This is a genomic window from Vibrio sp. 10N.286.51.C3 (genome assembly GCF_003050065.1).
Classification (GTDB): Bacteria; Pseudomonadota; Gammaproteobacteria; order Enterobacterales; family Vibrionaceae; genus Vibrio; species Vibrio crassostreae.
On record NZ_PIGC01000012.1, the window covers coordinates 56,842 to 155,776 of the forward strand.

A 98,935-nucleotide genomic window follows, 5' to 3' on the forward strand; every position below is an offset into this window, starting at 1 on the left:
CCATTAATGGTTCGCTCCATCAGGCTGAGCCTAGAAACCGTAGACAGTAAGCTTGAAGAGGCCGCTGCGACATTAGGTGCGTCACCTCTTCGTGTGTTTTTCACGATCACTTTACCCTTGATGATCCCTGGGATCATTACTGGCACCATGCTTTCATTCGCAAGAAGCTTAGGGGAGTTTGGCGCGACCATCAGCTTCGTTTCAAATATTCCCGGTGAGACTCAAACCATTCCATTGGCCATGTATACCTTTATTGAAACCCCTGGTGCGGAAATGGAAGCTGCGCGTCTGTGTATCATTTCTATTGTGATAGCGCTTGGTTCATTGATGCTCTCTGAATGGCTCAATAAGAAGTCGGCACAACGACTAGGAGGCAATGCATGAGTGCTTTGATCCTCCAATATCAGCAACAACTTGGCGAAACGTTTTTTGATATCGACTTGGAATTACCAAGTAGCGGCATCACGGCTATTTTCGGTCGTTCTGGAGCGGGTAAAACCTCACTTATCAATGCGATCAGTGGCCTTAAACAGCCAGATAAGGGGCTGATCAGCGTATCTGGCACGACCCTGTTTGATAGTGAAAATGGCATTAACTTGCCGACTCACAAACGTAATGTCGGCTATGTGTTTCAAGAGTCGCGATTGTTTCCGCACATGAAGGTGTCAGGCAATCTTAAATATGGCATCAAAGACTTTGATAAAACGCATTTCGATCAGATTGTCTCCTTGTTATCTCTCGGTTTATTGCTAGACCGTTACCCAGCTCGTTTGTCGGGTGGTGAGAAGCAACGAGTGGCGATTGGACGTGCTTTATTGTCTAAGCCGAGCATTTTGCTGATGGACGAACCATTAGCGTCTCTCGACTTGCCTCGTAAGCGTGAAGTGATGCCGTTTTTGGAGAACTTATCTGAAACCGTTCAGATTCCGATCATTTACGTGACGCACAGCCTTAACGAGATTCTACGCTTGGCCAATCATCTTGTGATCATCGAACAAGGCAAAGTCATTTCGTCGGGTGTGACAGAAGAGGTTTGGGCATCGAGAGCTATGCAACCGTGGCAATCTTTCTCAGAGCAAAGCTCATTATTTGAAGCCACATTAGCGGAACACAATGATGATTATGCACTGTCTCGCCTAATGTTAGGAAAGTCGACGTCATTATGGGTTCAGAAAGTGTCGAGTGAGCTTGGTACTGCAGTAAGGCTGCAAGTTAGGGCAAATGATGTTTCTATCACACTAGAACAGCCGAAAGGGACTTCGATTCGTAATATCCTTCCTGTCACTATTAAAAGCGTAGAGACGCACCAACAAGGCACAAATAAGCAGAGTGTCGCTGTCGAACTAGAGTTAGAGTCTGGATGTTACTTATGGGCAACGATTACGTTGTGGGCTCTGGATGAGTTGAATCTAGAAATTGGGCAGCGTGTTTACGCGCAAATTAAAGGTGTAAGTGTCGCTCAAAGAGATATCGCGGTAACACATTAAATCTGTCAAGGTCACCTTTTCGATATTGTCGTGATGTTGCAGTTTCTAGGCTCTGAAAATTCGATCTTGATTCCATGAATGGAGACATGCGTCATTTTTATACGGTATAACTGCCAGTTTTGAGCCACGCTGTATGTGTGCTGAGGCATATTAATTACCTCAATAATAATAAGAAAAAGTATCAGGCACAAAAAAGCCGCATGTTTGTAATAACATACGGCTTCATCATTAAGTTTTCGTTAAGCATTCAACCTAAAGTTAGGTCTGAGGAATAGCTTATCGGATGAAGACTTCTTTAAAATCACGCTTCAAGATAGCATCGCGACGCGCTTTCTTGATTTGCTTAGCCATATCTTTTACACAGTTATGTAAAATTTGGTCAAGTAGTTGAGCTCGGTACTCTTCTTTTTCTTCATCAGACATGCCTTCTGGAAGTTTAAGAGTAGGGAACTCTTCCATCATGTTTACGCCAGCAAAAGCTTGGCTAACAGATATTAGAGCGTGGAATTGCTCAAAGTTGTCCAAAACATTTTGTGCGCTTGCTGGAAGGCTGCTCCAAGTTTCACGCACTGCTTCTTCAGACACCTCATGAATAGAAGTAACCATGTTGTGCATCTCTTTAGGCACTTCATCAAATTCGATAACTTGGCGAAGCTCTGGTGAGATAGTGGTTAAATCGATTTCTTGTACTTCGTTGTTTGTAGCGTCTGACATAGTATTTCTCTTTAAAAAGAAACAATGCTAAAAAGATCTGTAAAAAAGTCAATATAATATAGAGATTAGGGCATGATTTAAGCCCAAATTTGAGCTACTTTGAATATTCAACACTAGATAAAGGTGATGTGATGATAGAAAAGGGATCTTCGATGCGCATATTGCTGGTTGATGATGTTCAACTAGACAGGATGCAACTTGCTATTCGACTCAAGCAATTGGGTCATATTGTTGAAGCTGTCGGTAGCGGAAAAGAAGCCCTGAACGTCTATTCTGATTTTGATCCTGAACTTGTGTTACTTGATATTAGCATGCCAGACATGGATGGTTTTGAGGTGGCTAACGAGGTTCGTAGGCAATTTCCAGAATGGGTTCCGATCATCTTTCTAAGTGGCCACGAAGAACCTGAAATGATCGCGAAAGCGATTGACGCTGGTGGTGATGATTACCTGATAAAACCTGTAAACAAGGTGGTTTTAAATTCTAAGCTGATTGCGATGCAGCGTATCGCGCATATGAGACGAGAGTTAAAACAGAGTACCGCCAAGCTCGAAGAACTGAATATCCTCTTGCAGCAACAAGCCAATGAAGATGGCTTGACCAAATTGTACAACCGTCGATATATGGACACTAAGCTTGAAGAGAGCATAGCGTGGCATGGAAGGCGTAATATACCCATGACAGTTATATTGCTAGATGTAGACTTCTTTAAGCCTTACAACGATAATTACGGCCATATTCAAGGGGATAAGTGCTTGCAAGAGCTTGCTAATACCTTGAAGCTGCTTTTTGTTCGAGCAGGAGAGTTTGTCGGCCGTTATGGCGGTGAAGAGTTTGTTCTTATCTTAAGTGATACGGATAGCGATGCTGCTATGTTACAGGCGACACGCATAAAAGAAGCGCTACATGAAATGAATTACGTCCACGATTATTCAACGGTTTCTGATAGGGTGACAGTGTCACAAGGTGTGTTGTCATTTGCACCAGAAGGGGGTGAATCTATCGCCTCTATTTACGAAAAGGTTGATCAAGCGCTTTATCAAGCGAAGCAAAGTGGTAGAAATACCTTTGTACAGCGCAGTATTTTGGAGCTTGCAGGCTAGTTGGCGAGCTCTTCCGGATATTTGAATTTATACTTCTATTAGCGTTTGAGCTTGGAAGTACTTTAAGTGATAAGAGAAATGCCATATTCAAAGTCATTTTCTATGGCTAATACATGTTGGACACTGATTGTCCCTGTATTCTACTTTGCGGTTCCTACCAATGTTCAAGCGAACCAGTTGTCTGATCTTGTCCGTAAGGATATAGAGCAGAACTTTGCAACCAGTGTACTTCTTAACGACACTGATGTTTTTACCTTTGGTATCAACAACTTTGACCCTAATAAAGTGTTTCGTTTAGACAATGAAGACATTGGTTCGAATGATTCCGTAAGTCGTCGGAAAAACATAACCTCACTTAGCCTCCCTTATACATTTGAGCTACCAGCTTATATCGAAGATAACCATCAAGAGGTGACGCTGCGCTTATCAGCATTACGCACTGAGAAAGACGTTCAATACGCATCAGAAACTGTGTCTGATTTTCAGAAAGAGACTGTGATATCTGGCTATGTTGAGTTTGCAAACGTGTCTCAGTTGGATGAGTACTGGAGTTTTCATTCAGCGATTGGTAACCATATCTCTTACTATCGGAATGATTTTGAGTATCGTGCGAACATACTTAAACCTGTTGCCGAACAGCTTGATGGGTTGTATCTCAATACTGACGCTTGGGCTTACATCATAGAGCCCAAGATTAAATTGATCTATGAAGACAAGAATAACTGGGGTAAATACAAACTCAGTACCAGTTGGCATTATTTTAATGGTGTGGGTTGGGGGGAAGCCAATAACGGTAACATTGGCCACCCAGAAGGTTGGTATATCGCCAATGAAGCAAAGATCTTTTATGATTTAGTACGTTGGGACAAAAACATCACATCGATGTATTCCAGTATCAGACGAATTGATATTGGGGGCGATACTGTAGCACCTATGGGGACAACGTCATATTACGAGGGCAGTGTAGGGTGGTTGCTTAACCCAAACCTGTTTAATGAATGGGTCGATAACGTGGGAATAGGTTTTACGATTAACTACGGAAGTAGCTTAAAAGGCGGGAGCTTGGTTATCTTCTTCAACCAAGATTAAGCTCCCTCTAATCTAGTTACCGAGACTTACGTTTAACTATCAACACACAGCTTGTTTCGACCTGTTTCTTTCGCTTTGTAGAGAGCCTTATCAGCAAGCTTCAGCACTTCTTCAGGATGTCTGGTGGTGGTACTGTCAGACAGCCCAATACTCACCGTCACGTTCACCACTTCCGATGGTTTGCCATTCTTACCCCGCTTTTTAATCCCCACTTCATGATCGTCAGGGCGTTCGTGGCTATTCCGAATCGTCATGTCGTAGTTCTGAATCTCGGAAATCAGAGCTTGAAGGTGCTCTTTAACCTGTTCCGAGTATTTGCCTTTAAAAATGATCGTGAACTCTTCGCCACCATAACGATAAGCTTTCGCGCCACCGGTCGTTTCTCTCAGAATACGAGCCACCAGTTTTAACACATCGTCGCCAATATCATGTCCGTAGGTATCGTTGAATTTCTTGAAGTGATCGATATCGACCATTGCCATCGAATATCTACGCCCTAGGTGCTTCATATCGACTTCTAATGCATGTCTGCCTGGGATGTTAGTCAGTTGGTCATTAAAGGCCATATCATGGCTAGCAGACATTACATAGACGATAATCAATATGCCTGACAAAGAGAACATGGTGCTTGAGATGTATTGGATATCAAAGAATATGAAGGTACTCGAAGACAACAAAATCGCGCTGTAAACAACGACATCGATAGAGCGGTCATAGACTAAAACCAAAATCGACGTTAGGCCCAGTAAACAAAGGCTATAGAGCACCAGAATAAAAGGCAGTTTAGAAAAGTCTCTAACGGTAAATAGAACCCCTTCACTCCATGATTCAAAACCTCCGGCATGGAAGTGAGACACAATCAGTTGCGCCCAAACCATGAATAGCACCACAACCAAGGCGTAAAGTAACATGGACTTTGAGTTAACCCCGTTATCGGGGAAGGCATATACCAATAAGCAAGTAACCGGCACTAAAGCGGCCAGAAGAGACAGCTCCAATAATGTGGTTCCAGTGTTTAATGGGGTTTGTAAGCGGACTTGGATGATAAAATAGGCAACGAGCATGGTAAGAGACACCATAGCCATACGACCTTGCCTGAATGTGTGACACAGCAAAACGGCAACGCTCAATAAAATATACGGAAGGTTGCTAGCAAACCCTAAGTTTGAATCGGTCACGAGAATGACGTTGTTCATACCTACGAGTAACATTGCTAATAGAAGTAAGGGAAAGCAAAATCGAAACATGCTCGACGTTACAAAAGAAGATGCCATTTATGTGGTGAGCCTAAGTGTACTGATGATCTTGTAATTTAATTTTATACGTAGGATACGGTTAAACAAGCGATTGCCAAGCTTTTTGCGTAAATCAGAGCAAAAACATAGTCATAGGTCGCTATTGGTGCAACTCTTTTTATATGTATTTGAGTTGCTATTAACCATAGAGCGAACTACATAGTATATATGAGAAATTAATTAGTCGTTATAGTTACTTAACATGCAGTTAGTAAATCTGTAGTAATGAGTAGGGTATAGTAAGGTAACAATATGTAGATCGTTGCCAAATTAGGCTAGGACACGATCTGTTGTGATAGCTACAAATGGAGGTGTGGTATGCAAATTAGTGTTGATGTTCATAACTATATGGAAACTCTGGTGGGTCATGTATTGTCTACCGAGGAATATGTGTCTAGTTATACCAATGAACAGTTGGCGGATCTCGCGTGTTTGGCTTTGGGTCAACTCAAACCCATCTATATTCGTTTTGATATCGATTTTCTGTCAGCATTGCCAGAAGACAAATTGGTGCTATATAAGCGCAATAGTGAGATCGCGGTCAAAAATGCAGAAAGTATGATTATTGACGACCGAAGACGCGAACGTGACGACAATGTGCCCGTTATATTTAGTCAACACAATTTTGATGATGACGTAGAATTACAATGGTATGAAAAGCCGTTGTTGAACCGTAAACAGTCATGATAGTTTAGGGTTAATACGGTCATTTAAGGAGTAAAAAACGTGGGATTCTTTTCTAGATTATTTGGTGGCAAAGAAAAAACCGAACAAAAAGTAGAGATTGAGCCAGTCGAATATAAGGGTTTCAATATCTATCAAGATGCCATTGCAGAATCTGGTCAATACCGTGTTGCTGGGCGAATTGAGAAAGAATTCGATGGTGAAATTAAAACTCACCGTTTTATTCGTTCAGACGTTGTTTCAAACAAACAAGATGCCGATGAATTGATGCTTAAAAAATCGCAGATGTTCATCGACCAAATGGGCGACAATATATTTAGCTAGCCAATTAGGGTTAGAATTGATGTTGGTCATCATTTCGAGAGCTTTCAGTGTATATGCTGAAAGCTCTTTTTAGTTTTAGGGACAAAGAACAGCTAGTAAGTTGTTATTTAAAGGATTATTTGCAAGTGGTTTGACCTCTTTGTTCGAGGCGGTCGTCATTTCTTCAAATGAAGCGCTCAAATTCCATCCAAATCGTTATAAGTAATAACTTTTCCTGTTCTTTGAACAAAACGCTTGAAGTATTAGTTGTCGTTAGATACAAACGAATAAGTCATTCGTGCCAATAGTCAAGGAATAGCTATGCAAATTGGTGTACCAAGAGAAACACTCGCGGGTGAAACGCGAGTCGCTGCTTCGCCGAAATCGGTAGAACAGCTTCTAAAATTAGGATTTGAAGTTTGTGTTGAATCACAAGCAGGTGCGTTAGCAAGTTTTGAAGATGCAGCTTATGAACAAGCTGGTGCAAAAATTGTAACCGCAGATGAAGCTTGGAAATCCGATATTATCTTTAAAGTTAACGCTCCGATCGTTGACGAGTCTAAAAATGAAATCGATCTACTTAAAGATGGCGCGACATTGGTCAGCTTTATTTGGCCTGCTCAAAATCCTGAATTAATGGAACAATTGTCCAGTCGTAACATCAACGTGATGGCGATGGACTCTGTACCTCGTATTTCAAGAGCTCAAGCACTAGATGCATTGAGTTCTATGGCTAACATCGCGGGTTATCGTGCTGTGGTTGAAGCGGCGCATGAATTTGGTCGATTCTTCACGGGTCAAATTACGGCGGCAGGTAAAGTTCCACCAGCAAAAGTACTGGTTGCTGGTGCGGGTGTTGCTGGTCTAGCGGCAATTGGCGCTGCGGGTAGTTTGGGTGCGATCGTTCGTTCGTTCGATGTTCGTCCTGAAGTAAAAGAACAAGTTGAGTCTATGGGCGCTGAATTCTTGGAAGTCGATTTCAAGGAAGATACCAGCGCGGGTGATGGCTACGCAAAAGAGATGTCTGAAGCATTCAACAAGAAAGCTGAAGAGCTTTATGCGGCTCAAGCTAAAGACGTCGACATCATCATTACAACGGCACTGATTCCAGGTCGCCCAGCGCCTAAGCTGATTACCAAAGAGATGGTAGACAGTATGAGTGCAGGTAGCGTGATTGTGGACCTTGCCGCTGCGAATGGCGGTAACTGCGAATATACGGTTGCTGATCAAGTGATCACAACGGCTAACGGCGTGAAGGTGGTTGGTTACACTGATATGGTTGGTCGACTGCCAACTCAATCATCTCAGCTATATGCAACGAACCTAGTTAACCTGCTGAAACTGCTTTGCAAAGAGAAAGATGGCAACATCAATATCGACTTTGAAGATGTCGTTCTGCGCGGTGTTACTGTGGTTAAAGAGGGCGAGGTGACTTGGCCAGCTCCGCCGATTCAAGTTTCTGCTCAGCCACAACAGGCCAAACCCGAAGAAGCTAAAGCTCCACCGAAGGTTCAACAACCTGTGTCTCCTGTAAAGAAAGTCGCTGGCATTGCAATAGCGGTTGGTGCTTTCGCTTGGGTAGCATCGGTTGCTCCTGCTGCGTTCTTATCCCACTTTACCGTTTTTGTTCTCGCTTGTGTGGTGGGTTATTACGTAGTTTGGAATGTAAGCCATTCTCTGCATACGCCTTTGATGTCCGTGACTAACGCGATCTCAGGGATCATCGTTGTAGGTGCACTGTTACAGATAGGACAAGGAAGTGGCGTCGTCACTTTCTTATCATTTATTGCCGTATTAATTGCAAGTATCAATATCTTTGGTGGCTTTACCGTGACCAAACGTATGCTTGAAATGTTCCGTAAAGACTAAGGAGTAACAGATGTCTGAAGGATTAGTACAAGCAGCTTATATTGTTGCTGCTGTATTCTTTATTATGAGCTTGGCTGGGTTATCGAAACAGGAATCTGCACGTGCAGGTAACTATTACGGTATCACGGGTATGGCAATCGCGTTGATCGCGACGATCTTTGGCCCTCATTCTGCTGGTATTGTATGGATCATCATTGCGATGGTGATCGGTGGTGGTATTGGTATCCACTACGCAAGAAAAGTAGAAATGACTGAAATGCCTGAGCTGGTGGCAATCCTGCACAGCTTCGTAGGTATGGCTGCGGTACTTGTGGGTTACAACAGCTATATCGATCCACCTGCTGCTGTGTCACTTAACCCTGCTGATATTCATGCAGAGCACGTTATCCACTTAGTGGAAGTGTTCCTTGGCGTATTTATTGGTGCTGTGACGTTCACAGGTTCGATTGTTGCGTTTGGTAAGCTTCGCGGCGTTATCTCTTCGTCTGCATTGAATATCCCGCATAAGCACAAGTGGAACCTAGCGGCTATCGTTGCTTCTACATTGCTGATGATCATGTTCGTTAAAGCTGACGGCAGCATGTTCGCGTTAATGGTGATGACACTTATCGCATTCGCATTCGGTTACCACCTAGTGGCATCGATTGGTGGCGCTGATATGCCAGTGGTCGTCTCTATGCTTAACTCGTACTCTGGTTGGGCAGCAGCAGCGGCAGGTTTCATGCTTGCGAATGATCTACTCATCGTAACTGGTGCATTGGTTGGTTCGTCAGGTGCGATTCTTTCTTACATCATGTGTAAGGCGATGAACCGTTCGTTTATTAGTGTTATCGCTGGTGGATTCGGCCAAGAAGTGGTCGTGTCTGATGGTGATGAAGAGCAGGGTGAGCACCGCGAAACATCAGCTGAAGATGTAGCGGACATGCTGAAAAACTCAAAGTCTGTCATCATTACCCCAGGATACGGCATGGCTGTAGCTCAAGCTCAATACCCAGTGCATGAAATCACTGAGAAACTGCGAGCGCAAGGCATCAATGTTCGATTTGGTATCCACCCAGTTGCGGGTAGATTGCCGGGTCACATGAACGTGCTACTTGCTGAAGCTAAAGTGCCTTACGATATTGTTCTTGAGATGGACGAAATCAACGATGACTTAAGTGAGACGGATACTGTATTGGTTATCGGTGCAAATGACACCGTGAACCCTGCAGCACTTGAAGATCCAAACAGTCCAATTGCTGGTATGCCAGTACTTGAAGTTTGGAATGCTCAGAATGTTATCGTATTCAAACGTTCGATGAACACGGGTTACGCAGGTGTGCAAAACCCACTGTTCTTCAAAGAAAACACGCAGATGCTGTTTGGTGATGCTAAACAGAGTTGTCTAGGTATTTTAGAACATCTATAGAAAGCATTTTAAGTAATCTGTAATAACTAGATAAGGAGCTCATTTGAGCTCCTTTTTTGATCTTCAGAACGAATGAGCAAGCTCTTGAAAGCTGAGTGACAAGAGCGATGTGTTAGCGTTACCTCGTCTATCCCAATAAATTTGTAAGCAAGCCAACCAGCGTACTAGTTTGCATGTGCGGAATGGGCACATAATCGCGGGTTTAGTCACTGTTAGCGGTCATTCTCACTGTTTTTCATGCGGTTAAAATTTATCTTTGATAGTGAATGGTATATATTTGTTTGATCTATATGAATTTGCGTTGGTTTGTGATCATCAAAAGAACATTTTCTCTTCTTATTGCTACGTTATCTGTGTCTGCAAATGCATTTGCAGACTCTTTACCCGAGCGTATCGATAATTTCACCAAACTCTTTGATCATGAAACCGCCATCGAATCTTATGATATTCGAGTGCTGCAGGCTGATTATCCAACACGTTTGATCATGCCGTCGTCAATGCTGCCACAAACAGCAGAGTACCCGTTAAAAGATATCCAGCGTTTATACCAGTTATCAAAGACTTGTAGTGGGAAATTACCGCTAAGTCCGTTGATTACAGAGCCTTTAGTTTTTACTCGTGCGATGTGTAAAGGTACCAAGCTTTCAGATCGTTGGTTTAGCCGCAGTGGCTTGATTCACCCTGGTGGTGGCTCTTATGCCGCACGATACGTAGAGAAATACCCAGAAAAGTTCGACTCTCTGAAACGCTTTATGCATATTCAAGAGCGTCCAAACACTGAACACGACGAACTGTTGTCTCGCTTACAACAAATGGATAGTGAAGCTATCACCGCGCTGCTAGCGGGCGCGAGTATGTTTGTAGAACTCGATGAAATGTGGGTAAAGCGCGGCGATAGGTACTACCTGTACAAAGAATCAGTCTGGAGTGAAAACGCAACGCTTTCAGGGCTGTCGTTCAGTTTGTCATCAGAAGGCAACAGCTGTTTTGTTCAGCGCGGTAACGTATGTTGGGAAATAGAAGATCATTCAGAGCTTCTTCAAGTTGCCATGTTTATTTTGGTGATTGCCAACATCCTACTGGTATTAGGCTGGGCAATTTACCGATGGAACAGTAAGAAACAAGAGATGAAGAGCCGTATGCTGGTTCTTCAAATTCTAACGCACGAATTAAGAACGCCGATTGCGAGTTTGTCATTGACGGTTGAAGGGTTCAGACGTGAGTTCGAACACTTACCAGAATCGGTATATGATGAGTTTCGTAGACTGTGTGAAGATACCCGCCGTTTAAGGCAGTTGGCGGAAGCAAGTAAAGACTATTTGCAATCAGACAACCAACCGCTCGCAACAGAGTGGGTACCAAGTGTTGAAGAGTGGCTTCAATACAAAGTTGAAGAAGATTTCGCTCCGGGCATTGAACTCCGTGTAAACAAAGATATTGCTGCAAAAGTAAACGTATATTGGTTAGGAACGTGTATCGATAACCTGATCAGAAACGCCGTGAAATACGGTGTAGCTCCAGTGATACTAGAACTGAATACTTCTGACAAGAAGCTGACATTCAAAGTTATAGATAATGGAGACTTGTCTCGCAAAGATTGGGGGCAACTAAGAAAGCCATTCGTAAGTAAGAGTGGACTCGGTTTAGGTCTGACGATAGTGGAATCTATGGTCGGAAAAATGGGCGGTCACATGACGCTTATTGGCCCCCCAACAACATTTATTTTGGAGATACCTTGTGAAACAGACATTGCTTCTCGTTGAAGATGATAAAAATTTAGCTGACGGTTTATTAGTTAGCCTTGAGCAAGCTGGATATGAATGTTTGCATGCAGAACTGATCTCTGAAGTTGAAGGCTATTGGGAACAAGCGGATCTAGTGATTCTAGACCGTCAACTTCCTGATGGTGACTCAGTAGATTCACTTCCAGGTTGGAAGAAAAAGAAAGACATCCCTGTTATTTTGCTAACGGCTCTCGTAACAGTAAAAGACAAAGTAGCGGGCCTAGATTCAGGTGCAAACGACTACCTAACTAAGCCTTTCGCTGAAGCTGAACTGTTTGCTCGAATCCGTGCGCAGTTACGCCTTCCTGATGCTGAGGATCAAGATGCATCAAAAGTAATGGCTCAAAATCTTGTTATCGACAAAGCGACACGTGAAGTGTTTTTCAATGAACTGGAAGTTACTTTAACGCGTACTGAATTTGACCTGTTGCTATTTTTGGCAAGTAACCTTGGCCGTGTTTTCACACGTGATGAGCTACTTGACCATGTATGGGGTTACAACCATTTCCCAACAACACGTACGGTAGACACGCACGTTCTGCAACTAAGACAGAAGCTACCAGGTCTAGAAATTGAAACGCTTCGTGGCGTTGGTTACAAGATGAAAGCGTAATGAAAAAAGCCTTACTTCCACTATTAATGTTGTCTTGCGTAGCGAATACCGTGCAAGCAGCGGATTGGTTCAAGAGTAGCGATACTTTGACTCAAGTACATAAACATCTATTGGATAATGATTTACCTCAGATGTTTGATTCACTAGTGGAAGTTTGGCAAATCAACTCTTCTCAATCACGAGAAGATCACCTCAATGAACTGTTCGATCAAGCATTGAACAAAGATTGTGGTAAAACCCTCACAAGAAAAACACTGCCAGATTGGATCAGTTCAGTCGTCGTTAAACGACACGTTATTCAAAGTCCCGGCAGAGATACATTTCGTGTCGCAATTAATGTTGAGTCCGAAAATGATATTAAAGACATAACCTTCGAAAAATGGGTCGATAAGGTTGTGTCATCTGATAGTGAGTTCACCAAAGAAAATGAAGTCGTAAATAACGCAGCGGTGAGCCTATTCCAAAAGCGTTACAATTTAGCGTCTCAACTAGAATCGGGTTTGTATCGTTTAAGTGTGAAAGGCGATGGTGGAAATTCTTGGAGTACTTGGATTATCCTTGGTGAAGTTGCAATGCGTCAGCAAGTTCGCTGGTCTTCAAAAGACACCTGGCGAATCGATAAAAAAGAACTTCTGAACCCTTATTGTCCTCTTCCTAAACTCGAAATTGGTTTGTACGATTATGTCGATGAACACTATGAGCAGGTGTGGGGCAAGAGCTATGAATCTGATTATCCAATGAACCTAACTGGCGAAGAACTTCCAAATGATCGCTACGTTTTGGCAGTATCAATGGTTCATTCACGCTGGCAAGGCGACATAGCGATAGAACAAGCACAAACTATCAGTAAAACTTATGATATTTCTAGCGAAGAAGAGTTAAAGTAATTTAAAATTGTGCCGTTAACTATGTAAGGGATCTAACAAAGATAAACGGCATGAAAAATACAACTAAACTACTCGCAGCATCAATTGCATTCGCCAGTCTTCCTCTTTCAGCAGCAAACTACGCCATTGAAGCGCGTGGTGATGCGATGGGTGGTGTTGGTGTTGTTTCAGCAAACTTCCTAACCGCTCCATTCTATAACCCGGCACTTGTTGCTATTTATCGTCGTAACGATGATATGGGCATGATTACGCCAAGTTTTGGCGGTAGCTATAATGACCCTAACGATATGAAATCGAATATCGATAGCGTCGTTGATGCGTCAAATACTGCAGACCTGGACGCAGCGCTTAATAATCTTGATGGCAACCAAGCTAATGTTGAACTGGGTGGTGTTGTCGCATTTGCGCTTCCTAATCAGTTTGTTGCAGCCAACCTTTTCGCTAAAGCCTATACAGAATCATTTGCGACTCCTAACGTTTACACGACAGGTTCAGATGAAGACAAAGTTGAACTGTCTACAGTTGAAGCGGTTTCAATCGGTGTAGCAGAAGTCGGGCTTTCTCTAGCAAAATACCAAACCTTTATGGGCCAACACATTTCATTTGGTATCACACCTAAAATCCAACGTATTTACACGTACAACTATGTTGCATCGGTTAATGATTACGATTTATCTGACGTGAGAGAAAATAGTGATGGTGATACAGCATTCAACATGGATGCTGGTGCACTTTGGTTCTTCGGCCCGTTCCGAGTAGGTGTTGCAGCAACTAATTTGATCTCTAGAGATATAGAAACCAAAGATACGACGAGAACGCTTAACAGCAGCACAAGTAGTGCGACACACCAAGTCGGTGGTAAATACACTTACCAACTAGAGCCTGTGTATACGGTTGGTGCAGGCATCGTATCGGATTACTTTTCGTTTAGTGTTGATTACGACCTAAATGAGACTGAGAAGTTTACTTCGTTTGATGATAACGAACAGATGATTCGTGTTGGTACTGAAGTTGATCTTCTGCGTCAGCTTAAGTTAAGGGGAGGGTACTACAAGAACCTAGCTTACTCTGATTCGGAAGGAACAGTCACAGCCGGTATTGGTATCTCGCCACTTAACTTGTTCCAGTTAGATCTAAGTGCGAACTACACAAACGAAAATGCAATGGGTGCTTCAATCAATTTCCTTGCTAGTTACTAACAGTCCTTATATAGTTCTGCTCCTAAATAAAGGAGCAGAGCATGCTAAACGACTTACCAACCCTTTCTCACGAAGAACAACAGAAAGCTGTTGAACGAATTCAAGAAATGATGACTCAGGGCATCAGCACAGCACAAGCTATCAAAATCGTTGCTGAGCAAATTCGTGAAGAAATGAGTAATAAAGAAGAGTAGGGCATCAGCCCTTCTTTTTTAACGCCTTAGTGCACTATAACTAAATATATTACCCTCCAGTATATTATCTCGCACATGCCAACTCTTTAGTTACCCTAAATTCCGAACCGTTAAACGCCATTAAATGCCTTTTATTCAATAAGTTATATCAGAGTAATCCACTTTTTAGGCCTTTCTTGGCCTTGGGTTGTAATTAAATTACAGCAAGATGTGAAAGTAAAACAACCGCCATATCAGGTGTCAGTATTTGTGTCACCGCGTCTAAGTGGCTAAATATAAGGAGTTTTTAAGGCTGGTTACGCTGTGACTTCTATTTTTAGCGGATACAAGTGCAAGAAGTTCACAAGCAGACAAATGAGGATTTCATCTAAGAGCAGTGCGAGAGGAGTAACGACGCGATTCCGCGAGTGACTGACCACCGCTTAGAGCAAGCTTTACTCGCGGCCAACGCGACTTTAAGAACAAGTGCTTAGGAAGCTTAGAGGCGCAAGGAAGAGCAGTTTATAGAGCGATTCAGAAACGATAAGTATCAACCTGAGAATGCTATTGGTGGCGTTATTGATTACAGGCGGTGTTATTGCAGATGGTGAAAGCGCTTGGAGGTGTCCAAACCGATTAGAATTCTGATGAGACAACAAGGCTTATGGGTTTGTTTAGTCAGCAGTTAAAAATCTAACGGGTGCTTGAGTGGAGAGTAGATATCGACAGGGTATTGGCGTGTTGATTGACTAATGGCCGAGAGTTGAATGTGTAAGTTCAGTCCACTCTAGCGAGCCTCAATAAAATGTAACGACTTGGTTTCGACCGTTGTCTTTAGCTTCATAAAGCGCTTTGTCTGCTCGCTTAATTGCAGAACGTATAGACTCATTCTGCTTAAGTAGTGTAACCCCAGTAGAAGCCGTTACTGTCTGCGCGTTAGGCCATGTATTCTGGTCCATAGCCAGGTACAAATCATCGATTGATTCGTGACACTGTAGCGTTGTTTGCTCTAGGCAAACGAGCAGAAACTCCTCACCACCCCAACGATAAAGCAAATACTGCTCCCCAAGCGTTTCATTTGCGATAGTAACAAATTGAATAAGAACCTTATCACCTACTTCATGGCCATGCTGGTCGTTGATCTGTTTGAAATGGTCTAAGTCAAACAACGCGACGTGAATCATTTTTCCTTGTTGTGCTAACCATTCGAAATCATAGAAGGTATCTAGCGCTTCGGTCCTGTTTCTGCAGCCAGTTAACGGATCAGTAGTGGCCTTGACTTTTAACTCTTCAATTTCTTGGGTTAAATGACGTTGTTGCTGTGCTAAACGCGTTTTGTTTCGTTGTGCTATATGTAAAGCACAAGCGACATAGTAGATCGCGTATACCACCCATAGTCCAATCAAGAGTTCGCCTAGCAAAGCCTTGCTGATAATTTTGCCTTGGAACACAATATTCGAGATGTTAAGTGAATGATGCCCAGCAAGCGTGCTGGCACCAAGCCCGAGTTCAACAGATACCGCGTTCGTAATGTCTACTGCGCTATCAGAAACAGGGCGTTGATAATGATCTATCCACCAGAAAGGAACATTGAAGTAGCCCAAGTCAATTTGGCTTGCGTCTGGTAGCGAAAAGTCTAAGCGATTGAACTTGTTCGACATTGCATCGCCTTTAACGCTGTAACCCTCGTCATAGTTACGAATGTAGAAACGAAATCTTGGGTTCTCTTGGCCTTCGTAGTCCATATTAATGGTTACCGAATCGAACGTGGAGAGATCTAACCCTTTGCCTTCTTTCGATATGATGAATTCAACCTCACAGAAAGGCTTGCTATAGGTACGCTCAAAGTCACACTGTAACTCAATGCCGTTATTTGACTTGTGTAATGATGCAACCGTGCCGCCATCATGATCTCGGTCTGTATTGGCGAGTGTAGGGTATTTGTCTGGGCTAATGATGTAGCTCTTGTTCATTAGTTTATCAAAAGAGAATAGCGACAATAGGGTGATTGCCAGGCAAAAAATCGAGAGGAATATGTTGAGTTTGCGGAATGCTTTGTCGCTCATGATATTAATCCGTACACGTGATTCAAACCTAATATCCAATGCCTTAGAGCTGGCGTAATCGAAGGTTAGAGATTAGCCTTGTTGAAATTGCTATATCTAAAACTGTTCTAGAACTGACGGTTATACATGAAAGTGCGCCATTAGACCAAGATGAAGTTTAAAAATTGAACGCAGAGCATTGATTTTGAATGTTATTTACTCAGTAAGTACCGTTTTGATGGAAATATAAAATTAACTGTATAAATATACAGTTAATTTTTATTGAGTTTGTTTTTTGTCATTAGAGCGAATCTAAGTCCTTTATGAGGCCGCCAAGTGGTGGACCATGAGCAAACTTTTCTTTAGTTTTAATCCAGCAATGTTGCACTGTCACTTTTCAAAATATGTATCTTCAGTGAGTAAGTAGAACTTATGGAGAGAACCTCAAACAAACACCTGAATTGTTAGCGTTTATACTCGTTCGGAGCCTGGTTTAATTGTCGATTTGAGCGCTGGCCAAGTTGAATATACAGCTAGTAGCTAGTGATAAACGAGATTTGGTAATTGCTAGGTTTAAGGTCTTAAATCTCCGCTGGTTCATAGGCACGGCACCTCAGAATCGGACAATTCAATGTTGAAGAAACTGTCTCTCACAATGGTGATCATCGGCACCATTATGTCATTAACTAATCCTGAGCCTAACAGCCCTAATCAGAGACACGAAAACCAAGTATAGCCAACAATATCAAACTCAACGTGCATAAACGCGCAGCTAAAATCCATAAAACCCACGACATTAAGGACTTAATCCGGCTCTGTGTGCAAAATCCGCAAGGACTAAGATACTGAACCCCCTCAGATTTTACGCACAATTTGTCAATCCCATTTTAAAATGTCCTCATTTGCCCCAAATAGAAATGTCCCGTTGTTAGGTCTTTCGACTGGAGGCTTTGAATGGTTCGGTGAGGACTGGGTTGATGGTTCGAGGGGCTGTTTGAAGGGCTCTTTGTTGTGCACGGCGCTTGGGGGCTTTCTTACTGCGGGTTCGTTGCTGTTGTTGTTCGAATTCTTCTTGTTGTTGCTGAGCAAATTTTAAAACTTGGCCGAGGCGTTTGTTGTCGACGATTTGGGTTTGTTGAACGTGCTCGAGTTTGTCGAAGGTTTTGAATTCGAGTTTTCGATGCCCGTATTGGATGGCGATTTCACCGTTTGGGTAGTCGAGTATCTTGACGTTTTCGTGCGTTAATCGGCTGTTTTCTTCGGTAGGCCCAATGAGATAAATCACTTTATCGTATTGAAATGTCAGTGACTTTGAGAGCTTGCGGGTTTCTTGCCAACTGAAAATATCGTCGAGTTCTTGCTTGGACTCTCGAACCGGACGATGCATGTCTTTTGGGTATTGAGCGGGCTTAGCAAAGCGATGGTTAAAATCGGCGATGAAGTAGGGAAGCCAGGCGTTGGCTTGTTCGATGGTGTCGATACCTTGTAAGCGCATCTCTTTAACCAGTCGGTCTTGCAGCGTGAGGTTAGCTCGCTCAACGCGGCCTTTGGCTTGGGAGCTGTTGGCACAGATGAGTTCTATGGCCAGTTCTTTCAACACGCGCCCGTATTGAGTTTGGCCAACTTGTTTATGTTTCTCCTGATTCACTCGAAAAATCGAGTGCTTGTCACTGTAAAATGCGATGGGTTTACCGTGCTCATTAAGGTATTCACGCGTGGTCAGCATGTAATCAAACGCGGATTCTGTCTCACTGAATCTTAGGTTCATCAAGCGGCCAGTCGCATCATCAATGAACACCAGTAGGCAGCATTTGTCGCTGCGGCCATCAAACCAGTCATGATGTGAGCCATCTATCTGAACCAATTCTCCAAGACAGTCTCGACGGTAACGAGGCTGATAGACCCGAGGTTTGCGTTGTGAATGTGGAAGCCACAGTCCGTCGGCGATCATCCATTGACGGAGTGTTTCTTTAGAGACGGATAGATTGTGTCGTTCAGTCAGTTTTTCCAGAGCGAACGTTGGTGAGAAGTCAGAGTATTGCTCACGGATAAGTTTCAGTATTTCAATTCTGAAATATTCTGAGTAGCGTCGATTACTTGGGCGTCCACGCGCTGCGTGTGTAAGACTTTGAGCGCCAAGAGAGACAAGTTTGTTTACCAAACGTCGGATATGACGCGCAGACAGATTCAAAATGACAGCAGCGTCAACTTGGCGTAGTCGTTTTTCACGTACGTCAGTAAGCACCTTGAATCGCTGAATATCTTTTTCACTCATAGTAATAAGCATCCGGATAACTCCTAAGCAGACCAATATAGGTAAGCTTAGGAGGACATTTTAAAATGGCTCAAACCGGACATTACTAAATTGCTCTAACAAGCCAACTGCGTATTATGTACGTTATGTTAAATAATGCGTGTGGTAACGTAACTTCATGTTGTACTGTTATACTCAATCAACTTAATGGGATAAAGCGCCAATATCTCCTGTAGTGTTCCATTATTTTTTATATGATCTGTGGCTGCCATAACTTCATGTTTACATACTCTGTAGTTCTTATAAGTTCATATACTATGATTACAGAAATTTTCATTCTTCTAACTTCATTTTTATTCGTTCGAATAACAAGGTGTTTTAGCTACCTTATCTATTTCTCACTGTCTTGTTCTGACTCCTTCAATAAGAAGAATGAATAACACAGCTGATTAAGTACTATTTTTTATGATTTAAATCACAGAATTTTCTTGGATTAAAAAGGAAATTAATGGCTAAATTAACGATGATATCTAATATTTAAACCATAAAATGTGGCAAATTACGATGTATTGTTTTGTCTCGACAAAATCAACCAAGGAGTTATACGTTGTTTTGTCACTATATTGCCACAGAATAAACTGCACTATCACGTTTTATAGGCATAAAATCTTGAAAGATGTGGGATTCAGCATGATACTGAGATAGTAACTACCAATATTTAGTAGGTATTATCTTTATGAATAGCGTTAAGCAAATATCAAATGGTAAACATTCACACTGGGTCATGTTTGACACAGGCACGTGCATGCCTACCCTTTATCCCACCATGTATTATCTGAGTGAGTTAACGACACGCGCACCTGAGACTCAGAAGAAAACTCTGTATGCGTTGACATACTTTTATAAGTTTTGGGAACGTAAATATGGCATGTCGTTTTGCCACTACTTACTGGCGAATAATTACGACTTAGCCGAGCCTATCGTTGAGTTGGATAACTTTTTCGAGTTCCTTTGCTCCAACCAACACCTACACGATAATCCTATAGAAGGCGCAGCTCATTACTTGAACTCTGCTTCCGACAGCGCCAAGAAAACAAATGCTGGCCGGGTACGCACTGCGATAAGGTTTCTAAAGTACCTATCTCGCACATACTCAACAGTAAAATACTTAAGTATGTCTGTTAGCGATTGTAAAAAACTCCGCGTACAGTATGAGCAAGATCTTGCATCTATTAGTAATAGGTTGAATTTAATAGAAAAAAGTAGCTCATCTAGTGAGAGGAAGCCTTTGTACCAAAGTATTCCCAAAGCCATGCGGCAGGCAATCATGTTAATGACGATTCCATCGACCCCTAATAAACCTAACTCGCGCAATCCCTTTTCTTCAACCTACATTCAAATCCGTAATGATCTGCTAGTTAGGCTGTATTTTTACTATGGTTTACGAGCTGCCGAAGCTTTATTATTGGATGTACGATCTTACAAAATGAGCGCTCCAGATCCGAGTGGTGCTATTAACTACTTGCTCGTTGTCACCAATAGAGAAGAAGGTGTAATTGATAAACGAGCCCGCCAACCCTCCATCAAAACTAAGCACTCTCATCGTATTCTCTCCTTAAGTAAGCGAGATTATCTACATCTAAAAGGCTTTATTGAGCAATATAGAAGTCGACATTTTGGTGACGGTGTTCATCATGATCATGGTTATATTTTTACCTCATCTGTAGCGCCATTCCGTCAGCTTTCCTATGAAACAGTTAGAGATATATTCGAAGCCCTTGATTCTGCTTTAACAAAACATTTTCCAATGTTCAGGGATACAGAGCTGTATCTAGGTATACCTAATCTGACACCTAAAATTGCTCGGCATACATGGGCATATGAGCAACTTAACCACCTATACAATGCTGAACGAAGAAAAGCTATTGAGGTAGCTGCAAGCACTGGGCAAGTCCTAAACAATAGCCAGATAATGTCAAATGTAGTCAATATCTTACGCTCACAAGGTGGGTGGTCAAAAGATAGTAAAATGCCTATGAGATACGCAAGACGATTTTTTGATGAACAGGGAAATTTTCAAAACCTTGAACGTATTGAAACTGACTGCTCCGACATACAACGAAGTTTCAAAGCCCACCTAGACACTGAGGAGTTTGAGGCGACCTTCTATGACTTCCAATAATGTGATTGTTCCCGACGGTAGTAACAATAATGAGTTGTTTTCAGATACTCAGAAGGCAGCTATTGAGAACTTGCCTGTTCCTAAAGAGCTAACTTTCTTAGCAGCAGGTCAATTCGATAGTAAATCAATATTTACTGATAGCCAAGAATGGAGGTTTAGATACTCAGGTGAGGAACGTGCTCTGTTTGTAAACAGAGCCTCATGTCCCTACAAAAATAAAATAGTAAAGTTTGCGGTATCCCAGTATTTGATTGATAAGCTACCATCTCATCTAGTTAATACTGTCGCTTGCATATATGAATTATTCGATTGGTTTGAAAAGCGTAAAATTGAGTTTTCAAAAAGAAACACAATTGATTTGCTTGATCGAGGGATATGGGATGAGTTTCAAGGTAGAGAAAGTTCTTTTTATACTGTTATTTTCCTTATTCGCACATTGGCTAAATATGACTTCCCATTGATTGGTGAAGATATCGAAGATGATTTAGTGCTCATTTCGCGTCCACGAATAGACACTTTCCTTATATATCAAGAAACTGATAACGTCATATCAAATGAAACTCTAACTCTAATATTGAATGGACTCTGGGGTATGAGTAATTCCTTTGACTATGGACTTCCATTGAAAACAAAGCATCTTATGGACGCAAGTATTCTAGGTTTAGAATATGTAACGGGTGCTCGCCCAGCTCAATTAGATAAGTTAATTACCTCAGATTTCAGCGTAGATACATCAGTAAAAAAGGGAGAAATTGGACGTTACTCGATCGCTATTCCCTACGCAAAAACAGGAGAACTTTCTAGCGTTGTGGAACGAATCAAAATCGCTCTCCCCTATGAGGTCGCAAATCTAATAAGGGCGTATATAAAACAAAAAAAACTTACACCAAGAGATAAGCTCTTTCCTACTTGGAGTACCACAAGTACAGCTGTAAAAAGATCCATAAATCGTCAAATATTGAGATTTTCACCTACGGAATATCAAGATCTTGTACGTAAAGACAAAACAGCCATAAAGCTATTTACCCCTTCTGAGTTCCGTCATAACGTAGGTCATTCACTCGCAATGCAAGGTGCAACGGCTGCCGATATTGCGTTTATTCTGGGTCACTCTTCACATGCGGTTGCAAAACATTACATTTTAGCTACTCCAGAACTAGCGCGAGTACGCTACCGTGCATTAGGTGTGAATTCGACGTGGCAGAGCATGATGGCTTTGATGGTTACAGGAGATCTAGTTTATGCCGAATGCTGGGTAGGTATTAATGTAGCGGGAATTGTCGGTGGTCAACTTCATACTAATTGTGGGGGTTGTGGGAGGATCTCCAATGAATGTCCATTTACTGAACTTAGGGCCTGCTATGGATGCCTCTACTTTCGCCCTTTTATTGAGGGTGAACATGAGCAGGTTCTTTTGGGAATGCAAAAAGAAATTGCTGAAGCTGTGGCTCTTTCAAACGCTGTTGGTAATGCTCGAAACCCTGTCATTGAAATCCTCACTCGAATTAAAGAGAACATCATGTTCATAATAAAACGTATTGAAAACCTCTCACCAATACCAGTTTTGGCTGTCGATACCCCCCCATCATCTAACGTGCTTCCAGAGACTATTGTTGCCTTGAAACAAGGAAAAACCTTATGAATGAAAGCCGTAAAAAACTGTACGAATTTATAGCTTCACAAAAGAGGCGTTGGAATATTCGGAATGAGAACTTTGGTGATAACCTTGATTGGAGTTCTGAATCACACCACCTCGGAACAAAAGGTATTGGTTGGCTTAAAACTAGCGGCCGTTCGGTCAAGGCTATATTCGTTTATACTGGTAAGGCTTTTAAGCAACCAAACATTCAAATTGAAGACGTTCAGTATCAAAATTTTATTCGCGCGTATTTTATGTCTATTATTCCATTGAATGACGCAATGCCCTCTGCATCTAAAACCTACGATACCATCCAGCTTCTTCGACACATTTACCGCTCCTTAATTTCAGTCACAGGTCAGACTAACCCTATTTATCTGAACAATGAAGTGTTCAACCACGCTATAGAACTAATATCTGAAGCTAAACCTAATGATCTAACAAATGTGGCGAACAATGCAACCAGACTCCAAGCGATTTCGAAGATGATCGATGCATTGGGTTTTACTTTAACACCAACAGATTACAAATCGAGTTATGCCAGTGTTAACACCAATTATACAAAGAAGGCGCAACGGGCAAAGGCATCAAAAGAAATACCTGATGGTATTGCTGATCCTAGTGTGCCTGACGAACAGGATAAATTGATTACCATTAAAGCATTTCTTAATACTATCGCTTTGATTAACCTTACTGAAAGTATCGGAGAGAAGATTGTACTTAACCTCCTACTATTATTAATTGCAACTGGGTTTAGGTTTGAGGAAGCTTCTGGTTTACAAGAGGATGCCTTAGAGCGCATTCCCGTTAAAGGCGATGCTCTTGCTCTAGCGAAGAAGTTTAATCTACCGTTGTATGATCTAAAAATAAAGTACCTTGGGGCTAAACATTCATCGGCGACCGCGCACTGGGTGGAACCTAATGCGATTACGCTAGTTGAGTCTATCTTCGAAGTTGTACTTAGCTTAACTAAGCCATTCCGAGAAGTGCTTATAGCACAAAGAAAGACAAATTTTACTAATTTTCTACCTTCAGAATTACCCATTGGAATTGATGGGTTGGTTGATTTGAGTGATATAGATGGGCTTTTAGTGACAACTGCGGCTACTGGCAAAAAAGATGGTAGAGACCGTGCTAAAAAAACATTAACTAATTTAAAGATCTTTCCTTCAATAGATATCCCAGACCCAAATAATGCGTCTAAAAGCATCATTAAATACGCTCCAAAAGATCTAAACGATGGTTATTTAAGTTATATTTCCAACGAAATGAAATTGTTAAGTAATGGCGATGGATTTTTCCGAAATCAGCCCCATAAAGGTAAACATATTCGGATTGATTACGAAAGATTGTTATTTATCTATCCTTCCGGAGCAAGTTCCATTGGGCAAAACCGTTCCTATAACAATATAATTCGAGATGTTGGTGCACCAGAGATTGCTCGCGTGTTGGGTGCTCGAAATAAGAATGGACGTTCGACAGGCGTTTCATTTTTTAAGAAATATGGGTTAGCTGAAGAGGATGGTTCAACGACTGAATTGACCACTCATATACCTAGACACAATGTTAATACCTTCTTGTCTATTGCTGATATTTCAGAGCATTTACAGGCGATGCTTATGGGGCGAAGTAATATATTCCAGAACCAACATTACCAACACTTAACGATGGCACAGAAGCTTAAAACGCCATCACTATCAGAGTTTGATGAACTTGAAAGCCAAGCTAGTGCGAATAAAGGTCATGTGGATGATGATGTTAGTGAAGATGATGACCCACAGTTGGACTTGTTTCCTTTCGGTTCTGATCCTGACGTTACCTCTCTCCAAGTAAAGGTTGAAAACAATCTGAGCACCGACCTCGATGAGCTATTTTCGGGGATTCTTGATGACTCTGTGACGACTAATCCCGTAGAGTATGTAAAGCAGACACGCGCAATGATATTTGCCCCTGATTTAGACCTAGAGACAAACATCAAAAATAACCTACATACTCTAGGCTCCCATGAAGAAAACGCAGCCTATCTAGCAAAGAAGCTTTCAGGTAATTTTATGCCCGATCTGAACGATAGCTATTCGGAGTTGATGGATTGTGGAGAAGAAGAAAAAGCGAAAGACTTACTTAAGACACACTCGCACCTAAGTCCATTACCTCTAGGTAGTTGTACGAGAAATCTTGGACTTTGGGGGTGTCCATTTGGAGCTAAATGTCAGGCAGGACAAGAATGTGCGTACCATGTTCTAACTGGGCGTGCCGGGGAATTAGAAACAATTGTAAATCGCTCTATTAGTAATAAGAAACACGTTGAAACTCTGTCTGAACTAGTAATGAATGATAATAGCTATTCGGAGTCTTTAGCTAAAGTAGAAGATAGTAGTAAAGTACTGGAACTCATGAAAATTAGATCGATGGAAGCGCTATCTAAAGGTGTTGTTGTATCATTGATCGAATCACCTATTAGAGAGCAGCTTGCCGTTAATAAGCGACCTACAACACTTGCCGATATGTTCTCTATAGAGCAAGTACGCATCGACCGAGGAAGACAAGAATCCAAAGGTGAGGAAACTAGCTAATGACAACACTTAAGGGACAAGCCTTAGATCAAGCTATCGAAAATGAATTGATCCTAATCACCAATGAAGGTTTAGTACAAGAGATAACACCGACACTTGTTCATACCCGACTTAAAAGCAAGGGGATAATCCAAGGACAAGTAAGTACGCTGTCTACCCCTCCTAGAAAGGCTCTAATTCATAAGTATAATCTTCAATTACTGAATGGCCTTGGACTAACACCAGTAGAAGAAGGACTCATCCTTTCTAGAAATAGCAAGGCGGCTTTTATGCAACGAATACAGAAGCTTCAAGCAGAAAATGACGAATTAAACGAACAACTACAAAAAAACACTTATACCATGCTGACTATCATTAAGATGTTGAAAACACAGACAAGGCTGCCGATTGAAGAAGTATTGTCCCCTTACTTGCTAAGCGAATTAAGAGATGACGAAATTAAGAATAACTGACGATACGAAAGAACGGGGTGAAAATGGATAAGTCGAGAGCCTTCACTGTACTGGTACTCGATCACCAAATTAATGTCTAATTGAACATAAGTTGTTTAACATAAAATAGATAATATCCCCTTATACATGTATTCATGTATAAGGGGATATTATCAAATGCTTATGTGGAATTGGTGCTTTTTAACAATGCGCGACTTCTCAAAAATATGTCTAGTTTACCGCTCTAAATCAATATAATGACAATAAATATTGATGGCGATTGGTTCATCGCGCATATCATTAGTTATACGTAAAATAAAAAAGGCACCAAATTCTTAGATAAAACTATTTGCGAATGAACTCAACTAACTCTCGCATTCTATCTTCTAAATCAAACACCGAACAATGCGTTTGATCGAGCTTATCCGCTATCGCTTTAGCTATCGGAACTTTCTTACTGGCGTAACTCAAAGCAATATTTTTAATTGCAGCCTCATCTAACTGACTTCCACCTTTGTATTGATAACAACCAGCAATAACCTGATCAAACGAATCGAACTTCCCAAAACGAAAGTGGGATGATTGCGTGGTTCCTAGTTCAAGTTCCTTACGCATATCTTCTTTACCAATTGCTTCTCTTTTAAAACCTTTCTTAGTCAGGGTTTCATAAAACAGATCCTTACAAATGTAATTTTCAATTTCACGCCCTTCTGAAATCCAAACTTTGACATAGTCTTCTACAGATGAACCCAACCCGAAATTGCCTCTATTTGCCACTTTAATCCTCTCTAACATAGAGCTTAAATAAGCTTTAAAAGTATCACTATCACGGTTTGTTTGTGAGGAACAGTCAGAATCAGTTATCAAATAAGCTTTTCTACTAGTACTTAAAATATTGATTAAATTATCATCTAAGTCACCTAGAACAGTGAAGGACGCTAGGTTCGTACCTCCAAAGTATAAAAATGAGTAATCTTTTCCTTCTTTAAGCTCTCCATTTGAAAAAATATCAATCCATTTTTTCAAGTAAATCCTATCACTAGGTCCTTCAACCCAGAGAACTGTATTAGCTTGTAAGATTTGAGAAGCTTTAACCCCTAACGAATCTAACGTTTCATAGTGCTTAATTACATTGTCATTTTGGGTAATCGAGCTTGCACCAGTTGATGATTTAAAAGCTCTATATACGGCCCAATTTTCATTTAAGCAGTCAATAAGAGATGGAGAGTGAGTCGTGATAAAAAACCTATGGTTAGTTAGTTCTTTCTCGAATATGCTCACAAGTTTAATCACGGCTTCAGGGTGCAAATTAGCTTCAGGCTCCTCCAAAAAAACATTTAGATTCACATCTTTGTTAATCCATAGGTGTGATAGCAACATCACTATTTGAGAGACTCCAGTGCCTAACTGATCTAAAGAAAAAGATAGCCTTGATTCAAACTCCAGACTTAAATCCTTATCTATAACATCAATATTAGTTACTTTTTCTGATAAGATATCAGTTAACCATTGCTTTATTTGCAATTTATATCCAGCCCAGTTTGACGGGGTCGCCCTATCCTTTCTCAACTTATCTAACTCATCAATAATTTTTGCGCCATCAAAGTAGTAGCTTTGATCATTGTTTGAGTTGCGTGAGTGATGTCGAATAGGATCTACAAATACCAGCGAATTTAAAAAACGACTCCAATAGTATTTATTGTCATGGAACCCAGAAACCTCATCCGTTGGATCTTCCCAAGTTTCTGATTCAAAATTAGAGCAAATTAAACCATCGTCATTAAAAATTTGTTTATCATTAACTTTCATGTTCAAAATTGAAGCGTTAGAGCGAACATCATGATAACAATCTAGAGTTACTCGATTCTCATTAACCTTATAAGAAACTTTATCTTCCTTAGCTAAGACATTGTTACTTGAAAGTGAAATCTCGCAGTTTATTCTTTCTTTTTTCCATCCCCATGTCTGGCTCTCATCAAGTTCAGTTGCTACTGAAATAGCTTTTCCTGTAGACAGCTCTTTATTGGCAATACTTTTTAGGTAGTTAAAATATTTTGCTAAATTTGACTTTCCAGAATTGTTTGGTCCAATAATTAAATTTATTGACTTCAATCCCTCTATATAGACTCCATCTAAATCATATGAACGCCAACCACTTAGTTTTATAGAGTCAATTTTCATTTAGATTTATCCTGCTTGTACCAAGAATCTACTAAAGCTTTTAATGAATAGTTATCAGGTTTCCCTAATTTCCAAGATTTATGATACCTAACATCATTACTTCTAGGCATTGGGTTAGGTACTCTAAATTGAACTTTTCTTGGCAAATTAATTGAGTCACCTGAAACAAATGCTTCACCATCTCGAAGACTAGGTAAGAAATCAACTTGGCCAGCTAATGTGTCAGGTAGCAATCTTTTTATCTTATTTTGGTCTAAATCATTTGTAAGTCGGAGTGCTATATATGTTCCACATTGTGATAAAACTGTCGTAGAAACATTTGAAGGGCGCTGTGTGACAACTGTCAAGCCTATACCATATTTCCTGCCTTCTTTAGCAATTCTTTCAACTCTTTCTTTTGAAATATTGAACTTTGAGTCACTGTCCTCTGGTATATAGGTATGTGCTTCTTCTAGTATTAAGTTAAGAGGAATGTTTTCAGGATCCAAATCCCAATATTTGAAATCGAAACAAAGCCGAGAAATAACACCAACGCATACAGCTCTTATCTCTGCGGGCAAACCACTCAGATCTAGTAGATTTAAGTACTTATCACTTTCGTTTAGTCCTAAAATCGTTTTAAAGAACGAATCAATTGTGGTTTCTTTGTGAATATTATTGTGTAGAAAAGAATATCGACTATCGTTTAATATTGATTCGAGTTTTAAGATAATACCTGTGTAGGTTTTTTGGTCGGCAGCTGTTTTTACTTTTTTCCCCTTATCATTTTTTTCATCTCTTTCAGATGTTAACTCTGAAATTAAGTCATTAATATCGAAAAAAATTGGTGTATCAACAGAAGTGATAATGTTAGGTAGTTTTTTACACTCTTTATTCTTTAGCTTAGTAATGAACTCCTTTAAAATAGCTTTTTGATTAGAGCCCCTGTCTAAGCTGTAAACCGCCAGAAACTCTTCTAGATCTAAAAACCAATAAGGAAGCGAGAATTCGCACCAAGGTATAGCATTCGTTTTTTCTTTAAAACTGTCGTTTGGTACTTCGTCGTTATAACCGAATGCTGATGGGTATTCATTGTGTATATCGAAGAATAGAATTCGAGGACATTCATAACTAGACAGTATCGATTGAACTATTGACGCTACAGTACAACTTTTACCACTGCCTGTTGTACCTAAGATTGCAGTGTGACGCCCCATTAATTTGTCTAAGTTTAAATAGGTTTGATCGTCGTCTTTTACATCCGTAACACGAAAGTGCTCTTTATCTTCTTTCAAATCGATGCCGATTAATCGATTTACTTGGTCACTGCTAAGAAAGTATGTGTCGCAATTGATTGTAGGAAGTCGTTTTGTTCCTCTATTGAACTTTCCGTTGACTGCACAACCCAATATTGAAAGAGTTACGACTTTTCTCTCTTCCCTAACAATCTCCAACCCACTTTCTGATCTTTTGGTTTTCTCGATTTCAGTTATTTGAACTTTACTTATAGTACAAATGGTATTGCCATGCGCACCGCCACAATTGACATAAGCACCAACCTCAGCGCAATGTTTTACTTCTTGGAATTCACATTCTAAAAACTCTGCGTGGAGTATAATTGTGGCACCGTCAACCTCTTTAATTTTTCCGAACTTTAAAGCTTCTTCTCTTAATGTTGTTGTCAATTTATCACTCCCTTATATTTAGAGTCTTTCACAGCTGTTTGACATTTTAGTTACGCAGATCATTAAGGGGAAATCACATTGATGAAGTGTGCGCTTTTCCTATTCTCATGCGTTAGTTATGATTACATTAACACCTTTTATTAATAATATCAGTGGTATAGATATCAGTTCAATGACCACGCACACAGTCTACTCGCAAATAGCTTATATTTACTATTCGTAGTTAGCAGGAGGCTTGTTGTGCATCTTCTTTCACATCAGGCGCAGCGGAACAATTTGTAGCTCATGAAGGGTGTACTTTTAGGTAGAAAGTGCCATGGGTTAAAATTCATACCAGCAATGGCTATGGAAAAATCCGTGCTGTTACGTTTAGGTAATAGCACGGTTCATTTCTTATAAACTGCCTGTAGCTACAGACTTTACCTACCCACTGTATTTGTATGGGTACGTGCAATCCAACGCATGCTATTTATGTGTCACAAACGAAGGAGCGTTTTTTCATGTCAATAACTATCACTTCTATCTCTTCAACACCAACGTATTGAGAGGCAATAGTTTTCCAGTAGTCTTTCAGTTTCGATGCAAGTCCCTCAGTACCTATCCTTTTACCATCAATAACCCACTTTTTTGTGGCATTCTGGGAGATTAAAAGAAATACACCACAGCCTGCTGATTGTTCTCTCAAATAGTCACCAACCAATTGATTTCTCAATCGCTCACAAAGTTTGGGCCCACTCCACTGTTTATCAAGTAACTTTAATTCAATAGGAACTGGTGAGCTTATATTCGGGCTATCTAGCCAGATATCCATGCGTTGTTCATTCGCTAGCTCCGGTTCTTCGGCAATAGTGTAATACCCTTTACCACACTTCCTTAACTCTGCAGCAATAAGAGTCCTTACTTCATTTTCTTCTGTCGCTCGTTGCCAAGTCATCCATGGACTGTCATTTCCATTCTCAACCCAATCCTTAATAGCATTTAGCTGTAGAACTGCCAATTCAAAAAGCTGCCTATGCGATTCCGGAGAAATGAGTTTTGAACGATGGAACTCTTTAAATTGATGGGCAGACCAAGGAGAAATATTTCCATAGGCCTCCGCCATTTTATAAGCTCTTTCTCGCATCCAAGGTCTGTAGGAATCTTCAGGGTGCTCTTCTATCAGTTGTTTTAAAGCCCAGTAACTCTCTTTCCCTTGTATCTCAACGAGATAACTGAACAGCATATCTCGTGCTTCTTGAGCACGGTCACGCGTAGTAGGAGAATATACCCCTTTACCTGCCCTTTCGATGTCATCACTTGTTTTGATATACTTATGCATCAAAATATATAGAGATTTTAAATGCGCTACTGTCCTAAACCTTCCTGCACAGTACAATGCCTTTTGGGAGCTTCTTCCTCCTAACAAAGCTACAATAAATATTTCCGCAGCATGCGTAGCACTATCGTTGTCTAACCCAGATAACCAACTCTCAAACTCTTGAATTCCGACACTTGGAGAACTGTCAACTAACAATGCAAACCACCAAGCTGCTCCATTGTTATCACCCAGACTCTCTGACATACACTTCCGAGCTAATTTAGTAAGCTTTTCTGGCTCAATTCCCCCTTCAATCAATATCCGCACACAGTATTCACTACATTTCTGAGTGAGGTTAGAGCTACGCATTAAGGTATCTAGGACTTTCGGTGCGATGTGTTCACTCAACCAAGGTGCGTAATAAACTAAGTCATGTAGAATATGGTTTACAGACTCTGAATGTTTAGGTGTTCCAATTTCCCAAATAAACTCTTTCAATACCGCATCTTGCGTATCAGTAGGAAATGCTTGATGGATTTTTTCAAACCAGCTTGGGAAGCCATTAATATCCCAAGTGAGGTAACGTAGGGCTGTATCGAGATCATCGTGACTTAAATATTTAGGAAAATCAGCATACTCGGCAGCTTCAATTTCAAGGCCAGCCAATGCAAGTAGTAATGAACCAGAAATTGAGTTCCCAAGCTTCTCTTCTGATCTTAGCTTCGGTCGATAATTCCGCCAATGTTTAACACAAAAATCTTTGTATGCTAAAGCGACTTCGTTTCCAAAATCAGGAATTAGTAACTGCCATTGCGTATAATGCCGCCGGGTGGTACATGCTCTATTTTTTTCTAACTCATTCATTAGCCTTGCATGGTTATTAGTTATTTCGCCATTATCAACTATTGGTGAAGAAATTCTTGAAGGGTCTTTGCGTAAAGATATTATCCAATTTTTCCTTGTCTGTTCCTGCTCCATTTTTTTTGCTTTGATTTCTATCGAGCGTGTAGCTTCTTTCTTTTCAAACTCTTGCATTGAACTTGAAATTACAGGGTTTAATAGTTTGTTTAGTTGTTTAATAAGGGCATCATGCCCTTCCACTGCACTATGCAGGCCTGTCAGCATATTAACCGGATAACCACATTGTTGGTAAATTCTATATGTCGTGTTAAGTGCAACTAACCTATCGTCAACCAAAAAACGTGATTCTATATACCCCAAAAGCCTAAGGAAATCGGAAGCCTCAAACCCCCAATAATGATCTAGATAGGAAATACTTAAATCATCTGTCAAACGTCTTTCTTTATCGCTCAGGTGCTGTCTTGCTTTTTCAATACTATGCCAAAATAGTGCGTCATTTAATTCAGGCCATTGTGGGATAAGCTTGTTTAAGTCATGTTTAAGCTCATCATAATTTTCATTTCGCCAATACCTCAGTGCAGCTGCATTAGCCAAAATTGATAATGAAGTTACAGAAAGTGCGTTTTTGTCTTTCATTAAAACAAGCTTCTCTATACATTTAAGAGCTACACTAACTAGCCAAGCGTACTGTTCTGATATTCGACATTCTCTTCTTTCAATGTATGGTTCTTTTTCCAAATAGCCAAATATTCCATCCAAAATGACGAAAGCTGATTTAGAATCAGTACGTTCAACAAAATTGAATAAAAAATCACTCAACCTTGAAAACTCAAATTCTTTATACTTGGGTAGCTTGGGGAGGCTTTCTAAAAACAACTCGATATTAGTTTGAGTTGGTGCGCTTTCATCAATAAGCTCCACTAGCAACTCCCTTGGAAGTACGCTACAGCTATCATTTATTGCCTTCCACATAAGGTGCTTTTGCTTTTCGCTACCACAAGTCATTACCGCTCTAATAGATGCTATTCTTGCGTATTTGTCTCTATTGCTGTTAACAGCTATTGGGATTAATGATTCTACACAAGTTGTCATTCCTCCTTGCCACACAAGTCTCCCTAAGAAGAAAATAACGTCATCATTACTTTGATAAAGAGTAATAAGATTAAGAGCATCTTCTGTAAGGTCGGATTGTGCAATTCTTGCAATTGCTGAATTGTCTTGAGCCGAAGGTACATCTGTACTATTAGCAATACGATTTACAATATCTACAAGTATTCTTTTTCTTATATCTAGTGGTAATTGCGCCGGGTCGCCTTCTTCCACTGCAATTTCGGGCTTAATTTTTAAAGTTTTTGTGCAAATGTTCTCATCAAATAAAATAAGCCATGGAAGTAGTGGGCGAAGTAAAGGAGTAACGATGCTCTCACCAAGAGATTCCCTAAAAAAATAGGATTCAATCTGTGAACGGTTATGACCAGCTTTAAGCAATCCATCAAAAAATTCTGCTGCTAATAACTCTCTAATATCTCTGTGTCTAAAGCGAACTACACCGTAGATAATGTCATTGAATAAGCCACTTTCAAGAAGAGTTTTAACATCCTCTAGCGCCCAATCATATAAAATAGTATCTGCATCAATTCCTTTTTTGCTGTGTTCCGAATCAGGGATATTAACCCCAACATTGCCAGTTAATACTACAGCTGCGGCTAACCGCTGTGCCCCATCACGAGCTTTATCAACATTTAGGGGGGGACGATCGAGGTTATGAGATTCTTTTAGCCGTGTATCCACATTGTGTTGTAAAAGGTTTAGACGCCCGCCTAACGACTTATCATCTGCCCATTTAGTAATAATTACATCTAAATCGAAAGGCCTTTCTGCTAAACTCCACAGGCTAAGTCTATTGACTTCGTTTAACAGTTTTTCGGTGTCTTCTATTCCATGAGCGTTAGAATATTCTGAAATCCTGTCACTATCTAAAGGCCGTAAGCCATATATTCTTAATGCACTCGATGCTTCTTTGCTATTACAGTCGTTACTCTCTTTATTCTCAGGAGATGCAAAAAAAAGAAACGTATTCATTAAATTTCTATCAGCTTCGGGTCTCCAACTATAAGGTCGGCTAGAAATATATATGTGTGCTCTATGTGCTCCTTTTCTTATCCCCTTCGAAAAACGTGTTATTGCTTTTTCAAAAGCTCTTGGACTAGTAAGCCTCGCTTCATCTACTGAGTCTAAAAAAAACCAAGCCTCTTCACTTGAAGCTAGCCAAGAATCAAATGTATCCTCATCACCAACTTCAAAAGCATCATAAAATTGACGATCTATATCTTCGATTCTAATAAAGAAAGATGGTTTTCCTTCATTAGCAAGTAAAGTGGCTTTTTCTCGAAATTCTATTGTTTTTCCTGCACCAGCTTCAGCTAGCACTACACAACGATACTCACATAATAGTGAATCCCATGATTCAGTTTCTCCTATCCCCCAGTTAAGGGACTGCTCAAGTTTTTCTGCTTCTTTTTGATCTTTAGATACAGGTGAAAACTGCCTGTTTAGAGGGATGTATTTCGACATAACGACCCCAAAGTCAAGTGGATTGTGGACGAATCGTCCAATGCTTTATATTCTACTCGTTCCTCATTGTGATCCCAAATAATGCAACTAAATTTATATTTGAGATCAACTTTAACGGTTGTCCATTAGCTAAACTGGTAGTTATTTTCTTTTGTAATGAGAGATCAGATGAATCAAGCTAAAAAGTAGCTAATGGAATCAGAGGAAGGGTTAACTCTAAACTAGGATGAGGGTGGGTATCTTTTTCTGTGTATTAAGAAAGTCATCGAAGGGAGGGAGCGTCGAATCTACCACTACTGTTATAGGTTGTTCTGCTACTACCTTCTGGTATTTTAACAACTAAGTCTTCTTCAACTTATTAGAGTTCTTCTAAACAGTTAAAGCGAATGAAATTGAGTAACGTAACTGCCGTAAATGGGACATTTACATTCTACCTCTTCATAAAGCGATAGACATGACTAAAGTTTCCACTTTTCTAACACAACCAGAGATATCACCAAGCCCTCTTGAGTCATTTTCCACGTGACGTTTTCACTATATTAAAGCTGGGATTGAGACCTTCCCTATCATCATCCTGACAATAATTAGTGACAAAAGACTCTAAGTCATTATATTACCACAAGTTTTTATCTTGACATTGGTTTAGTAAAGGTACTAGTTTTAGGGTGAAGATAATAAAAAGGCTCGAAATAATGAAATTACAATATCTATCCGACCTCCACCTTGAAGTTGCGGTAATGGACGTACCTATAACTGATGCTGACGTTGTGGTTCTAGCGGGGGATATTCATAGTGATGGAAAAAAGGCAGTCGATTGGGCTTCAAAGTTCCCCCAAGATGTAATCTATGTTATTGGAAACCATGAATATTATTCGGGTGATACAATCATTGGATTACCCGATAGATTAAAAGCCTACTCAATGAAATATGAGAATGTACATGTGCTAAATAATGACTCGCTCATCATTAACGATGTCGCTTTTCATGGGTGCACGCTCTGGACTGACTTTGAACTTTATGGCAACGCTGAGTTGGCATTTTACTATGCTAGAAGAGAGATTTCTGACTATCAGGTGATTAGATTTGATGAAGTTCAAGCGTTCACACCAGCACTGGCTACGGAACTTCACAAAAACTCAGCAGCTTGGCTTAAAGGAGCAATCGCATCTTCTCATTCTTCGAAAAATGTTGTTATAACTCATCATCTACCTACACCAAAAGCAATTCAAGAAAGATTCGCCGATAGTAAACTGAACCCTGCTTTTGCATCAGATTGTCACCAGCTCTTCCAACTAGACATCTCAACATGGATTTTTGGCCATAATCATTGCTGTCAACAGTTTGAAATTAAGGGAATTGATTTTGTTTCTAACCAACGTGGTTATTATGGCTATGAAAATATAGCCAACTTCTCCCCGTACAAGATTATTGAGATATAGTGAACTAGGAAGCTCCTTCAATTACCTGAAGAAAATAGGTACAAAGCCCACTTCTGAATTGACGCGTTGAGTTGGAGGCATTCTTAAAAACCCTCCCCTTTGAGTCCAGCTCCATGACAGCACAACGCTCCCAGTGTGAAGCTGACTTATTGTAATCAAGTTCGCCCAAAATTTTGCCAGCGGCCTTCAATTTATTAGCCGAAGTACCACGGTTCACTAACTGATGAATAGCTAACCCTAATGCTTGCCATACTTGTGGAGATAAGTGATAACCTGAACGGTTGTTGGCAAATTCTATTTTCAGCGGGTTAAGCCAAGCTTTCAAAAAGACCGAGATATTGCTTACGTAACTATCTGAGAGGGTTGACGAAAGTTTTGAACCATCGGCGAGCGTCACATCCTTCGACATTTTGCTGTACTCCTGAGTCCCTACGCCTGCTACAGCCCCGACTAGCAGCTTAAATAGAATATATTGAGTGGTGATGTAGTGCTCTGAGACTTTCACATGCTTGGAGTCAAAGTTCACACCACCATACTCATCAATTTTAGTTTCCTTGATTAGTTGCTCGATAAAAGCCTTTAATGGAATTTGATCGTTAAGCATCAAACGCTTGCCATCACTAAGATGAGGGAGACTTAAGGTGGAATCAAAGGTACTACTTTTTTTAAATAGTTCGATAATGTCATGGCTAGTCAAGCCTTGCACATCATCAAACACAACTCTTACTTCAACATCTTCCATAGCCAAGCGCTGTCGAAGTTCACTTTTTCTATTAGCCTCTTTAACGCTCAACCTTGAGCTAAACAAAAACGTCTTAAGCCCTAAAATTTTACATACCGCAATCAACCCCAGAACGTTACCTACGATATACGTTCCAGAGGAATCAAAAACCAAGCTTGGAAGTTGGTGAGATATGTCGTGAAGGTCGGGTTTACCAGTAACGGCAAAAGTTAGTGACAAAGGAGCAGTCGTCACGCTTTCTTGCATTCCCCTTACTAGCTCTTCCTGAAGCGATTGTACTTTATCTACATTTTTTGAGTTCACCGCAGCTTCCGCTACCCACTTTAACTCTGCTAACCAATTTTCAGTAGAGAAGTAAGATCCGATTTCAATCATTGGCATGGTTGTAATCAGTGTTTTTTGAGTTCTCGTACTAGAGGAAAGCAAAATGCCTTTTATTTTTTTTTCTGAAAGTTTCAAGTATTTTCATCCAGTTAGCTATCTATTGGAGTTTAATTTAAATTTATCTATTGATCCGACGTGTGTGTCGGATCAATACTGATGTCAATGAAAGCACAAACTTAGCCCCAAATCATTATATTGCCACAGATAAAATTTTAGAGATTGAGCACATGACAGATGAAAAAATAGAAAACCTAAATGAAATTGCTGGTGAGGCATTAGAAAGTTCAATAGTTGATCGCTTGGTAGAGCGATACGAAGATAAAGAAAGCAATAGTTACCTAGCAAGCTCTAAGGAGTTAATGCAAACAGCCTCTAGTACTTCCCCACAACAGATTTTGGATATTTTTAAGTCCCAAGCCCAGTATTATTCCGGAGTAAAAACAGTAAACACCACATTGAAACATACTGTTCTACTTATCACTCCACAATTAGCTCGGAATATGTTGAAGTTTTCACGGCGTGGTGCTGTCAATCCAAACAACAAGAACAGAAAACTTAGTCGCGCAAAGGTAAAAAAATATGCAGAGGCGATAAAAACGAGTCAATGGTGCTTAACTGGTGAGCCTATAATAATCTCTATTGAGGGGGAGATTTTAAATGGACACCATCGTCTTCAAGCTTCATTTGAATCAAATTCTAGCTTTATTGCACCAATAACCTACGGTGTCACCGACATCTTATCCTTTGCGCATATTGATGTTGGTAATACACGTACTAGATCGCAAGTGTTGGAAATGGCAGGCGTCAAAGTGAGTGCTTCAGTGTTATCTCGTGTAGCAATGTTATCAAAAGCATTTGACGCAACCTCAAACCCTTATGCTTTTCGAGGAACGCAGGGAACATCATTCCAACCAGCAGAAATATTAGCTTACGTTGAAGAAAATGAAGAACTCGCATTATCGGTCGATTTTGTCGCGAAAGTCGTTAAACGACACAAACTTGAAAGCCAAGTCTCTGAAGCAATTTATGCGTTTGCACATTCATTGATTAAAAGAAAACTCAAGGAAAATCCACCTAGTGCAGATCTGACGCTATCACCTGAAACATATTTAACTCGAATAATTTCCTCGTTGGGATTGGAGTCAGAGGATGATATAGAGTATCAAGTGCGTAACTACCTACAGTCACTTGTTCACGAATCAACATCTTATTCATTACTCTGCAAGTTATCAGCAATTTTCAAAGGTTGGAACATGCACTTAGACAAACCAGTTGTTGGTAATAAAGTAAGTGTTCGACGGGTCGCTCGTTATAGGAAAGATGAATGCGGTAATAAGATCCCGATGCAATCAGCAGGAAATATAAACGAAGCCTTCACTATTCCATGCGTAGGAAAAGGATTAACACCCAAGCGTATTTCAAAGCAAGCTAATGTGCAGGCTATCAGCATGTAAGCCGAAAAAGAGATCACTATTCGATATGAAATATGCGACTAGGAAATAACGAGCTGATTCAGAATTGAAGAAAGTTCATGAAGTTGAACTGGTAGATGGTGGTGGTTTTCTAGTCAAAAATGGAAATTTCCGTGCATTGTAGGCAACTTCATGAAGTCGAATTAGAAGTGAATTCGCCTAAAGTCCCTATTTATGCGCCTTGCAGGCACTCATTCACACATGAAGTTATACTCACTGTTTAGAAGTTAAATTGGTTTTGGAGATTGTAAGGCAGGTATCTTTATGTGATGCCCTGCCTTTATATTGTGTCGATAGTCTCTAATTTATACTGTGTATTTAACCATATTGGCTATTTACCATAAAATACCTAATAACCAGTGATAATAATCTTCGATTTTAACCCTGGTATTAGTTAGAGATTATCCGCCAGCAAACTTAACTTTGTAGCCTTTCTTTTCAAGGTGCGCTTTGATCTTGTCACGAGCATCTCCTTGAATTTCGATGTTACCATCTTTTACTGAGCCGCCGCAGCCGCACACTTTTTTGAGTTCTGCTGCCATTAGTTTTAATGGTGCGTCATCTAGGTCTAAGCCAGTTACGACAGAAACGCCTTTGCCTTTACGGCCTTTGGTTTCTTTTTGGATTCGAACGATACCATCGCCTTTAGGACGTTGGACTTTCTCTTCTTCAGGTTTAATACGACCTGTTTCTGTTGAATATACTAGGCTCATAAATTACTTCTTTTGTTGCTCTGCTTTTTGTTTTGCGAGTAAGTAAGCTTCTATATGACGCTGGATTGCAATCTTGCCGCCTTTGATTAAGCGACCGTTAAACATGCAATACCACGCATTAGGCTCACCAGTGTCATTCTTGATTTGGTAGCCGTTGAAGTTTTCAGTCGAGCCACCAGTTCCTCTCGACTTATTTAATGACGTGAATTCTTTTGGATCAATAATAGACGCGGTTTCAATCCACCAATCAATACTCTTTTTTACGGCAGCTAGGTTGCCCTGAATAACGTTGTTTTTTAATTTAGCACGCCAAACTGTGTTATTAGCATCTATCGATTGAAGATGGACGCTTCGGTAAATTGAATTAGCCATGTCTATTAATCATCTTTTTGTTTTCACTACATTAATCATAAGTATACTTATAATGATATCAAGCATAATATGGTAAAAAAACCTGTTGAGGTACGGTAATTTGAGAAAAAAAGTCCCTATTTTAACCGACTCTGTGATAATTAATTCATTTGTTGAAAAATTAAACAGGCACGCGACAATTGAAATTATAGATGAATTGACAGGATTTCAATACTCTCACAATTCACTGTTGGGTATCTATAGTGATTGGAATCGCTATCATGCGTTCTGTACCAAACATCGTATTAACACACTTCCCGCTTCTATAACCGCTGTGCGTCGATTTCTTGAGACGGAGTCCAACGATAGAAAATACGCATCCTTGAAACGTTACACTGCAACGCTTAGTATGTTACATACTGTGTTGAGCTTTGCTAACCCGATCAAGCATAGGCAAGTTCGCTTTACCCTGCTCCACTTACAATCTCAAATGGCCGGTGACGCCAAACAAACCAATGCTATGACATCTGTGCATCTCACTGATTTAAATACGTTACTCTCCCATGATAAAGCAAACTTGAAAGAGATCAGAGACATCGCTATTTATAACGTTATGTTCGAGTGTGCTTTAAAGCGCTCAGAACTTAAGGCGTTGTCGATGACCGATGTTGAGTACGTTGAAGATCATTACCAAGTAACAGTCAAAGATTCAGCTTATCAGTTATCACAAATAGCCAGTGTTGCACTTCAACGTTGGCTTTCGTTTACTGGACCACAAGACGATTTGCCTGTGTTTCGTGCGATAGACAAGCATGAGAATATTGGTTTACAGCCTTTAGATGATTCGTCCATTTACCGAATATTGAGAAGAGCAAGCGACTTACTTCAACTTCCAGAAAACCACCATTTCTCTGGAAATTCGATTCGTGTTGGTGCCGCACAAGAGTTGTCGAAACAAGGTCTTAAGGTTAGAGAGATTCAGGACTTTGGTCGCTGGCTTAGCCCTGCCATGCCAGCCCAATATGTGGGTTTCACGGGAACGGCTGAGAGTGAGAAGATGAAGTTTAAGGCGCTAATACCTTGGCAATAAACGGTTCGTAATTACTTGGATATTGTTACTTGGATATAAGTTGTGGCTAAATGATAGATTCGTAAAAAAAACGGCTAGCTTTAAAAAAAGTGCCTTGGCGAAAGCTTAAGGCACTTTTGGGTTCAGCTCTAAGTGAACGAAAACGAGTTAGAAACCTAAGAAAGGCTTGTTCTCACGCAGTTCTCTAAGAACTGGCTGAATTTGTGGCCGTCATGCTCAACCATTTTAGGGAACATGGAGATTGGCGTCATACCTGGGAAGGTGTTGACTTCGTTCAGATAGATTTCGTTGTCTTGCGTTAAGAAGAAGTCGATACGAGATAAATGGCGGAGCTTCATCTGTGTAAACACTTTTCGAGCGCTTTCTGCAATCAGTTCACGCTGCTCATCAGTGAGGTTGCTTGCTTCAACTTCAGTGATCGAGTGACTGTCTGCACTGTACTTCTCTTCGTAAGAGTAAAATGCGCCGTTCGGTGCAATCACCTCGCCCGGTTTGCTGATATGTAGCTCGCCATCGATTTCATAAGCAGCAACTTCTAGCTCTCTAGGCACCACTGATTTCTCAACCAATACTTGGTCCGAGAAAGTGAACGCCTTGTTGATAGCCTCGCTCAAATCTTCTACTTGGTTAACTTGGTAACAACCCACAGAAGAACCTTGACGAGCCGCTTTCACGAACACTTTACCCCACTTTTCAAATGCTTGTGTTGCGTGTGAGTGAGATTGATCATTGTTGTCTGATAAGAACAGGTATGGCGTGTTTGGAATACCAAGTGCGTCGTACCAAAGCTTTGAAGTGATTTTGTTAAAGCTGTTGTTACTCGCTTCAGAACCACAACCTAGGTACGGGATTTTAGCCATTTCAAACAGTGATTGAATATCACCTGTTTCACCTGGGAAACCGTGTATGCAAGGAACAATGAAATCGACTTTAGATGTTAAATTGTCACCGCGCAGGGTTTGATCGTTAATATCAAGATAAACCAATTCACCTGAATCAAGACACCAGCCTTCGTTTTTAATTTCAACTCTCACAACGTTGAAATCTGCAACGCTACTGAGTTGTTCGAAAAGGTAATTGGCTGAAACTAAAGACACTTCATGCTCTGAAGATCCACCGCCGCAAAGTAGAAGTATGTTTGTGGTGTTCATGGGTAAATTCGGTCCTTGAAACTAGGAATACTGACTTCAATGATAAACAAAAGTCGAGATAGGTACAGTGTTTTGATTGTTAAAATTGCGTTCGAAAGATCGAGCGATTAACTATTAAACAAAACAGCGAGTCTTAAAACAAAAGAAGGAGCATTTGCTCCCTCTTCATGAATCAAAACTTAGTTCAACTTGTTAAGCGTTGGGTATTCAGAGTTCTTGATGTCATCAATGCTCTTAACAAACGGCTTCAAGTTTTGGAAAGTGTTCGGCAGTGTTGAGATTGCCTTTTTAGCTTCTAAGCGTGTCGCGTAATCACCGTAAAGGACAGTGAACCACTTAGTGCCGTTAACCATTTTGTAGTTTTCCCAAACTGGTTGAGAAGTCGTAGGTAGCATTTTCACGAAAGAATCGACTTTACTTTGGCTGCCAACAGCAACAACTTGAACGGTGTAACCAAAACGCTGATTCATGTCTTGCTGTTTCTTGGTTGGGCCTGTCACTACTGCAACTGGCTTCGCTTGAGTCGTTTGAGTGACTTTCTGTTCAACAGGTTCAGTTCTGATCACGTTGACAACGTTTTCTTCAACAACGCCTGTTTGCTCAGATTGAGATACAACTGGAGCTTCAACTTTGGCCGTTTTGTATTCTTCTTGATAACTATCTGAAGTGACATTGGTAACGTAGTCGTCAGATACACATGCAGCCAAGAGCAGTGGCAAAGTCACAATTGCAAATTTTTTCATGGAAAGCTCTATATCCTTAATAATAATTACTATAAATCATGCCGATACGTCGGTTTAGAATCAAGTTAACTTTGAGATTATACACCATTAGTGGGTGACCTATTTCACAAACTTTATGCAGTGTCTGCTTATTCATCTTAATTCGGTGAATTTGCCATCAACCCGTGAGTGCAAAGTAAGTTACGATGAACTTACGTGCATTGCTAGGATATGTCTATGAATCATCTTGATCCCCTACTTAAACCCCGTTCAATCGCTGTTGTTGGTGCTTCTCAACGAGAAACGCGTGCAGGGTATATCGTCATGAACAATTTGTTGCACGGGGATTTTAAAGGTGCAGTGATGCCAGTTACGCCAAAATATGACTCTGTGGCAGGCGTACTCTCTTATAAAAACATTTTGTCGCTACCGATCGTTCCTGACCTTGCCATTTTATGTACCAATGCGACCCGTAATGTCGCCATTTTTAAAGAACTAGCCGAGAAAGGTATAGCCTCTGTCATTGTGCTTTCTTCCGACATGCAGCAAGAAAGCGATAATGGTGAGACGTATGATGAACGATGCCTAGCGATTGCCAAAAAACACAACATTCGAGTGTTAGGTTCCAATAGTTTGGGAGTAATTGTCCCTTGGTTAAATTTAAACGCCTCATTCTCTCCTGTGACAGCATTACCCGGTAAGATCGCCTTTGTTTCTCAGTCTGCAGCTGTGTGTACCACGATTCTCGATTGGGCTAATGACAAAGAGATCGGTTTTTCGGCGTTTATCTCTATAGGTAATGGCAGTGACATCGAATTCTCGGAGTTATTGGATTATCTGAGTACCGATTCTCACACCGAAGCGATATTACTTTATGTAGACAGCATTACTGATGCGAGGCGCTTTATTTCTGCAGCGCGTGCGGCATCGCGCAACAGACGAATTCTAGTGCTAAAAGGCGGACGAACAGCGAAAGGCCGAGCGGCGGCAATGGCACACACCGGTGGTGCCGATACTTTAGATATTATCTACGATTCCGCGATTCGCCGTAGTGGCATGTTGCGAGTTAAGAACTTACATGAATTGTTTGCTGCGGTAGAGACACTGACTCATTCAGTACCATTGCGTGGTGAGCGTTTGGCTATTGTTACCAACGGTGGCGGCCCTGCGATTATGGCCGTGGATACGCTATTTGACCGCGGTGGCAAGCTCGCAGAGTTTTCACAAGAGACTCTTGATAAGTTGAACAAGGTGTTGCCATCGAGTTGGTCTCACAGCAATCCTATCGATATTGTTGGTGATGCTGGTGATCAGCGTTATATCGATACCATAAACATCTTACTCGATGGCGATGAAGCGGATGCGATTCTTATCATGCACAGTCCCTCTGCGGTCGCACATTCAGCCAAAACAGCAGAGCGAATTATTGAGGCGATTAAAAAGCACCCTCGCCATAAGCGCTTTAACATCCTGACGAATTGGTCTGGTGAGTTAACAGCTAGGCCAGCGAGAAAGCTGTTTACCGAAGCGGGTTTCCCAACTTATCGAACGCCTGAAAGCTCAGTGGTCGCATTCATGCACTTGGTCGAATACAGACGTAATCAACGTCAGTTAATGGAAACGCCGACTACCGCTGAAAAAGTACACATTGAAGATCTAGCAGATGCGAAAAGTTGGATAAAACGACAACTACTGGATAAAGACACAGTTAGCCTTGATACTCACCAAAATAGCCAGTTTTTCAAGAGCTTCAACCTCGATGTGTTGCCAACTTGGATCGCTTCTGATCCAAGTGAAGCGGTACACATTGCAGAAACAATTGGTTATCCGGTTGCCGTAAAACTTCGTTCGCCAGACATTGCACACAAGTCAGACGTTCAAGGTGTGATGCTCAATTTACGAAACAGCAGTGAAGTTGCCAATGCTGCTCAGGCAATTCTCGATCGTTCTCAACTATCCTTCCCTACAGCTCACATCCACGGCTTGTTAATTCAGGGTATGGCCAAGATCGCGGGTGGCCAAGAGCTACGAGTCAAAGTAACAACCGATGAAACCTTTGGCCCCATCATTTTACTTGGACAAGGTGGTTCGGAGTGGGATGAATCGATTGATGCGGCCGCTGCTTTCCCACCGCTCAACATGACACTGGCGCGCTACTTGATTATTCGAGCGATAAAAAGTGGCAAGATTCGCCTACAAAAGCTCCCTAACCCGATTGATATAGAGGGCCTTTCTGAATTATTGGTTCGTATATCGCAGATGGTCGTTGATTGCCCTGAAATACATGATTTAGATATCCATCCAGTACTGGCCAACGGAGACAAGTTCACGATCTTAGATGCCGATATCATATTGAAAGCTTACGAAGGAGACCCGCAAGAAAGGTTGGCCATTCGCCCTTACCCAGTCGAGCTTGAAGAACGTATCCAGCTAAAAGATGGAACCGAAGTGTTGTTACGCCCTATTCTGCCCGAAGATGAACCGCTCCATGCTGACTTTATTAATCGCGTATCTAAAGAGGATCTTTATAAACGTTTCTTTAGTGATGTCGGTGAGTTCAATCATGAAGCGTTGGCTAATTTTACTCAGATTGATTTCGATAGAGAGATCGCCTTTGTTGTGGTGCGTGAAGAACAAGGGGTTCCTGCAATCATCGGTGTATCGAGAGCGCTGATTAACCCAGAGAACACCGATGCCGAGTTTGCGATTCTGATACGTTCCGATCTGAAAGGTGTCGGCATAGGTCGTATTCTGATGACGAAAGTTATCGATTACTGCCGAGCAAAGCAGACTAAACAGATGTCGGGTATGACGATGCCAACCAATAGAGGGATGCTGACACTAGCTCAAAAGCTCGGTTTTAAGCTAGATATCAGTTTTGAAGACGGTACTGCAGATATGGTGTTACCGTTACTTTAACGCCCATGTCTTTTTAAGATGTTGGATACACCAAGACTTGGCGTCGCCCATTTTGTTACGTCGCCAAGCCATGACGATATCGATCGGCTGTGGTTCTGTACCCGAAATCTGCTGTAGTACGCCAGATTCAATCAGCGGCTTAGCAATACTACTCGGCAAGGTGCCAATCCCTAATCCACTTGTCAGAGCTTCAACCTTTGCAGGGAAACTTGTCACGGTTAAACGAGGTTGCTTCTCTAGAATGTTGCGACTTAAAGCGGGTTGATCGCGTGCAGTATCTGCGATTGCAATTACCCTGTAACTTTCTCTAGCCTTTTGGTCAAACTCGCCAGAACGCTTGTGAACGTAGTGGTTTGATGCCGCGACCCATACCATTTCCATCTTGCCGATTACGTCACTTTTCATATCGTTCGGGATGGTGTCGAGTTTCGGGCAAACAAGCAGGTCAGCACGACCATCGGTGAGTGATTCCCAGCATCCAGCTAAGATCTCTTCTTGTAAGCGAACGCGTGTTTTGCTGATTTTCCCTAGTTCATCGACTAACGAGAAGAAATTAGCAATCGGAATAATGCCATCGAAAGCAATGGTTAAATCCAACTCCCAACCGTTAGCAAGAATACTCGCATCGTTAACGAGTTGTTCAGTGGCACCCAGAATGATCCTACCTTGCTCTAATATTAGCTGCCCCGCTTCAGTGAAATTGGCGCGGTGTCCTGAGCGGTCGAAAATCATGATATCCAAGTCTTGTTCTAACTTCTGGATTTGATAACTCAATGAAGAAGGTGCTCGGTCCATTTCATTCGCTGCAGCTGCGAAACTCCCACGACGATCAATGGCATCTAATATGTGTAATGCTTCAAGTGTTATTGGACTATGCATAGCTTTCCTACTTTATAAATGAGACTTGAATAACAAAAACAGAAGCATTCAGGTTGTGAATGGAACTGTAAAAATCTTTTTAATACAGTCATTTAAGAGTGTTAATTATGAACTAGTTGATAATATTGAAAATTATTTAAATGCAAATAATAGTAATTATCATTTAGATCCAATATTATCTTTCGCAAATCAAGATAATACTATGGAATTAAGGTAACTATCAGATGTATAAGCAATCCCTACTCTCTGCTTCAATCGTTTTAGCGCTTTCATCAACATCAGCCTTTGCTGAAGATTATGCCCTATTTGACGAGGTTGTTGTATCTTCGACTCGTACTAATCAAACACTTATCAATACAGCAGCTTCTGTTACTGTCATCTCGGATAAGCAAATTGAAGAAAATATGGCGAAAGACGTGAATGAAATCTTCGAATACACTCCGGGTGTAACGATGAACTCAAGCTCTCGCCAAGGTGCACAAACCATCAACATTCGTGGCATGGAAGGTAAACGCGTCAAGATCTTAGTAGATGGCTCGTCGCAACCAGGTTCATTTGATGGTGGCCCTTATGCATTTATCAACTCTAGCGGTATTTCAATCGATCCCGACATGTTAAAAAGCGTTGAAATCATCAAAGGCGCTGCTTCAAGTTTACACGGAAGTGACGCTATTGGTGGTGTTGTTGCTTTCGAAACTAAAGACCCTTCTGACTTCTTGAAAGATGGCGAAAACTTCGGTGGACAAGCGAAACTGTCTTACTCTTCAGAAGATAACTCTTTCAGTGAGCATGTTGCATTAGCTAATCGATTTGGTGACCTTGAAACATTGGTTGCCTACACGCGCCGTGACGGTGAAGAGCTTCAAAACTTCCGCGACTCGAACAACTTAGAAAATTACGCGGTAGAAGATCAAGACACATCAGCAGATAACCTATTGGTAAAACTGCAATATCAATTGAATGAAAGCCATCGTATCGAGTTTTTAGCTGAGCTAATCAAAGATACTTCAGACTCTGACATCTATCACTCAAGTTACGATAGCTATACTGGTGCTGATGACACAACACAAAATCGATTCGCTATTAAGCACATTTGGTTCGCAGATGGCGCTATCGCTGACACAGTGACGAGCAAAGTGTCATACATTTCTAAAGAAGAAAATGGTGTGACGAAGCGCTTTAAGCCAGCGGGTCCAGGTATGCCACCTTGGGTGCCAGCCAACAACGATAACTTGCAAACCAAAGATTATGAATACACAGAAGATAAGCTTGAGATCGAAACGCAGTTAGATAAAGAGATTAACAACCATTACCTAGTTTACGGTGCGACATATACACATAGTGACATTAGCAATACAAACATGGAGTACAACTCTGATCCTGCTACTGATGACCAGCTTTATGTATACACTCCTGATGCTAAAGAGCAGAAATTTGGTCTGTTTGTACAAGACGAAATTAGCCTAATGAACGACAAACTTGTTGTTACTCCAGGTGTTCGATTTGACTACTTCTCAACGGATCCAGGCAACAATACGGCAGAATCGTTAACTGATTTCTCAGATTCCGCGGTGACTGGACGTTTAGGCTCAACATACAAACTTACTGATACAGGCACCATCTTTGGCCAAATTAGCCAAGGCTTTAGAGCCCCTTCTTTCGATGAACTGTACTACACGTATGACAACCCAGGACATGGTTACGTAAATGACCCAAACCCGGATCTTAAGTCTGAAACCAGTATCTCTTACGAGCTAGGTTACCGTCATAATACTCAGGCTTCTTCATCTGAAATTGCGGCTTATTACAGTGATTACGATGATTTCATTGAAACTGTGGTAACGAAGAAAGTTGGTGGCACCACACACTACTCTAACGTTAACTTAGATTCAGCAACAATTAAGGGTGTTGAATTCTCTAACACGTTACTTTGGGATGTTTTAGTGGGCGCACCTGCAGGTATTTCAACTCATTTCGTGGCGTCTTACACTGAAGGCGAAGACGGTAACGGAAATGCGCTAAACAGTGTGAATCCTTGGAATGCAGTATTTGGTCTTAACTATGATGCGCCAAACCAAAACTGGGGTACTAGCCTTAAGTTAAACTACACAGCTAGCAAGTCTGGTTCAGACATCAACTTCGAGGACGAAAGCGGCGGCAACGCTGATCAAGCTGAGCTTCCGAGTGCTACGGTTGTTGACCTGACAGCTTACTACAAGCCAATGAAAGATCTTACTATTCGTGGTGGTGTATTCAACTTAACTAACGAAGAGTACTACCGTTGGAACGACATTCGCGGCGATGATGAGCTTTATAAAGAGAACTCACAAGCGGAAAGAAACTACGGTATTTCAGCTAAATACGAATTCTAATTCGTTAAAAACCTGAATTGCAGATACTAAAAAGCCAGCTAAATGCTGGCTTTTATTATTTCACTAAAAATTGTATCAAAAAGGGATAAAGTGAAATTACTTCTCTGCCATTTCTTTCTTAACCATTACTGCTGCAGCAATGATGAAAGTGATGATTAGGCCTAGTTCCATGATTAACTCCAAAGAAAATTAACATTAAACATATAATTCGCGTGCATGATAACACAACAGATACAGAATGATACTTTTTAACCACTAATTTACTTTTTATTCGATTTAGATCAAAAAAGATGCCCTAAAGCATCTTTTTGTAAGTTAACTATTCATGAAACAACTAGATCAACCAGGGAAACCATCAGGATTGGTTGACTGCCAGCGCCATGTATCTTCAGTCATTTCAGTCAGTGTACGTGTAGCATTCCAGCCGAGTTCTTTCTGAGCTTTAGCAGGATCTGCCCAACATTCAGCGATGTCACCAGGACGACGCTCCACAAGCTTGTAAGGGATATCTTTACCGCTCGCTTTCTCAAACGCTTTAACCATGTCCAATACACTTGAACCGTTACCCGTACCAAGGTTGTAGATATGAAGACCGTCTTTGCGCCCTACTTTCTCAAGCGCTGCAATGTGACCATCAGATAGATCCATTACGTGGATGTAATCGCGAACGCCAGTTCCGTCTTTTGTTGGATAATCGCTACCAAACACAGATAGAAACTCACGGCGGCCAACAGCGACTTGAGATACAAATGGCATTAGGTTATTTGGAATACCTTGTGGATCCTCACCTAGCTCACCACTTGGGTGTGAACCTACTGGGTTAAAGTAACGCAGCAGTGTAATGCTCCAATCCGGATTGGCTTTTTGGAAATCGGTTAAGCACTCTTCAACCATTAATTTACTACGACCATATGGGTTGGTAGCGCTTGTTGGAAAGTCTTCAGTAATTGGAACACTTGCTGGATCGCCGTAGACTGTCGCTGAAGAGCTGAATACCAAGGTTTTTACACCCGCATCACGCATTGCATCAACAAGAACTAACGTGCCGTTTACGTTGTTATCGTAGTATTCAAGAGGCTTTTCCACAGACTCTCCGACGGCTTTTAGACCCGCAAAATGGATAACCGCTTCGATGTTGTGTTGCTTCATTGTTTCAGTCAAAAGCGCTTTATCACGAACGTCACCTTCAATGAAGTTGGGACGAACGCCCGATACTTTTTCGATACGTTCTAAAACGCTTGGTTTGCTGTTGTACAAGCTATCAAAAAGTACAGGCGTCATACCTGCGTTGATCATCTGGATACTTGTATGGCTACCAATGTAACCCATGCCACCTGTAACTAAAACATTCATGCTTAGCAGACCTTTTAATTAAAATTATTCAACCTATCACTTATGATACAACAACTTAGACAATGCCCACAAACGCCTGTGGCTATTAACTATCACGAGAGAACACAAATTGACCTTTTCCTTTGCGTTTCGCTTCGTACATCGCTTCATCGGCAACCTTTAGAATCACGTCGATATCACGCTCCAAACCGTCAACTAAGTGTATGCCCAAGCTCGCTCCAACGTGAAGCGAACGCTGTTTATAATTCACTTCTTGCCCGATAAGCTCTAACAAACGTTCGGCTAGCTTCGCTAATAAGATTTTGTTTGTCTGCTTAATAATAAGTACAAATTCATCTCCCGACAAACGTGCAACCAAATCTCCCGCTCTTACCTGAGATAACAACCTGTTTGACACTTCTTTCAGGATTTCGTCACCTGCATCGTGTCCATAGTTGTCATTCACTTCTTTGAAGCCATCCAAATCCAAGTAGATAACCGCAAAATGCTGATTTGAATAGTGGCTCGACGTGACAACATCATCCATAACTTTATACAGTTGCGCTCTATTCGCTAACCCGGTTAATGCGTCGTGATGAGCTAAGTGTTCGAGTCTTTCCATCTCTTTAACGTTAGATAAATCAGACAGAGTTAACACCATATCAAACTCGTCTTTTTCGTTGTCTGAGGCAACTCTATTCACTTTGACAAACATAGGGACTAACGTGCCGGATGCGCTTTTCTCCCACACTTCGCCTTGCCACTGCCCATAATTTTCCAATGAGCTGCGAATAGTCGGCATGAGTGACGAAAACTGTTGCCAAGAAAATACTTCAAATGGTGTTTTGCCCACCAGCAGATCGGCGTGATACCCCAGTAGTCCAGTGACCGCTGGGTTTACCATGGTAATTACGTTGGACGAGTTAAGTACGATTAGGCCGTCTTTACTATTCTCAAAAACACCGGCCGCAATACGTTGGCGGCTCATTGCCGTTTCGATGTTCGTGACATCTTGAATTGCATAAAGGATACGGCCATGTTTTGACAATGAACGGCTACTCACTCGAAGCCAACGTTTAGATTGAAAGAGATCAGTGGTTTCCAGCAATTCGTCATTCAGTTCAATATTGGCGTTGATAACATCTTGTAAGAACCCAACTTGCTTGGTTACGATCAACTCTTGGATCAACAAGTGTTCAAGAAAGGCTTCCGAGCACTTAAAAATATCGCGAGTGGCTGCATTTGCATGAACGATGACCCCTTTTTCATCTACAACCAACAATGAGTGCTGAACGGTCTCAATGACCTCATTCGCGAACGACTTCTCTTCTTGGAGTTTATCCAGTGTAAAATTGATTTGGTTGTCCCGGTGTTGAAGCCTTTCAAGCATGGTATTAAAAGCTCGAACCAGCTCCCCAATCTCATCGCGGTTGGTTACGACTAATTTTGGCTGCTCTGATCGGCGTTCGACAAAGGCTTGCATCGCGTCATTGAGGTCAAACATCGGCTCGATAATCAAGCGTTGAACCAATTTGACCAGCACGCCGCCTAAGATCACCAGAAACAGAAGATAGACGGCTGCAACCTTGAAAATATTCGTTAAGATTGAATTAAACGTCTCTTTTGATATTGTCACTCTCAAGTTCGCGATAACAGCGTCATCCAGCATCACAGGAACGAGCAAGAAGATTAAATGCTCAGAGATGGCAAATTGATGATCCGCGATATCGTCTAATTCATCTGCGTTCGGCCTTGGAACCAATGTGTTGTTCACTTGGTAGCTAGCAAATAGCTGTTCGTTAATGTCATAGAGTTTGACCCTGACAATATCTTTATCTGCAACGAAAGCTGACAAAATCTCTTGAGCCGAAGATTTGTCCTCAAATAGAATCGCGGCTTGTAGATTATAAGCAACACCTTGTGCTAACACTTTAACTCGCTGGATCAGGCTTTCTTTTTCTCTTTCAAACGTGACAGTGTAATTTACCGATTGAATTGTCACCAAAGTAACCGTGATGAAGATGATAATCGGTAATATCAACTTGTTTTTTATCGATATATTATTAATGAAAGACAGCATTATTGGTCCTCCACTATAGCGATTCGTAACAGGTTTGAGCCAATGACGTAGTCACAGTGCCTTGCATTCTCGAGATTGATCTTAGGTTTGAGCTTATTATCAATGTGAGTAAGCTCAATGACTCCACCTAAGTCTGTAAAGTTAGGGATATCACTGATTGTCACAGTATGTGGGGAGTGCTCTTGACTAAGGAATTGGTCATTTTTACGGTCAGACAAATACGTAATATCACACTTAGATGTAATCGACTGTTGAACTTGGATAGCGAGCGAACGAATAGATTTCCCCTCTGTAATTGACGTCAGCACTTGGCTTACCTTTTCATCGCCAATCACACAAAAGTTCACAGCGTTCATTGAGCTTTCATCATTCCAACGTATAAAATTCGCAATTCTAAAAAGGTACACCGCTTTCACTTCATAAGGTTTGAAGCTAGCTGCCGAGGTATTCAAAGGCATAATAAGCATAGTTAAAGCGGCAAGGCCTAATTTAAAGAAACCGAGCTTAATGCGGTGCTTAAGCCATTTAGAATTCATGAGAGATCCTCACATACACCGACTCTTGATTGACGCTTTTCTGAGATGTGAATTCAGCTTGGTAGCCGTCACTCTTACCTATGTTTTCAACAACCACTTCAACTAAAGGCGCTGCGGACGACTTTTTCCATGCGAGACGCGCATCAAAGGTTATTTCATGTGGGTAAGACTGCCATTCATATTGAGTGCCATCGCCTGCTACCCAATAGTCTGGGTAATTCACATTAATGTACTGGCCAATCACATCGAATTGCCAACTTTCTGTGATATTCCACATCAACTGTGCCGTGGCTAAATGTTCATTATCAATATCGTAATAAACACTCGTTTGAGGACTAGATTTAGGGTCATCACCTTTGTTTTTTCCCTCTAATGTTGTGTAGGCATAGCTCAAGTAACTGGTGATATCTTGAGTGAGCTGATAGCTTGCGCCTAACTCCAAGCCATATGTTTTCGCTTTATAATCATCAGACAGTACACCGACATAGACATGATTCGCGGGGATATCATTTGGGTCATAACTGTGGAAGCGAAGGTTGTCATGTTCACTCAGATATATCGTCGCATCGAGTTCGAAATTTGAATTGTTTGAGTAGCGATAACCCATTTCCGCCGTTACGACGCTCTCTGTTTCCAGGTCAGAATTCGATTTATAGACATCAAGGTAGCTGTCGTTAGAATCAGCATAGTAACTGTTGAAGTAATATGTGGAGTTTGAATCCATATAAGAAGGAGCAACCACCGCACGACTCAAGCCAGCCCAAACAGAATGGCGTTGATTTAGCTGATATAAACCGCGTAGTTGAGGTGAAAGTTCTGTCGAGTCATTCTGTATAAAGTGTTCTGCCTTGAAGCCAAGAGTTATCGATAGCGCTTCTGTCATTTGAATTTGAGACTGTACAAATGCGTTCGCAATATAATCGTTAGCAGATTGGATATTGTAGGCTCTACCGTAGTAATCGGGATTGTACCAATCCACGTCCGAAACTTGGCTTGAGGAGAAATCAAGGTACATATATCGCAGGCCACCACCGAGTGTTAGCTGATGGTTTGCCGATAGTTGGTTGATATAAGTAGAGTCAAAATCGATGGTCGAATAGCTTCCCGGAGCGTCTGGCGCGTTATCCTCATTATATTCACCCCATAACGAATATGAGAGTGTCGAACTTTCATCAAAATGGCGAGAATCGTTGAACTGGATATAAACAGATTGGCTTTTATTATCAAAATCGTTGGCTTGTGATCCGACAAACGATCCTGAATTATCATATTGGAACGTATACAACTCCGACTCATAAAAGCTTTTCTCACCACCAATACGTAATGACCAACTTTCTTCAACATTACTTGGCTGAAATACCATCCCTGCCGTTTGTGCTTTCCATTTTTCAGATTCGTTTGTGCGATATGTGGGTTCTTCTCGGTACTTATAAAAGGCACGAGCATTCACACTGTCGTTGAGGCTTAATCCCTGACGAACACTAAATTCATAGTTATCAGTATTAGAAGCGACACCTGAGAGATAAGTCCCCTGCGTATCATTGGCAGACTTAGTAATGATATTGACAACACCATTAACCGCGTTGCCTCCCCAAATTGTTCCGCCGGGGCCTTTTAGTACTTCGATGCGTTCGATGTCGGCAAGTACATAATCAACGTCGCTCCAATACGTACCGCCATAGACTGGGCTAAACAAGCTGCGTCCATCCATCATCACGAGCATCTTGTTATATAGCCCATCATGAAAACCACGGGCAGAAACAAACCATGAGGTTTCGTTAAACTTGGTTACTTTGAGTCCAGGGACAAGCGTTAGGACTTCCGCAATGGTTTTTGCCCCACTGCGCTGAATTCGCTCATTAGAAAGCACATACACCGACGAGGGAATGTCAGTGAGTTTTTGTGTCACTTTCGAAGCCGTTTCCATTTCGACATCTAACATCGACAACTCTTCAAGACTCATCGACATGAGTTGGTCTAGAGAGTTTACTTGAGCATAGACAAAAACAGGTGTCGTTAATGCTAGTCCTAAGCAAACCTGGCGGGATATCATGTGCTCACCTAATATACAGATAGATATTAATCCTTTAATCAATAGTTCAACTATATATGAAATGCCATACTGGTAAATTTACGGTATCGAAAGTATGAGTTAGGTCACTGTTTATTTGTGGTATTTATAAGACCGTCATTACTTACCTCAACGTAAAGGATTAGCACCACGTGACAACGAAGATTTTGCTTAATTGCGACATGGGAGAAAGTTTCGGCAATTGGAAGATGGGCGATGATGAGTCGGTCATGGAATGGGTCGATATGGCAAACATCGCTTGTGGTTTTCACGCGTCTGATCCGCACGTTATGTCCAAGACGATAAAACTGGCTCAGCACTATCACACTCAAATTGGTGCTCATCCCGGTTATCAAGATTTAGTTGGTTTTGGACGCCGCTCCATTCCACACACTATGGATGAAATTAGTGAGCTGGTTTGCTATCAAGTCGGTGCACTACAAGCCCTATGTCGCTATCACCACACCTCTGTTGGCTATGTAAAACCTCATGGCGCCCTTTATAACGATATGATGGCGAACATTGATGTGTTTAATGCGGTAGCCCAAGCAGTCGCTGAATTTAACATCCCCTTGATGATTCTCTCTTCATCAGACAATCAACAGTATTTGGATATTGCTGACGACCATGATTTACCCCTTTTGTTTGAAGCGTTTGCCGACCGTGCCTATTTGAACAACGGGCAACTAGCACCACGTACTCAAAAAGGCTCGGTTTACGTCAATCAAGACGATATCTATAACCAAGTCATGCAAATCATTAACTATGGCTCAGTCACGACTTTAGAGGGCGAAAGACTGCCTATTGAAGCCGATACTATCTGTGTTCATGGCGATAACCCTCAATCTATTGCATTAATTAGAAAAATTAGACAAGACCTCAACGCTTTTAATTAGTATGAAGCGTGTGATTGGTATGACGCATGGCCTGTTCGTTCGCCTAACCAAGCACCTAATCAATCGCTCGTAAGATTCAATTGCTTTGTATTGGTTTATTCGCGGAAGTGAGACATGCCAAGTAAGCAAACAAAAGGCAAACAAACGTATGGAAACGAAATGACGACGAATAAGATTGAATTCAATATAGCGCCAGTCGCGGAATGCAGCGTTTTGGTGACTTTGACGCTATCGCCTTCAAATAATCAAGCTAGCGCTGAATATGTGCAGTATATGGCTCACTTTTCCGATGCCATTCGCCAAAATTTAGCATCGGTGTTGATGAATGTGACGCCGGCTTACCAAACAATATTGGTCGATTACCTACCTTATCGAATATCAGAACAGCAGCTCATTGAACAACTCAATAATTTGATGAATCACGCTCTATCGTCCTTTTCTAGTGTTAGTAAAATTCGTAATACGATTGAGCTTCCTGCCTATTATTCACCAGAAACGGCGCTCGATTTAGACAGGTATCAAGACAAAGGCCTATCGCTGGACGATATTATTCAATATCACACCTCACAGACATACAGCGTCAGTGCTATTGGGTTTATGCCTGGCTTTGCGTTTATGTCTGATGTGGTTAATGAGCTTGCTTTGCCCCGTCACTTTACACCCCGCTTAAATGTGCCCAAAGGCAGTATCGCCATCGCGGATACTAAAACAGCTGTGTACCCTTCGGACTCGCCGGGCGGCTGGAATATTATTGGTAATTGCCCGCTTCCGTTGTTCGAGCATAGCCAATTGAAGAACGCCGATATCACTCAAAGACCATTGTCTCTGCTTAATGTTGGTGACACCGTTCGTTTCATCGCGATTTCAAAACAAGAATTTGCAGAGTTGGGTGGAGGCATCGTAAATGGCTAAGACAAACGCTAGACCAACACTGACCGTGATTAAGCCCGGTCCGTTGAGTTTGATACAAGATTTTGGGCGATTTGGTGTTGCTCATCTAGGATTAACGCAAGGTGGGCCGGTTGATGATTACTCTTATAGCTGGGCCAATCATCTATTGGGCAACCCAGTAAACCAAGCTGCTTTGGAAATCACGCTTGGACAATGCTCGTTACGAATTGATTTTGATTGCGAGATGGCGCTATGCGGGGGCGATTTACAGGCGAAGCTTGATGGTAAACCACAGGCTAACTGGCGTACTTTTCAAGCTTTTAAGGGGCAAGTTCTCTCATTTGGTTTACCTAAAAATGGTTTAAGGGCGTATTTAGCCATTAAAGGCGGCTTTGATGTTCCATCAACTCTTCATAGCTGCTCTACGGTGACTCGTGAAAAGATTGGTGGATTAACACAAGATGGAGAGCCATGCCAGCAAGGTCAACAAATAGCATTTACCCAACACTCACTCTCTCGTCCATTCAAAGCGTTGAGTGTTACCTTCAGATACAAGCCTGATTACAACCTGCCCGTGAACCTACGAGTTATTGAAGGCTATCAAAGCGAGCTATTCTCCGATTCAGCAAGAGAGACTTTGTATAACGCGCAGTATCACGTTGATCAAAATTCTAATCGGATGGGTTATCTACTCAGTGGCGATCCCGTCGACTCGCCTAACATTTCGCTGTTGTCAGAAGGCATTGCCTTAGGTGCAATTCAAATCCCTAAAGATGGACAACCTATCGTGTTGCTTAATGACAGACAGACCATAGGTGGTTATCCGAAGATTGGATGTGTCGCCAGAATCGATTTGCCGCGCTTGGCACAAGCCAAACCGGGACATGAGATATCGTTCAGCAAAGGCGATCGCTTAGGCTTACAAGATGTTTGGTGCCAATGGGCTCAGTTTTTCGGCTATTAGTCTTTGCTATGTGTTATGTGCTATGTAGCTAAGAATAATTAGCGAGGAAGATGTAGTTTAGGTGAGTTTCGGTATCTAAGCTGGCGTTTGAATGAAGATTCGGCTTATCTATTACGGTAAGCCGAATTGGAGAAGTTAAGCGCAGTCGATGATGATTGGCTATTAAGCGTGATCTTGGCCTGACACCTTTGCAAGCGCTTCTGGGTATCCACGTTCTTTGGTCAAATCTATTGCTCGGTTCTCAATATCATTTAGATTAAGTGACATTGTCACTGAGTGCATATCTTCAATAGATACCGCCTCTGATACATCAAACCATTGCTCAGCAACCTTTTGTGCCGCTTCTAATGTTGAAGAAGCTTTCACTACTTCAAGTCGAGCATAGCGTTCACCACAGAATGAGACGTCTGAAGCTCTTAAGCTAGGATCCGTTCCTGGTATTTGCTGCGCTCCAAACAAAGGCTTGCCACCCACCTGTGCAGAGCTGAAACTTGGGATGAACTGAGACATATGCGTTATTGCCGCGCGAGTTCTTAATTCAAGCTGCTCTTCACTCCAACCCGATACAATTTTCTTAAGCAACTTCGAAGGCAACTGTGGCTGTGACGAGTCTGTTGATGATGAAACAAGCCCTCCCTCAAACAAAGTAATCCCTTCTGTCATACCATGAAGTTGGAATACACCATCAGCATACGGCGTTAATTGGGCCATACCTTGCGGAGTGCCTCTCGGACCATGGAAGATAACCTCTGGCCACTCTTCCTTGCATTCTTGTGAATACGGCCACTCTGTAACGTATGCGGCTTTAAACTCAACCAGTCTTTGCTGCTTAGAGCCAACAAAGTCGTCCACAATACCTGTTTCAAATCCACTGGCATTGATCAAGTAATCGGTCGTTAGTTGGCAGCTTTGGTTTTCGGCATCGGTATAAGTCAAAGACCAACCTTGGCTCGTCGACTCAACAGATTGTAATCGGCTATTGGTTAACACGGTACAGTTAGCTTGTTGCCCTAAAGACAGTTGAGCGGTCGCAGATAAGCGGAATACACTCCAGCCGTACTCTTGAACCATAGCAACAGGATACTTAAGGGTCTCTAAATCTGTATGTTTGGCGAAAGGAACACACCAATCATCAAGTGATGTGGGTTTCAGGGGCTGAGTTTTTGTAGAAAGTGCTAGTAAGTCTTCTTTGCTGTACAGCTTGTAATACTCTTCCGGATCACCAAGCACTTGGTTGCTCTTATCTTGTTTAACAAGTTCGGTATAAGCGCTCTTGATTATCTTAAGGCGAGGAAGCAGATCCAACGGCTCTCCACCATCACTGTGCGGAACGGCTATGATTGTCGGGCGGATATTGATCGTATGAGGAAATAAGCGGACAGTATCAATTGACTGCGTAAGCAACTGGAGACACTGCTCTACAGAAATATCTCGATACAAATTGCCGCCAGCGTGTAGGTGGCAAATTGGTGGACCATTAACCAAACTCGGCCCTTTTTCCAAGATAGTGACCTTAAAACCCAACTCACTAAAGTGAATCGCGCTTGTTGTTCCGGCAATACCACCACCAACAATGGCAATAGAAGGTTGATTTGTATCCGTTTTGTTGTGGTTCATCGTGTTCTGTAGAATAAGATTAACTGCCGCTATTCTACTTTTGTTCTGCGATGAATTAAAACACATTTTTATCAAGGTCTTAGATAGGCGGGATTTAATATCTATGTAAAAAACATAAATAATCTCTTGACTCAATAACTCCAGATAGAGTTTTAAAGGTTATTCTAACAGTCAAATTTGTCCTAAGTGACGCCACATAAAGGCTGCCTCAGTACTCTTAAAACATAGATGTTAACTTATCCCTAAAGTTATCCACCGTTTTTGTGGATAACTGTTGATAACGTTCTTGCTAAGTTGCGCAAACCCTTTGTTTACAGGGACTAACCGCTATTCATTAAATCGGCATTATTGTGCCATTAGTTTTAAAAAATACTAAAAAGTTGGGAAATAAAGGTGAGATATTTGTCAGTTGTGCTATGTATTGGTCAAATAAAAAACGGTCTAAAGCGACGTCTTATAAATAGTGCATGACTAAATATAAATAATTTCACTTTTAGACCGTTTTAAAGCATTTGGTTAGATCACGCTAACCACTAACCAAAATCCTTGTTTACTGGTGCCAACAAGCGTTTGATTAAGCTATTCACTACCGCGGCCAATGTGATGAACGTTAGCACAGGTAGCGCTATCCACAGCATCGGGTGAAGTGAAGGTTGTAACTCAAAGCCAAAGTTCATAACGCCTGCTACGCTGAGCTCAGAACCGAGTGCTGCAATTGAGCCTGCGACTAACGCCATTAACCCGTACTCACACCAAATAGTATTGAGAATTCGCTTCTTACTCGCGCCTAATGTTCGATACAAGCGTATCTCTTGTTGTCTTTGAGATAAGCTTAATCGCAATAGAGTGAAGATAAGCAACAGCCCCGCCACCACACCTAACGCCGCAAGTACAGTAATCGACCAAACAATCTGTTTGAGCAGTTCTTGTATCTTGCTACCCATCTTACGAATATCCATCAAACTCACGGTTGGGTGATTTCGAGAGAGTTCGTTGAGCATTTGATTATGTTGTTCTTCTAATCTGAAGCTCACTAGCCAAGTAGAAGGAATTGAACTCAAGACATCTGGAGTAAAGATGAAATAGAAGTTCGGCTTCATTTCACGCCACTCGACTTTACGGATGCTATTCACCTGGGCAGAGACATTCTGGCTGTTGATTGTGAACGAAAGCTCATCGCCAATCTTTAGACCCAACTGCTTCGCGACATCCGATTCCACCGATACGCCATGCTCTTGTGTCCAGCGGCCTTCTAACACTTCATTGTACTCAGGTAAGCTATCTCCCCAAGTGAAGTTGATCTCGCGACTTAGTGCGTCTGTTTCTCCTGAGGTATCGCTGTATTCCGACGCTTCAACACCGTTGATAGTCGTCAATCTTCCTCGGATAATTGGAAACGCCTGAGTGCGCTCTACTTCGTTTGCATCAATCGTCTCGAGATAACTGTCTTTTTCATAGCTTGCAATGTTAAGTGCAAACGCATTGGGCGCGTTCTCGGGCAAGGTTTGTTGCCAATCTGACAGTAAATCACTTCTGACCAACCAGATGATAGACAACAACATCAGTGACAGTGCCAAAGAGCCAAATTGAATTCCAGTTGCTAATGGTGTGCGATTAATTCGGCTTAATGCCAAACGCATAGATGTCGACGTCGGCAGCTTACCAACTAAGCGCAAAACAAGCGTACTCACAATTGCGAGCACTAAGAACAGGCAAGCGATACCAGCTAGAACTATCCATACCAATAGATTGTCGCCATACATCAGCATCATTGGAATGATCGGTACCAGTAACAACAAGTATTTCTTATAGCTTTCATTTGACTGGTGACTTGATTGAATAACACTGATTGCTGAGGTGTTGACCAAGCCAATTAACGGGATACCAAGAGCAGGAACACCAATTAAGATACTTGATAAAATCGACAAGATAGCAGGTTCAATACCATAGCTAGGAAGCGGCGTTGGTAATAAGTCACCCAGAGGTATACGAAGCAAAAACTCTAAGCCGATACCTATGGTAATTCCCAGTACTGCACCGATAACCACTAACAGAGAGACCTGTACAGACAACCATTTAACGATCCACTGCTTGCTTGCACCTAAGCTCTTAAGCATCGCGATGGTTTTACGACGACTCGCCACATAATGTTGGCACGTGAGTACCAAAGTGGTCGCAGCCATGATCACAACGATAGCAACGGTTAGCGAAAGATATTGAGTCGTGCTTTCGAACATGTCGTTAGTACGGCTCGCAGAATCTTGAGTACGCCAGCGGTCACTCGGGGTTAATTCTACGCTGTCTTGCGCGGCTTTCAGTTTTGAATCATCACCGTTCAAGAACAGCCTGAAACTTACACGGCTTCCCGGTTGAATGGCACCAGTCGCATCGATATCGCTTTTGTGTATCAATACAGCTGGCATTTGCTGGAATGGGTTAAAGCTCAAGCCCGGTTCTTGAGTGATACGCCCTGTTATCGTTAAATCGGCATCACCAATAGTGACATTGTCACCAATGTCTACTTCTAACTGCGCAAATATACGCTCGTCTAGCCAAAGTTCACCCGGCTCAACATGGTTACTTAATGCTTTATCAACGCCCTCTAAGATCATTTCGCCACGTAATGGGTAATTACTTTCAACCGCTTTCACCGTCACTAACTGCATCGAGTTGTCACTGAATGCCATGGTTGAAAAACGGGTTAGTTGGGAGCTTTCTAGTTGCTCAACTTGAGTGAGGTCTAACAAGGATTGCGGAATTGGGTTTGCTGATATGAACACGCTATCGGCAGTAAGTGCATCTTTGCCCTGCTTAACAATTACCTGCTCCATACGTTCTGCCAACGCCGACAATGCAAACACACAAGCAATAATAAGCGTTAAAGCGATTGAAACTGGCCACAACTGACCGTGTCGAATCTCTTCAATACTCCATGAAAAAAGGCGTTTATTCAGTCCGTTTGATGAATTCAATTTAGACTTCCTCTATCTGACCGACATGCATCTTAAGTGTTCTTTGGCAACGTTGTGCAAGCTTAGGATCGTGTGTCACCAAAACCAACGTGGTGCCGTGAGATGAGTTCAATTCAAACAACAACTCAACAATCTTGGCAGCCGTTTGCTGGTCTAGGTTACCTGTGGGTTCATCAGCAAAAAGGATTTTTGGCTTGATCATAAATGCGCGCGCCAACGCGACCCTTTGTTGCTCACCACCAGATAATTGGGACGGCAAGTGATCAAGCCTGTCTTTCAAGCCTACGGATTCAAGCAAAGCAGTCGCGCGTTCGATGTCTTCGTCTTCTCCCTTCAACAAACAAGGCAGCGTGACATTTTGTAGTGCAGATAGGCTTGGGATTAATAAGAAGCTTTGAAATACAAACCCAACCGATTCACTACGGATCTTAGCCCTTGCCTCATCATCAAGCTGTGAAAGTGGCTGCCCTAATAAACTGATTTCACCTTTCGTTGGTACGTCAAGACCAGCTAGCAGCGTCATTAGGGTCGACTTACCCGCACCAGACGTGCCGACAATCGCGACGGTTTCGCCTTCACGAATATCGATATCGACGTGCTCTAGGATTGTTAAATGTTCTTGATTAGTAGACACTGTCTTCGAAACAGCTTCTGCTTTAATGATGGATGTATGCATGACTCGACTAATTTCCTTTTTATTCTTTATTTTATTTTCAACCGCTTCTTTGGCTCAAGATACCGAGTTAGATTCTAAGCTACTGGTCCTTGGTGATAGCTTGAGTGCTGGTTACAACATGGACATCAAACAGAGTTGGCCAAGCCTGTTACCAGACGCATTAGCAAAGCATGACAAAACAGTCACCGTGGTTAACGGAAGTATTTCGGGTGACACAACTGGCAATGGTTTGGCTCGCCTACCACAATTGCTTGAAGAACACGCTCCAGACACTGTTCTTATTGAACTTGGTGCGAATGATGGACTTCGTGGATTCCCACCGAAGCTGATGTCTGCGAATCTTGATCAAATCATTGAGCAGATAAAAGCTGCGGGCGCGAAACCTATAATGATGCAGATAAAAATCCCACCGAATTACGGAAAGCGTTACAACCAGCAGTTTGAATACGTTTTTGCAGCGCTTGCTGATCAACAAAACGTGCCACTTTTGCCCTTTTTCCTTGAGCACATCATCCTTAAACCTGAGTGGATGATGAACGATGGACTGCATCCAAAACCAGAAGCTCAACCTTGGATTGCTGAATTCGTCGCCGAAGAATTATATCAGTATCTTTAAGTTTTAATGGTCTAGCTCAATAAATTTTACACAGCTTTACGTTAGCCTGAGTGCATATCACCGTTAACTGTAAGGTTATTTATGCTGATCGAACCTGTTATCAAGGGTGTGGTAGCCAAAAGCGCTCACCCTCTTGGCTGTCAAGAAGCCGTAAAGCAACAAATCAAGTTTGTTAAGAGTGCGCCGCAAATCAAAGATGGCCCTAAACGCGTACTGATTATCGGCGCTTCCTCAGGCTTTGGCCTTGCCGCTCGTATTGCCCTTACCTTTGGCGGCGCAAAAGCTGACACTATCGGCGTCTCATTCGAGCGCGGTCCAAACGAAAAATCCCTAGGTAGTGCTGGTTGGTACAACAACATCTACTTCAAAAAAGAAGCAGAACGAGAGCAACGCACTGCTATCAATATCGTTGGCGATGCATTTTCGCAAGAAACACGTTCACAAGTTGTTGAAGCCATTGAAACCTACTTTGAAGGTGAAGTGGACCTGATTATCTATAGCTTAGCTGCGGGCGTTCGTCCTAAACCAGATTCCGATGAGTTTTGGCGCTCTGCCATCAAGCCTATTGGTGAAAGCGTAACTGGCGCGACGATTTCTCTGGAGCACGACAATTGGGTGACAAACACACTTGATGCTGCAACGGAAGAAGAAGCCGAAAGCACACTCAAAGTGATGGGCGGCGAAGATTGGGAACAATGGATAGATGAGCTTATCAACGCTGAATCTATCGCCCCGGGTTGTAAGACAATCGCGTTTTCTTATGTTGGTCCAGAAGTCACACACCCTATCTATTTAGACGGGACATTGGGGCGAGCTAAGATCGACCTTCACCAAACCAGCCACGCACTTAACTTAGAGTTAGCTAACTTTGATGGCAACGCTTACGCGACTGTCTGTAAAGCCCTAGTCACTAAAGCGAGCGTTTTCATCCCGGGACTCAGCCCTTATCTACTTGCTTTGTACAAAGTTATGAAAGAGAAAGAGACCCACGAAGGTTGTATTGAACAGATGCAACGCTTGTTTAGCTGCAAACTGTATGGACAAACTAAAGTGCCACTTGATGGTGAACGTCTGATTCGTATGGATGACTGGGAATTAGACCCTGAAACCCAAGCACACGTAACAGAGCTGTTAGAAAAGATGGATGAGAACAACTTCAAAATGTTAGGCGATTACCAAGGGTTTAAAGAGGAGTTTCTGCAGTTAAATGGGTTTGCTCAACCTTCGGTAGACTATAACCAGAAACTTAATACTGAATATTTTATAAAATTAAAGCCTTAATCGAAACTTATCTCATTACTGAGACCCAGATTCACATTTGAAAACCTCTGCAAAATTGCGGAGGTTTTTTCGTGCAACATTTCTTATAATTAATTAACGTAAGGTTCATAGTTTATTTGGTTCATCATAATTAACACAGGATGTGTTGATGCATTTAGCATAATTGACTCGGAGTCATATGAAGAAAATAAAAACGATAGACTTAGATATTCCAGACGATATGGAGTCAGGTTGGCAGAACATTGTTGACCTCTTGGCTCAAATCACTCAAGTGCCCGCCGCACTTATCATGCGTGTTCACGCCAACTATATTGAAGTTTTCTCAACCAGCCGTAGTGAAAATAACCCTTACAACAAAGGTGACTCTGAAACCTTAGGTAATGGGCTTTACTGTGAAACGGTGATGGAGTCTCAACAACAACTTGTTGTACCCAATGCCCTCGCCGATCCTGACTGGGAAAACAATCCAGATATCAAGCTCGGCTTAGTCTCTTACTGTGGTATTCCGCTGCTTTGGCCGAATGGCGAATTATTTGGCACCATCTGCATTTTAGATTCAAAAGAAAACCACTACACTCCCACCTATATCAAGCTTTTACAGAGCTTTCGCACCTCGATAGAGTCCCAGCTTAAAACCCTGTTTCAGCATGCTAAGCTCACTCAAATGAATAGAGACTTGAAAAACCGTGTTTACACTCGGACTAAAGACCTTGCGAGTCTTAATTATTCATTAAATCAAGAGATTGATAAGCGAAAAGCAGCAGAGCAAAAGATCAATTTCCAAAAGAATCACGATCTCGGTACAGGCTTTTTAAACCGAACCGCATTTGAATCTCGCTTGAACCACAAGCTACTGTCACAAAGAAGGCTAACAGACAGCTCATTTGCAGTCGTTCATATTGGTTTTACCAACGGCAGACGCATACAAGCTCGATACGGCTATAGTGCGTTAGACCAAGTACTTGTTGAATACCGAAAACGCATCGACAGTATCTCTGATATAGAAGTGTTAACAGCACGCCCTACTTCAGTTGACCTCGTGTTGGCGTTTAGCGTTAAAGATTTAGACCATCGCCTAGAAGAACTTTGCCAGACGCTAGTTAAAGTTGGCCATTCAGAATTTGATATCGAAAGTGACAAAGTGCATTTGCACGCCTTTATTGGGATTGCAGTTACGAACGACGAAGATGATGCGGAACGCATTCTGCAAAAATCTTCTGAAGCGATGTTAGCCTGTAAAGATTCAGGACAAAAGTTCGCTTACTACTCTCAATCTCATACCGAAGAACAAACCCATATTAATAAGATCGAAGGCTATTTGCTTCAAGCCGTTCGCAATGATGACCTTATGCTCTACTTTCAACCCAAGGTATGCCCGCTGACGCATCGCTGGGTTGGTGCAGAAGCTTTGCTCCGTTGGCGACATCCTGTTTTGGGTGACATTTCTAACGAAACCTTGATACATATGGCTGAGCAAAACGGTTTGATTTTCGAAGTGGGTAGCTTTGTTCTTCGCAATGCGATTGAAAAAGCCAAAGAGTGGTCTGAATACGTTGACGATTTCAAAATGGCCGTGAATGTGTCTGCGATTCAACTTAAGAACGTGCACTTTGCGGAACAAGTGGTTCACCTACTCGAAACCTACCATCTAGAACCTCGTTGCTTAGAACTTGAAGTCACGGAGAGCGGCCTGATTGCAGATGAAGTGGTTGCCAAGAATACCTTAGAATCTCTGCATGATATTGGCGTTACATTGTCATTGGATGACTTTGGCACGGGCTACGCTTCTTTCAGTTACCTCAAGAAATTCCCATTTGATACCATTAAGATTGATAAGAGCTTTGTCGACCAAATGCTCAACTCACACGAAGACTCGGAAATTGTTCGTTCTATTGTTCAAATTGCGAAAAAGCTCGACCTAAAAGTCACGATTGAAGGCATAGAATCTGAGGTTCAGGAGCAATTTATTATTAATGAAGGCTGCGATGTGGGCCAAGGCTACCTTTACGGAAGGCCAATGCCGAGCCAAGAATTCGAACACAGCTTAATCAATCAAAACTATTTGGGGACAACTCGCTACGCTTAACGCGGAAAAGAGCAGTTAGTTTTGGATTTAGGCCTACTTTCTCTTTACTCTAAAGGTGGTGATTTTTATAATCGCCGCCTTTCTGTTTTTATCTTTCCCCTTATATAGGCATTTCTCGTTATGGATCAGTTGACTGCAAAGCTTAAAAAGCTCGAAAAACAAAACTACCGTGCATATCAACAAATTAAAGGTCAATACGACTTTGCTGATTTTGAATTACACATCGACCACATTCAAGGTGACCCATACGCGTCAGCTTCTCGTTTTCGTGCAACGCGCGCGTGGTCTTTGACCGGGTTAGATTGGCTGAAAGAAAAATCTTATGAATACCAAGTAGCCGCTCGTGACTTTATTGCACGTAGCTTCTCTGAGTTCGCGAAACAAGAATCGACCGTGTCTATCGCCCTGACGGGCCAAACAGTATTAGACAATACGGCCGTTGTTTTCACAGAACACGGTATCGAAATTCGTTTCCGTATCAACCTACCTGCTGATGGCCGTAGCATTCTTGCTAAGAAAGCGAACAACATCATCACTTTCTACTTACCGAAGTTTATTCGTCGCGCAACGCTTGAGCGTGAGTTGAACATCGATGCAATGATTAAGCACTGTGAAACGATTGAAGACCAAGAAGCACTGCGTGCTCAATTGGACGAAAATAACCTAGCGGCGTTCGTTGCAAACGGCAGTGTACTACCGCGTATCGCGGGTAACTGTGACCTGCCGATGAAAGACGCGGTGCCTTTCGCAGCTCCAGAGTCGTTGAGCGTTACATTAAACACACCAAACCAAGGTGACGTGACTGGCCTAGGTATTCCAAAAGGCATTACGCTAATCGTTGGTGGTGGTTTTCATGGTAAATCGACTCTGTTGAACGCCGTTGAACGTTCTATCTACAACCATATTCCTGGTGACGGTCGTGAAGGCATCGTAACTGCGATTGATACGATGAAGATCCGTGCTGAAGATGGTCGATGTGTGCACAGCTTGAACCTGTCAAACTACATCAACCATTTACCTATGCAGAAGGACACGTCTGATTTCAGTACACAAGATGCATCTGGCTCTACGTCTCAAGCGGCTTGGTTACAAGAATCAATTGAAGCCGGTGTTCAAACTCTACTTATCGATGAAGATACGTCAGCGACTAACTTCATGATTCGTGATGAGCGTATGCAAGCGCTAGTGTCAAAAGGCGATGAGCCAATCACGCCACTTGTCGACCGCATTGGCCAACTTCGTGAAGAGATGGACATCTCTACCATTGTTGTAATGGGTGGCTCTGGTGATTACCTGGATGTGGCGAACACTGTGATTCAAATGCACGACTACCAAGCGGTAGATGTGACGGAAAAAGCAAAAGACGTTATTGCTCAGCACCCTACTCAGCGTACTAATGAATGCGAGACGGCTTTAGAAACGTTTGTGCCGCGTTCATTGAACCGTGCTTCACTCATGAACATTCTTACTGACGGTAAGTTCCGTGTTAATGCGAAAGGCAAAGAGTCACTGCGTTTTGGTAAAGAGTTCGCAGACCTTTCTGCGCTTGAGCAATTAGAATCGCCGTCTGAAGTAAACGCGATCGGTTGGGCTTGGTTCCAATTTGCACAAACTCCAGGTTGGTCAAACAACCCAGCGAAAGAGTTCAACGCTATTTTGGAAAACGAATGGCACGCTAACATGCCTAACTACGGTGATTTAGCGAAACCAAGAACATTAGATGTGATGGCCGCTCTTAACCGTATGCGTAAATCTCAGTTCAAGCCTTCGAATTGATTTCGTTAATTATAGGATTGATAGTGCTTCTAAGCTTTTGAAGTTCCAAGCTTCCAATTTACTAAGCTTCTAAATCACTAGCTACTAAGTCAGCAAATTAACGGTCTACGGCTCTCATTCTGAGGGCCGTAAATCTTTCTAACCTCTATTTGCCCAACTTGTAGTGTTATCAAAACTCTTCAACTCTAAAGATTCACAAAACCAATCTTTACATCAATTACTTATCAACTTTTGTAATAAGAAAATTAAAGGCGCTGTTTACCGCCATCTAATGCTGTCGTTCCCTAAAATCATGACACAGCTTTTACAAAACCCTAGTGATATTCAGATAAAGTCCCGACTCGACAAGTGTAACCAAATGTAACAAACCCTTGAGGCTTCAATGAATCATAAACGCGTTAAGATGCGTGACCATAAAATCGAAGTGAACCTATTCAAAAACCGCGTAATCGTCGCATTTTGTGGGATCTTGATGTTCACTCTTGTCTTAGTCGGCAACCTATACCGACTTCAAGTTGAAAATTTTAAAAGCTATCAAACTCGTGCCGATGGCAACAGGATCAAAGTGTTGCCTATCGCCCCTACTCGTGGGCTGATTTACGACCGTAACGGCGTATTGCTTGCAGAGAACAAACTTGTCTTTGATCTGACTATGATTCCAGAGCAAACCGATGATGTCGATGCAATGCTCGCCAAGCTAGACAAATACGTCCCACGTGATGCCGAGCAGATCGCCCGTTTCAAAAAACGTTATCACAACACCCGCCGTTTTAAATCAGTGACCATTCTAGAGAACTTAACGGAAGAAGAGATTGCGAAGTTCTCTGTTCATCAGTACCAGTTCCCCGGGTTATCTATCGATACCAGCTTAAAGCGTTTTTACCCGAATGGTGAGGTTCTTACCCACGTTCTTGGTTACGTGGCGCATATCAACGATAGCGATCTAAGAAAACTTGAAGAACAAGGGATAGATGCGAATTATCAAGCTACAACAATTATAGGTAAACTCGGCGTTGAGCGTTATTACGAAGATATCCTACATGGAACCAAGGGCTATCAGGAAGTAGAAGTAAATAGCCGCGGACGAGTTGTTCGAACGATTGAATACGTGCCGCCAGTAGCCGGCAAAGATATCGTGCTAAATATCGACCTTGAACTGCAAAAATACGTTTTTGAGCAACTTGACCATAGAACTGGCAGCGCAGTTATTCTCGATCCAAAAGACAACAGCGTGTTAGCGATGGCATCAAGCCCGAGTTACGACCCTAACCTTTTTGTCGACGGCATTTCGAGTAAGAACTATCAACGCTTATTGAATGACCCTGCTCACCCGTTGGTAAACCGTACGACTCTAGGTGTTTATCCTCCTGCATCAACTGTTAAACCATTTATGGCTGTGGCAGGACTGCAAGAGCATGTTATCTCTGAAGATACAATTCGTAACGACCATGGGGTATGGAGAATTCCCGGTTCAAAACGAAACTCCAAATCGTGGCGTGACTGGAAACGTTGGGGGCACGGGCCTGTTGATGTCACCCAAGCGATTGAAGAGTCTGTGGATTCATTCTTTTATCAAACCGCTTTTGATTTGGGTATTGACCGAATCTCAAGTTGGATGAACCGATTTGGATTTGGTGAACCGACAGGTATCGACATCTATGAAGAAAGTACCGCCAACATGCCGACTCGAGAATGGAAAATGATGCGTTATCGCACCCCTTGGTATCAGGGCGACACAGTACCGATTGGTATTGGCCAAGGTTATTGGACTTCGACACCGATGCAACTTGCTAAAGCAACTTCAGTATTGGTTAATCATGGTAAGGTGATGCCACCGCATATCTTACGAGCTACCTTAGACCACGGTGAAGATTTCAGTACCCAAAAACTTGTCGAACCGGAGCCAATGCCCTCAATCACTGAAGTACCGGATAGAATTTGGGATGTGCCCATCAACGCGATGCGACTCGTGAACCACGGAAGTCGAGGCAGCGGCAGGCGTGCATTTAAGGGAACTAAATACACGAGCGGCGGTAAATCAGGAACTGCACAAGTGTTTGATCTTGCGAAAGATCAGGTCTACAACTCGAAGAAACTCGCTAGGCATCTACTTGACCACGCGCTTTACACAGCTTTCGCACCTTATGAACACCCTGAATATGTCGCGACTGTGGTCATTGAACACGGTAACGGCGGCTCGAAAGTCGGCGCACCTTATATCCGTAAAGTACTCGACTATGCCTTTGAGCATAAAAGTGGTGAGAGTAAAGATCACTCCTAGCACCAACAACTTAAGTCGCTACAACACATAACGTAGTTACCCAAAACATAACGTAATTACGACAAAGCCCCACTTGTGTCACTCACAATATGGGGCTTTATATTTTAGGGTTCCACCCAGCTAGGCAGTTAAAAGTGACTGTCGATTATGAGCTTCGTAATACATGCCATGCTTCACAGAGCGTCTGAAATTTTGCGGTGTTGCCCTCATCTCGGTCTGGATGCCATCTCAACGCCAGTTGTCGCCAACGTTTTCTAATCTCATGATGAGTGGCGTCTATGGGTAGCTCAAACAGGTTCAACGCTCGGCTTCGATCCATATCGAGCTCATCACCACCAACAAACTTCCGGTACCGAGTCCAAAATTCGTTCAACAGCCTTTTAACTTCACCTTCATCCGCTTCATAGTTAACCCAATTAATGTAGTAGTCTCGAAGTGGATCTTGATGATCGATGCTGTGACTGCTTCCGTGATAACGACCATTCATCCATTCGATGTCCATCGCTTGGACTTGGAGCCAACCATCAGGGTGTAAGGTTTCTTGAAGCTGATAAAGCGCATTCATGATAAGGAAGTTCTTCTTAAACAACTCTTTCTCAGGCACTGCATCTAACACTGGCACAAACCCAAGGTCGTTCAGATGAGCCGCCAATGTGTGTACTTTCCATCCGCTTGGCTTTTGCTTAAGCACTTCCATTATCGGCCAAAGCAATGGGTTCTCCATATGGCAATGAAAGTTTGCTCTCACATCTTGATGATTCGACATAGTTGACTCAGTTAGCTTCTCTGAATTAATGGATTTATAAGTAACCTGTTTCGCATCCGTTACGTATCTTCTTTAATTGAAAGCGATTTTCTACGATTTGTCGAGCTTAAGGACAAACAACTTTCTATCGCTTGGCTTAAAGACACTTTTTACCGTCAAGACTGAATACCGTTTAGTCGAACGCAACCGTAAGCAATACAGGAGCTATTTTTTGCTATAGATGCAAAAAAGGTCAGCAATTTAGCTGACCTTTCACATCTATCCAGTATTAGGGACTAAGCATTTAACTCATTAGATAACGCCAAGCTCTCTTAGACGTTCCATTAGGTATTCGTTTGCTGTGTACTTTTCAGATAGCACTACTTCTGGTTTCGGGTGAAGGAATAGAGGCAAAGAGATACGAGACTTCTCTTGGCGTTCACCTGATGGGTTGATTACACGGTGAGTTGTCGATGGGAAGTAACCACCTGATGCTTCTTGAAGCATGTCACCGATGTTGATGATCATGTTACCGAAGTCACATGGAACATCTAACCACTCGTCATTTTGTGCTTTAACTTGAAGGCCCGGCTCGTTTGCTGCAGGAAGAACAGTCAGTAAGTTGATGTCTTCGTGTGCCGCAGCGCGGATTGCACCTGGCTCTTCATCACCTTGCATTGGTGGGTAGTGAAGAACACGAAGCAAAGTCTGTTCACTGCCGTTAATCATTTCTGATAACGCAATAGAGAATTTCTCTTGTACTTCTTGAGGAGCATGAGCTTCAACCCAACCTAGCAGCTCCTGAGCAAAAGCATTCGCACGTTGGTAGTAATCTAGAATCTGTTCTTTGAGCTGTTCAGGGATTTGGCCCCAAGGGTATACGTGAAAGTACTCTTTGATGTCTTTTACAGTGTGGCCCTTAGCAACTTCAGATACTGAAGGTGGAAAATATCCATCTTGTGTTTCAACATTAAAGTGGAAGTTCTCTTTCTCTTCAGAGATGAAGAATTGGTACCAGTTTTCGTAAATTGACTCAACAAGCTCTTTCGGGATTGGGTGGTTCTTAAGAACACCAAAACCAGTTTCACGTAGAGAGCGAACAAATTGTTCTGCTGCGTCGTCAGCAAGGTAATCGACAGTTTCCAGTTTCATGACTTTCTTTCTTGTTATGTAGTAATAGAGCGATTTTAAGGATCGCTTTGTTGTAAATCAAACTTTTGTGAAACTCTAGCAACCGTTTGTCTAGATACTGGGCGATAACGCCACTTTTCAACAAATCTGGTGATTAAACCTCAATTGAACACTGTTCATTATTGTGTAACACTATTAAAAACTTCGACGAGAGATCTTGATATGACAATCACGCCACTTGCTCAAAATCGACCATTACTGTCATTGACGACGCTGTATCTGACTGTGTTTCTATTTTCAGCGTTCGCTCCCTCTTCAAGAGCTGTGTGGATTGCCGAAATTGTCCCAGCGCTCGCGATATTGGTGGGTATTTGGTGGTTATCAACAAAGGTCACCTTCACTAAGACAGCCTACGTTTTAATGTTTATCTGGCTGATTTTGCATACGATAGGCGCGAAATATACCTTCGCTGAAGTGCCATTTGATTGGTTTAATAACATGATAGGTTCTGAACGCAATAACTTTGACCGTGTCGCCCATTTCTCTATTGGCCTTTATGCTTACCCACTCGCAGAGTACTTGATTCGTAAAAAACTGGCTCAACCGGTACTGGCGTGTTTCTTTGCGCTATTTGCGATCATGGGTGTTGCTGCAGGTTATGAAATTATCGAGTGGTGGTACGCGGAGATTGCAGGTGGTGATGAAGGTATCGCATTCCTTGGTTCACAAGGTGATATTTGGGATGCGCAGAAAGACATGCTGTGTGATACAACTGGCGCAATTGTCTCGCTAATACTTCTTAAGCTCCAAGGGCGTGTCAAAGTTCATTGATACTAGCTTTTGATTCTGAACTTCAATAACAGTTCTGAAATGCCACACAATGAGTGCGGTGGCATTTTTATTTCATTGTTACCTTGCCACCAACAAACTTGTAGGCTGGCGTACCTCGAACCAAGGTATCTCGCGCAAATTCAATCCCGCATTCAGGGCACACACATGGCTCTGTCGTGAAATCTTCAACGATACGCTCCTTAAAACATTTCACGAGTGCACCTTTGCCACCTTTCCGATACTTAAAAAGTTGCGTTTTACATTTGGCGCAGAAAATCTGAACCGTCTTAGTCGGTTGTTTCTTGTTTGGTTTAGCCATAGAAGTTAATGATTGAACTCTTTATTTCTTATGTTTAGGAGCGACAAGAACCAAGCTTATCCCAAGAAGTATAACGGTTGATGAGACTATAAATTGCATGGTGACAGGTTCAGATAACAGTAATACGCCACCAAGTGTCGCTATAACTGGAACAGAAAGCTGTGCAATAGACGCAACCATCGTATTCAGTTTTTTCACCACGTAATACCACAAACTATAACCGATACCAGAAGCCACTGCGCCCGATATAACCGCGTAAATCAAACCTTGCTCAGTGATAGATACTTGCGGTAACGCATTAGGTATCAAAGAAAATAAGCTTAATGCCAAAAGGATAACTAGCGAGCTGAATCCAAAGTTAGCGGTGGTCGATTGCAGTGCGTTTGACGATTTCTTTCCGGCTAACGTGTAAATGCCCCACCCAACTCCGGCCAGAGACATCAAGATGATAGAAACTAAGTCGGGTGCCTGTGTCGATTCCATTGGCATTAACAAGTAAACAAGCCCTGCCACAGATAACAAACACCCGCCCCACTCAATGAGTGACATTCTGTTACCAGAGAACAAATACGCGGCAATCATTGTAAATTGCACTGCGACAAACAACACCAGAGCACCAAGACCTGCGCCAAGCTCTAAATAAGCAAACGAGAAGCCAAACATATACACGAGCAGTGACAATATGGATGTTAATTGGAACTGTGATTTGAGCTTTGTGTATCCCGATATACCGCTGTTATATGAATCCTGTTTAGGTTTGGAGTTAGATTTAGACTGCGAAGATAACGTTAATAAAATCAGAAGTGTTAGCGCTCCAGACAAGATACGTACAATCGAAAAGCTCAAGGGATCAATCGTTTGATCCATTAAGGCCCAGCGACAAAGCACGGAGTTAGCAGCAAATGCCACCAGCGTAATCAGGGTTACTAAAACGGTTTGCATTGGTCTTTCCTTGTCCTTGCTGAGGTTAGCCGTGTATTAATCAACGTCAGGTTTAACCCATACTTGGCTAAAATCAAACCAACCAAGCGCATTGCACTTCGCGTTTTGTAAGGTACCACATTGGTCTTTGTTTACGCCTAACCAACAATGGAACATCGGAATCAATTGGTTGCTTTGTACCAGTTGCTTACCGAGTTGCCTTGCTGGAAACTGTTCAAATTCACCAGAGCGCCAACGATCAATCATATGGCACCATTGATCAAAATCATCTGCGGGACTGGATTCATCGAGGAAACTATAATCCATAAGCCAACATGCCAGTGCGTCGTCTCTGTTATTCGCAATTCCCATGGGGTTAATCCAAATGTCCACATCATCAGCATGCGGTGGATCGGTTTCGTAACCCAAAAGCTCAACATCAACATTATATTGTTTAAGCACAGTAACAATGGCCTTCGCGAGCGTAGGAAACATTGGGTGCTGGCATTGGTAAGCTAACTTTATTGCAGGCTTACTATCGGCTGGTGGACATTCCGGAACCTTTAACTTGATATCGTACCAACCAGGCTTGATGCCATAAGCATGCAAAACGCCCAAATCAATGACGGTTTCTTTTGGTATATGTACAAAAAGATCGGCAGCATTTAACGCATTTGACAAAAACTCCGCCCAAGCGGGATCTTGCGCTATACCTTTCTTTCTGTTGAGTAATAGATACGTACACCCCGGATCGAGCTCTACTTCATCGCTATCGCCGCGGTCGGCCATTACAGGCTTAGAAAGACTTGGATAAACCATTGATGAATAAGCCTCATCCACTACCCAAACTTCAACGCGATCAATTAACGGTCTGAAACCAAAATATCCGTTGAAAGCCGTTAACACGAGTTGTTTCTCGTCGTTCTTTTCGATGCGGTAAGGCCCTGTTCCAATCGGTCGAATATCGTAGTCTTCACCACGTAAAGTGACCGGTAAAGTGACTTTAGCGACCGATTCCGTTAGTGCGAGCGGAAAATACTTGTCTGGACGTGTGAGGAAAACATCTACAACACAATTTGCAGGTGAAGAGACATCTTTGATATGCGAAAACATGTTGAGAGGTTCAAGGGCAAGAAGTGTATCCACAACATGATTGGTTAACAGAGGTTCCCCGTTATGAAAACGAACACCTGGCCTCAAGAAGAACCGCCATTGATAGTCACTGATCTGCTGCCACGAGTGAGCAAGATCAGGCTGGAGCTGATCGTTTTCATCCAAACGCGTTAAACCACTGAAGACTTGGCAGGCGATGTGTTGCTCTGAACGACGCATAGACTTTGTCGGATTAAGCATGGATAGCGGACGATAATAAGGCAAACGAATGACCTGTTCGCCCTCTTGATATTGCACACCCAAGTAGTTTTGAATGACTTGGGTGAGTTTGGCAGCATTGTGATCAAGCACTGACAGCGCCTGCCCAATTTTGCCTTCCTGTAAGTAGCGTCTCGCTAAGTTCTCGCTGACATCACAGCGATTTTGCTTAAAGATAAGTTGAGATAACTTCCCTCGACCCGCTGCCGGTAACCATTCGACCCATCCTTCTTCCTCAAGCTTGTTGAGTACTATTCGGGCATTACGACGGGTACAACAGAGCACATCCGTGATGTCGTCTAACTGAACATCAGAATCTTTACCATCGAAGTATTCAAACAGGGTTTCAAATTGAACGCGAAGTCTTGGGCTGCTCATAAAGAGGAAAACTTATTCAAAGGACATTGAATTCAGTTTCCCTATTTTACGGCGTAAAAGCAATATTACTGACACAATTTTATTATGGATTATTGAGTATGACATCCTAAGACGTTACTCAATCTGAAGGGCTAAGTGCTTTTACAGCATAGGATTACATCACATCGCAGCCAATTTCATTAGCGATTTCACGAAGCTGCTGTTCGTCGTCTAATTTTATCGACCATTTACACTCAGAGCCATTGGCTGAAATGACATTTGCCCCTTTTCCGATCAGTTGAATGGCATCAACTTGAGCTTGTAGCGTGACTCTATGCTCACCATCTAAACGAACAACCAGCTCATGTGCCGTTGCGATGACTTTTCCACTTTTAAACGTTATGACCATGGGATTCTCGGGCTACTTCTTTAAATACTAATAACTTCTTCTAAATACAAAAACTGATGACTTTAAGTCTATTATCGCTTGTGTTTCTTTACAGCGATGGTTAAGCGGCTGGTGCAAACTAAACGTTGACGTTCATCTGTGATATTGATCTGCCATACTTGTGTCGATACACCAAGGTGAATGGGCTCAGCAGTACCGATGACGTTGCCTTCGCGCATTGATCTTACGTGGTTAGCATTGATATCGAGTCCAACGCAATAGTAGCCTTCTGGAACGCAGAAATTTGCAGCCAATGAGCCAAGTGTTTCTGCCAGCACAACTGATGCGCCTCCATGAAGCATGCCAAGTGGTTGATGTGTAAAATGACAAACCGGCATGGTTGCGACCAAGGAGTTATCGTTTACTTCGGTGTAAACAATGTTGAGGTGTTCAATTAAGGTATTTTTTGAGGTCGCGTTGAAGGTATCTAGGTCAACGGGCTTTTTCCAAATACTCATATAGGTTCCTTAATTATTGATCTTGTTATCGCGTGCATAGCTTTTTTCTATATTACCGCTGTTAGTTATCTTACAGCCCTTAGCTATTACGCAAGTTGATGTTAACATGCATAAAAACCGAATACACAGAGGATATTGTATGACGTCATGGATGAAGTTTGCCTCGCTTCTCACACTTGCAGGCCTAACCGCATGTAGCGCTTCTCCGACAGGCAGAAACCAATTGCTGCTTTTTTCAGATAAAGACATGTCTCAGCTCGGAGCACAATCTTTTGAACAAATGAAGAAAGAACAACCCATCAGTAAAGATGCCAACACTAACGCTTATGTACAGTGCGTAGCGAACAGTATTACTCAACACATTCCTAAGCAAGGTTTTAGTGAATGGGAAGTGGTGGTTTTTGATAGCGACCAAGTGAATGCATTCGCCCTACCTGGCGGAAAAATCGGTGTATACACAGGCTTACTTAAGGTTGCAGTTAATCAGGACCAACTCGCGACGGTTATCGGTCACGAAGTGGCACACGTTCTAGCGGACCACAGTAATGAGCGCCTTTCTCAGTCTCAAATCGCTAATACTGGCTTATCTATTACTAACGTCGCGCTAGGTGCATCAGAGTACAAGCAGTATCAAGGTATGACGATGGCCGCGTTAGGTTTAGGCGTTCAATATGGCGTTATTCTGCCGTATGGGCGAACTCAAGAGTCTGAAGCCGATGTTGTTGGCTTAGAGTATATGGCTCAAGCTGGGTTCGATCCAAACCAAAGTGTCAACTTGTGGCAAAACATGGCGAAAGCATCAGGTGGAAATCAGCCGCCAGAATTGCTTTCTACGCACCCTTCCCACAGTACGCGTATTAAAGATCTTCAAGCAACGATAAAGACGCTTCCTCAATCGGGTTCACTAAGACCAAATTGCAAAGCATAGTCTAAGTTAGAATCGCTTAGTTGGTGTATCTACAAAAATGCCCTATCCATATTGGTTAGGGCATTTTTAGTTTCTTGCTAACTAACAGTTCAAGTGCATTATGCAGCTAAATGAATCCAACAACAGAAACTCACTGGTCAAGTACCAAGAATTTGTAAAGGTAGGCTCAATAGCTGATCACCTGTCGATGCAAAATACCAGATAACACCGATCAAACTGCTCACTAAACCCACATACCAAACGAACGACACGACTTGACCGTATTTGTCTAACGGCAACAAATGACTGTGATGACGCCCTTTCCATTCGAACAGTATTTCAACACTGCCCATGATCAATAAGAAACCAAACAGGGTTAAATTCAATTGATAACTCAATACCACGCCAGCAACAGCTGCCGCGACACACAATACAATGCCAAGTACACTGTTCATCGAGAAACTGATACTTTTAAGAACATGACCGCCATCAAGAGGCAAAATCGGCAGTAGATTGAACAGGTTTAACAAGGCATTAAATACCGCAAGCCCAGCAAAGAACATCTCGCCAGTCGCCCAGTACAACACCATAAATATCAACGACAATATCAAGCCAAACAATGGCCCCATGATTGAGATAACCACATCTTGCCAGCGCGTATTAATCTTTTCATCGGATAACGCCAAACCACCAAGAAATGGTATCAAATAGATGCCTTTGGTCTTCATGCCAAAGTATTTCATCGCTCTGATATGACCGTACTCATGGAACATTAAACAGGCAATTAAGGCCAGAGCAAACTGAATTGAAAACAACCATGAGTAAGCCGCTAAACTCGCAGAAGCAAGAACGACCTTAATTAGCTTAGCGCTTTTCAGCGCTTTCATGCCAAGCGACACCAACCCAATTAAGCTAAAACGCTTCTCTGGTTTAGGAGCAACAACAGGGGTTTGTTGCTCGATATCTTTGGTATTTCGATTGCCTTCGGTAATGGTTTGGCCATTAACCGATGCTTTATACGTCATCTCAAACGGTTGCCACTGAACGGTCGACTCAACGTGACACTGCAACGTTTCTTCTCCAGCACGTAGTGCAAATTCGTGTGTTCGTGCGTCTTCTTGGTCTGTGGTCGCATCTAATTGAGATACCAGAGTGTTGTCCCAATACAACTGTTGCCACCCTGCCATTGACCCTTCTAATCGAAGTGGTTTACCAAGAAACTCTATCGCGAGTAATTCCAAACTCAAATTCCAATTTAATGACTTCTAACGAGTGTCGATATTATGCCGATTTAGCGATCGGCGGTAAACATAAACAAAGTTGTTACATATTGAGCAATTGAACATTATTTGTACCAATAGCTAACATAAACATTCTGGTCACACCTCCAACCACAAATAAACTATTGATTGTAATTATATTATTAGTGTTAAAGTGCCGCCCCTCGAAAATATAACCTCACAAAATAGCAACTATTTCTTTGACTTTATATAAAACATGAATTTAACATACTGTTTACATTGAAGCTTCGACACCAAAAATGCTCAGTGTGTTTTCAAACGATAATAATGAAATTCGATGCCCTAGGAGGGTCAAGGATGAAAACAATACAACGCTCTCTCGTTTCTCTTTCAGTGCTATTTGCATGCAATTCACTTGCGGCTGGTTTCCAAGTTGCTGAGCATTCTGCCTCAGGTCTTGGTCGCGCATTCTCAGGTGAAGGCGCTGTAGCCGATAACGCGAGTGTACTAGCGAGAAACCCCGCCGCAATGACCCTATTTGATACAGCCCAATTTTCAGGCGCGGTTTCTATCGTTGATCCCGAGGTAGACGTTACTCAAACCAAAATCAATGACAGCGACTTCAACCAAAAATCATCAGATGTCGCTCCTTTACAAATTGTCCCTGCTGCTTATTACATTAGTCCTATCAACGACAAATGGGCTTGGGGAATTGGCATGTTCACGACTTACGGAGTAGCCACTGATTACCCAGATGACATTTATGCAGGTGATTTGGCAGGTGACACATCACTAATTTCAGTCAACTTAAATCCAAATATCGCGTACAGAGTTAACGATAGTTTTAGTGTAGGAGCTGGCGTTAACTTTGTTTATGCAGAGGCCGAGCTCAACAGACACAAAGGCAGCCTTCCTGTTGGTGGCTCACCAAGTGACAAACTAATCTCGATGACTGGTGAGACTTTTGCTTTTGGTTGGAATGTGGGCGCGTTATATGAACTGAACGAGTACAACCGTTTTGGATTTGGTTACCGATCATCCGTTGAACTCGACTTTGATGAAGGTGAGTTCACTGATTACACAGGTCTAAAAATGGAAAACGGCGCTCCTGGTAAAACCACAGGGCGCCTAGAAATTGAACTGCCCGATATCTTCGAATTATCTGCTTTTCATCAACTTAACGATGCTTGGGCAATACACTATGGTTGGCAGTTAACTAAGTGGAGTAAGTTCAAAGAGTTAAAAGCCACTAGTTCAGATTGTAAAAACAATGAATGTTTCTTAAAAACCGAACATTACGAAGACAATCAGAGATGGTCTGTAGGTGCAACCTACATGGTTAATCAAAATTGGACGGTACGAGCGGGTCTAGCGTATGACGAGCAAGCTGGTGAAGCGACATTAAGCATTCCAGACAGCGATCGTATGTGGTATTCAGCAGGCCTCACCTATTCTATTTCAGAGAATATGACTGTCGATGCTGCATTTGCACTCGTACAAAGTGAAAGCGGTTCGTTTACCGAAACTGATGCGGCGGGACAAAAGCTTACATTTGATGCTGAAGGCGTTGCTTACCTTTCAGCGATACAACTTAACTACACCTTCAACTAACCGTACGGGAATAATTACATGAACAACAAATTTTCTTTATCTCTCGTATGCTCAGCATTACTGCTTGCGGGCTGTGGGGACAATAGTGAAAGCTCTGGTGATTCAACAGCGGCACCTTATTCAGATGCAATCAACCAATCATTAGCTAGAAGTTCAAAAATTAGCTTCACTCTTCTAGGTAATGAAGCGGATGTTCCTCTTCCTTCGTTTTTCTTGTTCGATACCAACGATCACACTCTAAATATTCCGTTAGATGCAAATTCAACGGGACTCTTGAATGATCCAAAAGTAGCCATGGGTGAAGCTGATGGTTGGAGTACTATCATGCCGTTCACTATCAATGTGAATCTTCCAAGTGATAGGACGCTGAAGAATGATGTCGTGATGATGGGTACGACACCGTTTAGCGCGCACCTAAATGCCGGTGTAAAAGTTGCTAAAGTGGATGTTGACCTGAGCACCGGTGTCATGTCTAACTTTACTGCTCTAACTGCTGGAGTTGACTACTTAGTGGCATCTAGCGATTTTAAGACCATACAAGTTTTACCTCTTAAAGGTTTAGATCCTAGCTCTGACTACATCTATGCATTAACTGACTCAATTGTTGATAGCGCAGATGAACCACTTGGAACATCAAGCTCTTACGCATCTTTAAAAACGAAAGATATTGACCAAGCAGGCTCGCTCGATTTACCACAGAAAATCATCCATCAAGTTGAAGCGTTGTTCGCTGGCTATGGTTCTGTATCAAGCTCAGATGAAATCATATACTCATCTTGGTTTACTACGGCGTCGGCAGGTAACGTTATGAACGGGACCAAAGCTGCAATTGCACAAACAGTTAGCCCCGCAGTTACCCCGTCTGATATATGGAAGAACCTAGCGAATCCAAATAGTATTTCGGAAGCTGATCTTGATAATCTGTATACATTTACAGTTGATGGAACGAAACAGGATTTTGCTACAGCTGTACAAGCTGACGCGATGTTTAAGAGTGCATTTGGTGACGATGCTGCAACACAATTAGCTGCGGGTTATAACACTAACTTTTCAACACCAGCAGCAGCTTCTATTCAAGTGTATCGAGGAACAGTTGAATTACCGTACTTCCTGTCAGATTCGTTAACTAACAATGCGTGGAAAACAACGCCTTGGCGCAGTGCGATGCCTAGTGTTTTAACTATCTTGAATGTACTCAGCTCAGGAAGTGACTCGGACAAAACAGCTATTGCTACACAGCTGGCAGGTTTAGGGATCACAGAGCCTGCTACTCAACTCTATCAAGCAGAGTACCAACAATTACTCATTGGAGAAAAGTTAACTCTTGCAAGCGGAGAGCAATTGGATAGCGCTAGAGTTATGACGAAATACAGCGCTGTACCGCAAATTCGAGCAGCAAAGTCAGTGCCATTCGTTATGTTTGTACCTGAAGGAGCAGCTATCGACAGCAGTTTACCAATTTTACAGTACCAACACGGTATCACTAGCATCAAAGAGAGTGCTTATGCTTTTGCGATGCAGCATATTGGCGGCGCACTTACTGGAGCAGCACCATACAAACCCTATGCAATTATTGCTATCGACCAACCACTTCACGGTCAACGCGCACTAAGTGCAGATGTTGTTACGACACCAACAACACCTACTGTATACATGAATCTTGAGTATTTACCTGTTGCACGAGATAACATCCGTCAGAGCGCCATTGATGGTCTTGGAGTTCGTTTTGCGTTAAATTCTGCTACTGATGCAGCATTTAGTAACCTCGACAAAACGAATGTGTCTCTATTTGGGCATTCTATCGGGGCGATTACAGGTATCAGCTCTTATACCGTTGGTAACAGTTCGTTGAACCCTGCTATTGATTCTATGTTTAGTTATACAAGTGCAACACTTGCTAACCCAGGTGGTGGCATTGCACCTTTCTTGCTTAAGTCAGGCTCGTTTTCTCCTGAGATTAAGCACACCGTGAGCCTATCAAGTGTAACCGAGTACCAAGCACATTATGTAAGTAACTGTGTGCCAGTCAGTAAGTCAGGTGGTGATTGCTTTAATGAATACTACACAGCCCTAAGTAGTGATAGTGCTTCAGCCTCAGACAAAGCAGTCAAAGCGACAATCGATTCGACCCTTACTTCATTCACTTATGCTGCGCAAACAGTTCTAGATAACGTTGACCCATATAATATTGCATCTACAACTACGGGACCTGTGCTTGGTATTCAAGCGAATGGTGACGAAACGATACCAAACTCGGTCGCTGAGTTTCCAACAGCAGGTACCGAACCCCTGTTTAAAAAGTTATCCTTGGTTAATACTGCACTGGACTCTTCGGGAGACAAGCTGGCTTCGTATTTTGACAAAGCATCTTCAGAAGCAGACCACTCCACTGTAATTTCTCAGCAAAATGCTGGTGATGCAGCAGCCAACGCAGAAATGACCTCACAAATTGTACAATTTACCTTGTCGCAAGGTACTGGCATTGCAACCGTAACCGCTGGCTTGTTAGATGCGAGTAAGTAAGCGCATGAGCAAAATTTAATTTAACCAAATGCCAGCCTAACCGCTGGCATTTTTGTATCTGTCGTTCGAACAAGTCACCTAGTTAACCGTTTGCATAAAGCTTTAAAACACAAATGGTTGATCTCAGCTAAAATTAATCAAGACAGAATACCGTACGACCTCTTTCTTTATTGTAAATAAAGTGGATAATAGCCCCGTAATTTAATACCTAATAAATGTGAGTCCATTATGTCTTCTGAAGCTACTATGCTAGAACGCTGCCAATCTAAATGTGAACTATGTGGTTCTGATTCTTCTCTTACTGCATACGCAGTGCCGCCACACAGCCACGTAACAGTGGATCACGGCATCATGGTATGTGACAAATGTCTTGGTGAGATTGACGATCCTAAAGATATCAACCACTGGCGTTGTCTGACTGACAGCATGTGGAGTCAAGAAGCGCCAGTTCAAGTAACTGCATGGCGTCAACTTACTCGTCTGAACACAGAAAGCTGGGCTCAAGACGCGCTAGACATGATGTACCTTGAAGAAGAAACGTCAGTTTGGGCACAAATCGGTATGTCTGCTGATGACAAACCTCTTGACGTGAACGGCGTTGAACTTAAGAAAGGTGACGACGTAACAGTAATCAAAGACCTGCCAATCAAAGGTACTAACCAAGTGATTAAGCAAGGTACTGTTATCCGTGGTATCAGCGTTGGTGACGATCCTAAGCTTGTTTCTGGTAAAACAAACGGCGGTCAATCAATGTACGTAATCGCTGAGTTCTGCCGCAAGAAGTAATTCTTCTTTAAGCTGAACAAAATCTAAAAAGGCGCTAATGAATAATTAGCGCCTTTTTAATATCTCAAATTTTCACGGCTTAAGACTATGAATAAGTTGCTCACGGTACTCCTTAATGACAGACACCAAAGAGCCTTTGATACCACTGACTTGTTTTGAGTGCGGGCACCACAATGCAAATCCAAATTTGAATCCTTCCACCATTTGCGCAGAGTGAATGGGCTCTATTGAATGTTTTGAAAATTCAGAGGCGGTAAAAAATGCCTTAGGAAGAAGTGCCCACCCAAAACCCTCTTCAAGCATTTTGATCATTAACGAAAGCTGATCAATCTCTTCATAGTCAGAGCTCACGATAATCTTTTCAGACATACCTTCGTCAATCAGAGACTTCAATACGAACTGTTTAGAGTTCCTTAGTGCGACTAATACTTCGTCTTTATCGATATGTGAGAGTTCTCCCCCTTTCTGTCCGAATGGGTAGAACTCAAAATGCCCAAGGAAAGTAGAATCAAAACTATGCATCGCCCGGCTATTGTGAGCATTCACAAGTCCAAAGTGATATTCCCCACTTTGTATTCCTTGTTTAATTTCGTTCTTATTCCTAACCAGAAAGTTCACTCGCATCATTGGGAAATCGTGCTTGAGTCGTTTACGTATATCGACCAACACACGTTGAGGAACGAAACTAGAATACGCGATTGTTATTTTCTCTAACCCACCATAAGAAAGGCTCAACGCCACCTTATCAAAAGTACGTGCTTGCTCAATCGTCTGTTTTGCGTAGTGATAAAGGAGGTGCCCGTCCTCTGTTGGTTCAACAGAGCGCCCGACTCTTTCAAAAAGATTCACCGCCAGATGATCTTCCAAGTTTGTAATCACCTGACCCACGGTCGTTCTGTGTTTATTGAGCTTTATCGCGGCTTTACTGAACGAAAGCTGTTCATAGACAGTCACAAACGCGAGAAGTTGTTCAATACTAAAATTCATGTTGATGTGCTTCGGTTCTTAATAATTCATTGAATTCAGAGTAAGAGATAGCGATTACTCTTTTACCCGTTTACAACCTTACTCTTTAGTATATACCCAAATTTACTTACTTTTGATGGATCTGGTCCTCTATATACGATTATCAACATTGAACTACTTCCGTTATCGTTACCTTCTCAAAACGATAGAGACAAACCCATGAACACAATGCCGCATGAACTCGTGTGGGGTGAAATCTATTTCCCTCCTTTATTATTGGTTATCGCGTTAGCTTATGTATTGACGATACTGACTGGCTCAATCGCAACAAAACTTGGGCTACATAAATATGTCGCTTTTCCTGCAATTGCCGAATTAAGCCTAATCGTGATTTTCGTCGGCGTTATCGGCCAATTCATTACCATTTTCTGAGGCACTAACCTTGATTAAACGTTATCTCATCACGCTACTACTGGTCGTTGCTGCAAGCTCTGTGGTTTATAGCTATTACCAATCTTATTCGAGTACCCCCTGGACTAGAGATGGTCAAGTCAGCGCTTACATAGTTTCAATTACTCCCCGAGTTACAGGGCAAGTGACTAAACTCCATATTGAGGACAACTCACAGGTGGCTAAAGGCGACTTACTGTTTGAGATCGACCCAAGCATTTATCAAGCGGCCTACAATAAAGCGTTGGCGGCACAGAAACAGGCTCGCGCGCTCTTAGCAAAAGCTAAAAACGAAGAGCAACGCGCGTTGAACTTAGAAAAGAGAACGCCTGGCGCAATGCCAGTGCTGACGTTGAATAACCTGAATAACGCAGTTGAGACAAACGCCGCTAACGTTGCACTAGCAAAAGCCAACGTTGAAGAAGCGCATTTAAATCTTGAATACACCAAAGTGTACGCGCCAACAAACGGTTACATCACGAACTTAAACCTACGAGAAGGCTCTCAAGTGGTCGCCAATACACCGGTAGTTGCGTTGATCGATGAAGACAGTTTCTGGATCGAAGGTTATTTCAAAGAAACTGATCTGGTTAATGTTGGCCCAAACGACAAAGCTGTTGTCACTCTCATGATGCATAACGATATTCAATTAGAGGGTCATATCAAAAGCATTGGGTTTGGTATTGCAACACAAGACGGCAGCACTGGTAATGACCTTCTTCCTAACGTGAACCCAAACTTTCAATGGATTCGCCTTGCTCAACGCATACCAATCAAAGTAGAGCTCGATAACGTGCCTGAAGACTTACAACTTCGTGTTGGCATGACAGCTTCGCTCAAAATAATCAAATAGTTGGATGTCTTTATGTTCAGTGCATCAACCAAAGAAGCCATTAAAGCGGCTCTCGCTATTGTCATATCTATCTGTGTTGCGTTGTGGTTTCAATGGGAGAAACCCTATTGGGCGGCGATTGCGGTTGCGGTCATGGCACTGAACGAGAGCTTTGCTCATTCAATAAACAAAGGCCATAACCGATTAATGGGCACCTTGTTAGGAACTGGCTACGCCTTTTTCTTGATTGCGATGTTTTCGCAAGACCGTTTTCTATTCCTGATGTTTTTCACCTTATTTCTAGGTACATGCATCTTCATGTCGAGTGATGAAAAATACGGTTATGTCTTTTCTATAGGCTTTGCAGTTTGCTCAATCATCTCTTGCATGGGTGGGTTCGATAACCAAATTACATTCTATTTTGCAGTGCTTCGAATACAAGAAACTCTATTAGGTGTTATCACCTTCTCGATTGTTTATCGTCTGATCTGGCCTGTAAACACTGAACAGAACTTCGTACAACGATTTGAAACAAGCAGAGAAACGCTGATCGCAGCAATGAGCGATACCGACAACCTTGATATAGAGGCCTTAGAGTCCAATACCGCTAATATTGAAAAGCTCTATCAACTGTTGGATTTACCGCTCACTGGCAGTTATCACCTAAAAGAAAATATTCACGCATGGCGTTTACGAATCAATGAAATGGCGCATATTCAAGATCGTCTGCTTGAACTTGCCTCGGATGAACTGAGTCAAACTCTTGATTGGGCGGCTCTCACCGAAAAAATGGAAAAACTGGAGTTAATGGCGCCAAACTCGTCACTAATAGATGATGTGCCATTTGTGATGACTGAAAAGAAAAACGTTTCTTGGCACCATGAGCACCGCACGTTTGTTCAACACCTTAATGAAGATGGGAGAAAAGTCTTACAAGGTGTATCGATGTTCGTCACGTCGTTATTGGTTTGGATATACCTGCCTGTACCGGGTGGTTTTATCTTCCCGATGATTGCGGGCATATTTTCTTCAATGCTTCCAACTATGCCGCCAAGTGTTATTAAGGATGCGTTTTTTGGTGTTATTGGTACGGGCACAGTTATCTTGCTTCAATATATCTTTATCATGCCGATGATGACTGAATTGTGGCAATTGGCGCTGTTCTATTTCATCAACAGCATTGTTATATGGAAAGTGTTCGCGACACCTAAACTGATGGTGCACCGAATACTTGGCATTAACCTGCTGGTCGTACTTACATCTGGTGCGCTTAATCTAACACCGGTTTATCAAATACAAACACCATTGCTGATGTTAACCACACTGCTCATCATTTTGATGATAGGCAAATTATTTACCGACCTCTTTAGAGTCAAGAGTATCGCTTAATCTCGTTACGTGGATTAGCTTAACTTGGGATAAGAAAAACAAGAAAGGCGCTGATTAGCGCCTTTGGATACTCTATTGTTTACTGATTCTGGATCAGTTGTTGTTTAGCCACACATCTTGGTTTTGTGGAGCTTTCTTCTTCTTTTTCTTCTTGCCTGTACCAGCCGGTGGCGCAACAGGTTTTAGTGCTGCGATCAGTTCAGCTGTGGCTTCTTCATCCACTTCAAAGCCTTCAATTTGCTCACGCTCAAGACGAATCTTGTTCTTCTTCTCGATGATTTTGAAGTGGTGGTAATCTTCGTGATCGATCAAAGATAGCGCAAGACCAACCTCACCCGCACGACCACTTCGGCCGATACGATGCATGTAATCTGACGGGCTACGCGGTAAGTCAAAGTTGATAACAACTGGAAGTTTTTCAATATCCAGACCACGAGCCGCGATGTCTGTCGCAATCAGAACATCAATCTCGCCAGATTTGAAATCTTCAAGGATACGAGTACGTGAACCTTGCCCTTTATCGCCGTGGAATACTTCTGCGATGATGCCGCGTTTGTAAAGCTTATCTGCTAAGTGCTCACAGCTGTTCTTTGCGTTTACGAAGATCAGTGCTTGGCGCCATTCGTGTTGTTGAATCAGGTGCGCTAACAATGCAGTCTTACGGCCTTTTTCTACTTCGAATACACGTTGAACTAGAGTGCTCGCGTTGGCGCTTTGAAGTTGAACTTCAATTGGGTCAGTAAGTAGTTCGTGAGTAAGCGTTTGAACTTGCTCTGGGAACGTCGCAGAGAACAATAGAGTTTGCTTCTTGCTTGGCAGAAGCTTCAAGATAGCGTCTAGTTCTTCTGTGAAGCCAAGGCTCAACATACGGTCAGCTTCATCAAGCACTAACGTTTTAACTTTGTCTAGCTTGATTGCGTTGCTTGAAATAAGGTCAAGTAAACGACCTGGCGTTGCCACCAAGATATCAGTGCCGCCACGTAGTGCTTGCATCTGAGTGTTCACAGACACACCACCAAACACACAAACAGTCTTAATCGCACCGTTAAAATGCACTGCGTAAGATTTAACGCTATCAGCCACTTGCTTTGCCAGTTCGCGTGTAGGCACTAAAATAAGGCCAGAAACGAAGTTACCTTTGCCTGAACGACGGTCTAAAGGTGCATCTTCATGAATCTTTTGTAACAGTGGAAGTGCAAATGCTGCGGTTTTACCTGAACCAGTATTTGCGCCTGCAATTAAATCGCGTCCTGCTAACACACTTGGAATAACTTGCGCTTGGATAGGCGTTGGCTGTTGATATTCAAGCTCGGTAAGACGAGCCATCAAAGGAGAAATTAAGCCAAGATCAGAGAAGTTGGTTGGTGTAGTGGTGTTAGTCATTAATTGCAGGAACTCAAAGCTAAAATAATAGCGCGCTATATTAACGTATTTCAGCAGTATTACGTAACTAAATCGCCCTTTCGCTTCTATTTCGCCGATTAATAGCCTCCATAAACGAAGTTATCGATGTGAGAACGTTGATACTCGCCGTACCTACTTCGTCTAAATGTATTCTAGTTATATGATTGTCGTGGTTGAAACATTGCCGTGGTTGGCACTTAGTTCAGCCACCCTGCTACCGTTTGTTCAGGTGCATACGAGTTGGGTGCGGTTAACCATACAGCTAAAGCATCTGGCGAGGCGACTAGCGGGTCAAAGTCCACATTGAATTGCCATTCAGATTCACCACGTTGGTAACCGTCGTAAACCACGACAAAATCATGTTCGAGTTTCTTACCTCTGTTTTCTCCCGCTTTGACGCTAGTGACTTCGTTCATAGCTAATAAGGCAATATGAGCTACATAATCACCTTTACCTTCGTAACTCACACTGAACGTGTCGCCTTTATGATTGACTGTCAGCTTGGGGTTATTTTGTTGTGGGAGCGAAGGTAACGTTCTATCGAGCCAATTGAAATAACCACGCCACTCTTTTCCGTCAACGATAAACCCCGGAGTATAAACCCCGCTTGTCACTCCATAAGCTTTATACAAACGTTGCTTCTGACTGAAGGCTTTGCTCGCGAACTTATCCCCCCAACCGAGATAATCCCAGTAATCGACGTGATACGCGAGTGGGATGACTTGTGTCCAGATCCCTGGGTCATCTTCAAAAGTACTGAGGTAGGCATCAGCAGGCGGACAACTCGAACAACCTTCAGAGGTGAACAGTTCGATAACCTGTGCAGGTTGCCCTTCGTTACTCCATGTTTGTGCATTCGACACTGAAGAATAGAAGCCGATCGGTAAGGTAAATAAGCAAAGTTTAATCAATGATGAATTGCGTTTGGCGTGTGACATACCGAGATCCTTGTACAAAGCGAATTGATTGGCGCTCAAATACAGACCGTTATTCCTAGGTTTTTCTTTCTGGTGCTTAGTTTGCGAAGAGATAGAGTTTATTTCAGATACAAAAACGCCAGCTTGAGAGGCTGGCGTTTTCTTAAAATTCTATATTTACATGTTAACGCTGAAATTAACGGTTGATACCGATATCGCGTTGCATGTGACCTGATAGGTCGCTTGCGTAGTAACTACGTGGAGAGTTGTCTACGAAAAGAATATCGAAAATGTGTGCAATCAATCCTTTGAAGTTAACCGAGTAGGTCTTCTTATCCATAGAGTTAGGAACAGCGATAGTATTCATTTGTACTGCTTGAGCCATGATTGCCTCTCTATAAATTTATTAATGTGTTTCGTTCTGATGACAAGAATAATAAGTGAACTTTTGCAGGTTAAAAAATGACTAAAATTAGATTTTGGAATTAGTTTTTCTAATAAAACAAACCATTAACAACACCACAAAATAGATATGCATACTATATGAGTATAAATTCAATATAGTGTTTAAATCATGCATTTAGTACAAATACCCCGCAAAAAAAAGTGGCCAATGTCACAGAAAATTTACATAAATAAATTTTCCACTTCATCAGCCACATGTTCATTATCAACTTTTCGATAAGTTATATTTGTTTTTAATTTACTTGTTCAATGCCTGGCTTCTTCGCATAAACCGACGCTATAACCGCAATCGTCATAGTAGAAATCAGCACAGCGAGCGACCAATAAGTTGGGATAGCCCACTCACTGTCAACCAATAGCATTTTCACACCGATGAACACCATGATGAATGCCAGTGCCGGTTTCAAGTAGATGAACTTGTCCATCATACCTTGCAGTACAAAATACAACGAACGAAGGCCAAGTAACGCAAATACGTTTGCCGCTAATACCAAGAACGGTTCTTGTGTTACCGCAAAGATCGCAGGGATAGAGTCCAATGCAAACATCACGTCCATGACTGCAATCGCACCGATTACCAACATCATTGGAGTGAATGCCCATTTAGCACCCTGTTTAACCATTAATGCAGGGCCATGGAAATCCTCTGTTACCGGCATCACTTTACGAAGTAGCTTTTCAGGCAGTGTATTCACACTCTCCTCTTCGCCCTTGTCTAAAGCCAGCTTAATACCTGTACCAATCAAGAACGCAGCGAACACGTAAAGTACCCAGTGGTATTCAGCCAATAGTTGTGCGCCTAGTGCGATCATAATTGCACGAAGCACCAATGCACCAATTACACCCCAAAGAAGCGCACGAGGTCTTAAATGCTCAGGAACTTGGTATTGAGCAAAGATCATCGCAAAAACAAACAAGTTGTCTACGCTAAGGGATTTTTCTAACAAGTAACCCGTAATGAATGACACTGTTGCTTTTTGCGCTGTGTAGTCACTGTTCGGCGCATAAATGTCCCAAAACAGATAAATAGAGCCAGCAAACAAAAACGCGAGTACAAACCAGAAAACACTCCAGATTGCCGCTTTCTTAATAGTAACGTTGCCGCCACGAGTCTGATAGATATCAATAGAGACGAGAATAACCGTCAGCAGGAAAAAGCCCGCATAAGTCGTCATGATTGGCGATGAAAAAAAGGATTCACTATTTGTAGATAATAGAGATTGAGTTGAGTTCATTATTCCTCCGGGCGGAAGAACTGTATAAGACCTTCCGCAAACAAAGCATATCAAGCTCCATTACGGATCTTGACTGTGATTGCGTTGGTCTCGTTGAAGTGAAATATGGGATTTCACCTTTACATACCGGATAGACTCTTGGCCTAACGAGATGACGATATGTAAACTTGCGCTAACTACTCCCCAAACGCGTGGATAATAATCCTCTGATTGTGTTTCGTCTATATAAATTTGTACGTAAAAAGCAAAAAAGGAGCAATCTGCTCCTTTTTTATTTCTTCCACTTTGGCTTAGTATAGCGTGTATTGATAATAGGAATACTGCGACTGTTCAAAAGCTAGTCTTATCCAGCGCACAGAACCATTACAAACCTGTAGTAGGCACCAAATACACTAACGCTGACCAAACAGATACCCAACCTACAACAGCTATCGCATCTAACCAATCTTTCTTATCCATGCAAATCTCCACAAGAAGGGACCTGCAGAGATAAAGCATAAACGATGCCAATTTTATAAATAAGCCAAGGTAATGATGCTAAGTATCTGTATCACCTGTGGTTATCTGAAACAATCCATGCAATTCAACGGTTCATTGTGTTGAAGCGACTCTGGGTGGTCTTGTAAAAACGCAATGAAGCAGTCTGCCATGGAGTCAGTAGTTACCGTGCCATCGCCTATCATATCCAACACCGCGTTATAGCCCTCTTTCCCTTTCATGGTGTAGGCTGATGATGCTCCGCGATAAACACGTTCACGCGAAACAGATTGCCAACCGGCGTCTTCAGAGTGGATTTCAAGATTGTGAATTCTGTGCCCTAGAGGTGCTTCTTTGTGGTAACAGAACCTTAGGTTATGTGTGTAAGGGAAGCTACCCGACCCCGTACCTACCACACCGTTATCCAATGCGTTATTGATTGCGCCTTCCAGCATGCCAGCGATCGTTTCACCTCTGACTTCATACACACCAATAGGTACGGCAAACGGTAGTAGTTTTCCGGCAATATCGGCAACCGAAACATCGCCGCTATTCAGTGAGTTTCTCACTCCACCAGAGTTGTGGATGGCAAATTCTACCGCGTGTCCTTTCTTGTTCATCAGATAATGGAACGACTGGGCAACCAACGGCGCAAGTTGGCTTGGCCCTTGTTCATCTGGGATACGAACATGGCGAAGTTTACTGTCAGCATGAGCAATCACTTGCTGCTGAAGCTTACGAACTCGCGGCTGGTATTTATCCGTCAGAATGCTATGCAATTCAGGATCTTTTTTACATACAGCGATATTCGGGTGGTTGTTCAAAAACTCACACGCCATATCATGTGCGTCGTCTTGCCCTACTTCACTCAGTTTCGCGTCTATAAAGAGTCGACGACCTAATAACAGTTCGTTCTTACCATTGAAGTGCGTCACTTTACCTTGAGAATCGAACTCAATTTCGCAGTGTCCTAGGCTCATGGCGTGGAAACCCGCTTGCACAACATAGGTATCGCCAATTTTCACACCGTATTCATCATCTTTAACTAAGCCGATATCAGAGAAATCACCTTGTAAGCGATGACTATGACCACCAACGATGACGCCAATACCTGTTACGTTAGCTGCTAACTCTAAATCAGCTTCGTAACCAAGATGGCTAAGTAACACAATCTTGTTGATGCCTGCTTGATGAATTTGCTCAATGGTCGCTTTTGCCGTTTCCAAAGCATTTTCAAACGGTGTATCGGTATCTGGGTTAGCGATGCCTGCCATCTTGTCGATGCTTAAGCCGAATATTGCGACCTTCTCGCCGTCAAATTCTTTCGTTATAAAAGAAGCACTTCGTGTTTCAGGCAGATAAGGCTTAACAATGTCGTTGTCCGCTAGCGTATGAGTTTTATTGATATCCTCATTCGATAGATTCCAGTTACCGGCCAACAGTGGGAATTTGATTCTTTTCGCGAAAATCGCAACGGGCTCATTACCCATGTCTAACTCGTGATTACCGAGCGTCATGGCATCTATATTGAGGGCATTCAACAAATCGGCGTTGGCTTTTCCTTTGAATAAAGAAAAGTACAAAGTGCCCTGGAAGCAGTCGCCAGCGTGTAGGAACAAAGTTCCAACCTTCTGGCGCTGGGCATCTTGTTCTATTTGTTTAAAGCGTGTTGAAATTCGAGCAAAGCCACCAGCACTGACATAAGGTTCAATGATGTGGTTGTTCATTTTAAGTGATAGCTGTAACGAGGTTGGTTCAAAGTATGAGTGGGTGTCGTTGATGTGTGCCAACACTATTTTTGTCGGCTTATTCTTTTTAGTCATATTTTCTTCTCTCTTAGTCCCTTCATACTAGGTCGAGAATCATGACAGAATCGTGAATTTTATGAAACTGCACTGCAAAAAAATACTCGAGATAGATCAAAAATCTCATTTTGCACCGTATTAATAAACAACGGGTTTTGTGACAGGTGAGCATACCGGATTTGGTTTTTTCGATTATGATTAAAGATATCTGTTAGCTTTCAAATAATTAGCAGAGCCTTTCGTTAGGAGTAAGCCTATGCAACTAGAAAGAATCGAGATTTCTGGCTTTCGAGGTATCAAGCGCATGTCACTCGCGTTTGACGAGCTAACCACGCTTATTGGTGAAAATACTTGGGGTAAGTCTTCATTATTGGATGCCCTTTCCGTCGTTCTGCCCTCAGACGGTGTGCCATATCACTTTGAAATGACCGATTTTCATGTCGATTACTCTGTTTCACATCCACAGTCTCAACATCTTCAAATTGTTCTCGCCTTAAAAGCTAACGATAAGAGCGAACTTAACGCAGGTCGTTATCGCAAACTCAAACCTATTTGGGTCCAGGATGAGTTTGGTGTATTTCGCATCTACTATCGAATCAGCGCGACGCTAGAACAGTATGAAACAACCACACACTATGCATTTCTTGGTTTGGATGGTAATCCGCTCAAGCTTCATCATTCTGAAAAGCTCGCTCAAGAATTAATGACCTTACATCCTGTCATCCGTTTGCGTGACGCAAGGCACTTTGATCGTCCCTTCAACGGCAAGTCTCTTAACCACAATGCTCACCTTCCTAGCAATGGTCACGCGAATAATGCCAATTCAAACGGGAACGGGAATCATCAAGCGAGCAATGGCAATAGCACAAATGGAAACGGCGCTAATAATGGCAATGGACGTCAGGCAAGAATAGAAAAGCGAATCGACAACACCTGCCGTCGTCTAATGGCGATACCCGGTCATGTTAATAAAGGTGAAATGCGCAGTAGCCTAGAGTCGATGCAAAGTTTGATTGAACACTATTTTTCTTTTAAAAGTACTTCTCGTCGTAACCCTAGAAAACAGCGAGACGGATTGCTTTATTCGGCGGGTGCCAATGATCAGAGTATTCATCAACTTGTTGAAGAAACCAAAAACAAACAGACTCGTTTATTATTCATGGGGTTACTCAACGCTTATCTACAAGCTAAAGGGCCAAACGACTTAAGACGATGTGCTCGCCCACTTTTGATCCTTGAAGATCCAGAAGGTCGATTGCACCCAACGCACTTGGCAAGGGCTTGGAGTTTAATGCAGAAGTTGCCCATGCAGAAAATACTCACTACCAACAGTGGCGATCTACTTGCTGCTGTCCCACTTCAATCAATTCGTCGCTTAGTTCGTCAGTCCGACAAAACCCTCGCCAACCAACTCAACATGAATCACTTCAGTAAGGATGAACTTCGTCGAATTGGTTTTCATATCCGTTTCCACCGCTCAGGGGCACTGTTTGCTCGCTGTTGGCTATTAGTAGAAGGTGAAACCGAGGTTTGGTTGTTCAATGAACTGGCCAACCAATGTGGCTATAACCTAGCCGCGGAAGGGGTGCAGATAATTGAGTTCGCTCAATCGGGACTTAAGGCGCTGATTAAGGTTGCACAAGAGTTTGGCATTGATTGGCATGTTGTGACTGACGGCGATGCCGCTGGTAAAAAGTATGCCGCGACAGTGCTATCGAAACTCGGTAATGATCAGGAAAGACATCGACTCACCGAACTGCCTGATAAGGATATCGAGCATTACTTATATATGAACGGGTTTGAGAGCTTTTTCCGTGACATGGTTAAGATTCCATACGATCACCCTATCCCTCCGAAGAAAGTGGTCGCCAAAGTATTGAAGAAACACGCAAAGCCTGACCTTGCACTCGCCATTGTTTCTCATTGCGAGAATCAAGGACAAGAATGCATTCCGCTTTTATTAAGGTGGACATTAAAACGCGTGATCACCATGGCGAACGGAAATACCTAAGCATAATTTTTTATAGATGCTATCAGTTGCTCTACTGATGAAATCTTTAGTTTATTATCTTAACCAAAACCAAAACCAAAACCAAAAAAGGCACACCAGATGGTGTGCCTGTATAAATTGATATACAAATTAATTGGGGGTTATCTTGCAAGAGTTCACAGTAACTAGAGCATCATTGCTTAACGTATTCGTTACGCCTTTGCTTGCTTAGCGTGTTGTTCAACAACTTCCGAAGATTGAGTCGATTTCTCGTGAAGCCATAGCCCCGTTGCTTTCATCAAGTATCCAAATACACCACCAAGCAGTAAAGATGGTACTACAAGTTGCCAATCGCCACCTGCAGCAAACGTCGCACAGCAACCAATAAAGGTTCCGGGGATATAACCGAGCCACGCTTGTTTTGCTTGAATACACATAAAGAAAGCCACAATAGCAGTAATCATGTAGCCTAAAATCTCTAACCCTGCGAAGGTTGAGCTTTCGATAATCACCATTGCCCAGAATACGCCTGTCATGTTGGTCAATAAGCTACCTGCTAATCCTTTTACGCCGCCTGTTGGCGAAGCAAAGTAACTTGTGCAACCTAAGAAACCTGCCCATGACAATAAGCCGAAAGAGATAGCTATCCATCCCCAAAGACCTGACAAAATACCTGTTGTTAATGAAATCGCGACTAATGTACTCATACTATTTCTAAAGCCTAATTACGTCATTGAACGCAACCGGATTTAGCCTCACTTAAAATCAAGTAAGCATACTATGGTAAGAACGCCTTCATTTAGACGATCGTGATCACATTAATAATGTACGCGAATGTGCATTTATCACCAGATAGAGACCGAAATCTCTTATTCAACACAATCAGTTATCAGAACTCTATCAATTTATCGTTACAGAACTGAACGTTTGCCTTTCATCATGCGCTTGCCTTCACGTTTGATACATTCAGCAAGTGGGTTTTCTGCCATGTCGGCACGCCAAATGAATGAAAGCGTACGCTCCATTTCAAGCTCAGGAACATTCAACGTCACCAGTTGCCCTGATTCAACAAACTGCTCGACATCGAGATAAGGTAAACACGTTAAATATGGGCCGTTTGCTACCAAACTTCTTAAAACAGGAACGTGTTCATACTCTCGCCAAACATCGAGATCACCAATTAAATGGTGAATAGAGCTATCAAAAACTTTGCGAGTACCCGAGCCGTGTTCGCGTAATACCCACTTCGCTTGCTCTAACTGTGCCAAACTCACTCGTTCACGCTTCGCAAACGGGTGATGAGCCGAAGCAACCACCGTTAAATGGTCAGTACACCATACTTCTTGGTGAACTCGATTGTCATCACAACGACCTTCGATAACGCCCAGATCGTATTGATAATCCAATACACCATCAATGACAGCATCGGTACTTTGCACGCCGAGCGAGATTCGCATCTCAGGAAAGTCGTTATCAATAATACTGATGAGATCCGGAACTAGGTGTTCCGCTGGAGTTTGGCTAGCACCTAATTTGAGTTCGCCACTCAACAAATGCTGCTCATAGAAACCCATCTCAATTTGCTGTGCGTCTTGCAGTAAACGCTTCGCTTTTGGTCTTAACCACATGCCCCAATGAGTCAGGGCCATTTGCTTTCCCTGCCTTTCAAACAAAGGTCTGCCGAGCATTTTTTCCAACTGTGCAAGAGACATACTTGTCGCCGACTGAGTCAACGCCAATTTGTCTGCTGCCTGACTAACGCTCCCGGAGTCTGCTACTGCATCAAATACCGCGAGTTGCTTTAATGAATAACGCAAAATTCATCCTTAATGCTTTTAATTATTTGTGTCCTGATGCTCATTTTTTATTAAGCCGATGAGCAATCAATTTCATTCTACGCGTAACCAAATCTATATCAATAAATTTGATGTGGTTTCTAAAAATTATCAATTTTACCTCTACCCCTCAACGCCCTAATCTGGAATGGCAGGACACAAGAAGCCCTGCAAAACACAATTGATTAACCATTACGGATTAACCAAGTCATTAATACTAGGAATTACACATGACGGATTGTTCAAGGGGGGGATATGGCAACCAGCACTTCTGAAAATCATCAACTGTTCTCACCAACAGAAATGATGGCGGAAGCAGAGAAGTTTGCATTAAGCAAAGCAAATAAAACCAGCAGCATGACATTGAGTTTAGCAATCATGGCTGGCGCATTCATCGGGCTTGCTTTTCTATTCTACATCACGGTAACCACGGGCAGCGCTGATGCTGGATGGGGATTGAGTCGCTTAGCCGGCGGTCTTGCATTCAGTATGGGTTTGATCTTGATTGTGATTTGTGGTGGAGAGCTGTTTACCAGCTCAGTGTTATCAAGCATCTCATGGGCTAACAAGCAGATCACCTTCACTAAGATGCTGTCTATCTGGGGCAAGGTGTATGTCGGTAACTTTATCGGTGCCATGTTCCTATTAGCTTTGGTAAGCGCAGCAGGTCTGTATCAACTGGATGGCGGGCAATGGGGCTTAAACGCTCTGAACATTGCTCAACACAAGCTACACCACAGCCCTGTCCAAGCATTTGCTTTAGGTGTGCTTTGTAACTTGTTGGTGTGTTTAGCGATTTGGTTAACGTTCAGCTCTGCTAATGCAATGACCAAGGCAATGATGACCGTACTACCCGTAGCAATGTTCGTAAGCTCAGGCTTTGAACACTGTGTGGCGAATATG

The 98,935-nt window shown here is 42.2% G+C and carries 76 protein-coding genes (1 of these 76 cut by a window edge); 40 read left to right on the plus strand and 36 right to left on the minus strand.

The features are described 5' to 3' along the window. Nucleotides 1-384 carry the 3' portion of a molybdate ABC transporter permease subunit gene (modB, locus tag CWO27_RS14470; RefSeq protein WP_107899128.1) on the plus strand. The gene continues 315 nt to the left of window position 1, outside the view, so the window shows 384 of its 699 coding nt (coding positions 316-699); its start codon lies beyond the left edge, outside the window; its stop codon occupies nucleotides 382-384. Continuing rightward, a complete protein-coding gene (modC, locus tag CWO27_RS14475) occupies nucleotides 381-1,487 on the plus strand; it encodes a molybdenum ABC transporter ATP-binding protein ModC (RefSeq protein ID WP_107899129.1) in 1,107 nt (368 codons plus the stop codon). The genes modB and modC overlap by 4 nt, the downstream gene beginning before the upstream one ends. Nucleotides 1,488-1,763: 276 nt before the next feature. Here modC and CWO27_RS14480 read toward each other — a convergent pair whose 3' ends face one another. Then, nucleotides 1,764-2,201, minus strand: a complete 438-nt coding sequence (locus tag CWO27_RS14480; protein ID WP_004731036.1) for a DUF3069 domain-containing protein — start codon at nucleotides 2,199-2,201, stop codon at nucleotides 1,764-1,766. Between the two features lie 152 nt (nucleotides 2,202-2,353). Between CWO27_RS14480 and CWO27_RS14485 the strand changes: the two genes are divergently transcribed. After that, the gene (locus CWO27_RS14485) at nucleotides 2,354-3,304 is read left to right on the plus strand and encodes a diguanylate cyclase (RefSeq protein WP_102433176.1); all 951 of its coding nucleotides are present in this window, start codon (nucleotides 2,354-2,356) and stop codon (nucleotides 3,302-3,304) included. Between the two features lie 78 nt (nucleotides 3,305-3,382). Next, a complete protein-coding gene (locus CWO27_RS14490; RefSeq protein ID WP_102433177.1) occupies nucleotides 3,383-4,393 on the plus strand; it encodes a Solitary outer membrane autotransporter beta-barrel domain in 1,011 nt (336 codons plus the stop codon). A gap of 32 nt (nucleotides 4,394-4,425) precedes the next feature. Here CWO27_RS14490 and CWO27_RS14495 read toward each other — a convergent pair whose 3' ends face one another. After that, the gene (locus tag CWO27_RS14495; RefSeq protein WP_107899130.1) at nucleotides 4,426-5,667 is read right to left on the minus strand and encodes a GGDEF domain-containing protein; all 1,242 of its coding nucleotides are present in this window, start codon (nucleotides 5,665-5,667) and stop codon (nucleotides 4,426-4,428) included. A gap of 339 nt (nucleotides 5,668-6,006) precedes the next feature. Here CWO27_RS14495 and CWO27_RS14500 point away from each other — a divergent pair, with 339 nt between their 5' ends. From CWO27_RS14500 to CWO27_RS14540, 9 genes are all read left to right on the plus strand, one after another. Further along, entirely contained in the window at nucleotides 6,007-6,375 is a 369-nt protein-coding gene (locus CWO27_RS14500) for a late competence development ComFB family protein (RefSeq protein ID WP_048660158.1), read from the plus strand. A 39-nt stretch (nucleotides 6,376-6,414) separates the two neighbouring features. Beyond that, nucleotides 6,415-6,696, plus strand: coding sequence for an HlyU family transcriptional regulator (locus CWO27_RS14505; protein ID WP_004731023.1), 282 nt, complete (start codon nucleotides 6,415-6,417; stop codon nucleotides 6,694-6,696). 300 nt (nucleotides 6,697-6,996) lie between these two features. Then, nucleotides 6,997-8,544 (plus strand): Re/Si-specific NAD(P)(+) transhydrogenase subunit alpha, encoded by a 1,548-nt coding sequence (pntA, locus tag CWO27_RS14510; RefSeq protein ID WP_048662800.1) that lies wholly within the window; start codon nucleotides 6,997-6,999, stop codon nucleotides 8,542-8,544. A 10-nt stretch (nucleotides 8,545-8,554) separates the two neighbouring features. Next, nucleotides 8,555-9,952 (plus strand): Re/Si-specific NAD(P)(+) transhydrogenase subunit beta, encoded by a 1,398-nt coding sequence (gene pntB, locus CWO27_RS14515; protein WP_048660160.1) that lies wholly within the window; start codon nucleotides 8,555-8,557, stop codon nucleotides 9,950-9,952. Nucleotides 9,953-10,242: 290 nt separating this feature from the next. Continuing rightward, a complete protein-coding gene (gene vxrA / locus CWO27_RS14520; protein ID WP_048660161.1) occupies nucleotides 10,243-11,715 on the plus strand; it encodes a sensor histidine kinase VxrA in 1,473 nt (490 codons plus the stop codon). Then, entirely contained in the window at nucleotides 11,690-12,349 is a 660-nt protein-coding gene (gene vxrB / locus CWO27_RS14525; protein ID WP_009845363.1) for a response regulator transcription factor VxrB, read from the plus strand. Before vxrA ends, vxrB begins: the two co-directional genes overlap by 26 nt. After that, complete coding sequence (locus CWO27_RS14530; protein ID WP_107899131.1) at nucleotides 12,349-13,236, plus strand: DUF2861 family protein; 888 nt, start codon at nucleotides 12,349-12,351, stop codon at nucleotides 13,234-13,236. The genes vxrB and CWO27_RS14530 overlap by 1 nt, the downstream gene beginning before the upstream one ends. A gap of 50 nt (nucleotides 13,237-13,286) precedes the next feature. Further along, nucleotides 13,287-14,435 carry a conjugal transfer protein TraF gene (locus tag CWO27_RS14535; RefSeq protein WP_048660163.1) on the plus strand — a complete coding sequence of 383 codons (1,149 nt, stop codon included), beginning with the start codon at nucleotides 13,287-13,289 and terminating at the stop codon, nucleotides 14,433-14,435. A gap of 41 nt (nucleotides 14,436-14,476) precedes the next feature. Continuing rightward, nucleotides 14,477-14,629, plus strand: coding sequence for a YoaH family protein (locus CWO27_RS14540; protein WP_004731009.1), 153 nt, complete (start codon nucleotides 14,477-14,479; stop codon nucleotides 14,627-14,629). Nucleotides 14,630-15,405: 776 nt separating this feature from the next. Here the strand turns inward: CWO27_RS14540 and CWO27_RS14545 are convergent. Further along, nucleotides 15,406-16,674 (minus strand): GGDEF domain-containing protein, encoded by a 1,269-nt coding sequence (locus CWO27_RS14545; RefSeq protein ID WP_441351761.1) that lies wholly within the window; start codon nucleotides 16,672-16,674, stop codon nucleotides 15,406-15,408. A 907-nt stretch (nucleotides 16,675-17,581) separates the two neighbouring features. Further along, the gene (locus tag CWO27_RS14550; protein WP_107899157.1) at nucleotides 17,582-18,928 is read right to left on the minus strand and encodes an ISNCY family transposase; all 1,347 of its coding nucleotides are present in this window, start codon (nucleotides 18,926-18,928) and stop codon (nucleotides 17,582-17,584) included. 715 nt (nucleotides 18,929-19,643) lie between these two features. Here CWO27_RS14550 and CWO27_RS14555 point away from each other — a divergent pair. Genes CWO27_RS14555 through CWO27_RS14570 form a run of 4 tightly spaced genes read left to right on the plus strand, consistent with a single transcriptional unit; the run spans nucleotide 19,644 to nucleotide 25,753 of the window. Next, nucleotides 19,644-21,089 (plus strand): site-specific integrase, encoded by a 1,446-nt coding sequence (locus CWO27_RS14555; RefSeq protein ID WP_107899133.1) that lies wholly within the window; start codon nucleotides 19,644-19,646, stop codon nucleotides 21,087-21,089. Then, nucleotides 21,076-22,731, plus strand: a complete 1,656-nt coding sequence (locus CWO27_RS14560) for a site-specific integrase (protein WP_107899134.1) — start codon at nucleotides 21,076-21,078, stop codon at nucleotides 22,729-22,731. The genes CWO27_RS14555 and CWO27_RS14560 overlap by 14 nt, the downstream gene beginning before the upstream one ends. Beyond that, nucleotides 22,728-25,301 carry a hypothetical protein gene (locus CWO27_RS14565; RefSeq protein ID WP_107899135.1) on the plus strand — a complete coding sequence of 858 codons (2,574 nt, stop codon included), beginning with the start codon at nucleotides 22,728-22,730 and terminating at the stop codon, nucleotides 25,299-25,301. The genes CWO27_RS14560 and CWO27_RS14565 overlap by 4 nt, the downstream gene beginning before the upstream one ends. Beyond that, nucleotides 25,301-25,753 carry a hypothetical protein gene (locus tag CWO27_RS14570; RefSeq protein ID WP_107899136.1) on the plus strand — a complete coding sequence of 151 codons (453 nt, stop codon included), beginning with the start codon at nucleotides 25,301-25,303 and terminating at the stop codon, nucleotides 25,751-25,753. The genes CWO27_RS14565 and CWO27_RS14570 overlap by 1 nt, the downstream gene beginning before the upstream one ends. 324 nt (nucleotides 25,754-26,077) lie before the next feature. On the opposite strand, the gene CWO27_RS14575 is transcribed toward CWO27_RS14570, so the two are convergent. The 3 genes from CWO27_RS14575 to CWO27_RS14585 all read right to left on the minus strand — a co-directional run bounded on the left by CWO27_RS14575 (nucleotide 26,078) and on the right by CWO27_RS14585 (nucleotide 34,309). Further along, on the minus strand, nucleotides 26,078-27,913 hold the full coding sequence (locus CWO27_RS14575; protein ID WP_107899137.1) for an ATP-dependent nuclease: 1,836 nt from the start codon (nucleotides 27,911-27,913) through the stop codon (nucleotides 26,078-26,080). After that, nucleotides 27,910-29,577 carry an ATP-binding protein gene (locus CWO27_RS14580; protein ID WP_107899138.1) on the minus strand — a complete coding sequence of 556 codons (1,668 nt, stop codon included), beginning with the start codon at nucleotides 29,575-29,577 and terminating at the stop codon, nucleotides 27,910-27,912. The genes CWO27_RS14575 and CWO27_RS14580 overlap by 4 nt, the downstream gene beginning before the upstream one ends. A gap of 469 nt (nucleotides 29,578-30,046) precedes the next feature. Then, the gene (locus CWO27_RS14585; protein ID WP_107899139.1) at nucleotides 30,047-34,309 is read right to left on the minus strand and encodes an NACHT domain-containing protein; all 4,263 of its coding nucleotides are present in this window, start codon (nucleotides 34,307-34,309) and stop codon (nucleotides 30,047-30,049) included. Between the two features lie 692 nt (nucleotides 34,310-35,001). Between CWO27_RS14585 and CWO27_RS14590 the strand changes: the two genes are divergently transcribed. Further along, complete coding sequence (locus CWO27_RS14590) at nucleotides 35,002-35,748, plus strand: metallophosphoesterase (RefSeq protein WP_107899140.1); 747 nt, start codon at nucleotides 35,002-35,004, stop codon at nucleotides 35,746-35,748. Nucleotides 35,749-35,752: 4 nt separating this feature from the next. On the opposite strand, the gene CWO27_RS14595 is transcribed toward CWO27_RS14590, so the two are convergent. Then, nucleotides 35,753-36,871, minus strand: coding sequence for a hypothetical protein (locus CWO27_RS14595; protein ID WP_107899141.1), 1,119 nt, complete (start codon nucleotides 36,869-36,871; stop codon nucleotides 35,753-35,755). A gap of 230 nt (nucleotides 36,872-37,101) precedes the next feature. On the opposite strand from CWO27_RS14595, the gene CWO27_RS14600 reads away from it, so the two are divergent. Further along, a complete protein-coding gene (locus CWO27_RS14600) occupies nucleotides 37,102-38,328 on the plus strand; it encodes a hypothetical protein (RefSeq protein WP_017082250.1) in 1,227 nt (408 codons plus the stop codon). A 419-nt stretch (nucleotides 38,329-38,747) separates the two neighbouring features. Here CWO27_RS14600 and yciH read toward each other — a convergent pair whose 3' ends face one another. Beyond that, nucleotides 38,748-39,059 carry a stress response translation initiation inhibitor YciH gene (gene yciH / locus CWO27_RS14605; protein ID WP_008221404.1) on the minus strand — a complete coding sequence of 104 codons (312 nt, stop codon included), beginning with the start codon at nucleotides 39,057-39,059 and terminating at the stop codon, nucleotides 38,748-38,750. A 3-nt stretch (nucleotides 39,060-39,062) separates the two neighbouring features. Beyond that, nucleotides 39,063-39,431 carry a DUF3319 domain-containing protein gene (locus CWO27_RS14610; protein WP_048660165.1) on the minus strand — a complete coding sequence of 123 codons (369 nt, stop codon included), beginning with the start codon at nucleotides 39,429-39,431 and terminating at the stop codon, nucleotides 39,063-39,065. A 100-nt stretch (nucleotides 39,432-39,531) separates the two neighbouring features. On the opposite strand from CWO27_RS14610, the gene CWO27_RS14615 reads away from it, so the two are divergent. Further along, entirely contained in the window at nucleotides 39,532-40,500 is a 969-nt protein-coding gene (locus CWO27_RS14615) for a tyrosine-type recombinase/integrase (protein WP_048668928.1), read from the plus strand. Nucleotides 40,501-40,655: 155 nt separating this feature from the next. On the opposite strand, the gene CWO27_RS14620 is transcribed toward CWO27_RS14615, so the two are convergent. Beyond that, nucleotides 40,656-41,651: a D-alanine--D-alanine ligase gene (locus tag CWO27_RS14620; RefSeq protein ID WP_107899142.1), complete on the minus strand. Its 996-nt coding sequence runs from the start codon at nucleotides 41,649-41,651 to the stop codon at nucleotides 40,656-40,658. A 179-nt stretch (nucleotides 41,652-41,830) separates the two neighbouring features. Further along, nucleotides 41,831-42,394: an SPOR domain-containing protein gene (locus CWO27_RS14625; RefSeq protein ID WP_055319529.1), complete on the minus strand. Its 564-nt coding sequence runs from the start codon at nucleotides 42,392-42,394 to the stop codon at nucleotides 41,831-41,833. Between the two features lie 216 nt (nucleotides 42,395-42,610). Here CWO27_RS14625 and CWO27_RS14630 point away from each other — a divergent pair, with 216 nt between their 5' ends. Then, entirely contained in the window at nucleotides 42,611-45,292 is a 2,682-nt protein-coding gene (locus CWO27_RS14630) for a bifunctional acetate--CoA ligase family protein/GNAT family N-acetyltransferase (RefSeq protein ID WP_107899143.1), read from the plus strand. On the opposite strand, the gene CWO27_RS14635 is transcribed toward CWO27_RS14630, so the two are convergent. Continuing rightward, nucleotides 45,284-46,171, minus strand: a complete 888-nt coding sequence (locus CWO27_RS14635; protein WP_055319527.1) for a LysR family transcriptional regulator — start codon at nucleotides 46,169-46,171, stop codon at nucleotides 45,284-45,286. The genes CWO27_RS14630 and CWO27_RS14635 overlap by 9 nt on opposite strands. Before the next feature lie 224 nt (nucleotides 46,172-46,395). On the opposite strand from CWO27_RS14635, the gene CWO27_RS14645 reads away from it, so the two are divergent. Beyond that, nucleotides 46,396-48,543, plus strand: a complete 2,148-nt coding sequence (locus CWO27_RS14645) for a TonB-dependent hemoglobin/transferrin/lactoferrin family receptor (protein WP_048668925.1) — start codon at nucleotides 46,396-46,398, stop codon at nucleotides 48,541-48,543. A gap of 339 nt (nucleotides 48,544-48,882) precedes the next feature. Here CWO27_RS14645 and galE read toward each other — a convergent pair whose 3' ends face one another. From galE to CWO27_RS14665, 4 genes are all read right to left on the minus strand, one after another. Next, entirely contained in the window at nucleotides 48,883-49,896 is a 1,014-nt protein-coding gene (gene galE / locus CWO27_RS14650) for a UDP-glucose 4-epimerase GalE (RefSeq protein ID WP_048608318.1), read from the minus strand. Between the two features lie 85 nt (nucleotides 49,897-49,981). Then, a complete protein-coding gene (locus CWO27_RS14655; protein ID WP_107899145.1) occupies nucleotides 49,982-51,955 on the minus strand; it encodes a diguanylate cyclase domain-containing protein in 1,974 nt (657 codons plus the stop codon). Continuing rightward, nucleotides 51,955-52,491, minus strand: coding sequence for a YfiR family protein (locus CWO27_RS14660; protein ID WP_107899146.1), 537 nt, complete (start codon nucleotides 52,489-52,491; stop codon nucleotides 51,955-51,957). The genes CWO27_RS14655 and CWO27_RS14660 overlap by 1 nt, the downstream gene beginning before the upstream one ends. Then, nucleotides 52,481-54,544 carry a TonB-dependent receptor plug domain-containing protein gene (locus CWO27_RS14665; protein WP_107899147.1) on the minus strand — a complete coding sequence of 688 codons (2,064 nt, stop codon included), beginning with the start codon at nucleotides 54,542-54,544 and terminating at the stop codon, nucleotides 52,481-52,483. Before CWO27_RS14665 ends, CWO27_RS14660 begins: the two co-directional genes overlap by 11 nt. A gap of 170 nt (nucleotides 54,545-54,714) precedes the next feature. On the opposite strand from CWO27_RS14665, the gene CWO27_RS14670 reads away from it, so the two are divergent. The 3 genes from CWO27_RS14670 (at nucleotide 54,715) to CWO27_RS14680 (ending at nucleotide 57,313) form a co-directional block, all read left to right on the plus strand. Next, complete coding sequence (locus CWO27_RS14670) at nucleotides 54,715-55,458, plus strand: 5-oxoprolinase subunit PxpA (RefSeq protein WP_048660176.1); 744 nt, start codon at nucleotides 54,715-54,717, stop codon at nucleotides 55,456-55,458. A gap of 159 nt (nucleotides 55,459-55,617) precedes the next feature. Beyond that, nucleotides 55,618-56,370 carry a 5-oxoprolinase subunit B family protein gene (locus CWO27_RS14675; RefSeq protein WP_107899158.1) on the plus strand — a complete coding sequence of 251 codons (753 nt, stop codon included), beginning with the start codon at nucleotides 55,618-55,620 and terminating at the stop codon, nucleotides 56,368-56,370. Continuing rightward, nucleotides 56,363-57,313: a biotin-dependent carboxyltransferase family protein gene (locus CWO27_RS14680; protein WP_102432527.1), complete on the plus strand. Its 951-nt coding sequence runs from the start codon at nucleotides 56,363-56,365 to the stop codon at nucleotides 57,311-57,313. Before CWO27_RS14675 ends, CWO27_RS14680 begins: the two co-directional genes overlap by 8 nt. Before the next feature lie 162 nt (nucleotides 57,314-57,475). On the opposite strand, the gene CWO27_RS14685 is transcribed toward CWO27_RS14680, so the two are convergent. The 3 genes from CWO27_RS14685 to CWO27_RS14695 form a co-directional block, all read right to left on the minus strand. Continuing rightward, the gene (locus CWO27_RS14685) at nucleotides 57,476-58,930 is read right to left on the minus strand and encodes an NAD(P)-binding protein (protein WP_102432526.1); all 1,455 of its coding nucleotides are present in this window, start codon (nucleotides 58,928-58,930) and stop codon (nucleotides 57,476-57,478) included. 533 nt (nucleotides 58,931-59,463) lie between these two features. Further along, nucleotides 59,464-61,902, minus strand: coding sequence for an ABC transporter permease (locus CWO27_RS14690; protein ID WP_107899148.1), 2,439 nt, complete (start codon nucleotides 61,900-61,902; stop codon nucleotides 59,464-59,466). Between the two features lies 1 nt (nucleotide 61,903). Continuing rightward, on the minus strand, nucleotides 61,904-62,578 hold the full coding sequence (locus CWO27_RS14695) for an ABC transporter ATP-binding protein (RefSeq protein WP_004730959.1): 675 nt from the start codon (nucleotides 62,576-62,578) through the stop codon (nucleotides 61,904-61,906). Here CWO27_RS14695 and CWO27_RS14700 point away from each other — a divergent pair. The 5 genes from CWO27_RS14700 to mrdA all read left to right on the plus strand — a co-directional run bounded on the left by CWO27_RS14700 (nucleotide 62,577) and on the right by mrdA (nucleotide 70,618). Further along, nucleotides 62,577-63,194 (plus strand): arylesterase, encoded by a 618-nt coding sequence (locus CWO27_RS14700; protein WP_076657240.1) that lies wholly within the window; start codon nucleotides 62,577-62,579, stop codon nucleotides 63,192-63,194. The two genes, CWO27_RS14695 and CWO27_RS14700, sit on opposite strands and share 2 nt — an antisense overlap. Before the next feature lie 81 nt (nucleotides 63,195-63,275). Further along, nucleotides 63,276-64,475: an enoyl-ACP reductase FabV gene (fabV, locus tag CWO27_RS14705; RefSeq protein ID WP_107899149.1), complete on the plus strand. Its 1,200-nt coding sequence runs from the start codon at nucleotides 63,276-63,278 to the stop codon at nucleotides 64,473-64,475. 178 nt (nucleotides 64,476-64,653) lie between these two features. After that, nucleotides 64,654-66,561 (plus strand): bifunctional diguanylate cyclase/phosphodiesterase, encoded by a 1,908-nt coding sequence (locus CWO27_RS14710; RefSeq protein ID WP_102432523.1) that lies wholly within the window; start codon nucleotides 64,654-64,656, stop codon nucleotides 66,559-66,561. 120 nt (nucleotides 66,562-66,681) lie between these two features. Further along, on the plus strand, nucleotides 66,682-68,337 hold the full coding sequence (locus CWO27_RS14715) for an ABC-ATPase domain-containing protein (RefSeq protein ID WP_048660185.1): 1,656 nt from the start codon (nucleotides 66,682-66,684) through the stop codon (nucleotides 68,335-68,337). A gap of 382 nt (nucleotides 68,338-68,719) precedes the next feature. Beyond that, a complete protein-coding gene (mrdA, locus tag CWO27_RS14720; protein WP_019826612.1) occupies nucleotides 68,720-70,618 on the plus strand; it encodes a penicillin-binding protein 2 in 1,899 nt (632 codons plus the stop codon). A 145-nt stretch (nucleotides 70,619-70,763) separates the two neighbouring features. Here the strand turns inward: mrdA and CWO27_RS14725 are convergent, their stop codons facing one another. Then, on the minus strand, nucleotides 70,764-71,384 hold the full coding sequence (locus CWO27_RS14725) for a DNA-J related domain-containing protein (RefSeq protein ID WP_107899150.1): 621 nt from the start codon (nucleotides 71,382-71,384) through the stop codon (nucleotides 70,764-70,766). A 291-nt stretch (nucleotides 71,385-71,675) separates the two neighbouring features. After that, on the minus strand, nucleotides 71,676-72,515 hold the full coding sequence (locus tag CWO27_RS14730) for an isopenicillin N synthase family dioxygenase (protein WP_009845327.1): 840 nt from the start codon (nucleotides 72,513-72,515) through the stop codon (nucleotides 71,676-71,678). A 201-nt stretch (nucleotides 72,516-72,716) separates the two neighbouring features. Here CWO27_RS14730 and CWO27_RS14735 point away from each other — a divergent pair, with 201 nt between their 5' ends. Further along, complete coding sequence (locus CWO27_RS14735) at nucleotides 72,717-73,325, plus strand: DUF2238 domain-containing protein (protein ID WP_048660188.1); 609 nt, start codon at nucleotides 72,717-72,719, stop codon at nucleotides 73,323-73,325. Between the two features lie 67 nt (nucleotides 73,326-73,392). Here CWO27_RS14735 and CWO27_RS14740 read toward each other — a convergent pair whose 3' ends face one another. From CWO27_RS14740 to CWO27_RS14760, 5 genes are all read right to left on the minus strand, one after another. Next, nucleotides 73,393-73,644, minus strand: a complete 252-nt coding sequence (locus CWO27_RS14740; protein WP_017067298.1) for a hypothetical protein — start codon at nucleotides 73,642-73,644, stop codon at nucleotides 73,393-73,395. Nucleotides 73,645-73,665: 21 nt separating this feature from the next. Beyond that, entirely contained in the window at nucleotides 73,666-74,586 is a 921-nt protein-coding gene (locus CWO27_RS14745) for a DMT family transporter (protein ID WP_107899151.1), read from the minus strand. Nucleotides 74,587-74,622: 36 nt separating this feature from the next. Further along, nucleotides 74,623-76,314 (minus strand): SgrR family transcriptional regulator, encoded by a 1,692-nt coding sequence (locus CWO27_RS14750; RefSeq protein WP_107899152.1) that lies wholly within the window; start codon nucleotides 76,312-76,314, stop codon nucleotides 74,623-74,625. A gap of 154 nt (nucleotides 76,315-76,468) precedes the next feature. Beyond that, nucleotides 76,469-76,702, minus strand: a complete 234-nt coding sequence (locus tag CWO27_RS14755) for a DUF3389 domain-containing protein (protein ID WP_017064605.1) — start codon at nucleotides 76,700-76,702, stop codon at nucleotides 76,469-76,471. A gap of 71 nt (nucleotides 76,703-76,773) precedes the next feature. Next, the gene (locus CWO27_RS14760; protein WP_048660192.1) at nucleotides 76,774-77,199 is read right to left on the minus strand and encodes a hotdog fold thioesterase; all 426 of its coding nucleotides are present in this window, start codon (nucleotides 77,197-77,199) and stop codon (nucleotides 76,774-76,776) included. A 139-nt stretch (nucleotides 77,200-77,338) separates the two neighbouring features. Here CWO27_RS14760 and CWO27_RS14765 point away from each other — a divergent pair, with 139 nt between their 5' ends. Beyond that, complete coding sequence (locus tag CWO27_RS14765; RefSeq protein WP_048661995.1) at nucleotides 77,339-78,127, plus strand: M48 family metallopeptidase; 789 nt, start codon at nucleotides 77,339-77,341, stop codon at nucleotides 78,125-78,127. Between the two features lie 137 nt (nucleotides 78,128-78,264). On the opposite strand, the gene CWO27_RS14770 is transcribed toward CWO27_RS14765, so the two are convergent. Further along, nucleotides 78,265-79,347, minus strand: a complete 1,083-nt coding sequence (locus CWO27_RS14770) for a site-2 protease family protein (RefSeq protein ID WP_107899153.1) — start codon at nucleotides 79,345-79,347, stop codon at nucleotides 78,265-78,267. Nucleotides 79,348-79,704: 357 nt separating this feature from the next. Between CWO27_RS14770 and CWO27_RS14775 the strand changes: the two genes are divergently transcribed. The 3 genes from CWO27_RS14775 to CWO27_RS14785 all read left to right on the plus strand — a co-directional run bounded on the left by CWO27_RS14775 (nucleotide 79,705) and on the right by CWO27_RS14785 (nucleotide 84,267). Then, entirely contained in the window at nucleotides 79,705-80,958 is a 1,254-nt protein-coding gene (locus tag CWO27_RS14775; RefSeq protein ID WP_107899154.1) for an outer membrane protein transport protein, read from the plus strand. 18 nt (nucleotides 80,959-80,976) lie between these two features. Beyond that, nucleotides 80,977-83,481, plus strand: coding sequence for a VolA/Pla-1 family phospholipase (locus CWO27_RS14780; RefSeq protein WP_107899155.1), 2,505 nt, complete (start codon nucleotides 80,977-80,979; stop codon nucleotides 83,479-83,481). 228 nt (nucleotides 83,482-83,709) lie between these two features. Beyond that, nucleotides 83,710-84,267 carry a PhnA domain-containing protein gene (locus CWO27_RS14785; protein ID WP_017060062.1) on the plus strand — a complete coding sequence of 186 codons (558 nt, stop codon included), beginning with the start codon at nucleotides 83,710-83,712 and terminating at the stop codon, nucleotides 84,265-84,267. A gap of 72 nt (nucleotides 84,268-84,339) precedes the next feature. On the opposite strand, the gene CWO27_RS14790 is transcribed toward CWO27_RS14785, so the two are convergent. Then, nucleotides 84,340-85,254: a LysR family transcriptional regulator gene (locus tag CWO27_RS14790; protein WP_048661999.1), complete on the minus strand. Its 915-nt coding sequence runs from the start codon at nucleotides 85,252-85,254 to the stop codon at nucleotides 84,340-84,342. A gap of 198 nt (nucleotides 85,255-85,452) precedes the next feature. Here CWO27_RS14790 and CWO27_RS14795 point away from each other — a divergent pair, with 198 nt between their 5' ends. The 3 genes from CWO27_RS14795 to CWO27_RS14805 are packed head-to-tail and all read left to right on the plus strand — an operon-like array spanning nucleotide 85,453 to nucleotide 87,904. Then, nucleotides 85,453-85,665, plus strand: a complete 213-nt coding sequence (locus CWO27_RS14795) for a DUF1656 domain-containing protein (RefSeq protein ID WP_004730923.1) — start codon at nucleotides 85,453-85,455, stop codon at nucleotides 85,663-85,665. A 10-nt stretch (nucleotides 85,666-85,675) separates the two neighbouring features. Further along, nucleotides 85,676-86,536 (plus strand): HlyD family secretion protein, encoded by an 861-nt coding sequence (locus CWO27_RS14800; protein WP_107899156.1) that lies wholly within the window; start codon nucleotides 85,676-85,678, stop codon nucleotides 86,534-86,536. Between the two features lie 12 nt (nucleotides 86,537-86,548). Continuing rightward, a complete protein-coding gene (locus CWO27_RS14805; RefSeq protein ID WP_055319511.1) occupies nucleotides 86,549-87,904 on the plus strand; it encodes an FUSC family protein in 1,356 nt (451 codons plus the stop codon). A gap of 93 nt (nucleotides 87,905-87,997) precedes the next feature. Here the strand turns inward: CWO27_RS14805 and CWO27_RS14810 are convergent, their stop codons facing one another. From CWO27_RS14810 to CWO27_RS14830, 5 genes are all read right to left on the minus strand, one after another. Continuing rightward, nucleotides 87,998-89,287, minus strand: a complete 1,290-nt coding sequence (locus tag CWO27_RS14810; protein ID WP_048662001.1) for a DEAD/DEAH box helicase — start codon at nucleotides 89,285-89,287, stop codon at nucleotides 87,998-88,000. 218 nt (nucleotides 89,288-89,505) lie between these two features. Continuing rightward, complete coding sequence (locus CWO27_RS14815) at nucleotides 89,506-90,246, minus strand: DUF1223 domain-containing protein (protein ID WP_048660201.1); 741 nt, start codon at nucleotides 90,244-90,246, stop codon at nucleotides 89,506-89,508. A 175-nt stretch (nucleotides 90,247-90,421) separates the two neighbouring features. Next, nucleotides 90,422-90,610: a hypothetical protein gene (locus CWO27_RS14820; protein WP_017059812.1), complete on the minus strand. Its 189-nt coding sequence runs from the start codon at nucleotides 90,608-90,610 to the stop codon at nucleotides 90,422-90,424. 313 nt (nucleotides 90,611-90,923) lie between these two features. Further along, entirely contained in the window at nucleotides 90,924-91,925 is a 1,002-nt protein-coding gene (locus CWO27_RS14825; protein ID WP_048612514.1) for a TerC/Alx family metal homeostasis membrane protein, read from the minus strand. A gap of 560 nt (nucleotides 91,926-92,485) precedes the next feature. Further along, a complete protein-coding gene (locus CWO27_RS14830) occupies nucleotides 92,486-94,225 on the minus strand; it encodes a bifunctional metallophosphatase/5'-nucleotidase (protein WP_048660203.1) in 1,740 nt (579 codons plus the stop codon). A gap of 238 nt (nucleotides 94,226-94,463) precedes the next feature. Between CWO27_RS14830 and CWO27_RS14835 the strand changes: the two genes are divergently transcribed. Next, a complete protein-coding gene (locus CWO27_RS14835) occupies nucleotides 94,464-96,218 on the plus strand; it encodes an ATP-dependent endonuclease (RefSeq protein WP_048660204.1) in 1,755 nt (584 codons plus the stop codon). Between the two features lie 191 nt (nucleotides 96,219-96,409). Here the strand turns inward: CWO27_RS14835 and CWO27_RS14840 are convergent, their stop codons facing one another. Together CWO27_RS14840 and CWO27_RS14845 are read right to left on the minus strand one after the other, a co-directional pair. Next, the gene (locus tag CWO27_RS14840) at nucleotides 96,410-96,904 is read right to left on the minus strand and encodes a DUF1097 domain-containing protein (protein ID WP_017059817.1); all 495 of its coding nucleotides are present in this window, start codon (nucleotides 96,902-96,904) and stop codon (nucleotides 96,410-96,412) included. A 204-nt stretch (nucleotides 96,905-97,108) separates the two neighbouring features. Beyond that, a complete protein-coding gene (locus CWO27_RS14845) occupies nucleotides 97,109-98,014 on the minus strand; it encodes a LysR substrate-binding domain-containing protein (protein WP_010429535.1) in 906 nt (301 codons plus the stop codon). 273 nt (nucleotides 98,015-98,287) lie between these two features. Here CWO27_RS14845 and CWO27_RS14850 point away from each other — a divergent pair. Further along, the coding region (locus CWO27_RS14850) for a formate transporter FocA (protein WP_181359714.1) at nucleotides 98,288-98,935 on the plus strand (648 nt) is incomplete at its 3' end.

What these genes read in the sequence shown, in the direction of transcription:
- modC (WP_107899129.1), top strand. Translation starts at nt 381, where the DNA reads ATGAGTGCTTTGATCCTCCAATATCAGCAACAACTTGGCGAAACGTTT.
- CWO27_RS14480 (WP_004731036.1), bottom strand. Translation starts at nt 2,201, where the DNA reads ATGTCAGACGCTACAAACAACGAAGTACAAGAAATCGATTTAACCACT.
- CWO27_RS14485 (WP_102433176.1), top strand. Translation starts at nt 2,354, where the DNA reads ATGCGCATATTGCTGGTTGATGATGTTCAACTAGACAGGATGCAACTT.
- CWO27_RS14490 (WP_102433177.1), top strand. Translation starts at nt 3,383, where the DNA reads ATGCCATATTCAAAGTCATTTTCTATGGCTAATACATGTTGGACACTG.
- CWO27_RS14495 (WP_107899130.1), bottom strand. Translation starts at nt 5,667, where the DNA reads ATGGCATCTTCTTTTGTAACGTCGAGCATGTTTCGATTTTGCTTTCCC.
- CWO27_RS14500 (WP_048660158.1), top strand. Translation starts at nt 6,007, where the DNA reads ATGCAAATTAGTGTTGATGTTCATAACTATATGGAAACTCTGGTGGGT.
- pntA (WP_048662800.1), top strand. Translation starts at nt 6,997, where the DNA reads ATGCAAATTGGTGTACCAAGAGAAACACTCGCGGGTGAAACGCGAGTC.
- pntB (WP_048660160.1), top strand. Translation starts at nt 8,555, where the DNA reads ATGTCTGAAGGATTAGTACAAGCAGCTTATATTGTTGCTGCTGTATTC.
- vxrA (WP_048660161.1), top strand. Translation starts at nt 10,243, where the DNA reads ATGAATTTGCGTTGGTTTGTGATCATCAAAAGAACATTTTCTCTTCTT.
- CWO27_RS14530 (WP_107899131.1), top strand. Translation starts at nt 12,349, where the DNA reads ATGAAAAAAGCCTTACTTCCACTATTAATGTTGTCTTGCGTAGCGAAT.
- CWO27_RS14535 (WP_048660163.1), top strand. Translation starts at nt 13,287, where the DNA reads ATGAAAAATACAACTAAACTACTCGCAGCATCAATTGCATTCGCCAGT.
- CWO27_RS14540 (WP_004731009.1), top strand. Translation starts at nt 14,477, where the DNA reads ATGCTAAACGACTTACCAACCCTTTCTCACGAAGAACAACAGAAAGCT.
- CWO27_RS14545 (WP_441351761.1), bottom strand. Translation starts at nt 16,674, where the DNA reads ATGAGCGACAAAGCATTCCGCAAACTCAACATATTCCTCTCGATTTTT.
- CWO27_RS14550 (WP_107899157.1), bottom strand. Translation starts at nt 18,928, where the DNA reads ATGAGTGAAAAAGATATTCAGCGATTCAAGGTGCTTACTGACGTACGT.
- CWO27_RS14555 (WP_107899133.1), top strand. Translation starts at nt 19,644, where the DNA reads ATGAATAGCGTTAAGCAAATATCAAATGGTAAACATTCACACTGGGTC.
- CWO27_RS14560 (WP_107899134.1), top strand. Translation starts at nt 21,076, where the DNA reads ATGACTTCCAATAATGTGATTGTTCCCGACGGTAGTAACAATAATGAG.
- CWO27_RS14565 (WP_107899135.1), top strand. Translation starts at nt 22,728, where the DNA reads ATGAATGAAAGCCGTAAAAAACTGTACGAATTTATAGCTTCACAAAAG.
- CWO27_RS14570 (WP_107899136.1), top strand. Translation starts at nt 25,301, where the DNA reads ATGACAACACTTAAGGGACAAGCCTTAGATCAAGCTATCGAAAATGAA.
- CWO27_RS14575 (WP_107899137.1), bottom strand. Translation starts at nt 27,913, where the DNA reads ATGAAAATTGACTCTATAAAACTAAGTGGTTGGCGTTCATATGATTTA.
- CWO27_RS14585 (WP_107899139.1), bottom strand. Translation starts at nt 34,309, where the DNA reads ATGTCGAAATACATCCCTCTAAACAGGCAGTTTTCACCTGTATCTAAA.
- CWO27_RS14590 (WP_107899140.1), top strand. Translation starts at nt 35,002, where the DNA reads ATGAAATTACAATATCTATCCGACCTCCACCTTGAAGTTGCGGTAATG.
- CWO27_RS14595 (WP_107899141.1), bottom strand. Translation starts at nt 36,871, where the DNA reads ATGCCAATGATTGAAATCGGATCTTACTTCTCTACTGAAAATTGGTTA.
- CWO27_RS14600 (WP_017082250.1), top strand. Translation starts at nt 37,102, where the DNA reads ATGACAGATGAAAAAATAGAAAACCTAAATGAAATTGCTGGTGAGGCA.
- yciH (WP_008221404.1), bottom strand. Translation starts at nt 39,059, where the DNA reads ATGAGCCTAGTATATTCAACAGAAACAGGTCGTATTAAACCTGAAGAA.
- CWO27_RS14610 (WP_048660165.1), bottom strand. Translation starts at nt 39,431, where the DNA reads ATGGCTAATTCAATTTACCGAAGCGTCCATCTTCAATCGATAGATGCT.
- CWO27_RS14620 (WP_107899142.1), bottom strand. Translation starts at nt 41,651, where the DNA reads ATGAACACCACAAACATACTTCTACTTTGCGGCGGTGGATCTTCAGAG.
- CWO27_RS14625 (WP_055319529.1), bottom strand. Translation starts at nt 42,394, where the DNA reads ATGAAAAAATTTGCAATTGTGACTTTGCCACTGCTCTTGGCTGCATGT.
- CWO27_RS14630 (WP_107899143.1), top strand. Translation starts at nt 42,611, where the DNA reads ATGAATCATCTTGATCCCCTACTTAAACCCCGTTCAATCGCTGTTGTT.
- CWO27_RS14635 (WP_055319527.1), bottom strand. Translation starts at nt 46,171, where the DNA reads ATGCATAGTCCAATAACACTTGAAGCATTACACATATTAGATGCCATT.
- CWO27_RS14645 (WP_048668925.1), top strand. Translation starts at nt 46,396, where the DNA reads ATGTATAAGCAATCCCTACTCTCTGCTTCAATCGTTTTAGCGCTTTCA.
- galE (WP_048608318.1), bottom strand. Translation starts at nt 49,896, where the DNA reads ATGAATGTTTTAGTTACAGGTGGCATGGGTTACATTGGTAGCCATACA.
- CWO27_RS14655 (WP_107899145.1), bottom strand. Translation starts at nt 51,955, where the DNA reads ATGCTGTCTTTCATTAATAATATATCGATAAAAAACAAGTTGATATTA.
- CWO27_RS14660 (WP_107899146.1), bottom strand. Translation starts at nt 52,491, where the DNA reads ATGAATTCTAAATGGCTTAAGCACCGCATTAAGCTCGGTTTCTTTAAA.
- CWO27_RS14665 (WP_107899147.1), bottom strand. Translation starts at nt 54,544, where the DNA reads ATGATATCCCGCCAGGTTTGCTTAGGACTAGCATTAACGACACCTGTT.
- CWO27_RS14675 (WP_107899158.1), top strand. Translation starts at nt 55,618, where the DNA reads ATGACGACGAATAAGATTGAATTCAATATAGCGCCAGTCGCGGAATGC.
- CWO27_RS14680 (WP_102432527.1), top strand. Translation starts at nt 56,363, where the DNA reads ATGGCTAAGACAAACGCTAGACCAACACTGACCGTGATTAAGCCCGGT.
- CWO27_RS14685 (WP_102432526.1), bottom strand. Translation starts at nt 58,930, where the DNA reads ATGAACCACAACAAAACGGATACAAATCAACCTTCTATTGCCATTGTT.
- CWO27_RS14700 (WP_076657240.1), top strand. Translation starts at nt 62,577, where the DNA reads ATGACTCGACTAATTTCCTTTTTATTCTTTATTTTATTTTCAACCGCT.
- CWO27_RS14695 (WP_004730959.1), bottom strand. Translation starts at nt 62,578, where the DNA reads ATGCATACATCCATCATTAAAGCAGAAGCTGTTTCGAAGACAGTGTCT.
- fabV (WP_107899149.1), top strand. Translation starts at nt 63,276, where the DNA reads ATGCTGATCGAACCTGTTATCAAGGGTGTGGTAGCCAAAAGCGCTCAC.
- CWO27_RS14710 (WP_102432523.1), top strand. Translation starts at nt 64,654, where the DNA reads ATGAAGAAAATAAAAACGATAGACTTAGATATTCCAGACGATATGGAG.
- CWO27_RS14715 (WP_048660185.1), top strand. Translation starts at nt 66,682, where the DNA reads ATGGATCAGTTGACTGCAAAGCTTAAAAAGCTCGAAAAACAAAACTAC.
- mrdA (WP_019826612.1), top strand. Translation starts at nt 68,720, where the DNA reads ATGAATCATAAACGCGTTAAGATGCGTGACCATAAAATCGAAGTGAAC.
- CWO27_RS14725 (WP_107899150.1), bottom strand. Translation starts at nt 71,384, where the DNA reads ATGTCGAATCATCAAGATGTGAGAGCAAACTTTCATTGCCATATGGAG.
- CWO27_RS14730 (WP_009845327.1), bottom strand. Translation starts at nt 72,515, where the DNA reads ATGAAACTGGAAACTGTCGATTACCTTGCTGACGACGCAGCAGAACAA.
- CWO27_RS14735 (WP_048660188.1), top strand. Translation starts at nt 72,717, where the DNA reads ATGACAATCACGCCACTTGCTCAAAATCGACCATTACTGTCATTGACG.
- CWO27_RS14740 (WP_017067298.1), bottom strand. Translation starts at nt 73,644, where the DNA reads ATGGCTAAACCAAACAAGAAACAACCGACTAAGACGGTTCAGATTTTC.
- CWO27_RS14745 (WP_107899151.1), bottom strand. Translation starts at nt 74,586, where the DNA reads ATGCAAACCGTTTTAGTAACCCTGATTACGCTGGTGGCATTTGCTGCT.
- CWO27_RS14750 (WP_107899152.1), bottom strand. Translation starts at nt 76,314, where the DNA reads ATGAGCAGCCCAAGACTTCGCGTTCAATTTGAAACCCTGTTTGAATAC.
- CWO27_RS14755 (WP_017064605.1), bottom strand. Translation starts at nt 76,702, where the DNA reads ATGGTCATAACGTTTAAAAGTGGAAAAGTCATCGCAACGGCACATGAG.
- CWO27_RS14760 (WP_048660192.1), bottom strand. Translation starts at nt 77,199, where the DNA reads ATGAGTATTTGGAAAAAGCCCGTTGACCTAGATACCTTCAACGCGACC.
- CWO27_RS14765 (WP_048661995.1), top strand. Translation starts at nt 77,339, where the DNA reads ATGACGTCATGGATGAAGTTTGCCTCGCTTCTCACACTTGCAGGCCTA.
- CWO27_RS14775 (WP_107899154.1), top strand. Translation starts at nt 79,705, where the DNA reads ATGAAAACAATACAACGCTCTCTCGTTTCTCTTTCAGTGCTATTTGCA.
- CWO27_RS14780 (WP_107899155.1), top strand. Translation starts at nt 80,977, where the DNA reads ATGAACAACAAATTTTCTTTATCTCTCGTATGCTCAGCATTACTGCTT.
- CWO27_RS14785 (WP_017060062.1), top strand. Translation starts at nt 83,710, where the DNA reads ATGTCTTCTGAAGCTACTATGCTAGAACGCTGCCAATCTAAATGTGAA.
- CWO27_RS14790 (WP_048661999.1), bottom strand. Translation starts at nt 85,254, where the DNA reads ATGAATTTTAGTATTGAACAACTTCTCGCGTTTGTGACTGTCTATGAA.
- CWO27_RS14795 (WP_004730923.1), top strand. Translation starts at nt 85,453, where the DNA reads ATGAACACAATGCCGCATGAACTCGTGTGGGGTGAAATCTATTTCCCT.
- CWO27_RS14805 (WP_055319511.1), top strand. Translation starts at nt 86,549, where the DNA reads ATGTTCAGTGCATCAACCAAAGAAGCCATTAAAGCGGCTCTCGCTATT.
- CWO27_RS14810 (WP_048662001.1), bottom strand. Translation starts at nt 89,287, where the DNA reads ATGACTAACACCACTACACCAACCAACTTCTCTGATCTTGGCTTAATT.
- CWO27_RS14815 (WP_048660201.1), bottom strand. Translation starts at nt 90,246, where the DNA reads ATGTCACACGCCAAACGCAATTCATCATTGATTAAACTTTGCTTATTT.
- CWO27_RS14820 (WP_017059812.1), bottom strand. Translation starts at nt 90,610, where the DNA reads ATGGCTCAAGCAGTACAAATGAATACTATCGCTGTTCCTAACTCTATG.
- CWO27_RS14825 (WP_048612514.1), bottom strand. Translation starts at nt 91,925, where the DNA reads ATGAACTCAACTCAATCTCTATTATCTACAAATAGTGAATCCTTTTTT.
- CWO27_RS14830 (WP_048660203.1), bottom strand. Translation starts at nt 94,225, where the DNA reads ATGACTAAAAAGAATAAGCCGACAAAAATAGTGTTGGCACACATCAAC.
- CWO27_RS14835 (WP_048660204.1), top strand. Translation starts at nt 94,464, where the DNA reads ATGCAACTAGAAAGAATCGAGATTTCTGGCTTTCGAGGTATCAAGCGC.
- CWO27_RS14840 (WP_017059817.1), bottom strand. Translation starts at nt 96,904, where the DNA reads ATGAGTACATTAGTCGCGATTTCATTAACAACAGGTATTTTGTCAGGT.